At 72.4% G+C, this 111,768-nt stretch carries 107 protein-coding genes and 1 tRNA gene (1 of these 108 running past the window's edge); 64 read left to right on the forward strand and 44 right to left on the reverse strand.

What is annotated here, in order from left to right:
- A protein-coding gene (locus tag HS045_RS07585; protein WP_196450408.1) for a sigma-70 family RNA polymerase sigma factor crosses the window boundary here: on the reverse strand, window positions 1-1,583 show its 5' portion. It extends 1,051 nt beyond the left edge of the window; the window shows 1,583 of its 2,634 coding nt (coding positions 1-1,583); it begins with the start codon at window positions 1,581-1,583; its stop codon lies off the left edge, out of view.
- 216 nt (window positions 1,584-1,799) lie between these two features.
- Between HS045_RS07585 and pyrE the strand changes: the two genes are divergently transcribed.
- Window positions 1,800-2,336 (forward strand): orotate phosphoribosyltransferase, encoded by a 537-nt coding sequence (gene pyrE, locus HS045_RS07590; RefSeq protein WP_196450409.1) that lies wholly within the window; start codon window positions 1,800-1,802, stop codon window positions 2,334-2,336.
- Window positions 2,337-2,391: 55 nt separating this feature from the next.
- On the opposite strand, the gene HS045_RS07595 is transcribed toward pyrE, so the two are convergent.
- Window positions 2,392-2,835 (reverse strand): hypothetical protein, encoded by a 444-nt coding sequence (locus tag HS045_RS07595; RefSeq protein ID WP_196450410.1) that lies wholly within the window; start codon window positions 2,833-2,835, stop codon window positions 2,392-2,394.
- A gap of 275 nt (window positions 2,836-3,110) precedes the next feature.
- On the opposite strand from HS045_RS07595, the gene fbaA reads away from it, so the two are divergent.
- From fbaA to HS045_RS07625, 7 genes are all read left to right on the forward strand, one after another.
- Window positions 3,111-4,133 (forward strand): class II fructose-bisphosphate aldolase, encoded by a 1,023-nt coding sequence (fbaA, locus tag HS045_RS07600; protein WP_196450411.1) that lies wholly within the window; start codon window positions 3,111-3,113, stop codon window positions 4,131-4,133.
- Between the two features lie 139 nt (window positions 4,134-4,272).
- A complete protein-coding gene (locus tag HS045_RS07605; RefSeq protein ID WP_196450412.1) occupies window positions 4,273-4,692 on the forward strand; it encodes a DUF3151 domain-containing protein in 420 nt (139 codons plus the stop codon).
- Between the two features lie 149 nt (window positions 4,693-4,841).
- Entirely contained in the window at window positions 4,842-6,125 is a 1,284-nt protein-coding gene (locus tag HS045_RS07610) for an adenylosuccinate synthase (protein ID WP_196450413.1), read from the forward strand.
- A 66-nt stretch (window positions 6,126-6,191) separates the two neighbouring features.
- Window positions 6,192-7,124: a glycerophosphodiester phosphodiesterase family protein gene (locus HS045_RS07615; RefSeq protein WP_196450414.1), complete on the forward strand. Its 933-nt coding sequence runs from the start codon at window positions 6,192-6,194 to the stop codon at window positions 7,122-7,124.
- A 244-nt stretch (window positions 7,125-7,368) separates the two neighbouring features.
- Window positions 7,369-10,032 carry a class IV lanthionine synthetase LanL gene (lanL, locus tag HS045_RS07620; protein WP_196450415.1) on the forward strand — a complete coding sequence of 888 codons (2,664 nt, stop codon included), beginning with the start codon at window positions 7,369-7,371 and terminating at the stop codon, window positions 10,030-10,032.
- A 53-nt stretch (window positions 10,033-10,085) separates the two neighbouring features.
- Complete coding sequence (locus tag HS045_RS35330) at window positions 10,086-10,211, forward strand: hypothetical protein (protein ID WP_255531662.1); 126 nt, start codon at window positions 10,086-10,088, stop codon at window positions 10,209-10,211.
- A 68-nt stretch (window positions 10,212-10,279) separates the two neighbouring features.
- On the forward strand, window positions 10,280-12,223 hold the full coding sequence (locus HS045_RS07625; RefSeq protein ID WP_196450416.1) for an ABC transporter ATP-binding protein: 1,944 nt from the start codon (window positions 10,280-10,282) through the stop codon (window positions 12,221-12,223).
- A 101-nt stretch (window positions 12,224-12,324) separates the two neighbouring features.
- Here the strand turns inward: HS045_RS07625 and corA are convergent, their stop codons facing one another.
- Complete coding sequence (corA, locus tag HS045_RS07630) at window positions 12,325-13,443, reverse strand: magnesium/cobalt transporter CorA (RefSeq protein ID WP_196450417.1); 1,119 nt, start codon at window positions 13,441-13,443, stop codon at window positions 12,325-12,327.
- Window positions 13,444-13,927: 484 nt separating this feature from the next.
- On the opposite strand from corA, the gene purD reads away from it, so the two are divergent.
- The 7 genes from purD (at window position 13,928) to HS045_RS07665 (ending at window position 23,225) form a co-directional block, all read left to right on the forward strand.
- Window positions 13,928-15,163 carry a phosphoribosylamine--glycine ligase gene (gene purD / locus HS045_RS07635; protein ID WP_196450418.1) on the forward strand — a complete coding sequence of 412 codons (1,236 nt, stop codon included), beginning with the start codon at window positions 13,928-13,930 and terminating at the stop codon, window positions 15,161-15,163.
- 293 nt (window positions 15,164-15,456) lie between these two features.
- On the forward strand, window positions 15,457-17,082 hold the full coding sequence (locus HS045_RS07640) for a DUF262 domain-containing protein (protein ID WP_196450419.1): 1,626 nt from the start codon (window positions 15,457-15,459) through the stop codon (window positions 17,080-17,082).
- The gene (locus HS045_RS07645; protein WP_196450420.1) at window positions 17,079-18,266 is read left to right on the forward strand and encodes a type II toxin-antitoxin system HipA family toxin; all 1,188 of its coding nucleotides are present in this window, start codon (window positions 17,079-17,081) and stop codon (window positions 18,264-18,266) included. Before HS045_RS07640 ends, HS045_RS07645 begins: the two co-directional genes overlap by 4 nt.
- Before the next feature lie 22 nt (window positions 18,267-18,288).
- A complete protein-coding gene (locus HS045_RS07650) occupies window positions 18,289-19,125 on the forward strand; it encodes a phosphoribosylaminoimidazolesuccinocarboxamide synthase (protein WP_196450421.1) in 837 nt (278 codons plus the stop codon).
- A gap of 116 nt (window positions 19,126-19,241) precedes the next feature.
- Entirely contained in the window at window positions 19,242-20,510 is a 1,269-nt protein-coding gene (gene murA, locus HS045_RS07655; RefSeq protein WP_196450422.1) for a UDP-N-acetylglucosamine 1-carboxyvinyltransferase, read from the forward strand.
- 283 nt (window positions 20,511-20,793) lie between these two features.
- Window positions 20,794-22,023, forward strand: coding sequence for a GTP cyclohydrolase IIa (locus HS045_RS07660; protein ID WP_196451098.1), 1,230 nt, complete (start codon window positions 20,794-20,796; stop codon window positions 22,021-22,023).
- Window positions 22,024-22,274: 251 nt separating this feature from the next.
- Window positions 22,275-23,225: an EamA family transporter gene (locus HS045_RS07665; protein ID WP_196450423.1), complete on the forward strand. Its 951-nt coding sequence runs from the start codon at window positions 22,275-22,277 to the stop codon at window positions 23,223-23,225.
- Between the two features lie 18 nt (window positions 23,226-23,243).
- Here the strand turns inward: HS045_RS07665 and hisC are convergent, their stop codons facing one another.
- Window positions 23,244-24,305 carry a histidinol-phosphate transaminase gene (gene hisC, locus HS045_RS07670; RefSeq protein ID WP_196450424.1) on the reverse strand — a complete coding sequence of 354 codons (1,062 nt, stop codon included), beginning with the start codon at window positions 24,303-24,305 and terminating at the stop codon, window positions 23,244-23,246.
- 82 nt (window positions 24,306-24,387) lie between these two features.
- On the opposite strand from hisC, the gene HS045_RS07675 reads away from it, so the two are divergent.
- Window positions 24,388-25,011 carry a Uma2 family endonuclease gene (locus HS045_RS07675; protein WP_230883859.1) on the forward strand — a complete coding sequence of 208 codons (624 nt, stop codon included), beginning with the start codon at window positions 24,388-24,390 and terminating at the stop codon, window positions 25,009-25,011.
- A 12-nt stretch (window positions 25,012-25,023) separates the two neighbouring features.
- Here the strand turns inward: HS045_RS07675 and HS045_RS07680 are convergent, their stop codons facing one another.
- From HS045_RS07680 to HS045_RS07700, 5 genes are all read right to left on the reverse strand, one after another.
- Entirely contained in the window at window positions 25,024-25,689 is a 666-nt protein-coding gene (locus HS045_RS07680; protein WP_068898346.1) for an NUDIX domain-containing protein, read from the reverse strand.
- A gap of 22 nt (window positions 25,690-25,711) precedes the next feature.
- The gene (locus HS045_RS07685; protein ID WP_196450427.1) at window positions 25,712-27,577 is read right to left on the reverse strand and encodes a DUF4434 domain-containing protein; all 1,866 of its coding nucleotides are present in this window, start codon (window positions 27,575-27,577) and stop codon (window positions 25,712-25,714) included.
- Window positions 27,578-27,631: 54 nt separating this feature from the next.
- Window positions 27,632-28,720 (reverse strand): glycosyltransferase, encoded by a 1,089-nt coding sequence (locus HS045_RS07690; RefSeq protein ID WP_196450428.1) that lies wholly within the window; start codon window positions 28,718-28,720, stop codon window positions 27,632-27,634.
- A 20-nt stretch (window positions 28,721-28,740) separates the two neighbouring features.
- Complete coding sequence (locus HS045_RS07695) at window positions 28,741-30,003, reverse strand: nucleotide sugar dehydrogenase (protein WP_196450429.1); 1,263 nt, start codon at window positions 30,001-30,003, stop codon at window positions 28,741-28,743.
- Window positions 30,004-30,131: 128 nt separating this feature from the next.
- Window positions 30,132-31,655: a glycosyltransferase family 4 protein gene (locus HS045_RS07700; protein ID WP_307827411.1), complete on the reverse strand. Its 1,524-nt coding sequence runs from the start codon at window positions 31,653-31,655 to the stop codon at window positions 30,132-30,134.
- 360 nt (window positions 31,656-32,015) lie between these two features.
- On the opposite strand from HS045_RS07700, the gene wecB reads away from it, so the two are divergent.
- The gene (gene wecB, locus HS045_RS07705) at window positions 32,016-33,131 is read left to right on the forward strand and encodes a non-hydrolyzing UDP-N-acetylglucosamine 2-epimerase (RefSeq protein WP_196451099.1); all 1,116 of its coding nucleotides are present in this window, start codon (window positions 32,016-32,018) and stop codon (window positions 33,129-33,131) included.
- A 62-nt stretch (window positions 33,132-33,193) separates the two neighbouring features.
- Window positions 33,194-35,269 carry a glycosyltransferase gene (locus HS045_RS07710; RefSeq protein WP_230883472.1) on the forward strand — a complete coding sequence of 692 codons (2,076 nt, stop codon included), beginning with the start codon at window positions 33,194-33,196 and terminating at the stop codon, window positions 35,267-35,269.
- Window positions 35,270-35,790: 521 nt separating this feature from the next.
- On the opposite strand, the gene HS045_RS07715 is transcribed toward HS045_RS07710, so the two are convergent.
- From HS045_RS07715 to HS045_RS07725, 3 genes are all read right to left on the reverse strand, one after another.
- Complete coding sequence (locus HS045_RS07715; protein WP_196450431.1) at window positions 35,791-36,624, reverse strand: HAD family hydrolase; 834 nt, start codon at window positions 36,622-36,624, stop codon at window positions 35,791-35,793.
- Window positions 36,625-36,632: 8 nt separating this feature from the next.
- Complete coding sequence (locus HS045_RS07720) at window positions 36,633-37,226, reverse strand: hypothetical protein (protein WP_196450432.1); 594 nt, start codon at window positions 37,224-37,226, stop codon at window positions 36,633-36,635.
- Window positions 37,227-37,401: 175 nt separating this feature from the next.
- The gene (locus HS045_RS07725; RefSeq protein WP_196450433.1) at window positions 37,402-38,208 is read right to left on the reverse strand and encodes an SDR family NAD(P)-dependent oxidoreductase; all 807 of its coding nucleotides are present in this window, start codon (window positions 38,206-38,208) and stop codon (window positions 37,402-37,404) included.
- A 215-nt stretch (window positions 38,209-38,423) separates the two neighbouring features.
- On the opposite strand from HS045_RS07725, the gene HS045_RS07730 reads away from it, so the two are divergent.
- Window positions 38,424-39,284: a TIGR02452 family protein gene (locus tag HS045_RS07730; protein ID WP_230883473.1), complete on the forward strand. Its 861-nt coding sequence runs from the start codon at window positions 38,424-38,426 to the stop codon at window positions 39,282-39,284.
- A 428-nt stretch (window positions 39,285-39,712) separates the two neighbouring features.
- On the opposite strand, the gene HS045_RS07735 is transcribed toward HS045_RS07730, so the two are convergent.
- The 3 genes from HS045_RS07735 to HS045_RS07745 all read right to left on the reverse strand — a co-directional run bounded on the left by HS045_RS07735 (window position 39,713) and on the right by HS045_RS07745 (window position 42,697).
- Complete coding sequence (locus HS045_RS07735; protein ID WP_196450434.1) at window positions 39,713-41,218, reverse strand: flotillin family protein; 1,506 nt, start codon at window positions 41,216-41,218, stop codon at window positions 39,713-39,715.
- A 55-nt stretch (window positions 41,219-41,273) separates the two neighbouring features.
- On the reverse strand, window positions 41,274-41,474 hold the full coding sequence (locus HS045_RS07740; RefSeq protein WP_196450435.1) for a hypothetical protein: 201 nt from the start codon (window positions 41,472-41,474) through the stop codon (window positions 41,274-41,276).
- Window positions 41,475-41,668: 194 nt separating this feature from the next.
- Complete coding sequence (locus HS045_RS07745) at window positions 41,669-42,697, reverse strand: acyltransferase family protein (RefSeq protein WP_196450436.1); 1,029 nt, start codon at window positions 42,695-42,697, stop codon at window positions 41,669-41,671.
- Window positions 42,698-43,022: 325 nt separating this feature from the next.
- Between HS045_RS07745 and HS045_RS07750 the strand changes: the two genes are divergently transcribed.
- From HS045_RS07750 to HS045_RS07765, 4 genes are all read left to right on the forward strand, one after another.
- Complete coding sequence (locus HS045_RS07750) at window positions 43,023-45,497, forward strand: nitrate- and nitrite sensing domain-containing protein (protein WP_196450437.1); 2,475 nt, start codon at window positions 43,023-43,025, stop codon at window positions 45,495-45,497.
- A gap of 64 nt (window positions 45,498-45,561) precedes the next feature.
- Window positions 45,562-45,969: a roadblock/LC7 domain-containing protein gene (locus HS045_RS07755; protein ID WP_196450438.1), complete on the forward strand. Its 408-nt coding sequence runs from the start codon at window positions 45,562-45,564 to the stop codon at window positions 45,967-45,969.
- Window positions 45,966-46,313, forward strand: coding sequence for a DUF742 domain-containing protein (locus HS045_RS07760; RefSeq protein ID WP_196450439.1), 348 nt, complete (start codon window positions 45,966-45,968; stop codon window positions 46,311-46,313). Before HS045_RS07755 ends, HS045_RS07760 begins: the two co-directional genes overlap by 4 nt.
- Window positions 46,294-46,869 carry an ATP/GTP-binding protein gene (locus HS045_RS07765; RefSeq protein ID WP_196450440.1) on the forward strand — a complete coding sequence of 192 codons (576 nt, stop codon included), beginning with the start codon at window positions 46,294-46,296 and terminating at the stop codon, window positions 46,867-46,869. The genes HS045_RS07760 and HS045_RS07765 overlap by 20 nt, the downstream gene beginning before the upstream one ends.
- A 106-nt stretch (window positions 46,870-46,975) precedes the next feature.
- Here HS045_RS07765 and HS045_RS07770 read toward each other — a convergent pair whose 3' ends face one another.
- The 6 genes from HS045_RS07770 to xylA all read right to left on the reverse strand — a co-directional run bounded on the left by HS045_RS07770 (window position 46,976) and on the right by xylA (window position 53,894).
- Window positions 46,976-47,428, reverse strand: coding sequence for a DUF742 domain-containing protein (locus HS045_RS07770; RefSeq protein WP_307827412.1), 453 nt, complete (start codon window positions 47,426-47,428; stop codon window positions 46,976-46,978).
- Window positions 47,429-47,436: 8 nt separating this feature from the next.
- Window positions 47,437-47,826: a roadblock/LC7 domain-containing protein gene (locus HS045_RS07775; protein WP_196450441.1), complete on the reverse strand. Its 390-nt coding sequence runs from the start codon at window positions 47,824-47,826 to the stop codon at window positions 47,437-47,439.
- A gap of 4 nt (window positions 47,827-47,830) precedes the next feature.
- A complete protein-coding gene (locus tag HS045_RS07780) occupies window positions 47,831-50,212 on the reverse strand; it encodes a nitrate- and nitrite sensing domain-containing protein (protein WP_196450442.1) in 2,382 nt (793 codons plus the stop codon).
- 183 nt (window positions 50,213-50,395) lie between these two features.
- Entirely contained in the window at window positions 50,396-51,049 is a 654-nt protein-coding gene (locus tag HS045_RS07785; RefSeq protein WP_196450443.1) for a DUF998 domain-containing protein, read from the reverse strand.
- A gap of 266 nt (window positions 51,050-51,315) precedes the next feature.
- Window positions 51,316-52,746, reverse strand: coding sequence for a xylulokinase (gene xylB, locus HS045_RS07790; RefSeq protein ID WP_196450444.1), 1,431 nt, complete (start codon window positions 52,744-52,746; stop codon window positions 51,316-51,318).
- The gene (xylA, locus tag HS045_RS07795; RefSeq protein ID WP_196450445.1) at window positions 52,743-53,894 is read right to left on the reverse strand and encodes a xylose isomerase; all 1,152 of its coding nucleotides are present in this window, start codon (window positions 53,892-53,894) and stop codon (window positions 52,743-52,745) included. Before xylA ends, xylB begins: the two co-directional genes overlap by 4 nt.
- A 79-nt stretch (window positions 53,895-53,973) precedes the next feature.
- Between xylA and HS045_RS07800 the strand changes: the two genes are divergently transcribed.
- Window positions 53,974-55,152 (forward strand): ROK family transcriptional regulator, encoded by a 1,179-nt coding sequence (locus HS045_RS07800; protein ID WP_196450446.1) that lies wholly within the window; start codon window positions 53,974-53,976, stop codon window positions 55,150-55,152.
- Window positions 55,153-55,192: 40 nt separating this feature from the next.
- Here the strand turns inward: HS045_RS07800 and HS045_RS07805 are convergent, their stop codons facing one another.
- Together HS045_RS07805 and HS045_RS07810 are read right to left on the reverse strand one after the other, a co-directional pair.
- On the reverse strand, window positions 55,193-55,645 hold the full coding sequence (locus HS045_RS07805) for a hypothetical protein (protein WP_196450447.1): 453 nt from the start codon (window positions 55,643-55,645) through the stop codon (window positions 55,193-55,195).
- Complete coding sequence (locus tag HS045_RS07810) at window positions 55,642-56,115, reverse strand: hypothetical protein (RefSeq protein ID WP_196450448.1); 474 nt, start codon at window positions 56,113-56,115, stop codon at window positions 55,642-55,644. Before HS045_RS07810 ends, HS045_RS07805 begins: the two co-directional genes overlap by 4 nt.
- A 44-nt stretch (window positions 56,116-56,159) precedes the next feature.
- Between HS045_RS07810 and HS045_RS07815 the strand changes: the two genes are divergently transcribed.
- On the forward strand, window positions 56,160-57,242 hold the full coding sequence (locus tag HS045_RS07815) for a YafY family protein (protein ID WP_196450449.1): 1,083 nt from the start codon (window positions 56,160-56,162) through the stop codon (window positions 57,240-57,242).
- 70 nt (window positions 57,243-57,312) lie between these two features.
- Here the strand turns inward: HS045_RS07815 and HS045_RS07820 are convergent, their stop codons facing one another.
- A complete protein-coding gene (locus tag HS045_RS07820) occupies window positions 57,313-57,771 on the reverse strand; it encodes a MarR family winged helix-turn-helix transcriptional regulator (RefSeq protein WP_196450450.1) in 459 nt (152 codons plus the stop codon).
- Between the two features lie 81 nt (window positions 57,772-57,852).
- On the opposite strand from HS045_RS07820, the gene HS045_RS07825 reads away from it, so the two are divergent.
- Entirely contained in the window at window positions 57,853-58,362 is a 510-nt protein-coding gene (locus HS045_RS07825; RefSeq protein ID WP_196450451.1) for a VOC family protein, read from the forward strand.
- 83 nt (window positions 58,363-58,445) lie between these two features.
- Here the strand turns inward: HS045_RS07825 and HS045_RS07830 are convergent, their stop codons facing one another.
- Together HS045_RS07830 and HS045_RS07835 are read right to left on the reverse strand one after the other, a co-directional pair.
- Window positions 58,446-59,753 carry a sugar MFS transporter gene (locus HS045_RS07830; protein WP_196450452.1) on the reverse strand — a complete coding sequence of 436 codons (1,308 nt, stop codon included), beginning with the start codon at window positions 59,751-59,753 and terminating at the stop codon, window positions 58,446-58,448.
- 279 nt (window positions 59,754-60,032) lie between these two features.
- Complete coding sequence (locus tag HS045_RS07835) at window positions 60,033-60,359, reverse strand: putative quinol monooxygenase (protein ID WP_196450453.1); 327 nt, start codon at window positions 60,357-60,359, stop codon at window positions 60,033-60,035.
- Window positions 60,360-60,460: 101 nt separating this feature from the next.
- Between HS045_RS07835 and HS045_RS07840 the strand changes: the two genes are divergently transcribed.
- Window positions 60,461-61,072: a TetR family transcriptional regulator gene (locus tag HS045_RS07840; protein ID WP_196450454.1), complete on the forward strand. Its 612-nt coding sequence runs from the start codon at window positions 60,461-60,463 to the stop codon at window positions 61,070-61,072.
- Here the strand turns inward: HS045_RS07840 and HS045_RS07845 are convergent.
- Window positions 61,026-61,967 carry a DMT family transporter gene (locus HS045_RS07845; protein ID WP_196450455.1) on the reverse strand — a complete coding sequence of 314 codons (942 nt, stop codon included), beginning with the start codon at window positions 61,965-61,967 and terminating at the stop codon, window positions 61,026-61,028. The genes HS045_RS07840 and HS045_RS07845 overlap by 47 nt on opposite strands.
- A 303-nt stretch (window positions 61,968-62,270) precedes the next feature.
- Window positions 62,271-62,588, reverse strand: coding sequence for a hypothetical protein (locus tag HS045_RS07850; RefSeq protein WP_196450456.1), 318 nt, complete (start codon window positions 62,586-62,588; stop codon window positions 62,271-62,273).
- 168 nt (window positions 62,589-62,756) lie between these two features.
- On the opposite strand from HS045_RS07850, the gene HS045_RS07855 reads away from it, so the two are divergent.
- Window positions 62,757-63,485 carry a glyoxalase gene (locus HS045_RS07855; protein ID WP_196450457.1) on the forward strand — a complete coding sequence of 243 codons (729 nt, stop codon included), beginning with the start codon at window positions 62,757-62,759 and terminating at the stop codon, window positions 63,483-63,485.
- A 68-nt stretch (window positions 63,486-63,553) separates the two neighbouring features.
- Here the strand turns inward: HS045_RS07855 and HS045_RS07860 are convergent, their stop codons facing one another.
- Window positions 63,554-63,868 carry a hypothetical protein gene (locus HS045_RS07860; protein WP_196450458.1) on the reverse strand — a complete coding sequence of 105 codons (315 nt, stop codon included), beginning with the start codon at window positions 63,866-63,868 and terminating at the stop codon, window positions 63,554-63,556.
- A 296-nt stretch (window positions 63,869-64,164) separates the two neighbouring features.
- Window positions 64,165-64,617, reverse strand: coding sequence for a MarR family winged helix-turn-helix transcriptional regulator (locus HS045_RS07865; protein ID WP_196450459.1), 453 nt, complete (start codon window positions 64,615-64,617; stop codon window positions 64,165-64,167).
- Window positions 64,618-64,663: 46 nt separating this feature from the next.
- Between HS045_RS07865 and HS045_RS07870 the strand changes: the two genes are divergently transcribed.
- Window positions 64,664-65,659 carry an NADP-dependent oxidoreductase gene (locus tag HS045_RS07870; protein WP_196450460.1) on the forward strand — a complete coding sequence of 332 codons (996 nt, stop codon included), beginning with the start codon at window positions 64,664-64,666 and terminating at the stop codon, window positions 65,657-65,659.
- A 256-nt stretch (window positions 65,660-65,915) separates the two neighbouring features.
- Complete coding sequence (locus HS045_RS07875; protein WP_196450461.1) at window positions 65,916-66,983, forward strand: saccharopine dehydrogenase NADP-binding domain-containing protein; 1,068 nt, start codon at window positions 65,916-65,918, stop codon at window positions 66,981-66,983.
- 193 nt (window positions 66,984-67,176) lie between these two features.
- Here HS045_RS07875 and HS045_RS07880 read toward each other — a convergent pair whose 3' ends face one another.
- Window positions 67,177-67,515 (reverse strand): helix-turn-helix domain-containing protein, encoded by a 339-nt coding sequence (locus HS045_RS07880; protein WP_307827413.1) that lies wholly within the window; start codon window positions 67,513-67,515, stop codon window positions 67,177-67,179.
- Between the two features lie 162 nt (window positions 67,516-67,677).
- Here HS045_RS07880 and HS045_RS07885 point away from each other — a divergent pair, with 162 nt between their 5' ends.
- Complete coding sequence (locus HS045_RS07885; protein WP_196450463.1) at window positions 67,678-68,556, forward strand: NAD(P)-dependent oxidoreductase; 879 nt, start codon at window positions 67,678-67,680, stop codon at window positions 68,554-68,556.
- Window positions 68,557-68,695: 139 nt separating this feature from the next.
- The gene (locus tag HS045_RS07890; RefSeq protein ID WP_196450464.1) at window positions 68,696-69,637 is read left to right on the forward strand and encodes an NAD(P)-dependent oxidoreductase; all 942 of its coding nucleotides are present in this window, start codon (window positions 68,696-68,698) and stop codon (window positions 69,635-69,637) included.
- Window positions 69,638-69,790: 153 nt separating this feature from the next.
- On the opposite strand, the gene HS045_RS07895 is transcribed toward HS045_RS07890, so the two are convergent.
- Together HS045_RS07895 and HS045_RS34270 are read right to left on the reverse strand one after the other, a co-directional pair.
- Window positions 69,791-70,390, reverse strand: a complete 600-nt coding sequence (locus HS045_RS07895; RefSeq protein ID WP_196450465.1) for a DUF305 domain-containing protein — start codon at window positions 70,388-70,390, stop codon at window positions 69,791-69,793.
- Window positions 70,391-70,562: 172 nt separating this feature from the next.
- Window positions 70,563-71,975 carry a DUF1996 domain-containing protein gene (locus tag HS045_RS34270; protein ID WP_307827414.1) on the reverse strand — a complete coding sequence of 471 codons (1,413 nt, stop codon included), beginning with the start codon at window positions 71,973-71,975 and terminating at the stop codon, window positions 70,563-70,565.
- Window positions 71,976-72,509: 534 nt separating this feature from the next.
- Here HS045_RS34270 and HS045_RS07910 point away from each other — a divergent pair.
- A complete protein-coding gene (locus tag HS045_RS07910; protein ID WP_196450466.1) occupies window positions 72,510-74,603 on the forward strand; it encodes a sigma-70 family RNA polymerase sigma factor in 2,094 nt (697 codons plus the stop codon).
- On the opposite strand, the gene HS045_RS07915 is transcribed toward HS045_RS07910, so the two are convergent.
- The 3 genes from HS045_RS07915 to HS045_RS07925 all read right to left on the reverse strand — a co-directional run bounded on the left by HS045_RS07915 (window position 74,520) and on the right by HS045_RS07925 (window position 77,591).
- A complete protein-coding gene (locus HS045_RS07915) occupies window positions 74,520-75,719 on the reverse strand; it encodes an acyltransferase (RefSeq protein ID WP_196450467.1) in 1,200 nt (399 codons plus the stop codon). The two genes, HS045_RS07910 and HS045_RS07915, sit on opposite strands and share 84 nt — an antisense overlap.
- Window positions 75,720-75,932: 213 nt before the next feature.
- Window positions 75,933-76,541 (reverse strand): TetR/AcrR family transcriptional regulator, encoded by a 609-nt coding sequence (locus HS045_RS07920; protein ID WP_196450468.1) that lies wholly within the window; start codon window positions 76,539-76,541, stop codon window positions 75,933-75,935.
- Between the two features lie 108 nt (window positions 76,542-76,649).
- On the reverse strand, window positions 76,650-77,591 hold the full coding sequence (locus HS045_RS07925) for an oxidoreductase (protein ID WP_196450469.1): 942 nt from the start codon (window positions 77,589-77,591) through the stop codon (window positions 76,650-76,652).
- Between the two features lie 245 nt (window positions 77,592-77,836).
- On the opposite strand from HS045_RS07925, the gene HS045_RS07930 reads away from it, so the two are divergent.
- The 7 genes from HS045_RS07930 to HS045_RS07960 all read left to right on the forward strand — a co-directional run bounded on the left by HS045_RS07930 (window position 77,837) and on the right by HS045_RS07960 (window position 85,245).
- Window positions 77,837-78,307: a hypothetical protein gene (locus HS045_RS07930; protein ID WP_196450470.1), complete on the forward strand. Its 471-nt coding sequence runs from the start codon at window positions 77,837-77,839 to the stop codon at window positions 78,305-78,307.
- Window positions 78,300-78,524: a helix-turn-helix transcriptional regulator gene (locus HS045_RS07935; RefSeq protein WP_196450471.1), complete on the forward strand. Its 225-nt coding sequence runs from the start codon at window positions 78,300-78,302 to the stop codon at window positions 78,522-78,524. The genes HS045_RS07930 and HS045_RS07935 overlap by 8 nt, the downstream gene beginning before the upstream one ends.
- 89 nt (window positions 78,525-78,613) lie before the next feature.
- Window positions 78,614-79,306, forward strand: coding sequence for a formylglycine-generating enzyme family protein (locus HS045_RS07940; RefSeq protein WP_374191363.1), 693 nt, complete (start codon window positions 78,614-78,616; stop codon window positions 79,304-79,306).
- Window positions 79,307-79,540: 234 nt separating this feature from the next.
- Window positions 79,541-80,029: a MarR family winged helix-turn-helix transcriptional regulator gene (locus HS045_RS07945; RefSeq protein ID WP_196450472.1), complete on the forward strand. Its 489-nt coding sequence runs from the start codon at window positions 79,541-79,543 to the stop codon at window positions 80,027-80,029.
- A gap of 87 nt (window positions 80,030-80,116) precedes the next feature.
- Complete coding sequence (locus HS045_RS07950) at window positions 80,117-81,679, forward strand: MFS transporter (protein ID WP_196450473.1); 1,563 nt, start codon at window positions 80,117-80,119, stop codon at window positions 81,677-81,679.
- 154 nt (window positions 81,680-81,833) lie between these two features.
- Window positions 81,834-83,786: a cellulase family glycosylhydrolase gene (locus HS045_RS07955; RefSeq protein ID WP_230883474.1), complete on the forward strand. Its 1,953-nt coding sequence runs from the start codon at window positions 81,834-81,836 to the stop codon at window positions 83,784-83,786.
- 238 nt (window positions 83,787-84,024) lie between these two features.
- Window positions 84,025-85,245 carry an IS110 family transposase gene (locus HS045_RS07960; RefSeq protein ID WP_196450359.1) on the forward strand — a complete coding sequence of 407 codons (1,221 nt, stop codon included), beginning with the start codon at window positions 84,025-84,027 and terminating at the stop codon, window positions 85,243-85,245.
- Window positions 85,246-85,356: 111 nt separating this feature from the next.
- Here HS045_RS07960 and HS045_RS07965 read toward each other — a convergent pair whose 3' ends face one another.
- On the reverse strand, window positions 85,357-85,935 hold the full coding sequence (locus HS045_RS07965) for a hypothetical protein (protein ID WP_196450474.1): 579 nt from the start codon (window positions 85,933-85,935) through the stop codon (window positions 85,357-85,359).
- 210 nt (window positions 85,936-86,145) lie between these two features.
- Here HS045_RS07965 and HS045_RS07970 point away from each other — a divergent pair, with 210 nt between their 5' ends.
- Complete coding sequence (locus HS045_RS07970) at window positions 86,146-86,535, forward strand: response regulator (protein WP_307827415.1); 390 nt, start codon at window positions 86,146-86,148, stop codon at window positions 86,533-86,535.
- 322 nt (window positions 86,536-86,857) lie between these two features.
- Here HS045_RS07970 and HS045_RS07975 read toward each other — a convergent pair whose 3' ends face one another.
- Window positions 86,858-87,100 (reverse strand): hypothetical protein, encoded by a 243-nt coding sequence (locus HS045_RS07975; RefSeq protein ID WP_196450476.1) that lies wholly within the window; start codon window positions 87,098-87,100, stop codon window positions 86,858-86,860.
- 111 nt (window positions 87,101-87,211) lie between these two features.
- On the opposite strand from HS045_RS07975, the gene HS045_RS35335 reads away from it, so the two are divergent.
- The 3 genes from HS045_RS35335 to HS045_RS07985 all read left to right on the forward strand — a co-directional run bounded on the left by HS045_RS35335 (window position 87,212) and on the right by HS045_RS07985 (window position 89,805).
- Window positions 87,212-87,334 (forward strand): hypothetical protein, encoded by a 123-nt coding sequence (locus tag HS045_RS35335; protein ID WP_255531667.1) that lies wholly within the window; start codon window positions 87,212-87,214, stop codon window positions 87,332-87,334.
- Between the two features lie 841 nt (window positions 87,335-88,175).
- Complete coding sequence (locus HS045_RS07980) at window positions 88,176-88,853, forward strand: GntR family transcriptional regulator (protein WP_196450477.1); 678 nt, start codon at window positions 88,176-88,178, stop codon at window positions 88,851-88,853.
- A gap of 43 nt (window positions 88,854-88,896) precedes the next feature.
- The gene (locus tag HS045_RS07985; RefSeq protein ID WP_196450478.1) at window positions 88,897-89,805 is read left to right on the forward strand and encodes an aminoglycoside phosphotransferase family protein; all 909 of its coding nucleotides are present in this window, start codon (window positions 88,897-88,899) and stop codon (window positions 89,803-89,805) included.
- On the opposite strand, the gene HS045_RS07990 is transcribed toward HS045_RS07985, so the two are convergent.
- Window positions 89,802-91,163 carry a transcriptional regulator gene (locus tag HS045_RS07990; RefSeq protein WP_196450479.1) on the reverse strand — a complete coding sequence of 454 codons (1,362 nt, stop codon included), beginning with the start codon at window positions 91,161-91,163 and terminating at the stop codon, window positions 89,802-89,804. The genes HS045_RS07985 and HS045_RS07990 overlap by 4 nt on opposite strands.
- A gap of 334 nt (window positions 91,164-91,497) precedes the next feature.
- Between HS045_RS07990 and HS045_RS07995 the strand changes: the two genes are divergently transcribed.
- From HS045_RS07995 to HS045_RS08075, 17 genes are all read left to right on the forward strand, one after another.
- A complete protein-coding gene (locus HS045_RS07995; RefSeq protein WP_196451171.1) occupies window positions 91,498-91,668 on the forward strand; it encodes a hypothetical protein in 171 nt (56 codons plus the stop codon).
- Between the two features lie 39 nt (window positions 91,669-91,707).
- Window positions 91,708-91,878, forward strand: a complete 171-nt coding sequence (locus HS045_RS08000) for a hypothetical protein (RefSeq protein ID WP_196450480.1) — start codon at window positions 91,708-91,710, stop codon at window positions 91,876-91,878.
- Between the two features lie 113 nt (window positions 91,879-91,991).
- Window positions 91,992-92,366, forward strand: coding sequence for a WhiB family transcriptional regulator (locus tag HS045_RS08005; RefSeq protein ID WP_196450481.1), 375 nt, complete (start codon window positions 91,992-91,994; stop codon window positions 92,364-92,366).
- Window positions 92,366-92,536: a hypothetical protein gene (locus tag HS045_RS08010; RefSeq protein ID WP_196450482.1), complete on the forward strand. Its 171-nt coding sequence runs from the start codon at window positions 92,366-92,368 to the stop codon at window positions 92,534-92,536. The genes HS045_RS08005 and HS045_RS08010 overlap by 1 nt, the downstream gene beginning before the upstream one ends.
- A 16-nt stretch (window positions 92,537-92,552) precedes the next feature.
- Window positions 92,553-93,011 (forward strand): DUF3307 domain-containing protein, encoded by a 459-nt coding sequence (locus HS045_RS08015; RefSeq protein ID WP_196450483.1) that lies wholly within the window; start codon window positions 92,553-92,555, stop codon window positions 93,009-93,011.
- Between the two features lie 21 nt (window positions 93,012-93,032).
- The gene (locus HS045_RS08020; protein ID WP_196450484.1) at window positions 93,033-93,959 is read left to right on the forward strand and encodes a DUF4097 family beta strand repeat-containing protein; all 927 of its coding nucleotides are present in this window, start codon (window positions 93,033-93,035) and stop codon (window positions 93,957-93,959) included.
- Between the two features lie 18 nt (window positions 93,960-93,977).
- Window positions 93,978-95,054, forward strand: coding sequence for an NUDIX domain-containing protein (locus tag HS045_RS08025; protein WP_196450485.1), 1,077 nt, complete (start codon window positions 93,978-93,980; stop codon window positions 95,052-95,054).
- A complete protein-coding gene (locus HS045_RS08030; protein WP_196450486.1) occupies window positions 95,051-95,203 on the forward strand; it encodes a hypothetical protein in 153 nt (50 codons plus the stop codon). The genes HS045_RS08025 and HS045_RS08030 overlap by 4 nt, the downstream gene beginning before the upstream one ends.
- Window positions 95,203-96,372: a DUF2637 domain-containing protein gene (locus tag HS045_RS08035; protein ID WP_196450487.1), complete on the forward strand. Its 1,170-nt coding sequence runs from the start codon at window positions 95,203-95,205 to the stop codon at window positions 96,370-96,372. The genes HS045_RS08030 and HS045_RS08035 overlap by 1 nt, the downstream gene beginning before the upstream one ends.
- Entirely contained in the window at window positions 96,369-98,651 is a 2,283-nt protein-coding gene (locus HS045_RS08040) for an FtsK/SpoIIIE domain-containing protein (protein ID WP_196450488.1), read from the forward strand. Before HS045_RS08035 ends, HS045_RS08040 begins: the two co-directional genes overlap by 4 nt.
- Before the next feature lie 140 nt (window positions 98,652-98,791).
- Window positions 98,792-99,010, forward strand: coding sequence for a hypothetical protein (locus tag HS045_RS08045; protein ID WP_196450489.1), 219 nt, complete (start codon window positions 98,792-98,794; stop codon window positions 99,008-99,010).
- Between the two features lie 5 nt (window positions 99,011-99,015).
- Complete coding sequence (locus HS045_RS08050) at window positions 99,016-99,852, forward strand: phosphoadenosine phosphosulfate reductase (protein ID WP_196450490.1); 837 nt, start codon at window positions 99,016-99,018, stop codon at window positions 99,850-99,852.
- A 43-nt stretch (window positions 99,853-99,895) separates the two neighbouring features.
- Window positions 99,896-101,449 carry a DNA cytosine methyltransferase gene (locus tag HS045_RS08055; protein WP_307827416.1) on the forward strand — a complete coding sequence of 518 codons (1,554 nt, stop codon included), beginning with the start codon at window positions 99,896-99,898 and terminating at the stop codon, window positions 101,447-101,449.
- Complete coding sequence (locus HS045_RS08060) at window positions 101,446-102,342, forward strand: bifunctional DNA primase/polymerase (RefSeq protein ID WP_196450491.1); 897 nt, start codon at window positions 101,446-101,448, stop codon at window positions 102,340-102,342. The genes HS045_RS08055 and HS045_RS08060 overlap by 4 nt, the downstream gene beginning before the upstream one ends.
- The gene (locus HS045_RS08065) at window positions 102,339-103,862 is read left to right on the forward strand and encodes a YfjI family protein (protein ID WP_196450492.1); all 1,524 of its coding nucleotides are present in this window, start codon (window positions 102,339-102,341) and stop codon (window positions 103,860-103,862) included. Before HS045_RS08060 ends, HS045_RS08065 begins: the two co-directional genes overlap by 4 nt.
- Window positions 103,863-103,885: 23 nt before the next feature.
- The gene (locus HS045_RS08070; protein ID WP_196450493.1) at window positions 103,886-104,080 is read left to right on the forward strand and encodes an AlpA family transcriptional regulator; all 195 of its coding nucleotides are present in this window, start codon (window positions 103,886-103,888) and stop codon (window positions 104,078-104,080) included.
- Window positions 104,080-105,522 (forward strand): integrase, encoded by a 1,443-nt coding sequence (locus tag HS045_RS08075; RefSeq protein WP_196450494.1) that lies wholly within the window; start codon window positions 104,080-104,082, stop codon window positions 105,520-105,522. Before HS045_RS08070 ends, HS045_RS08075 begins: the two co-directional genes overlap by 1 nt.
- A gap of 51 nt (window positions 105,523-105,573) precedes the next feature.
- On the opposite strand, the gene HS045_RS08080 is transcribed toward HS045_RS08075, so the two are convergent.
- Both HS045_RS08080 and HS045_RS08085 read right to left on the reverse strand, forming a co-directional pair.
- Window positions 105,574-105,649, reverse strand: a tRNA-Arg gene (locus HS045_RS08080).
- Window positions 105,650-105,794: 145 nt separating this feature from the next.
- On the reverse strand, window positions 105,795-106,391 hold the full coding sequence (locus tag HS045_RS08085; RefSeq protein ID WP_196450495.1) for a hypothetical protein: 597 nt from the start codon (window positions 106,389-106,391) through the stop codon (window positions 105,795-105,797).
- 133 nt (window positions 106,392-106,524) lie between these two features.
- On the opposite strand from HS045_RS08085, the gene HS045_RS08090 reads away from it, so the two are divergent.
- Window positions 106,525-106,791, forward strand: coding sequence for a hypothetical protein (locus HS045_RS08090; protein WP_196450496.1), 267 nt, complete (start codon window positions 106,525-106,527; stop codon window positions 106,789-106,791).
- 259 nt (window positions 106,792-107,050) lie between these two features.
- Here HS045_RS08090 and HS045_RS08095 read toward each other — a convergent pair whose 3' ends face one another.
- Window positions 107,051-107,599 (reverse strand): hypothetical protein, encoded by a 549-nt coding sequence (locus HS045_RS08095; RefSeq protein ID WP_196450497.1) that lies wholly within the window; start codon window positions 107,597-107,599, stop codon window positions 107,051-107,053.
- Between the two features lie 131 nt (window positions 107,600-107,730).
- Between HS045_RS08095 and HS045_RS08100 the strand changes: the two genes are divergently transcribed.
- Both HS045_RS08100 and HS045_RS08105 read left to right on the forward strand, forming a co-directional pair.
- Complete coding sequence (locus HS045_RS08100) at window positions 107,731-109,116, forward strand: histidine kinase (RefSeq protein WP_230883475.1); 1,386 nt, start codon at window positions 107,731-107,733, stop codon at window positions 109,114-109,116.
- Window positions 109,113-109,748, forward strand: coding sequence for a response regulator transcription factor (locus tag HS045_RS08105; protein ID WP_196450499.1), 636 nt, complete (start codon window positions 109,113-109,115; stop codon window positions 109,746-109,748). Before HS045_RS08100 ends, HS045_RS08105 begins: the two co-directional genes overlap by 4 nt.
- 114 nt (window positions 109,749-109,862) lie before the next feature.
- On the opposite strand, the gene HS045_RS08110 is transcribed toward HS045_RS08105, so the two are convergent.
- A complete protein-coding gene (locus tag HS045_RS08110; protein WP_196450500.1) occupies window positions 109,863-110,336 on the reverse strand; it encodes a MaoC family dehydratase in 474 nt (157 codons plus the stop codon).
- A 10-nt stretch (window positions 110,337-110,346) separates the two neighbouring features.
- Window positions 110,347-111,768, reverse strand: coding sequence for a hypothetical protein (locus tag HS045_RS08115; protein ID WP_196450501.1), 1,422 nt, complete (start codon window positions 111,766-111,768; stop codon window positions 110,347-110,349).

The raw sequence follows: 111,768 nt of genomic DNA on the forward strand, positions 1-111,768 counted from the left end.
GCGCCCCGGCAGGACCACCCGTCCACCGTGCCGACGGCCCCGCCCGCACCGGCGGGGCGCCCCGGGCTCCCGCCCGCCGGCATCGTCACCCCGTCCGGCAGGCCGATCCGGGCCACCAGTCCGCCGCTCCCGCCCAGGCCCGCGTTGCGCAGCCGTACGGCCACCATGCCCGGCTGGGCCCTGACCAGCGCGCCCAGCACCTCGATCCCGGCGACCAGACGCGGAGCGGGCACCCCGATCCGCCCCCGCTGGTACGCCGGGTCCGGCGCCTGCCGGGGCGCGGCCTGCACCGGCCGGGCTGGCGGCGCGGGCGCCGGGGCCCCGCTCCGGGCGCTCCCGGGGGGCCGCACCGCCGCCGAGGGCCGCACGGACGCGGACGGCCGCACGGACGCGGACGGCCGCACGGGCACGGAGGGCCGCGGACCGCCGGGAGCGCGGGTGGGCCCGGTGCCGCGCGACGGGTCCGCCGGAAGCGCCGGCGTGCTCCCCTGCGAGGCCGTCGAGGACTCCGGTCCGTCGAGGAGAGGCTCGGGCTGCGCGACGATCGGCGGCGGCGCCGGCGGCGCGGGAAGCGGTCCCGGGGCCGGCCGGTGGGAGGCCGGATCGCCGGAGGTCACCAGCACGAGCCCCGTCGCCGTGGCGAGCGCGAGGACGGCCGCGCTCGCCGCGACGGCCTGCTGCCGTCCGCGGGAGGTGTGCCGCGCCCAGCCCGCCGCGCCGCCGAGGGTGCCGCCGAGGGTGCCCAGGCCGGCGATGAGGCCCCCCGCGGGCGCGCAGCCCGCGGGCGCACCGCCCGCCTTGCCGAGCGCCGTGAGATATCCGTCCAGGACCAGCCCGGCGATGAGCGGGCCGACGATGACCCGCAGGCCCCGGTCGACGTCGGTCAGCTCCAGGTACACGGCCCGGCAGTCGGTGCAGCCCTCCATGTGCCGGTCGATGAGCCGGGTCTCCCGTTTGACCAGGCCGCCCCGGACGTAGGCGCCCATCTTCGACAGCGACGGGCGGCACCCCTTGCGCGGCGCCCCGGACAGGTGCACCTTCAGGCAGGCCTGGCGCAGCCCCTCCTTCGCCCGGCCGACGAGCTCGGCCACCTGGCCGGCGGGGAGCCCGAGCAGCGGGGCGACGTCGCCGGGCCCGGACCTCTCCACCTCGACGTGCCACAGCAGCAGCTGCCAGCGCTCGGGCAGCGACAGGAAGGCCCGGGCCACCAGCGAGCGCTCCAGGCCGGTCAGCGCCGGGTCCACGAAGGGCACCCCGGGGTCGAACAGCTCCGCCTCCCCCGCGGACACCTCGCCGCTCGCGGTGCGGCGCCGCTCCCGGTCGTGGACCGTACGGCGGACCGCGGTGAGCAGGTGCACCCGGAAGGCCTCCTTGGGGCCGCCGCCCCGCCGGGTCAGGTCGAGGATCCGGGTGAACGTCTCCGCCACGACGTCCTCGGCCTCGGCCGCGCTCCGGACGAGCTGCCGGGCCAGGGCGCGCGCCGCCGGCGCGTGCCGTTCGTAGAGGCCGCCGTAGGCCGCCGCGTTCCCGCTGCGGGTCGCGGCGAGCAACTCGGCGTCGCCTTGAGACGTTTCAACACTCATTGTTACCTCACGATTACTCACAGTCGTCGCGCCCATACATTCCGCAGTCCGCGTGATGGCTAAACCGGAGTCGGGGCTTTGCCTTCGGCCGCGACCTCCGACCGTGGCCTCCGGTGGCCTCCGACCGCGACCTCCGACCGTGGCCTCCGGTGGCCTCCGACCGCGACCTCCGACCGGCGCGGGGACGCCGCAGGGGGCGGCCCTACCCTTGGTGCCATGAGCGATCGTGAGAACCTGCTGGCCGAGATCAAGGGCAAGGGCGTCGTGCACGGCCGGGTCGTGCTGTCCTCCGGCAAGGAGGCGGACTTCTATGTGGACCTGCGCCGGGTGACCCTCGACGGGAGGGCGGCCCCCCTGGTCGGCCGGGTGATGCTGGATCTCACCGCCGACCTCGACTACGACGCCGTGGGCGGCCTGACCCTCGGCGCCGACCCGGTGGCGACGGCCATGCTGCACGCGGCGGCGGCGCGGGGCCGCGCGCTCGACGCGTTCGTGGTCCGCAAGGCGGCCAAGGCGCACGGCATGCAGCGGCGGATCGAGGGGCCGGACGTCGCCGGGCGCCGGGTGCTGGCGGTGGAGGACACCTCCACGACCGGCGGATCACCGCTGACCGCGGTGGAGGCGCTGCGCGAGGCGGGCGCCGAGGTCGTGGCGGTCGCCACGATCGTGGACCGGGGGGCGGCCTCCGCCGTCGCCGCGGCCGGCCTGCCGTACCGCACCGCCTACACGCTGGAGGACCTGGGCCTGTCCTGAGGCGTCCCGCGCGCCGGGAGACGGCGTCCGGGGCGCGGAGCGCCTGCCTCCTGCCCTACTTCCTGGCGGCCGTGAACTCCTGCCGCTCCCCGGGTCCGCCCGGGGGGCGCACGGCGCCGTTCACCTGGACGCGGACGGTGGACGCGTCGGTCAGCACGACGTCCACCTTGTCGTCGAAGGACTGCGTCTGCTCCCCGCGGGCCATCTCCCGGTCGTGCAGCACGTCACCGCCGGCCACCTTCAGGAAGACGGTGGGACAGCTCTCCTCGACGCACTCGACGAGCACCGTGGGGACCCGGCCGGAGGCGGCGGAGGGGGCCGGGGTGGCGGAGGGGATGGCGGAGGTGGCGGGGGCCGGGGTGGCGGACGCGGGCCCGGAGCCGAGCGCGCCGATCAGCGACCTGCCGCCCAGCGCGATCAGGAACAACAGGGCCAGCACCGCGAGCCCGGCGAGGGCGAGGCGGGCGATGCCCATCGGGTCGGACCTGTGGCGTCCCACACACTGGAGGGTAGCGGCACCGGCGGCGGGTCCGTCACCGGCCCCGCGCCCGGCCCCCCGGGCGGCCCCCCGTCCAGCCCTCTGACCAGCACTGACCCGGATCCGGTCGCCGGCCCCGGCACCACCGGGCCGGGCGGGCGACCCACCGGGGCCGAGGAGTGGCGAAACTACCGGGTCGGGGCGTAAAGAGGAATACTGGCTGTTGGGCCGTGTCCCGCGAGGGTTCCGCCAGGCTCGGCCGATTCGCACTTGCCTTCTTCCAGGGAGTTGAAACGATGCCTATCGCGACCCCAGACGTCTACGCTGAGATGCTCGACCGCGCCAAGGCCGGCGGCTTCGCCTACCCGGCGATCAACGTGACCTCGTCCCAGACCCTGAACGCCGCGCTGCGCGGCTTCGCCGAAGCCGAGAGCGACGGCATCGTCCAGGTCTCCACCGGCGGCGCCGACTTCCTGTCCGGCACCACCGTCAAGGACATGGTGACCGGCGCGACGGCGCTGGCGGAGTACGCCCGGGTCGTCGCGGCGAAGTACCCCGTGACGGTCGCGCTCCACACCGACCACTGTCCCAAGGACAAGCTGGACGGCTTCATGCGCCCGCTGGTCGACATCTCCCTGGAGCGGGTGGCCAGGGGCCAGGACCCGCTCTTCCAGTCGCACATGTGGGACGGCTCCGCCGTACCGCTGGAGGAGAACCTGGAGATCGCCAAGGAACTCCTCGACAAGTGCCGCCGCGCCAACATCATCATGGAGATGGAGATCGGCGTCGTCGGCGGCGAGGAGGACGGCGTCGTCGGCGAGATCAACGAGAAGCTCTACACCACCGCCGAGGACGCGATCGCGACCGCCGAGGCGGTGGGCGTCGGCGAGCAGGGCCGCTACATGCTCGCCGCGACCTTCGGCAACGTGCACGGCGTCTACAAGCCGGGCCACGTCAAGCTCCGCCCGAGCGTGCTGAAGGAGATCCAGGACGCCGTCGGCGCCAAGTTCGGCAAGGACAAGCCGTTCGACCTGGTCTTCCACGGCGGCTCCGGCTCGCTGCTGGAGGAGATCCACGAGGCGATCTCCTACGGCGTGGTCAAGATGAACATCGACACCGACACGCAGTACGCCTTCACCCGCCCGATCGCCGCGCACATGTTCAGCAACTACGACGGCGTGCTCAAGGTGGACGGCGAGGTCGGCAACAAGAAGGCCTACGACCCCCGCGCGTACGGCAAGGCCGCCGAGACGTCCATGGCGGCGCGCGTCGCCGAGGCCTGCCGGCACCTGAAGTCCGCGGGCACCAAGCTCACCTGATCCGCCCCATCCCCTGGCCCGGAGCGGCGGGCGGGCGCCCCACCGGCGCCCGCCCGCCGCTCCGGGCCGACGAGACCCCGAAGAGGAGGGACGGCTCCTCCGACCCGCTCACCGGGCGGGCCGGGCGCGCCAGAAGACCATGGAATCCCACGAGAACCTTCTCGCCGGCCCCCCGCCCACCCTGCTCCCGGACCTGCCCGAGGCCAGGGAGGCGCTGGCGTCCGGGGCCAAGTCGTCCGACGTCGCCGCGAGCTTCCCGGCCCATCCGGCGGCCTGGGCCGCCCTGTCCGAGGAGTACTTCGCGGCGGGGCACGCGGTGACGTCGTACGCGTTCGCCCGCACCGGCTACCACCGCGGACTCGACCAGCTGCGCCGCGCCGGGTGGAAGGGCCACGGCCCGATCCCCTGGGAGCACGAGCCCAACCGCGGGTTCCTGCGCTGCCTGTACGCCCTGGCCCGGGCCGCGCAGAGCATCGGGGAGAAGGACGAGGCCGAGCGCTGCATGACCTTCCTGAAGGACTCCAGCGCCGAGGCGTACGCCGCGCTGGCCGGCCGCTGACCGGTCGCCGAGAGCCCGGTCCGCACGCGGGGGATCCCCCTCCGGCAGGAGGGGCGATCCCCTTTCCGGAGCCGGTCGGGTATTCTCTCCTCGCAAGAGCCCCTGTCGCGATTGCGCCAGGGGTTTCGTTTTGTGGTGGGAGACTAACGATGCCGGCTGTCGTTCTCTTCGGCGCCCAGTGGGGCGACGAAGGCAAGGGTAAGGCGACCGACCTGCTCGGCGACAAGGTTGACTACGTCGTCAGATACCAGGGCGGGAACAACGCGGGCCACACGGTCGTCATCGGCGACCAGAAGTACGCCCTGCACCTGCTGCCGACGGGGGTGCTGTCGCCGAACGTCGTCCCGGTGATCGGCAACGGCGTCGTCATCGACCCGGGTGTGCTGCTGAGCGAGATCGAGGGCCTTGAGGCCCGCGGGGTCTCCTCCGAGCGGCTGCTGATCTCCGCCAACGCGCACCTGATCATGCCCCACCACAAGGCCCTCGACAAGGTCTCCGAGCGCTACCTCGGCAAGGCCCGGATCGGCACGACGGGCCGCGGCATCGGCCCGGCCTACGGCGACAAGATCTACCGGATGGGCGTGCGGGTCCAGGACCTGCTCGACCCGGGCATCCTGCAGAAGAAGATCGAGGTCGCCCTCGGCGAGAAGAACCAGATCCTCACCAAGATCTACAACCGCCGGTCGCTCGAACCGGCCAAGGTCCTGGAGGAGTACCTCGGTTACGCCGAGCGCCTCAAGCCGCACATCGCCGACACCTCGCTGATCCTGAGCCGGGCGCTGGACGACGGCAAGGTCGTGCTGCTGGAGGGCGGGCAGGGCAACCTGCTCGACATCGACCACGGCACCTACCCGTTCGTCACCTCCTCCTCGCCGACCTCGGGCGGCGCGTGCGCGGGCGCGGGCATCCCGCCGACCCGCATCAGCCGGGTGATCGGCATCCTGAAGGCCTACACCACCCGGGTCGGCTCCGGCCCGTTCCCGACCGAGCTCACCGACGAGACGGGCGACTGGCTGCGCACCACCGGCGGCGAGTACGGCGTGACCACCGGCCGCAACCGCCGCTGCGGCTGGTTCGACGCGGTGATCGCCCGCTACGCCACCCGGATCAACGGCGTCACCGACTTCTTCCTCACCAAGCTGGACGTGCTGTCCGGCCTGGAGAAGATCCCGGTCTGCGTGGCCTACGAGGTGGACGGCGTGCGCCACGACGAGATCCCGATGACGCAGACGGACTTCCACCACGCCACGCCGGTCTACGAGGAGTTCCCCGGCTGGCAGGAGGACATCTCCGGCGCCACGTCCTTCGACGACCTGCCCGCCAACGCCCGCGCCTACGTCCGGGCCCTGGAGGAGCTGAGCGGCGCGCCGATCTCCGCCATCGGCGTCGGTCCCGGCCGCACCGAGACCCTCCAGCTCCGCCCGCTGATCTGAGCCGCCCGCCGGGCGTCTCCGCCGGTGCGGAGCCGCCCGGCGCGGCCACTCGGTAGGGTCCGGGGTGTGCATGCCGAGATCCACGGTCACCGCGGAGCCCGAGGGCTCCGCCCGGAGAACACCCTGCCCGGGCTCGCCCACGCCCTGGAACTGGGCGTCGACGCGCTGGAGCTCGACGTCGCGCTGACGGCCGACCGGCGGCTCGTGCTCACCCACGACCTCACCGTCTCCCGGGTGACCAGCGCCGACACCGGCCCGGCCTGGGCGGACGACCCGCTCTTCCCCTATGTGGGCAGGCCCGTCGGCGCGCTCACCCTGGCGCAGCTGCGCACCCTGGAGTGCGGGATCCGGCTGCCGCGCGACCCCGGCGACCGCTTCGCCGCCACCCAGGTCCCGGTGCCCCGCACCCGGATGCCGACGCTGAGCGCGGTGCTGGGCCTGGTGGACGCCTACGGCGCCGACGGGGTGCGGCTGCACGTGGAGCTCAAGTCCGACCCGACCCGGCCGGAGCTGACCGCCGACCCGCGGGAGTTCACCGAGCTGGTGGTCGCCGAGCTCGACCGGCACGACCGGCTGGGCGGGACCGCGGTCCTCAGCTTCGACTGGCGGATCCTGGCCGCCGCGCGGGAGCTCGCCCCGCGTGCGCAGCGCTACGCCCTGATCGAGCTGGACACGCTCGGCAGCGCGTGGCTGAACGGCCTGGATCTGGCGGACTTCGGCGGTGACGTCCCGGCCGCCGCCGCGGCGGCAGGGGGCACCGCGGTCTCGCCGGAGCACGTGATGGTGGACGGGGAGTTCATGAAGCGGGCGGACGCCGCCGGGCTGCCGGTGGTCCCGTGGACCGTCAACGAGCCCGGCCGTGCGGCGGAGCTGCTCGACCTCGGCGTGGCCGGGATCGTCACCGACTACCCCGACCGGATGCGCGCTCTGTGGGCCGGGCGCGGCCTCTCCCTGCCGACCCCGCTCTCCCTCCCGGGCCGGCCCACCGCCGCGGTCTGACCCCGCCGTCTCCCTCCCGGGCCATTACTTCCCGCTGCGGGCGGACCCGCTTTCTTCTGACAGAATCCGCCCTTTCCCGGCAGACCAGAAAGCGCTCACCTGGACCCAAGTACGATTCAAGTCGGTTGCAAGACAACTGAACAAACCTCACTCGCAGGACGGAAAGAGCCGGAGGTCCTCCGGGGAATCCTCGCTCCGCCCGTTCACATGTACGGCGACCCACGGCGACCGGGAGTGAGACCAGGTGACCACCGCTGCGGAAGACCTCGACCTCCTCCGGGACATCGTGGCCGCCGAACTCGGCCGCGCCGGCGACCGGGGGTGGTCGACCGCCGAGGACGACTTCTGGTGCAGGGTCACCCCGGAAGGGGGCGTCCTCCCCCGTCAGGGATGGAAGCTGCACGTCTCCGCGACGATGCTCTCCGCCCCTGTGGTCCTCTCCCGGGTCTCGCGCGTCCTCGTCGGAGCGGGCTGCGCGTTCAAGTTCCCCGCGCGGCTGAGCGGTTACTGGGAGCTCCTCGAAGCGCACTGCAGCCGGGCGCAGGCCGGGAAGTTCGTCACCGTCTACCCGCGCGACGACGCGGAGGCGGTGCGCCTGGCCGCGCTCCTGGACGAGGCCACCCTGGGCCTGCCCGGCCCCGCGATCCTCTCCGACCGCCCCTACCGGCCCGGCGGGATCGTGCACTACCGCTACGGCGCCTTCGGCGGTCACCGGGTACTGGGCAACGACGGGTTCTACGAGATCAGGCTGCGCTCCCCGGAGGGCCGGTTCGTGCTCGACGAGCGGCTGCCGCGGTACTCTCCGCCGCCGTTCGCGGCCTGCCCGTTCGAGGCCCCGGAGGCGGAGCGGCGTCCCGGAGCCGGCGCGGTCATGCTGAACGACCGGTTCGTCGTCCGCGAAGCCGTACGGCACGCCAACCGCGGCGGGGTGTACCTCGCCGAGGACACCAAGACCGGCAGGCAGGTGGTCGTCAAGGAGGGCCGCCCGCACGCCTGCGCCGACCTGAGCGGCGGGGACGCGCGGGACCGCATCCGGCTGGAACACTCCGTCCTGGAGCGGCTGGCCGGGAGCGGGGCGGTGCCCGCCCTGGTGGACTTCTTCGAGCACGGCGGGCACGCCTTCCTCGTCGAGGAGTTCCTTCCCGGGACCACGCTCCAGCGCTGGTCGGGCCGGCACGCCGGCCCGCTCGGGGCCGACGGGTTCGGCGACCGCGTGGAGCGGGTGCTGCCGATCGCCGGCCGGCTGGTCGGACTGCTGCGGGCGGTGCACGAGCACGGCCTCGTGTTCCGCGACCTGTCGCCGAACAACGTCATGGTGCTGCCCGACGGCGGCCTCCGGCTCATCGACCCGGAGTGCGCCGCGGTGCCGGGCACCGTCGTCATGGTGAGCGGGACCCGGGGCTACCTGGCTCCGGAACTGGCGGCCCACTGGAAGAGGTTCCGGCCCGCGCCGGAGGCGAGCGCCGACCTCTACGCCCTCGGCGCCGTGGTGTACTTCCTGGCGGTCGGCGCGGACCCGGACCCGTCGACCCCGTCCCGGATCGCGGCGGTGTCCGAGGCGAACCCCACGCTGGCCCTGCTGCGCCCCCTTGTCGAGGGCCTGATGGCGGCGGAGCCCGAACGGCGCTGGCCGCTGGAGCGGTGCGAGCGCTTCCTCGCCGGGCTCACCCCGGCGACGCCCCTGTCCGGGGCGGGGAGCCGGGCCCCCGGGTCGGTCGACCGCCTGATCGGCGATGGGATCGCGCACCTGGTGGAGACGGTGGAGGCGCTCGGCGACGGCCTGTCACCGTGGCCGGGCCCGGCCTCCGGGGACGAGCCGGATCCGTGCTCGGTGAGCGGCGGCGCGGCCGGACTCCTCGGCGTGCTGACCCGGGCGCTGCCCGAGGCGGACACGGCCGGCGCGGTCACCGCGCTCTCCGGGCGGCTGCGGCGGCGGCTGGCGGAGGAGGACGAGTGGCGGCCCGGCCTGTACTTCGGACGCTCCGGAGCGGTGTGGGCGCTGTACGACGCGGCCACGGCCCTGGGCGACGCGGACCTGGCGCGGTTCGCGGTGCGCGCGGCGGCCCTGCTGCCGACGGACCACCCCAGCCCCGACGTCACCCACGGACTGGCCGGCTGCGGCATGGCGGTCCTGCACCTCGCGCTGCGGACCGGGGACCCGGTGCTGCGGGAACGCGCCACCGCGACCTTCCAGCACCTGCACGACGCGCGCTCCTCCCTGGACGGGCATCCGCACTGGCCGACGCCCGCGGACTTCGACTCCGGCCTCGCCGGCGCCGACCACTTCGGCTTCGCGCACGGCATCGCCGGCATCGGGACCGCGCTGCTCCACGCGAGCCTGGTCCTGGACCGGCCGGACTGGGCGGCGACCGCCGACGGGATCGCCCGCGCCCTCTCCGCCTACGCGGACCTCGACGGCGACACCGCCTGGTGGGCCACGCTCCGCGCCGAGCCGGAGAGCACGCGTCCGCGCTGGCCGCACTGGTGCAGCGGATCGTCGGGGATCGGTTCCTTCCTGGTGCGGCACTGGAACGCGACCGGTGACGAGCGCAGCCTGGTCCTCGCCCGGGCCGCGGCGGCGGCGGTGCACCGCACCCGATGGCGGTCGGACACGGCGTGGTGCCACGGGCTTCCCGGAGACGCCGAGTTCCTGCTCGACATGGCCGACTTCACCGGTGACGACCGCTACCGCCTCCAGGCCGCGGACCTGGCCGCCTGCCTGGAGACCCGGGCGGCCGAGCACTCCGGCCTGCTGCTCGTCTCCGACCGGGGCGACCGCCCCGGCCCGGCCTTCCTCGGAGGTACGGCGGGCACCGTCGCCTTCCTCCTCCGGCTGCGTCAGCGGCGTCCCCGGTTGTGGATGCTCGACGACGCCCTCGAACCCACCTCCCCCGCCGGGGGACGGTGACGGTAAGGGGACCGCACAGGGCGGCCCCTCCACCACGACAAGGAGGTACGACCATGTCCTTCGACATCCAGGACCTGCAGGTGCTCCCCGAGCGCGAGCCCGCCGGCAACGAGGCGGGGCGCGCGACCAACTGCAAGACGCAGCAGTGGTTCGGCTGCACCAACGGCGGCGACTTCTGATGTGACGGCTCCGCCCGCCCGGTCCCGGGCGGGCGGAGCCCCTCCCCGTCCTCCAGAGAAGGAACAGCGTGGCCGTGCCCGACCGCTCCCCCTCCGGTCCGCAGACCCCCCGGGGCCGAGGCCCTCGGGATCCCGGGACCCGGCGCAGGATCGTACGGCTGTTCACGCCGCACCGGTCCGCGCTCTGCCTCGTCGTCCTGGTCCTCGTCGCCTACTCCGTCCTGAGCGCCGCCGTACCGCTGCTGACGCAGGCGGTCTTCGACCGCGCGCTCTTCGGCGCGGGCGGCCCCGACCTGCCCCTGCTCGCCCTGCTCGCCGCGGCCGCGGCCGCGCTGGCCTGCGGGATGGGAGCCCTGGACCTCTGGCAGGCCTGGCTGACGGGCCGCGTGGCGCAGCGGGTGGTGCACACGCTGCGGACGGAGATGTTCGGCCGCGTCCAGCGCATGCCGCTCTCCTTCTTCGCCACCGAGCGGAGCGGTGAGATCCAGGCACGGCTGACCGGCGACACCGCGCAGATCGAACGCGCGGTCAGGGACACGCTGCCCGAGATCCTGCTGACCGTCGTCGGCTTCGCCGCCGCGACGGGCGCGATGTTCCTGCTGTCCCCGGCGCTGGCGGGCGCCGCCCTGGTGCTCGCCCCGCTCGTCCTGCTGGTGTTCTCCCGCTCGGGACGGGCGCTGGAGCGGCTCTCGGTCGCGGGCCAGCGCAGCCGGGCGGAGCTCTCCGCCGTCGTCGCCGAGCGCCTCTCTCCCGGCGGCACCGCCCTGGCCCGGGTGCACGGCAGGCGCGACGACGAGGCCGCCCGGTTCGCGGCGGAGAGCGAACGGCTGGCACGGCTGGAGGTGCGCTCGGGGATGACGGCCCAGTGGGTGATGAGCGCGGGCCACGTCTTCTTCACGCTCACCCCCTACCTGGTCTTCCTGGCGGCCGGCGCGACGGACGGGATCACCCCGGGCACCCTCGCCGCCTTCACCGTGCTGCAGGCCAGGACCTACCAGCCCCTCGGGCGGATGCTGCAGGTCTCCACCGACCTCCGCTCCGTCCACGGGGCCTTCCGGCGGGCCTTCGGCTACCTCGACCTGCGGCCGGAAGCGGATCCGGGACACGCCCCCCGAGCGGAGCGGGGACGCGAGCCCCGAGCGGAGCGGGGACGCGAGCCCCGAGCGGAGCGGGGACGCGAGCCCCGAGCGGAGCGGGAGCGGAACCTCCGAACGGAGCGGGGACGAAAGGACGCGAAGGACAAGGCGGAACGGGAGCCTGGGCGGGACCCGGCCCGCCGATCCGGCGCGCTCACCGTCCGCGAGGTCTGCTTCCGCTACCCCGGGGCGCGGGAGGACCGTCCCGCGCTGTCCGGCGTGAGCCTCGACATCCCGGCCGGATCCGCCACCCTGCTCGTCGGCCCGAGCGGGTCCGGCAAGACGACGCTGGGCCACCTGCTCGCGGGTCTTCACCCGCCGGCCGAGGGGAGGGTCCTGCTCGACGGGGCGGAGATCGGTGCGCCGCTGCCCGGCCGGATCTGCATCGCCGTACAGGACCCCTTCCTCTTCCAGGGGTCCGTCGCCGAGAACCTGCGGTACGCCGCCCCCCGCGCCACGGCGGGCGACCTGGTCCGGGTCTGCCGGATCGCCGGCGTCCACGACCGGATCGCGGCGCTCCCCGGCGGTTACGACTCCCCGGTGGGCGAGCGGGGCGCGCTGCTCTCCGGCGGCGAGCGGCAGCGCATCGCCCTGGCCCGCGCCCTGCTGGCCGACACGCCCGTGCTCGTGCTCGACGAGGCGACGTCCGCGCTCGACCCGATCACCGAGGCGGAGGTGGTCGGGGCGGTCCTGGCCGAACGGCGGGGACGGACGACCGTGATGATCACCCACCGGTTCGGTGTGCTGGAGTCCTTCGACACCGTCGTGGCCCTGGACGGCGGGCAGGTGGTCCAGCAGGGCACCCGCCCGGACCTCCTGCGCGACCGGCACGGTCTGTACGCGCGGATGGTGCGCGCCCAGACCGGTGCCGCCTGACGCGGACCGGCCGGTCGGCGCTCCGCCCCGGGGCCGTGTCCGGAGCCGCACCCGAAGCCGTGTCCGGAGCCGCCCGCACCGGAGGCTCGCGGTCCCGGCCCCTACATCCAGCCGTTGCGGCGGAATCCCCGGTAGAGCAGGGTGCAGGCGATCGCCATGACGCCGAGCACGATCGGGTAGCCGAAGACGGAGTCGAGCTCGGGCATGTGCTCGAAGTTCATGCCGTAGATCCCGGCGATCATCGTGGGGACGGCCATGATGGCCACCCAGGCGGAGATCTTGCGCATGTCCTCGTTGGCGAGGGCGTTGGAGCGGGCGAGCGCCGCCTGCAGCACGGAGTTGCAGAGTTCGTTGGACGACTCGACCTGCTCGCAGACGCGGGCGAGGTGGTCGACGACGTCGCGGAAGTACTCCCGCATCTCGGAGGGGATCATCCGGCGCTGGGCCAGCGTGGACAGCGGCGACTGGAGCGGGGTGACCGCCCGCTTGAGCTCGATCATCTCGCGCTTGAGGTTGTAGATCCGGCTGATGTCCCGGGCGCTGACGTCGGCGAAGACCATGGCCTCCACCTCCTCCAGCTCGGCCTGCATGTCGTCGGCCACGTGCAGGTAGCGGTCCACGACGTGGTCGGCGATGGCGTGCAGCACGCCGGTCGGGCCCCGGCCGAGCAGCTTGGGCTTGGCCTCCAGGCGCTCGCGCACCTCCGCCAGCGGGCAGTAGCGGCCGTGCCGCACGGTCACCACGAAGTCGGGGCCGACGAAGGCCATGATCTCGCCGGTGCCGATGATCTCGCTGGTCGCGGTCAGCTCCGGGTGCTCCAGGTAGGCGACGGTCTTCAGCACCACGAAGAGCGAGTCGTCGTAGCGTTCGACCTTGGGCCGCTGGTGAGCCTTGACGGCGTCCTCGACGGCGAGCGGATGGAGGTCGAAGACCTCGGCCAGCCACTCGACCTCGGGGGCGTCGGGCTCGTGCAGGCCGACCCAGACGAAGGCGTCGGCCTTCTCCCGGCCGGCGTTGTGCGCGCGGACGAGCTCCAGGGCGTCCGGGATGCCCAGGGCCTCGACCCGCTTGCCGCCGACGTAGGCGGCGTACTCGACGAGGGACTCGCTCGGCGGGACGCAGGTGCCGTTCAGGCGGTCACGGACCGGGACGGAGGGAGCGTGGGGCGCACGGACCGTGCGCACGTGCCGAATACGGGGAAAAAGGAGCGAGGAACGCATGACATGCCTTTCCCGCCCAACCTGACACCTATCCACGCGCGAAGCGATGTCACCTCAGTTCGAACGGAATGCGCGCAGGGCAGATCGGGCACCGATTGAAGAAATGGTCGAGATTGCGCACGACGACGTGCGCGGGCACGTACTGCTGGGATCACCAGAGGACATCCCGAACCACCTCCAATCGGTAAGAGGCACGCAAAGACGCCCAAATCTACCACAGAACGGGGGAACGGCTTCCAGCCTACCCCCGGCCGCCGCGGACGATCAGGCGTCACCGGAAATCACCGCCGCCCGGGGGCCTCCCCTTCCGCCGCTCCCCGCGCCGGAACGCCCTCCCCGGCCCGGCGTTCCCGGCCCCGGAACGCCCTCCCCGGCCCGGCGTTCCCGGCCCCGGAACACCCTCCCCGGCCCGGCGGCACCCGCGTCGTTCCGTCCCCGGGCCGTGGACGGAACGACGCGGGCCGCGGCCGATAGGCTCTCGCGCGTGCGCATTCTTGTGATCGGATCCGGCGGGCGTGAACACGCCCTGTGCCGGTCGTTGACAGCAGACCCCCAGGTCGCCGAGGTCCACTGTGCTCCCGGAAACGCGGGCATCGCGCAGGTCGCGACCCTGCACCCGGTGGCGCCGGCCGACCCGGCCGCGGTCGCCGCGCTGGCGGTGGAGCTGGGGGCGGACCTGGTCGTGGTCGGCCCCGAGGCCCCGCTGGTCGCCGGGGTCGCCGACGCGGTGCGGCAGGCGGGGATCGCCTGCTTCGGCCCGTCGGCCCAGGCCGCGCGGATCGAGGGCTCCAAGGCCTTCGCCAAGGAGGTCATGGCCGCGGCCGGCGTGCCCACCGCCCGGTCCCGCACCTGCGCCACGCCCGAGGAGGCCGCCGCCGCCCTCGCGGAGTTCGGCGCGCCGTACGTGGTCAAGGACGACGGGCTGGCCGCCGGCAAGGGCGTGGTGGTCACCGGCGACCTCGACGAGGCGCTCCGGCACGCCGCCGCCTGCGGCCGGGTCGTCATCGAGGAGTTCCTCGACGGCCCCGAGGTCTCGCTCTTCGCGCTCTGCGACGGCGCCACGGCCGTGCCGCTGCTGCCCGCCCAGGACCACAAGCGCGCCTACGACGGCGACGCCGGTCCCAACACCGGCGGCATGGGCGCCTACACGCCGCTGCCGTGGGCCCCGCGGGACCTGGCCGAGCGGGTCATGGCCGAGACGGTCGTCCCGACGGTGGCGGAGCTGGCCCGGCGCGGCACGCCGTACACCGGGGTCCTCTTCGTCGGCCTGGCGCTGACCTCCGGCGGCCCGAAGGTGATCGAGTTCAACGCGCGGTTCGGCGACCCGGAGACCCAGGTCGTGCTGGACCGGCTGGAGACCCCGCTCGCCGGGCTGCTGCTCGCCTGCGCGACCGGGGAGCTGGAGTCCTTCGGTCCCCTGTCCTACCGCGGCGGCGCGGCGGTGACCGTGGTGGTCGCCGCGGAGGGCTACCCGGCCGACCCGGTCAAGGGCGACGTGATCGAGGGCCTCGACGAGAAGGTCGAGGGCGCCTACGTGCTGCACGCCGGCACGGCCGCAGGCGCCGACGGCCGGGTCGTCTCGGCCGGCGGGCGCGTGCTCAGCGTGGTCGGCACCGGGCCCGACGTCGCCGCGGCCCGCGCCGCCGCCTACGAGCTGGTCGGCCGCATCCGGCTGCGCGGCTCCCACCACCGCACCGACATCGCCGCCCAGGCCCTGTAGACAGGCCTGCAGTGCTCCGCAGCGGCCGTTCGGGGCGCTGCGGAGCGGGAAGCCGCCCTCCGTGGCAGCCTGTCCCGCATCCCCTTCCGCGGCTCCGATGGACGGCGGCAGCGCTCCGCGATCTCCCCCTACCCGTCTCAACGGTCAGGGCGTCGCGACCGCCCCGTTGAGCCCACGCGCCCTCTCCGTCGGCTCTCATCCTCGACATCCCGTTCGTCACCCTCATCACTTCAAAGGCCGGATAGACGGGCGTTTCCCACCTAGCATTGATCGGACCAGCAGGAGGTGCGGACATGGCCATGGCCATCCGGCCGAGAATAGAGCAGACACGGCCGGCCCAACTCGTCGAGTGGACGTTGTCCGGCCGCATTCGCATCCCGCCCTTCCAGCGTCCCTACGGTTGGAGGCACGAGAACGTCCTGGACCTCTTCCAAAGCGTCCTCCAGGGTTATCCCATCGGAAGCCTGATCGTCTGGCAGAGGCCCGCCGATGCGGAGACCCTGCGAATAGGGCCCCTGACGATTGCCGTAGAAGCCAGGCCGGACGCGTTGTGGGTGATCGACGGCCAGCAGCGCGTCGTCAGTCTGGTGGGCGTTCTCGCCGCCTCGCAGGAGACGGCCGATCCACGGTTCAGGATCTTCTTCGATCCCCGGAGGAACGGTTTCACCTCCGCCGAGCTGAACCAGCAGGCTCCCGACCATTGGTTCCCGATGTCAATGGCGCTGGACACCGCCGCGACACTGGCCTGGCAACGCGAACGTCCGTGGCTGACCGGTGCCGAGGTGGCGCGATGTGACACCGTGGTGACAGCCGTGCGCGACTTCCCCATCTCCATGTACGTTCTCGAGGGAGACGGCGCCGGCCTTTCCCGTTATGCCGAGGTCTTCCAGAGGATCAACACCTCCGGCACCGCGTTGCGGCACGAGGAGATCGAGGCGGCTCGGCGGGCCTCCGTGCAGACCGCTCCCTCCGGTTTCGACATGCTGATCTCAGCCGTCAGGAACACAGGCTTCGGCGCGCTTCCAGAGCGCCTTCTCACCCAGTCGATCCTCGCTGTCCAGCACGGAGACGACAGCAGGGAACTCCTCACCGGCCCTGCCGGGGAAAAGGAACGGGACAGGGTCCTACGGGTCACCGCACGAGCGCTGGAAGCGACCATCGGTTTCCTCCGCGACGAGGCGGGCATCCCTCACCTGCGGCTGCTGCCCTACCCGTTCGTCCTCCCGGTCCTGACCCGGTTCGTCGTTCTCTTCGGCCCCCCGCGGGGGCGAGCCGCGGAGCTCCTTCGGCGCTGGATCTGGCGCGGCGCGGTCCTCGGTGCGGCCCCGCGCGGCGATACTGCGGCACTGCGCGAGTACGACCAGGTAATCGAGGGGGATCCCGTGTCCAGCGCGGACCGGCTGCTCGCTCTGCTTCCGCCGTACGAAGCATGGGAACCCGACCTGAACGCCGTCCACCTCGATCAGGTGCAGGCAAAGGTCAATCTTCTCGGCCTGTTCTCCCTCCGTCCTCGGATCATTGGCCGGACCAGCGAGTTCGATGACCGGGCCAGCACGGTGATGGATCCGAACAGGCTGATGGAAGCGGAACCACTCCCCTTAGTGAAGATCACTGTCCTCGGCGGGAAGGTTCCTGGGGGCCTTCTGGCCGACCGGGTGGTCCATCCCCAGGCGGTGTCCGGTGCGGACATCCACCGGGCGCTGTTCCATGAACGGTTCGAACCCGGGGTCCTTGAGAGCCACCTCATCGACGCCGAGGGCCTGACCCTGCTGCGCCGAGGCCGAGAGCGCGAGTTCGCCGCCCATCGGGCCGAGCTCGTCCGTGCGGCCATCGCCGACCACGTCCAGGAGAATGCCCTGTTCGGCTTCCCCGACGGTCCTGACCTCACGAGCCTGATCATCCCCGGAGACGCCGGATGAGCGGCCGGACGACCGCCCGGGTCCTGATCGGCGACCGGGTCGTCGGCGTGCTGGAGCAGCGGGCGGGGAAGGTCTCCTTCCGCTACCTGGACCGCGCGCCGGACCGGCCCGTGCTGGGCCTGCACTACGAGTACAACCCGCGGAAGGTCGAGAACCCTCCGGGCGGTCAGCTGCCGCCGTGGTTCGCCAACCTGCTCCCGGAGCGGGAGTCCGGGCTGCGCCGCCTGGTCACCGCCCAGCTCGGACTCAAGTCCGTCAGCGACTTCGCCCTGCTCGTCCACCTCGGGCAGGACCTGCCCGGGGCCGTCCGGGTGATCAGTGAGGACACCGCCCCCGAGGCCCCGGCGGACGACGAGGCCCCGCGTTCCGGCGCGCAGAAGATGAGCTTCTCCCTGGCCGGCATGCAGGTGAAGCTCTCGATGGCCCGGACGCCCGCGGGATTCCGGTACGTCGGGGTCGGCGGCGACTGGATCGTGAAGTTCCCCAGCCGGAGCCACGGCCTCCTCCCGGAGAACGAGCACGCCATGATGACCTGGGCGGCGCTCGCCGGGATCGAGGTGCCCGACCACACCTTGGTCCCGGTCGGCGATCTGGAGAACGTCCCCGCCGAGCTGACGACCGTCGGCGGGACGGCCTTCGCCATCCGGCGTTTCGACCGGTCCGGCGGCGGGCGCGTCCACCAGGAGGACTTCGCCCAGGTCTTCGGGCTGCTGCCGTACGAGAAGGATCGCGGCCGGGCCGAGGACGTGGGCCGGATCATCCACCGCGAGTGCCCGGGCGACCTCGACCAGTACGTGCGGCGGCTGGCCGCCTGCGTGGTGATGGGGAACATCGACGAGCACCTGAAGAACTGGTCGCTGCAGTATCCCGGGGGACGGCTCCGGGGGCTCTCCCCCGCCTACGACTTCGTCTCCGTCATGTCCTATGAAGGCTTCCGGCGGGACGTCCTGACGCTTTCCCTGGCGGGCCAGCCCGACACCCGGTACATCACGCTGGAGCACTTCCGCGGCTTCGCGGAGACCGTCGGGGCCGACCCGGACGCGGTGGCGGCCGCCGCGCGGGACGTCGCCGCCGCGATGGCCGGCTCCTGGCCGGAGGTCGGGGAGCGCTGCCCCGTCCCGGATTTCGTCGCCGCCCACATCGAGGAACGGCTGCGAAGCCTTCCCCTCCTCAAGGAGTCCTGAGCCCTCCTGTCAGACTTGGGTCGTGAAGCACCTGCACTCCGGCAAGGTCCGCGACCTGTACCAGACCGATGACGGTCTGCTGCTGATGGTCGCCTCGGACCGCATCTCGGCCTTCGACCACGTCCTGACCCCCGACATCCCGGACAAGGGCACGATCCTCACCCGGATGTCGCTGTGGTGGTTCGAGCGGCTCGCCGACGTCGTGCCCAACCACGTGGTCGCCCCCGGCCCCGACGGGCGGAGCGTGCTGTGCCGGCCGCTGCGCATGGTGCCGGTGGAGTGCGTCGCGCGGGGCTACCTGACCGGCTCGGGCCTGATCGACTACCGGCGCGACGGCGCGGTCTCCGGGATCCGGCTGGAGCCCGGACTGGTGGACGGGTCCCGGCTCCCCGAGCCGGTCTTCACCCCCTCCACCAAGGCCCCCGTGGGCGAGCACGACGAGCCGATCGACTTCGAGCGGGTCGTGGCCGAGGTCGGCGCGGAGACGGCGGACGAGCTGCGCCGGATCACGCTGGAGGTCTACCGGCGCGGTGCGGAGACCGCCCTGGAGCGCGGCATCATCCTGGCCGACACGAAGATCGAGCTGGGCTGGGACGCCGACGGCGCGCTGACCCTCGGCGACGAGGTCCTGACCCCCGACTCCTCCCGCTTCTGGCCCCTCGACGCGTGGGAGCCCGGCCGCTCGCAGCCGTCCTTCGACAAGCAGTACGTCCGCGACTGGCTCACCTCCCCGGCCTCCGGTTGGGACCGCGCCTCCGGCGAGGCTCCGCCGCCGCTCCCGGAGGAGGTGGTCGAGCGGACCCGTGCCCGTTACGTGGAGGCGTACGAGAGACTGACTGGCCGATCGTTCACGGGGTAGTGCCTCGGCGAAGTGACCGGGCACGGGGTGTCCACCGGCTACTGTTGGGCCGACACTTCGGCTGCCGTCCCCCCGGCGCACGAGTCACACCTCCCCATCTGCAAGGAGCAAGACGCATGGTCCGTTACCGTGTGCGCGGTGGCAACGCGCTGCGTGGAACCGCATTCATCCAGGGCGCGAAGAACGCCGTCCTGCCGATGATCGGCGCGGCACTGCTCGCGGCCAAGGGCCGCACGGTGCTGCGCAACGTCCCCATCATCGAGGACGTCCGCCGAGCGGTGGAACTGGCCGAGTCCATCGGCGCCAAGGTCGAGCTGCACGAGGCCGAGCGCACGCTGGTGATCGACGCCTCCCGGCTGACCAGCCCGGTGCTGCCCGCGGAGATCGCCCGCCGCTTCCGCGGCTCGGTGCTGTTCGTCCCCGCCCTGCTGCACCGCCTCGGCGAGGCGGTCATCGAGGGCGTCGGCGGCTGCAACCTGGGCAGCCGCAACCTCGACTTCCACTACCTGGGCTACAAGCGCCTGGGTGCGGCCGTGGAGGAGGAGGACACCGTCATCCGCGTCAAGAGCGGCGGGTTCACCGGCGCCAAGCTGTACCTCGACACCCCCTCGCACACCGGCACCGAGAACCTCATCATGGCGGCCGCCCTCGGACGCGGCACCACCGTGATCGAGAACGCCGCGCTGGAGCCCGAGGTCCTCGACGTCATCGAGATGCTGACCCGGATGGGTGCGAAGATCAGCGGCGGCGGCACCGGGTTCATCACCGTGGAGGGCGTCGAGGAGCTCCAGGCCGTCGAGCACACCGTGATGCCCGACCGGCTCGACGCGGGCGTGTTCGCCATGGCCGCGGCCATCACCGGCGGTGAGGTCAACCTGGTCGGCGCCGACCTCGACCACCTCGGCGTGGTCCGCTACAAGCTGGAGCAGATGGGGGTGGAGTTCGCCGACCACGGCGCGGTGCTCCACGTGCGCCGGGACCGCCCGCTGCGCCCGATCAACGTGATCACCGACACCTACCCCGGGTTCGCCACCGACCTGCAGTCGCCGATCATGACGGTCGCCTGCCTCGCCGACGGCGCCAGCTACATCCACGAGCGCATCTTCGACGGCCGGTTCGCACTGGCCAGCGAGCTCAACAAGATGGGCGCGGACATCGCGGTGACGGAGAACCGCGCCGTCGTCCACGGTGCGACCCCGCTGAAGGGCACGCAGGTGACCGCGCACGACCTCCGCTCGGGAATCGCGCTCGTTCTCGCCGGCCTCGCCGCCGAGGGGGAAACGGTCATCGAGTCCGGCTATCTCATCGACCGCGGCCACTCATATCTGGCCGAGCGCATGCAGTCCCTGGGCGCCGATGTGGTGCAGGAGATTTCACCCTCATAATCGATGGGTTTCAACCGCTCTATAACCATCTTGACCTGTACGGATAGGACGGGTTAAGGCTTTAGCCCCACAGGTTGTCCCCAGGTGGACACTAAATCGGGCGTGACATTACGGTCCCGACGAGCGATCGTTCCAAAAGAGAGCCGAAAACAAACGGACGGCATGATGGGAACGAACATTGGTCGAGCGGGCCGAAGAAGCTCCACGAGTGTCACGCACGGGTGCCCTGACACCGGATCTCACCATCGGTGTGGTGGGCCCCCACGACCTCGTCGAGCGGGTGATGTTGATGGGCCACGCGGCGGCGCCCCTGCCCTGCCGCCTCGTGGCCGCCGCCTACCGGGACGAGCAGGAGGCGCCCGACAAGGTCGCCCGACTGGGCGGCGGGGTGGACGCCTGCCTGTTCGCCAGCCCGATCCCCTACGATCTGGCCCGGCGCTCGGGAGCGCTGACGATGCCGGCGACGTACGTCCAGCTCGGCGGGGCCGCGCTGATCGCCGCGCTGGGCCGGGCCGTGATGGACGACCGGATCGACCCGCGCCGGATCAGCGTGGACGTGCTGAGCCGGGCGGACGTCGAGGAGGCCTACACCGATCTGGGCCTGCCCAGCGGTGAGGTGCACAGCCGCGACGAGCCGGGCGCCGCGGGCACGATCGCGGCCTTCCACGAGCGCCTGGCGCGGCAGGGGAGCACCACCGGCGCGCTGACCTGCCTGCCGGCCGTCGCCGAGCGGCTGCAGGCGGCCGACGTCCCGGTGGTCCGGGTCCGCCCGACCTCCGCCGCCGTCCGGACGGCGCTGCACACCGCGGCGCTGCTCGGTGCGCACCACCGGCTGGAGGAGTCGCAGCTGACCGTCGTCCTGGTCGAGGTCCCCACCCTCCGCGAGCCGGTACGGCGGGCCGCGCCCCGCCACTGGCGCGACGAGCTGCGCCTGTCGCTCCACCGGCTGCTGGTGCAGGAGGCCAACCGGATCAACGCCACGGTGACGGCGATCGACGACCACAGCTACATGGTCACCGCGACGCGCGGCTCGGTGGCCACCGCCACCGAGGGGTTCCGGGTGCTCCCGTTCGCCGCGCGGGTCCGCGACGAGCTCGGGCTGGCCGTGGAGGTCGGCGTCGGCATGGGCCGTACGACCCATGACGCCGAGGCGCACGCCCGGGCGGCGCTGGCCCGCACCCAGACGGGCAAGCAGGTCCAGGGCTTCGCGGTGGACCGCGAGGGGCGGGCGCTGGTCCCCGCCCCCCGGACGCCCCTGCACGGCGGCACGGCCAAACCCAAGGGCGTGGAGGTGCTGGCCCGGCTGGCCGCCAAGCTGGAGAACGGGGACACGGTGGTGGACGCCGAGGGCGCGGGCAAGATGCTCGGCGTCACCTCGCGGACGGCACGGCGGTTGCTGCGCACGCTGGTGGACGAGGGACTCGCGTGGCCGCTCCCGCCGAACCGCACCCCGCAGCCGGGACGGCCCCGCCAGCTCTACCGGCTGATCGTGGAGAAACTCGGCGCCCGCTAGGACCACCGGTCCGTGGCGCCCGCCTCCCCGGCGGGCGCCGCGGCGTCCTCCCGGTCCGGAACCCGCCGGCGTCCCATCGCGTCCGGTCGACGGCGTTCTCACCGTCCGGACCCCTGCTCCGTCCGGACCCCTGCTCCGTCCGGTCGGCGGCGTTCTCACCGTCCGGACCCCTGCTCCGTCCGGTCGGCGGCGTTCTCACCGTCCGGAACCCGCGAGCGTCCCGTCGCACCCGACCGGTATCGTCATGTGCCATGAGTCCCGACGCTGCTGACAAGCGCACATCACTCCTCGTCTGGGGCGCACTGACGATCGTCTACGTCGTCTGGGGCTCCACCTACCTGGCCATCATGATCGTCATCGAGACGATCCCCCCGCTGCTCAGCGGCGCCATGCGCTTCATCGCGGCCGGCCTGGTGCTGGCCACCGCGATCCTGGCCCTGCGCGGCCGGGAGGCCTTCCGGATGACCGCCCGCGAGGCGGGCGGCGCGGCGCTCGTCGGACTCCTCCTGCTGACCGGCGGGAACGGCATGGTGGCGACGGCCGAGCAGCACATCTCCAGCGGGCTGGCGGCCCTGCTGGTGGCCTCGGTCCCGCTCTGGCTGGTGGTGCTGCGGATCGCCGCCCGCGACCGGCCCCGGGTGCTCACCCTGACCGGGGTGCTCATCGGGTTCGGCGGGGTCGCCGGGCTCTCCCTGGCCGGCGGGGACGCCGCCTCGGACGGCGCGGGCATCGTGATCATCCTGCTCGCGTCCGTCTCGTGGTCGGTCGGGTCGTTCCTGTCCGGCCGGATCCCGATGCCCGCCAACCCCTTCTCCGCAAGCGCGATCGAGATGGCGGCGGGCGGCGCCGGGCTGCTGCTGATCGGCCTGACGACGGGCGAGCGCCTGGACCCCTCCGCGGTCTCCGGACGGTCCTGGAGCGCGCTGGCCTACCTGGTCGTGATGGGCTCGCTGGTCGCCTTCACGTCGTACGTGTGGCTGCTGGGCAACGCGCCCATCTCCCTGGTCTCCACCTACGCCTACGTCAACCCGGTCGTGGCGGTCGCCCTGGGCGCGCTGGTGCTGGGCGAGCCGGTGACCGGTCCGATGATCGCCGCCGGCCTGGTGATCGTGGTCGGCGTCGCGCTGGTCGTCTCCACCGAGCGGCGCGGCAGGCGCGCCGTCCCGGAGCACGAGACCGAACCGGAGCCCGCGCCCGCGTAGCCGCGGGCGCGGGGCGGGTCAGGCGTTCCTGAACGCCGCGGCGGCGGCCAGGAAGGTGTCGTTGGCCTCCGGGGCGCCGATGGAGACCCGCGCGCCCTCGCCCTCGAAGGGGCGCACGGCCACGCCCTCGGCCGCGCACGCCCGCGCGAAGTCGAGCGTGCGCCCGCCCAGCCGGAGCCAGACGAAGTTGGCCTCGGTGAGGGGCACCGTCCAGCCCTGCGCAAGGAGCTCCTCGCGGACGCGGGTGCGCTCCTTCACCACCGCGTCGACCCGCTCCAGCAGTTCGTCCTCGGCCGCCAGGGACGCGACGGCGGCGGCCTGGGCGAGGTGGTTGACCGCGAAGGGCACCGTCGTCTTGCGCACGGCGGCCGCCACCGGCTCGTTCGCGATCAGGTAGCCCACCCGCAGACCCGCCAGGCCGTACGCCTTGGAGAAGGTGCGCAGCACGGCCACGTTGGGCCGCTCGCGGTAGACGGTCAGGCCGTCGGTCACGCCGGCGTCCCTGACGTACTCCCGGTAGGCCTCGTCCAGCACGACGAGCACGTCCTGCGGCACCCGGTCCAGGAACGCCGCCAGCTCGGCCGCGTGCACGACCGTGCCGGTGGGGTTGTTCGGGTTGCAGACGAAGACCATGCGGGTGGCGGGGGTGATCGCCGCGGCCATCGCCTCCAGGTCGTGGGTCTCCCCGGCCAGCGGGACCCGGACCGAGGTCGCCCCGGCCAGGTCGGCCAGGACCGGGTAGGCCTCGAAGGAGCGCCAGGCGTAGACCACCTCGGCGCCCGGCTCGCTCACGGTCGCGAAGAGCTGCTGGGCCACGGTGACCGAGCCCGCGCCGAGCGCGACGTGCTCGGGCGGCACGCCGTACCGCTCGGCGAGCGCCTCGGTGAGGGCGGTCGCCGCGGGGTCGGGATAGCGGTGGATCTCCGTCGCGGCCCGCGCGACCGCCTCGACCACCGAGGGCAGCGGGTCGTAGGGGGATTCGTTGGAGGAGAGCTTGTAGGACCGGCCGTCGGGGGAGACCACGGCCTTGCCCGGCCTGTAGGCGGGCATCGTGTCCAGGATCGCGCGGAAACGAGGCATGGCCTTACCTTATGAGGAGCGGACGGACGGGGCACCACCCTGGGAGACTGGAGGCACGAGCATGCCCGACCGGGAGGACGACATGAGCGCCGCACCGCTGTCCGAGACCGAGCTCCGCCCGGAGCCGTCGGCGTGGGACCCCCTGCCCGACTGGGTCCTCCCGCCGCAGTCCGGCTTCACCGCCGACGACCTGGACCGGCTTCCCGGGATCCCTCCGCACACCGAGCTCATCGATGGCACTCTCGTCTTCGTGAGCCCCCAGACCAATTTCCACATGTCGACGCTCTTCCTCCTGGAGAGCGGCCTGCGGCGCGCGGTCCCCCGCGATCTGGCGGTCCGCCGAGAGATGACCGTGACGCTGGGCAGGCGGCAGCGGCCCGAGCCCGACCTCCTGGTCGTGCGCGCCGACGCCGTCCGGGGGGCGCGGCAGACCACCTATGAACCGCAGGACGTCGTGCTCGCCGTCGAGGTCGTCTCCGCCGAGTCGGAGATCCGCGACCGCGAGCGCAAGCCCCGGCTCTACGCCGAGAGCGGCATCCCCCACTTCTGGCTGGTGGAGAACGACGGCGACCGGCCCGTGGTGCACGTCTACGAGCTGGACGCCGCGACCAGGAGCTACGTCGCCACCGGGATCCACCGCGGCAGGCTCAAGCTCGACGCGCCCTTCGCCCTCGACATCGACCTGACGGAGATCGACGGGTTCTGAGCGGACCGCCCTTCAGTCCTTGAGCGAGCGGAGCATCGGCGGGTGGAGGTTCTCCGCCGGGCCCCGGCGGTAGAGCTTGGCGGGGCGTCCGCCGTCGCGGGTGGTGGTCCGGCCGGTGGGGATGAGGAACCCCTCGGCCTTGGTGACCTTGCGGTGGAAGTTGCGCGGGTCCAGCGGCCGGCCCCAGACGATCTCGTAGACCCGGCGCAGGTCCGCGACGGTGAACTCCGGCGGGCAGAAGGCCGCCCCCAGCGAGCTGTACTCCAGCTTGGCGCGGGCCCGCTCGACGCCGTCCACCATGATGCGCCGGTGGTCGAAGGCCATCGAAGTCAGGGCCGCGACCGGCTGCCAGCTCATGTGCGCCTCGGTGGAGGCCGGCAGGTCGGGGGCGAGCCCGAGGTAGGCGACGCTCAGCACCCGCTGGCGGGGGTCGCGGTCGGGGTAGCCGTAGGTCTGCAGCTGCTCCAGGTGGACCGGGGCGCCCGGCAGGCCGGCCCGTTCGGCCAGGACGCGCGCCGCGGCGGCGGGCAGGTCCTCGTCGAGCTGGATGAACCCGCCCGACAGCGCCCAGTGCCCCTCGTAGGGAGGTCTGTCCCGGCGCCAGACGAGCGCGCTCAGCGCCTGGCAGCGCACCGTGAGCACGACCAGGTCCACGCTGACGGGAATGCGGGGCACCACCACGGCAGGCACGTTACACCGCTCAGACATCGATGCGGACGTGCAGCGGCTCGGCGGCCCGCCTCCCGTCGGGGGCCGCCACCTCGATCCGCACCCACGTGTCGGCGGGCACCTGCGTCCAGTCGAACGGCACCCAGGCGGTCATCAGCCGGGCGGGGGTGTCGGGGGGCGGCTCCGACAGGTCCACCCCGGCGATCTCGACGGTCCTGGGGGCGTCCTGCCCCTCCCAGGTGAGCGTCGCCGTCCCGCCCGTCACCAGGTCGTACCCCCGGATCTCGATGCCGTCGCGGATGTCCCGCCCCGCCCGGACGGCGTCCACCGGGATCGGCCGGCCCGCGTCGGCGGCGACCTCCTCCGCCAGCGACGGCGAGCCGCAGGTGAAGAAGTCGCTCCACATGTAGGAGACGACCTTGGAGACGTAGCGGCCGACCTGCGTGACGGCCTGGTCCAGGCGGTCCTTGCCGGTGCGTCCGCGGGTGCCGGTCCGGGTGCCGCACGCCTCGGTCCCGGACGGCTCGAACGCCTCCACGTTGGCCCAGAGCTGCACGTCGTGGCCCTGCTCGACCATCCGCGCCCGCGCCGCGGCCATCTCCCGGTAGTAGTCTCGGGTCGAGCCGTGGTAGGCCTCGCCGTTGGTGCTCTCGCCGACCACCGGGCGGAGCCGCTCGTCCACCGGTTCGTCCCGCTCGTCCGGCCAGAACAGCCCGACCTTGCCGGTCCCCCGGCTGTCCTGCGGCGCGATGATCCCCACGCCGGTCCTGGCCATGGCCTCGAAGCCCGCCGCCACCTCCTTGGGCGTGGCGCTGAACCTCTTCTCCTTGCGCGCCTCCAGGTAGGGGCTGACCAGGACGGGCCTGTCCGGCATCACCTGCTCCACGATCCGGTGCTGGGAGGCGTAGACCCTGAGCGTCGGATGGTCCTCCTCCGCGTCCTCGGCGCCCTCCGGCGCGCCCGTGTAGGACATGTCCCGCATCTGGAGCTCGAACGGCTGGTAGAACCCGCCGAGCGAGGCCCGGCCGGCGAAGCGGTCGCCGTAGTCCTGCAGGATGCGCCGGGTGAGCGTGGTGAGCGTGTCGATGCCCCGCTCCGAGGCCCGGGTGGCCTGCACCGGGTCCCGCGGGGCGAGCGGCAGGGCCGGGAAGACCTTCACGCCGAACCGGTCCCCCAGGTCGAGCAGTTCGGTGAGGCTGTCCTGGTGCGCCGCGGCGACCAGGATCACGTGGTAGCCGCGGCCCCGGGCGGAGAGGTTCCCGCAGCTGCCGTCGTCGCTGCCGTCGTCGGGCGCGACGATCCGGTAGAACACCTGCCGGCCCACATCGATCTTCTTCTCGACCTCGGGGCAGCGGAACAGCTTCGGGCCGAACGCCTCGTCGGTCCGGTAGACGAACGTCCAGCTCACCCGGTTGCCCGGGTTCAGCGCCCGCAGGTCGCGCTCGGCCGCGGCCACGCACGACAGCCCGTCCTCCACGCACCGCTCGTAGCGGGGGTCGACCGCCCCCGCGGAGTCCAGGACCCGGCCGTCGCCGTCGGTGCGGCGGGCCTGCAGGCCCCAGCCGATCCGGATCACGGTGTCGCCGCCGACCCCGTGGATGGCGGCGAACTGGCTGCGCCAGGTGCAGTGGTCGGTCGTCGGGATGAGCCAGTACCCGGTCACCGCGTACGGCGTGCGCATCGCGGTGTCGAACGTTCCACACGGGTCCGTGAAGGGGGCGGCGGAGGGCGTCGGGGAGGCGGACGGCGCGGGCGCGGACGACGTCGCCGAGGCGGCCCGCGATCCGTCGCCGGCCGGGCCGCCGGGGCCTGCGGGGTCGCCGGACCGCAGGACGATCACGACCGCCGCCACCGCCGCGAGGATCGCCACGCCGAGGAGAGCCGTGAGCCAGCGCACGTTCAGGACACTACCGTTCTCGCGATCAAACGGGCATAAGCGGCGCCGGAGAACTCAGTGCTCGACTCCCGCCCAGGCTTCCAGCTGGGTGACGAAACGGCGGGCCGAGTTCGGCCAGTGGTGGTTCGCACGGGCCGCCGCATACCCCCGGGCGCCCTGGGCATGCCGTTCCCGCACGTCGTCCCGGAGCGTGAGGACGGCCTGCGCCACGGCCTGGGGGTCCTGCCAGGGCACGACCATGCCGCTGCCGTAGCGTTCGACCAGTTCCACCGCGCGCGGCGACGGAGTCGTGATCACCGGGATCCCGTGGGCCATGTACTCCACGATCTTCGTGGGCATGGAGTGCCGGTAGTTGGGCTCGTCCCGCAGCAGCGAGAGGCCGGCCAGCGCGCCGTCGAGCCGCTTGAGCGCCTCGTCGTTCGGCATGAAGTCGCGCCACTCCAGCACCCCCTCGGTCACGGCCTGGTTCAGCACCGGCCGCGACTGCGGGTCGGCGTAGCCGATCAGCTCGACCGCCACCCGGTGCGGCCGGAGCAGCCGGGCCACCTCGATGGCCTCCTTCACGCCCCGGGCCTCCGACAGCCAGCCGAGGTAGACGATCCGGTCGTCGCCCGGCGGGGTCACGTCGTCCGGCACCCAGGTCTCGTTCGGCACCACCAGGTGGGCCTGGCCGAACCGCCCGGCGTAGGCCGTCTCGGCGAGGAGCAGGTGCAGGTGGCGCTCGGCGGTGCCCTCCAGGAGGCGGGCCAGGAAGCGCACCGGCGGGCGCAGGAAGGCCGGCAGCCAGGGCTTGAGCGACAGGGTCGCCGGGGTGTCCTCGTGGACGTCCCAGACCACCGGCGGGCGCCTGCGGACCCCGGCGACCGCGAACAGCAGCTCGGGGTCGTGGATGATCGCCAGGTCGACCTGGTCGCGCATGCGCTTGAACACCTTGCGGGCGGCGCGCACCGCGGACAGCCGCCGACGCTCCGCCGCCCGGGGGAGGTCGACGCCGTTCACCCAGGACCGGGCCATGACCCCCCGGGCGGTGTACGGCGCGGCATACGTGACCTCATGACCGGCGTCCACGAGCGCCCGGATCTGCCGGTGCAGGATCCGGGCGTCCTCGGGGTGATGTACCACCGTCATGACGAGCACGTGCACTGCGCGCAGCCCCTTCGTGCCTAGAGCCGCTCGACGCGTTCACCCTCGGCGAGCACGCCTCGGGTGTCGAGCACGAGCCTGCCGTGGTCTTCGACGATCGCCAGGTCGAAGGCGCCGTGCTGCTGCAGCAGCAGCGTCACGTCGGCTTCGGCGACCGCCTTCGCGAGGTTCTCCTCGCGGGGCACCGGAGTGCCGTCCACCTGCCACTGCTTGACGTGCGGGTCGACGAAGACCAGCTCGGCGCCCAGTTCCAGCAGGCCGCGCGCGACCGGCAGCGCCGGGGTCTCGCGCTCGTCGGCGATGTCGGGCTTGTAGGTGACGCCGAGCAGCGCGACCTTGGAGCCGTTCACCGCCTTCTTGTGGCGGTTGAGCAGCCGCTGCACGCGGGTGACCACGTAGGACGGCATCCGCTCGTTGATCTCCTGGGCCAGCTCCACGAACCGGAACGGGTAGCCCAGCTTGCGCACGGTGTAGGACAGGTAGGACGGGTCCACCGGGATGCAGTGGCCGCCGACGCCCGGTCCGGGCAGGAACTTCTGGAAGCCGAACGGCTTGGTCGCCGCCGCCTCGATGGACTCCCAGAGGTTGATGCCGAGCTCGTCGCAGAAGATCGCCATCTCGTTGACGAGGGCGATGTTGACGTGCCGGTAGGTGTTCTCCAGGAGCTTGGCCATCTCGGCCTCGCGGGTGCCGCTGACCGGCACGACCTGCTCGATGAACTGCGCGTAGAACGCGGTCGCCACGTCGCGGCAGGCGTCGGTGTAGCCGCCGACGACCTTCGGCGTGTTGCGCAGGCCGTACTTGGGGTTGCCCGGGTCGATGCGCTCGGGCGAGAAGGCGAGGTGGAAGTCGCGGCCCGCGACGAGCCCGGAGGACTCCAGCAGGGGGCGGGCCACCTCGTCGGTGGTGCCGGGCCACGTGGTGGACTCCAGCACCACCAGGGATCCGGCGGTCAGGTTCTTGGCGACGGTCGCGGTGGCGCCCTCCACCGCGGACAGGTCGGGACGGTGGTCCTCGTCCAGCGGGGTGGGGACGCAGATGACGATGGTGCGGCTGCGGGCCAGCACGCCCTCGTCCAGTGTCGCGCGGAAGCCGCCGGCCAGCATGTGCTCGAGGTCGGCGTCGGTCAGGTCGTCGATGTAGGACCGCCCGCCGTTGAGGGCGTCCACCTTGCGGGGGTCGACCTCGTAACCGACGACGCGCAGCCCTGCTGCCGTGGCCTCCTTGGCCAGCGGCATGCCGACGTAACCCAGACCGATCACGGCCAGGTCGTAGCCGGTCACTGGGAGACCCTGGAGAGCCGGAAACAACGCTTCATGGTCGCAAAGGTTATCTCAACTCGGCACATGCCACGCCTGATGCGATTAAACGCCTCACAAACGCTCCGGACCCCCGTCATCGCCATGGACGGTCAGCCGCTGATCGTCCGGTAGAGGTCGCGGTAGGTCTCCGCGACCCGGCTCCAGGTGCGCTTGGCCGCCACCTCGGCCCGTCCCGCCTCGCCCATCAGGGCCCGCCGCGCCGGGTCGTCCCGCAGCCCGGCGACCGCGTCGGCGAACGCCTCGGGGTCGCCCGGCGGGACCAGCAGACCGGCGCCCTCCGACCCCACGAGCTCCGACAGGGCGGGCAGATCGCTGAGCACGACGGGCTTGCCGAGGGCCATCGCCTCGACGGGTTTCAATGGCGTAACGAGTCGGCAGACCCGCAGGTCCTCGCGCGGGCAGGCGAAGACGTCGATGGCCGCCTGGGCCTGCAGCGCCTCGTCCGGGCCGACCCGGCCGGGCAGGATCGCGAGGTCCCCGAGACCGAGCTCGGCGACCTGCTCCAGCAGCGCGGGGCGCTCGGCGCCGTCGCCCACGAGCAGCACCCGGACCGGGGTCCCGCGGTCGCGCAGGATCGCCGCGGCGCCGATCATGGTCCGGAAGCCCTCGTAGGCCACGATGCTGGAGACCGAGCCCATGACGATCTCGTCGTCGGCGATGCCGTGGGCGGCGCGGAAGGCCGCCCCGTCGTACTCGGCGGTCAGCAGCGCGTCGTCCACCGCGTTGGGCGCCAGGTAGATCTTCTCCCGGGGCACCCCCCGCTCGACGATCTCGGCGGCCATGGTCTCGGCGAGGGTGACCACGGCGTCGGCCGAGCGCATGATGAACGCCTCGCGGTCGCGCTGGAGCACGTGCCGCTGGCTGCCGACCCGCTTGGGGTCGCGCGAGGCCCACGTCTCCTCCAGGAAGCCCCGCACCTCGTAGACCATCGGCGTGCCGGTCCGCTCCCGCACGGCCAGCGCGACCGACCCGTTGCGGTGGTCGGTGGCGGCGTGGAGCACCTGCGGGCGGAGCGTCCTGACCAGCTCGGTCACCTCGCCGGCCCCGCGGATCATCCGCCCCCGGCTCTCGAACGGCACCTCGCCGCTGGGCAGCAGCCGGTGGTAGGGGATCCCGTCGATCTCCTCGTACGGCGTCGCGTCGGCGTGGCCCTGCATCATCGGCCAGCCCCAGCTGGTGACGACGTGCGGATCGAGGCCCGCCTCCTTCTGGGCGGTGACGATCCGGTGCGTGCGCACGGTGTAGCCCGCCTGGGTGTACGGCAGGGCGTTGGTGACGCAGTGCAGCACCCGGCCCTCGACCCGCTCGCCCACGATCACCTTGGACTTGGGCGGGATCGGGTTCGACTGGATGGCGGCCAGCTCGCCGGCGTAGTAGGCGGCCCGGCGCTTGATGAAGGGGTACTTGGCGTGGCCCTCCAGCACCGCGACGGCCTCGGTCATCCGGCCCGCGTCGAAGTGCTCCTTCGCCTCGTTCCAGGGCCCCCGGACCACGCGCATGCCGAGCTTGCGCACGGCGACCCGGGCGCGCCGGGCCAGCGGCCAGGCGACCCGGCCCACGACGGGGCGCAGGCTCGGCGGGAGGGTCTCCGCGGCGGCCTGGGCGACGCGCACGGGGTCACTCTTGACCTTGGTCGCGACGACTCGGGAAACGATGATCGGATGCTGGGCGAACCCTTTGAGAAGTCCGCGCAGACCGGCGCGCGCCGACTTCGCGGAAACCGTCGAGGGTGCCGAGGACTCCGGCCGACTGGCGTCAGGTACCACGGTCGTGACCGTACCATAGGCAACGTTTGCCCCACTCCCCTATGAAAGGCGAGGTCAATGAGGGACTCTGCCCCTTCGCAGGCGGCTCCGGCCGGCGAGAAGGCCCCCGAGACGGCCCCTGAGGAGGCCCCTGAGGAGGTCGCGGAGACGGCGTCCCGGGAGATCTCGGAGGCGGTCGCGGAGACGGCGTCCGGCGGCCCCCTCGTCCTGCACGTGCTGGGCGCCCGCCCCAACTTCGTCAAGGCCGCTCCCGTCGTGCGCGCGCTGGACGGGCTGGGAGTGCGCCAGGGCATCGTCCACACCGGTCAGCACTACGACGCGCTGATGTCCGACGTGTTCTTCGCCGACCTCGGCCTGCCCGAGCCGGTCGCGAACCTGGGCGTCGGGTCCGGCTCGCACGCCCGCCAGACGGCGGCCCTGCTCACCGGCCTGGAGGAGGTCGTGCTGGAGCACGCCCCCGCGCTGGTCGTCGTCTACGGCGACGTGAACTCCACCCTGGCGGCCATCCTGGTCTGCGCCAAGCTGCAGATCCCGACCGCGCACGTCGAGGCGGGCCTGCGCTCCTTCGACCGCGGCATGCCCGAGGAGGTCAACCGGGTCGTCACCGACGCCCTGTCCGACATCCTCTTCGCCACCTCGCCGGACGCGCTGTCGCACCTGGCGAACGAGGGCGTGGACCCGTCCCGCGTCCACCTCGTCGGCAACCCGATGATCGACAGCCTCTTCTCCGCGCTCGACCGCCTCGACCCGGCGCCGGTCCGCGCGCGGCTCGGCCTGCCCGAGCGGTACGGCGTGGCCACCCTGCACCGGCCCGCCAACGTCGACGACCCGGCCGCCGCCAAGGAGCTGGTCGACGCCGTCCTGCGGGTGAGCGAGCGGCTGCCGATCATGGTCCCGATCCACCCGCGCGGGCGCGAGCGCCTGGCCGCGGCGGGGCTGGTGACCGGCGGCGGGCTGACGATCGTCGACCCGCTGGGCTACGTGGACTTCCTCTCCCTGGTGCGGGGCGCGTCCCTGGTCGTCACCGACTCGGGCGGCGTGCAGGAGGAGACGACCATGCTCGGCGTGCCCTGCCTGACCGTCCGGCCCAACACCGAGCGGCCGGTCACCGTCACCCACGGCACCAACCGCCTGGTCACCCCGGAGCGGCTCCCGGCCGCCGCCGACCGGGCCCTGGCCGACGGCGCGGCGACCCCCTCGGGCGAGCTGCCCCCGCTCTGGGACGGCGCGGCGGGCCCCCGCATCGCCCGGGTGATCGTCTCCTGGCTGAGGGGGGAGAACCTCTCCCCGGCGGCGCAGGCCGTACCGCCCAAATCCCGTTAAAAGCACCGTTCCGGTACGGCTGACGCCGTACCCTGGCACGACCCCGGACGAAGGCGACGCCCATGAGCTCCACCTCCCCCCTGAGTGACGAGACCCCCGACGAGCCGAGGTTCCAGCGGCTGGGACCGGTCAACTGGCTGCCCGAGGAGCGCAAGGTCATCGAGCGCTTCGAGGAGCGGGTGCGGGACCTGGAGCGGCGCCTGGCCATCGCGGAGGCGCGCGCGGACTACGCCCAGTGGAAGCTGGAGTCCACCCGGGTCCAGCGGCCGTACCGGGTGGCCGAGGCGCTGACCGCGGCCAAGGGTCCGGGGGTGGTGCGGCTGCCGGGCAAGCTCCGCACGGCGCTCAAGCCGCGCAAGGGGCCCGCGGCGCCGCGCCCGGTGGCCGAGGTGGTCGCCGAGCTGGACGAGCGCGGGCCCGCGGTGGACGTGCCGGTGGTGAAGTGGCCCGCCGGACCGGTCGTCCGGCCGGACCTGAAGGTCGCGGTCATCCTCGACGACTTCTCCCGGATGGCGTTCCGGTACGAGTGGGACCAGATCGAGTTCGGGCTGCGCGACTGGCCGGAGGTCTTCGCCGAGCGGCGGCCCGAGATCCTGTTCGTGGAGTCGGCCTGGCACGGCAACCAGGGGCGCTGGCGCTACCAGATGACCGGGACGAACGCCCCCAAGCCGGAGCTGCGCGCGCTGATCGACTGGTGCCGCGCGGAGGGGATCCCGACGGTCTTCTGGAACAAGGAGGACCCGCCGAACTTCGACTTCTTCATCGACACGGCCAAGCTGTTCGACCACGTGTTCACGTGTGACGGCGACATGGTGCCGAAATATCGCGAAATCCTGGGACATGACCGGGTGGACGTGCTGCAGTTCGCGGCGCAGCCGCGGGTGCACAACCCGATCCAGGACAAGCAGGGCCGGATCCACGACGTGGTCTTCGCCGGCATGTACTTCCGGGACAAGCACCCCGAGCGCCGCGAGCAGATGGAGACCGTGCTCGACCCGATCCGCGAGCTGGGCCTGCACATCTTCGCCCGCAACGGGACCGTGGACGAGAAGTACGCCTGGCCGGAGAAGTACGTCCCGCACATCGTGGGCGAGCTGCCGTACGACCGGATGCTGGCCGCGTACAAGATGTACAAGGTCTTCCTCAACGTGAACTCGGTGCTCGACTCGCCGACCATGTGCGCCCGCCGGGTCTTCGAGCTGTCCGCCTGCTCCACGCCGGTGGTGACCGGCTGGTCCCGGGCGATCGAGGAGACGTTCGGCTCGCTGGTGCCGATCGCGCACGACCCGCTGGAGTCCTACAACACGGTCCTGCACCTGCTCAACAGCCCGGAGCTGCGCGCCCGCCAGGGCCACCTGGCCATGCGCGAGGTCTTCGACAAGCACCTGTTCTCGCACCGCGTCGACCAGATCCTCGGCTTCCTCGGCCGGCCCGTCGCGCCCCGGACCCGCTCGGTCTCGGTGGTGCTGCCGACCAACCGGGCCGCCCAGATCGAGCACGCCATCTCCTCGGTGGCCAAACAGGTCCACCGCCCGCTGCAGCTGGTGATGGTCCTGCACGGCCTGGACATCGACCCGGTCGTGGTCGCCGACAAGGCCCGCATGGCGGGGATCACCGACGTCGTGGTGCTGGCCGCCGACCCGTCGATGTCGCTGGGCGCCTGCATGAACATGGGCATCGCCGCGGCCGAGGGCGAGCTGGTCGCCAAGATGGACGACGACAACCTGTACGGCGAGCACTACCTGTCGGACCTGGTCCGCGCCTTCGACTACTCCGATGCGGAACTGGTGGGCAAGGGCGCGCACTACGCCTACTTCGAGTCCACCAACACCACGATGCTGCGCATGCCGGGCCTGGAGCACCGCTACGCCTGGCTGGTGCAGGGCGGCACCTTCCTCGGCAGGACCGACATGTTCCGCCACTACGCCTTCGAGGACGTGACCCGGGGCGAGGACACCCGGCTGGTCAAGCGGCTCCGTGAGGACCGGGTCAAGATCTACTCCGCCGACCGGTTCAACTTCGTCTACTGGCGCAGCGGCGACCCGGCCATGCACACCTGGCAGCCCGACGACCACAAGCTCACCCGCGGCGCCCAGTTCTCCTTCGTCGGCCGCCCCGACGACCACGTCATGATCTGACCTCATCCTTCCGGGTCCCTTGGTCGTGCGGGTCCCGTTCATACGATGCCGGTGCGCACGGAGGCGGGCCGGTGGTCCGTGGTGGCTCATGCCGGTGCGCACGGAGGCGGGCCGGTGGTCCTGCCGGCCGTCTCAGTCGGGCTCCGGTGGTTCCGGCCTCCGGCCGGGCTCGGGCGCGCGGGGTTCGGTGCTTTATACGCCGGCAGGACCACCGGCCCGCCTCCGTACATCCCTGCGCCGCCGTACCGATGCGGGCCGTAGCGTCTTGCTCTCCGGCCGCCCGGCGTCTCCGCCGACGCTGAAGCGATCCGTGCATGGCCGTTCAGGGCGGCTCGCCGTCGCCTGCGGCCATCTGCGTCAGGAAGGAGCTCAGGGCCGGGCGCCGTAGAGCGTCCCGTCGAGGACGCTGACATGTACACGGACCGCATATCGCAGGGAACGCTGGAGTGATCTCCCTGACGGGATGGGCCGTCGTGGCCGTCCACGTTCCAGGTCCCGCCGTACAGCCTCCAGGCGGATGATCAGAGCATCCCCTCCCCGTGGGTCCCGGCCACGGTGAACAGCCCTTCGAGCACCTGGGCGACTCCATCCTCGTTGTTGGATGGTGCGCGGTGCTCCACGGCGGCGAGCACGGCCGGGTGGGCGTTGGCCATCGCATAGGCCGTTCCGGCCCATTCGAGGATCGGGAGGTCGTTCGGCATGTCGCCGAATGCCCACACCTCGGCGGGGGTCACTCCTCTGAGGGCGCAGATCCCCGCGAGTGTCGCGGCCTTGGTGACACCGGAGGCGCTGATCTCCAGCAGTCCTCTTCCGCCCGAATGCGTGACCTCCGCCTCCCCTGCCACCGCCTGACGGGCGACCTCCCACATCACGTGGGCGTCCTGAGCTCCCGACCAGGCCAGCAGCTTGACGATGGGCGCGGCCTCCCGCAGGACGTCCTCCAGGGTCGGCACCCTCGTCTGGACCTCGCCGTGCGCGTCCCGGCCATCGTGATAAGCGACCTCACAGATCACGTGACGACCCGTCTCCACCGCGAAGGTGAGGCCCGACAGCACCGCCTGCAGGGCGACCACCAGTTTCCGCGCCCCGTCCAGGGCGAGAGCGTTCACAGCGGTGGCCCGGCGCTCGGCGACGTCGTAGACGATCGCGCCGTTGCTGCACACAGCGGTCCCGACGCAGCCGACCGCCTCCGCGATGGCGTCCACGTACCGGGGCGGGCGAGCCGTCACGAATACGACCTCGATCCCCATGTCCTGGGCGGCGAGGAGCGCCCGACGCATGCGCTCCGACACCGTTCCACCGCTGCGGAGGAGCGTGCCGTCGAGATCGGTCGCGATCATGCGGGGGATCATCATGATCATGATTATCCGCCAGGATCCCCGGCCACCGGCTGGACACCCGCCGCCGTCCGCGTCTCCCCCTGCGCCGTCCCGTTCATCGATCTTTCAGATACCGCGGAATAGAACGATCGGATCACGCGATACATGCAAGATCGATGCAGCGGATTCCGGGCGCCCACCACCCCTCCAGGCGTGAGACTCCCCGAGTGCCGCGCCGTCCTCGCATCCCCGAAGAGCTCCGCACCGGTCCGTTCCGGGGAACGCGGGCCGTACGCGCCGGGCTGCTCACCCCCAGTGAGCTGCGCAACCCTTGCTGGATCAGGATCTATCGTGACATCTACGTCCACGACAGTGTTCGAGATCTCGGAGTGGAAGGCGGCCCGCTCCTTCTCCGGCATGGCCCCATCGTCGGCGGTGTCCCGGGGGTGGACGGGGGCGAAGACCTCGTGCGGGGTGCCGCCGCTGACGAGCACGCCCGCCTCGGGGTCCGTGATCAGCCTGTGGTCGCGCGGGAGGACCACCGTCCAGCAGGAGGCCACCCGCAACCATGCACCCTCCTGCAGGAGCCGCCGGTAGCGGGAGAAGGTCTCGGTGAAGGCCGACTGCTCGCCACTCATGACAGACATCCCGGCAGAGGGAGGGGGAAGTGATGATCATCCCATCCCCGCAGAGCGGCCGGATCCGGGCATCCATGCTCCCCAGCCGTCCATGGGGCCGGAGCACGCGCGGCCCCGTGCGGGGATCCGGTGGCAGGTCGGCCAGGTCTCCGCTGCGGGAAACACGCACTCCGTCTCAGACGGCCTTGAGGAAGCCGCCGTCGACGGCGAACTCCGCGCCGGTCGTGCTGGCCGAACGGGGGGAGGCCAGCAGGGCGACCACGTCGGCGATCTCCTGGGGGTCGACCAGGCGCCCGGTGGTCAGGCTCATCATCTGCGGCGCCACGGTCGTGATCACGTTCTCCCGGTCGGTGCCCGCCTGGCCGGCGATGATGTCGGCCGCGCCGCCCTCCTCGGTCCACCAGGCCGTGAGGACCGGGCCCGGCGAGACCGTGTTCACCCGGATGCCCTGCGGGCCGTACTCCTCCGAGAGCGCCTTGGTGAGGGTGTTCATCCCGGCCTTGGCCGCGTTGTAGTCGACGTTCATCGGGGCGGGCTGCCGGGCCAGGACCGAGGAGACGTTGACGATCGCGCCGCCGCCCCGGCCGAGCATCGCCGGGAGGGCGGCCCGGATCGCGCGGACGGCGGAGAAGAGGTTGAACTCGAACATCTCCCGCCAGTCGGCGTCGGTGGGGGTCAGGAATCCGAAGCGCGGCAGTTTCGCGCCGGGCGGCGGGCCCCCGGCGTTGTTCACCAGGACGTCCAGCCCGCCGAACTCCTCCACGGCGCGCGCCACGACCCGGCCGGGGGCCTCGGGGTCCGTCAGGTCGACCGGGACGTGCACCAGGTCCGCCCCGGCCAGCGCGTCCAGTCCGGCGCTGCCCTTGCGGGAGGCCGCGACCACGCGGGCGCCCTCCTCCAGGAGGGTGCGCGCGACGGCCAGCCCGATGCCCTTGGACGCCCCGGTGACGACGGCGACGCGGCCGGAAAGGTGCAGATCCATCAGATTCTCCTTCGTTCGCCTTGCGGCCCGTTGGGGCCGTGACCACGAAGGTATTCCGATCACCTGGTGGACGACCTGCGGCGATCGGACGTGCAACTCCGGCGGAATCCGGACATCGCGGCAGGTCATCCGGGTGCTTGTCTTTATCCGATTGAGAATTTCTCCTCATGAGATTAACTTGCCGTCGAAGAGATGCCGACGAGCCGGAGGAGACGATGACGATGAGAAGAGACGGGCGCCGGGCGCTGGCCGCCGAGACGGTGGAGATCCTGGAGCGTGGCTGGTACGCCGGGGAGTCGGGGCACCGGGTCTCCCTCGCCGATCGGCTCGCCGCCGCCGTCGCCGGCACGCGGCTGTGGACGCCCGACGAGTTGACCGGGCTGCTGGCGGCGCACGGGGAACGGTCCGGCGGCCGGGCAGCGGTGCGGTCCGACCGACCAGGCCGGGTGGAGGTCGTCAACGAGACGTCCCTGTCCGCCGCCCGACGGCTGGTGGACGACGGCGGCGACCCGGTGGGCTGCCTCAACTTCGCCTCGGCGAAGAACCCCGGCGGCGGGTTCCTGAACGGCTCCGAGGCCCAGGAGGAGAGCCTGGCCCGCTCCTCGGGGCTGTACCACTGCCTGGCCGGGGTGCCGGACTTCTACGCCTTCCACCGGGCCCAGGGCGACCCGCTCTACAGCCACCGCGCGGTCTTCTCGCCCGCCGTCCCGGTCTTCCGGGACGATCACGGCGGACTGCTCGCGGAGCCGTACCCCGTCTCCTTCGTGACCGCCGCCGCGCCGAACGCGGGCGCCCTGCGCGGGGACGGCCCGCGGCTGGAGCGCCTCCCCGAGGTCCTGTCCGAACGGGCGGCGCGGGTCCTCGCCCTCTTCGCCGCGTCGGGGGTGCGCAGGATCGTGCTGGGCGCCTGGGGCTGCGGGGTGTTCCGCAACCCGCCCGAGCTGGTGGCCTCCGTCTTCGCCGGGCACCTCGGCCCCCGGGGCGCCTTCGGGGGGGCGTTCGACCGGGTGGTCTTCGCCGTACTCGACCGCTCTCCCGGCACGCCGACGTACGACGCCTTCGCCCGGACGTTCTGAACTTCTCACGTACCCGGATCCACCGCAGCGGACCCTGGCCCGGCGCAATCTCGTTGATGTTGTCGATATGGCTGCATCAGATGGCCTGATGCAGCCATATCGACAACATCAACGAGTGGCCTGGCGCTCCCGGCGGGGTTCCCCGCGGCGCTCAGCCCTGAGCTCCTTTCCGACAGGGTGGCTTCAGCTACGGCGAGCCGCCCTGAACCGGCCCCGGACGGATCGCTTCAGCGTCGGCGGGGACGCCGGGCGGCCGGAGAGCAAGACGCTACGGCCCGCATCGGTACGGCGGAGCAGCGGTGCACGGAGGCGGGCCGGTGGTCCTGCCGGCGTATAAAGCACCGAACCCCGCGCAAACGAGAACCGACCAAACCCTTCCGAACCACGAAACCCGGCCGAACCACAAGGATCCGGCCGGGTGATCGGGGTCAGGAGACGGGGTCGGGGTTCTTCGGGGGGACGGGGGTGCCGTTCGCGGCGGTGACGGCCCCACTGGGGGCGGGGGCGCCGCCGGCCAGGAGGGTGCGGGCCAGGCCGAGTCCGGTGCCGCCGAGGGTCAGCGCCTTGGCGAGCATCTCCTCGATGCCCTGGGCGCCGTTCAGCACGACCATGTGGTCCACGTTGCCGAAGGCCTTCGCGCCGGACTCGACGATCTTCGGCCAGTTCTCGGCGAGCTGCTGGGCGATGACCGCCTCCTGGTTCTCGGCCAGGGCCTCGGAGCGGGCGCGGATCGCCTCGGCCTCCGCCAGGCCCTTGGCCCTGGCCGCCTCGGCCTCCGCCAGACCCTGGGCCTTGGCCGCCTCCGCGGCGGCCAGACCGCGGGCCTTGGCTGCCTCCGCCTCGCCGAGGCCGGTGGCCTTGGTCGCCGCGGCCGAGGCCTCACCGCGCAGCCGTACCGACTCCGCCTCGGCCGCGGCCGCCTGCTTGACCTGCGAGGCCTGCGCCGCGGCGCGCAGCTCGGTCTCGCGGGCCTCGGCCTCGGCCTGCGCGATGCGGGCGTCGCGCTCGGCCTGGGAGAGCTTCACCGTCTCGTAGGCCTTCGCGTCGGCGGGCTTGCGGACCTGCGCCTGGAGCCGCTGCTCGGCCAGGTCCGCCTCCAGCTCGGCGGCCCGGGTCTCCTGGACCACGACCTCCTGGCGGGCCGAGGCCTCCGAGAGGGGACCGGCCTGGCGGGAGCGGGCCTGGGCCTGGTCGATCTCCGCCTGGTAGGAGGCCTGCTTGATCTGCGCGTCGCGCCAGGCGGCGGCCTTGTTGGCGGCGGCGATCTGCTCGGCCTCGGTGGCCTCCTGGTCGCGCTGGGCCTCGGCGATGCGGGCGGAGGCGGCGATCTTGGCGGCGTGCGGCTTGCCGAGGTTGGTGATGTAGCCGGTCTCGTCGTCGATCTCCTGGATCTGCAGGGAGTCGACGATCAGGCCCAGCTTGATCATCTCGTCGGCGGCCGAGGCGCGGGTCTCGCCGGTCAGCCGCTCGCGGTTGAGGATGAGGTCCTCGACGGTCAGGTTGCCGATGATCGAGCGCAGGTGGCCGGTGAACAGCTCGTGGATCGCGCCGTTCATGGAGTCCTGCTGGTCGAGGAAGCGGCGGGCGGCGTTCGCGATGGAGTGCAGGTCGTCGCCGACCTTGTAGATCACCACGCCCCGCACCACGACCGGGATGCCCTGCTGGGTGACGCAGGAGACCTGGAGGTTGGCGGCACGGCTGTCCAGGCGGAGCCGCCGGGCCGTCTGGAAGCCGGGGAGCACCGCGGTGCCCTTGCCGGTGACGATCTTGAATCCGAGGCTGTCGGCGAGGTCGGAGTTCCCGCGCGCGCCGAGGCCGGAGATGATCAGCGCCTCGTTGGGCTCGGCCACCCGCCAGACGGCCTTGAACAGCAGGATGAGGATGAGGAGCGCGACGAGGGCCGCGCCTCCGATGATGAGGTACTGCGCCGGCATCCGGGCCTCCGCGGTGGGAGAGAGGGTGAGGGAGGGAGAAGGAGGGGAGAGGTGGTCAGGCGAGCGCGCGGGCGACGTAGACCGTGCGCGGGGGGAAGTACTCCACGACGACGACGATCGAGCCGACGGAGATCTCCTCGTCGGGCACGGTGGGGTGCGCGTAGAACGCCTCGACGCCCCCGCGGACCGCCACCAGGACCTCCCCGACCAGGCCGGGACCGATCCTGCCGGTGACCCTGCCCTGCTTGCCGATCACACGCGGCTCCCCGTCACGTCATGGAACAGTCAGGGGACGAAACCCCAGATCCGGACGCTACTCCGGCGTGTCCGTTTTCACCACTCGTCGAGGGATGACAGGGGTGTTCCGGGTCGTTCCGGAGGAGTGCCGCCGATCCACGTCTTTCCGTCTCCATCCGGGTAACGAGCGGGGGCGGCGCGGCGTTCCGGAGGTCAGGCGGGACGCCGCAGCCGGGTGAAGGCCCAGCTCATCCGCGGTTCGACCGCCCAGCGGGCCGCCCGGCGCACCGGCGGGGTGCACAGCAGCGCGGCCAGGCCCACGCCGAAGAGCGCCACCGCCGCCACGCCGGGCACCGTGGCGGCCCGGTCGCCGTAGAACCGCTCCGCGACCTTCACCACGAAACCGTGCAGCAGGTAGGCGTACATGGTCGCCGCCCCGAGCCCGGAGTACCAGGTCCGCCTGGACGGGGTGACCGCCAGGAACGCGGCGACCAGCAGCGCCCCGGCGGCCAGCAGGCCCAGCCGGACGAGGCTCCCGGTGAGGTCGTCCACCCCGATCGCCGCGTTGGCGTGCCGCCAGCGGATCCACTCCGTCCGCACCTCGGTGTGCAGGAGCAGCGCCGCCGCGGCTCCCGCCGCCAGCACCGCCGCCCCCGCCATCCGCGCCCCGCGCCGCCGGAGCAGGGCGAGGTGCTCGGGGCGGAGCATCAGGCCGAGCACGTAGAACGGCAGGAGCGCGAGCGTGCGGTTCATCGAGAGCTCGTCGGGCAGGGAGCCGGTCCCCGAGAGCAGCGAGAGCCCCACCGCGACCGCCAGCGGCCACCTGAGCTGCTGCCAGACCGGCGTGGACAGCCGCCACAGGAACAGCGACATCAGGAACCAGGTCAGGTAGTACGGGTCGAGGAGGCTGATCTCCAGCTTGCCGTACATGACCAGCCGGGGGAGCGAGTAGGCCAGTTCGAAGAGCACGTACGGCACGGCGAGCGTGCTGATCAGTTTGCGCGCCTTGCCGGAGGAGAAGGTGAAGTTCCGCGACAGGTGACCGCTGAGCACGATGAACAGCGGCATGTGGAAGACGTACACGTAGAAATAGGCCGCGTGCGCGACCGCCACGTCCCGGAGGTCCTCGATCAGGTGCCCGGAGACGACCAGGGTGATCGCCAGGAACTTGGCGTTGTCGAAGAACGGGTCACGGCCGGTCTCGCCGGAGAGATCCGTCCGGACGGGGGTTGCGACGCTCACAGCCTCCGGACCCTAACGAGGCGGCCCGCGGTCCTCGCCCAACACCGGGTGAAGGCCCGGAGAACTCTGCCGCCCGGCGTCTCCGGCGCCCGGATCCCGCGCTTCGGCGCGCGGGTCTCATTATCCGGGACGGGAAGGCCCGCGCACGGTCACTCCCACAACAAATCATTACAATTCCACCATTAACCTCGTTAATCACGCTAATCATCAGGCCCTCCACTGCGCCCGAACCGCATCGGTGCTAGTCTCCTGTCCGATCTTTCGGAGGCACATTCATCCCCAAATCGCCGCAAGCCTCCGCGCACTGAGGTTGGGACGAGTGGGCATGGGCTCTGGAAACCGCTCGATTCGGTTCAAGATCTTTCTGCTGCTGCTCCTGCCCCTGCTCTCCCTCAGCGCCCTGTGGGGCTTCGTGCTCAACCTGACCGTCGGCGACGGGACCGCGCTGCTCCGCGCGGACCGGCTCTACGAGACGGTCGGCGTGACCTCCACCGAGTTGGGGCGGCAGCTCCAGGCCGAGCGGGCCCGCACCTCCACGGCGATCAGCTCGCGGGAGCTGACCAGCGGCTTCGGCGAGCAGCGCGCCCGCACCGACCGGGCGCTCGCCGAGTTCCGCACGGCCGAGCGCACCGTCGGCCCGGACGCCTCCGAGCTGCGCGCCTCCCTCGACGGGCTCACCGCCCACCTCGCGCAGCTGCCGGAGATCCGCTCGGCGATCGACGGCGGCCGGTACACGCGCCTTGAGGCGCTGTCGCACTACAACGAGATCCTGGACGCGGTCTTCCTCCTGTACGACCAGCTCGTCTCGGTCCCCGACCTGTCGATCTTCCAGCAGGCCACGGCCGTGCAGGCGATGGGCAACGCCCGCGAGATGCTCGCCCGGGAGGACGCGCTGATCAGCGGCGCGCTGATCGACGGCCGGTTCTCCGCCGACGAGCGCGCCGCCTTCGCCGAGCACGTGGCGGCCCGCCGCTTCCTGCACGCGCGCGGGCTGTCCGGGCTGGACTCCGCGCTCGGCAAGCCGTACCAGGAGCTCTTCGCCTCCCCCGCCTTCGAGAGGTTCGAGACGACCGAGGCGGCCGTCATCTCCGGCGAGGGCGCCGCGCCGCCCGCCGAGGCCCGGCCCTGGAAGGAGATCGTCTCCCCCCTCGCCGACCGGATCGACCGGCTCGGCGCCGCCTCGTCCGACGCCCTGGCCGAGCGGTCCCGCGCGCTGTCCTTCGGCGTCGTCGCCCGGATCGCCCTGGCGGGCGGGGTCGGCCTGGCCGCCGTGGTCGTCTCGATCATCATCTCGGTCCGCTTCGGCCGCCGCCTCGCCGGCGAGCTGGCCGGGCTCCGCACCGTCGCGCTCGATCTGGCGGACGTGCGCCTGCCCCGTCTCGTGGCGCGCCTGCGGCGCGGCGAGGAGGTCGACGTGGCGGCCGAGGCCCCGCCGATCGAGGCACGGGCCGCGGGCGGCTCGGCGGAGGTCATCGACGTGGCGCACGCGTTCGGCTCGGTGCAGCGCACCGCGATCGAGGCCGCCGTCGGCCAGGCCGACCTGCGCCGCGGGGTCAGCCAGGTCTTCGTCAACCTCGCCCGCCGCAAGCAGGGGCTGCTCCACCGCCAGCTCTCCCTGCTCGACGGCATGCAGCGCCGGGCGACCGATCCCGAGGGCCTCGACGACCTGTTCCGGCTGGACCACCTCACCACGCGCATGCGCCGCCACGCCGAGAGCCTGATCATCCTGTCCGGTGCGGCCCCCGGGCGCGCCTGGAGCACCCCGGTCCCGGTGGTCGACGTCGTCAGGGCGGCGATCGCCGAGGTCGAGGACTACCGGCGGATCATCGTCTCGCCGCTGCCCGACGCGCTGTTCGACGGGACCGCGGTCGCCGACGTCACCCACCTGATCGCCGAGCTCCTCGAGAACGCCACGATCTACTCGCCGCCGCAGACCACGGTCACCGTGCGCGGCGACGTGGTGGCCAACGGGTTCGCCGTCGAGGTGGAGGACCGGGGGCTGGGCCTGAGCGACCTGGAGTACGAGGAGATCAACGCCCGGCTGGCCGACCCGCCGGAGTTCGACCTGGCCGACAGCGACCGGCTGGGCCTGTTCGTGGTGGGCCGGCTCGCCGCCCGGCACGGCATCCAGGTCGTGCTGCGCGCCTCGCCGTTCGGCGGCACCACGGCCATCGTGCTCGTCCCCCGCGCGGTGCTCGCCGAGCTCCCCTCCCCGCTCTCCGTCACCGCCGAGCGGATCCCCCGGCGGTCCACCGCTCCCCGGCTCGCGGGCGGCACCGGAAACGGAACCGGGACCGGGGCCGGAGTCGGCACCGGAACCGGCGGCCCCGCTCCGGCCGCGCCGGGCCCCGCCCCCTCGCGGGGCGGCACGACGTCCTCCTCGCGGGGCGCGGGACTGCCGCGCCGTACGCGGACGGTCCCCCCCGCCTCCCCGGCGCGCGCCTCCGGCCAGCCCCTGGCGGCGCCGACGCTCACCGTGGTGAACGGCCTGCCGGACGGCGGGGCGGACGACCCCGGCGGTCCGCCCGCCCGGGAGATCACGGGTCCCGGTAGCCTGCCCAGGCGTGTACGGCAGGCGAACCTCGCTCCGCAGCTGCGCCAGGACTCCCCTCCGCCGGAGGATCCGGCGCCGGATCCTCCGGCCGCCGGGCGCTCGCCGGAGGAGGCCCGCGCGCTGTTCTCCGCCTTCCAGGCGGGTGCGCGGCGCGGGCGGGAGGAGCAGGAGGACGGCGCCGGCGCGCGGGAGGACGGCGCCGGCGATCTCGCACACCAGAAGACAGGCGAAAAGGAGGACGAGTGACCGAGCACAGCGAGGGCGCCGGCAGGCGGGAAGCCGCGGTCATGCGTCCGACGGAGGAGGTCACATGGCCGGAAGGCTGAGCGGCACCGGCGAACTGAACTGGCTCCTCGACGACCTGACCAGCCGGGTGGCCGCGGTGCGGCAGGCGGTGATCCTGTCCACCGACGGGCTCGCCGTCGGTTTCTCCACGGGGCTCAGCCGCGAGGACGCCGAGCATCTGTCCGCCGTCGCGGCCGGCTTCCAGAGCCTGGCCCGCGGGGCCGGACGCCACTTCGGCGGCGGCGAGGTCCGCCAGACCATCGTGGAGATGGAGTCGGCGTTCCTGTTCGTCACGGCCGCCGGGCAGGGGACCTGCCTGGCGGTGCTGAGCAGTTCGGACGCCGACGTCGGCCACGTCGCCTACGAGATGGCGATGCTGGTCAAGCGGGTCGGCCAGCACATCTCCGCGAATCCGCGCCAAGGCCTGTCATGACCCGCTGGATGGATGAGGAGGCCGGTCCCGTGGTCCGGCCGTACGCCCTCATCGGGGGCCGCACCCGGTCCTCCGGTGACGCGCTGGACCTGGTCGCCATGGTCACCGCGACCGGGGGCGCCGCCTCCGGCGGGTTCGTGCCCGGCCCGGAGCAGGAGCGCATCCTCACCCTGGTCACCACCGCGACCTCGGTCGCCGACGTCGCCTCGGAGCTCGACCTGCCCCTGGGCGTGGTCCGGGTCCTCCTGGGCGACCTGCAGGACCACGGTCTCATCTCGATCGGACGCGCCTCGGCCAGTGAGCGCATTCTCAAGGAAGTGATCAATGGACTTCGAGCCCTCTGACGAGCCGGTCGCGCTCAAGATCCTCATTGCGGGCGGCTTCGGCGTGGGCAAGACCACGCTCGTCGGCGCGATCAGTGAGATCCGCCCCCTCCGCACGGAGGAGGTGCTCTCCGACCGGGGCATCGGCATCGACGACACCGACGGCGTGGAGGGCAAGACCACCACGACCGTCGCCATGGACTTCGGCCGCATCACGATCCGCGAAGGGCTGGTCGTCTACCTGTTCGGCACGCCCGGCCAGGAGCGGTTCTGGTTCATGTGGGACGAGCTGTCCTACGGCGCGCTGGGCGCGGTCGTGCTGGCCGACACGCGGCGGCTGACCGACTGCTTCCCCTCGATCGACTACTTCGAGCAGCGCGGCACGCCGTTCATCGTGGCGGTCAACTGCTTCGACGACGCCGACCAGTACGACATCGAGGAGGTCCGGTCGGCCCTCGACCTGGACCCGGACGTGCCGGTGCTGATGTGCGACGTACGGCGCCGCGCCTCGGCCAAGACCGTGCTGATCACCCTGGTGGAGCACTCCCTGCGGGTGCTGACCGCGAGCCAGGCCTGACCGTTCCGCGGCGCGGACCGGCCTCCTCGCGGTTCCCTCCTCGTCGAGGGAGCCGCGGGGCGGCCGGTCCCGCTCCCGGCGGAGACGGGTTCCGTCCTCCGCGGGGTCAGAGCGCCCGGATGCCGTTGATCACTTCCAGGAGCAGGCTCTGCGCGGGCGACGTGGCCGCCGGGATCGGCTGGCGGACGAGGATCAGCCCGTGGTCCAGCAGGTCGCCCAGGAGCACCTTGACCACGCCCAGCGGCAGTCCCGCGTCCGAGGCCACCTCGACGATCGGGCGGGCCCGCCCGACCAGGCCGAGCAGCCGCCGGTGCTCCGAGCTCAGGTGCGTCCGGGGCGAGGCCGTCGCGCCCGTCGCCACCACCATCGACATCAGGTCGAAGGCCGTGGAGGACGGGATGGTCCGCCCACCGGTCAGGGCGTAGGGGCGGACGACCGGTCCGGCCTCCTCGTCGATCCATTCCATGTCGTCCACCATGTCGGTCGCCGGATCGGTCGCCGGATCGCTCATCGGATCGTCCACCGGGTGACTCATCGGGTCGCTCATCGGGTCGCTCATCGGTTCGCTCACTGGCCCGCCGCCCTCGGGCCGGTGGCCAGGTGCTGGCCGACGCGGTTGACCAGCCGTGCCATCTCGTAGGCGATGAGGCCGACGTCCGCGGCCCCCGTCGTCATGACGCACAGGCAACTGCCCTGGCCCGCCGAGGTGACGAACAGGAAGGCGGAGTCCATCTCCACCATGGTCTGGCGCACGGATCCGCCGCCGAAGTGCAGGCTCGTCCCCTTGGCCAGGCTCTGGAAGCCGGAGGCCACGGCCGACAGGTGGTCGGCGTCCTCCTTGCTCAGGTCCCGCGACGAGGCCATCATCAGCCCGTCGTTGGACAGGATCAGCGCGTGCGAGACGTCCGCCACACTCGTGACGAAATCATCCAGAAGCCAATAAAGCTCACCCGGCACGTGGTCAAGCCCCTTCCCCACCGTTGTGTTCGCTCTCCGACCGCCCGCGCCGCCATCCCGCCTGAAGCGAATTGAGCAACGCCCTCGCCTCCTCCGGCGACCTCTCCTCCACTTCGGTGACCCTGGTCTCGGTCTCGGCGACCGCTTCCGTCTCCTGGCGCAGCTGCGGCGTCAGATTCGCCTGACGTACCCGGCGGGGCAGCCCGCCACTCCGCCGCTGCGGCGTCCTGCGCGCGTCCATCGCCGCGTGCGCCCGCGCCGCCGGGACCCGCACCGCCTCTCCGGCCGGGCCGGGCGCGCCGGTGCCCCCGACTCCGGCGGGCGCTCCCGCTCCGGCGGGCGCTCCGGTGCCGTCGGCGGGCGCCCCGGCCACCGCCGTCGGCCCGGAGGCGCCGGACGGCCCGGCCGACGCCGAGGTCCCGACCGCCCCGACGAGCCGGATCGGATCGCTCCCCGGGAACGCGGAGGGGGCGGAGGACCCGGGGGCCGCCGGGACCGCCGCCGGCTCGGGCGCGCCCAGCAGGCTCTCGGGGACCAGCACCGTCACCGCGGTCCCGCCGTACGGCGAGGGCCGCAGCGTCACGCCGACCCCGTACCGGGCCGCCAGCAGGCCGACCACCGCGAAACCCAGCCGGTCGGTCTCCGCCGGGTCGAACTCCGGCGGGCTGGCCAGCCGCGCGTTGATCGCGTCGCGCCGCTCCTCCGTCAGGCCGAGGCCCCGGTCCTCGATCTCGACCGCGAAGCCGCGGGGGACGAGCCTCCCCCGGATCGAGACCTCGCCTCCGGGAGGGGAGAAGACCGTCGCGTTCTCGATGATCTCGGCGAACAGGTGCATCATGTCCGCCACCGCGTCACCGGGCAGCGTGCCGCCCGGCATCGGGTAGATCCGCACCCGCGCGTAGTCCTCGACCTGGGCGGCCGCGCCGCGCAGCACGTCCTCCATCGGCACGGCCGACCGCCATCTGCGGCCCGCCGCCCCGCCGGACAGGATCACCAGGCCCTCGGCGTGGCGGCGCATGCGGGTGGTCAGGTGGTCGAGGGTGAAGAGCTTCTCCAGCGTCTCGGGGTCCTCGGCCTGCTGCTGCATCCCGTCGAGCAGCTTGAGTTGCCGTTGGAGCAGGCCCTGCTTGCGCCGGGCGAGGTTGCGGAAGGCGTGCGCCACGCCCTCGCGCAGCCTGGCCTGCTCCACGGCGGCGTCCAGGGCGCGGTGCTGGACGCTGTCGAAGGCGGCGGCGACGGCGTGGACCTCGGAGGTGCTGCCCAGCGCCTCCAGCGGCGGCGCCTCGGCCGCCGCGTCCACCCGCTCGCCCCGCCGCAGCCTCTCCATGACGTCGGGGATCCGTACCTCGGCCAGGTCCGTGGCGGCCCGCCGCAGGCCCGCCAGCTCGCGGGTGAGCCCGCGGCCCACCCGGTAGGAGACGGCCAGGGAGACGATGACCGCCACGAGCCCGAGCGCCCCGGCGATCCCGGCCCTGACGTACGTCGCGGTGACCGCCGGGCCCGCCTTGTCGGCCAGGGCCGCGCCGGCCCGGGTGACGGCGATCTGGAAGGCCGCGTCCAGCCGGTCGGTGGCGGACCGCCAGTCGACGCCCGACACGGTGGCCCCGGTCAGCAGCCGCTTCTCCATCGTGCTGAAGCGCTCGTACAGCGGGGAGGAGGCCGCCTCGGCGACGGAGCCGCGCAGGTCCGGCCCCAGTTCCGCCAGCCCCTGCTCCAGCAGGTGGACGCGCTTGGCGGACAGCTGGGTGAACAGGCTCAGCTCCCCGCTCGACAGCGGCCGGTCCAGCGCCAGCGCCCCGGCGGCGAGCGCCCGCTCGCGGCTGAGGAAGTCCTTGGCCTGGTCGATCGCGGCCAGCGCGCGGGCCTGCTGGTAGATCTCGGGGTCGTCACCGGATCCGAGGCTGTTGCCGAAGTGCTGCACCGCGTCCGGCACCAGGCCGAACTCGCGGGAGAGCGTGATGAAGCCGATCCGGCCCTGGTCGATCCTGCCGCGCAGCTCGTCGATCCGCCCGGCGCGGGCCATCATCTCCTCGTAGTGGGCCCTGGTCCGCGGGCTCATGATCGATTGGGCGGCCTCCACGGCGGACTCCGTACGGAGCCGGGCGCGGGCCTGGTCGGTGATCATCCGCTGGGCGTCGAGCCCGGCGCGGTCGGCGGCCGATCGGGTCACGATGTACTCGGTCGAGAGCAGGTGCTCGCGCTGCAGGGCGAGCACCAGGTCGTCGGCGGGCTCGGCCACGGTCTCGTGGAGGGTGCCGGCGTTGAGCAGGCCGACCGAGTCGCCCACGGTCACGACGGCACCGAAGCCCCACAGGGCCACCAGTGAGGCGAGGGGCGTCACCAGCAGCACCGAGAGCTTGAACCGGATGGACCTGCTCGATGCCATGTCACCTCGACGGTTCAGCCTGGATGCACCGGCGGGGAGGACCCCGCAGGACGATCACTGGATCGGCGACGAGGATAGCACTGACGGTTCCCGATATCTGTGTCCTATTTGTGATAAGTCAGGAAATAGTCATGGAGTGTGACAAGTAGCACCAGTGTGACGATCTACAGCAAGAGGGGCATGTCACCCCAGAACGGCCTGTGAGGCGTGGGTGCTCGTGCTCCGGATCCAGGTCAGCCGGAGCAGTTGGACGGCCAGCACCGCGATGAGCGCGACCTCGGCGCCGAGCAGCACCCGCTCGACCAGGCCGATCAGCACCCCGTGTCCGGGGAGCGCCACGTAGGTGATCGCCAGGAGGCCGAACCCCCCGGCCAGCGAGAGCCACTCCACCGGCCTGGCCGCCGCCCGCCACCGCTCGTCCTGCGCCAGCCCCGCCGCCATGAACATGCCCGCCACGGGCATCGCGGCGAACGCGCCGACCGAGACGTAGCGGTGGACCTGGGCGCCGAGGTCCACCGCGACCCCCGGCGCGATGGTCGGCACCATCGCGATGAGCACCAGCGCCGCGCTCCACGCCAGCATCAGCCGCTCCGCCGCCGTCCCCACCGGCGCCCGCACCGCGCGCAACCCGGCGACCAGCGCGAACGACGCCACCCCCAGCGACATCACGGCGAACTCGGTCGCCCCGCCCCGGTCCAGGACGGCGTACTCGCTGATCGTCAGGTTGAGCGGGTCCAGGTACGGATCGGGATCGATCTGCCCGACCACGGCCGCGACGGCCGCGATCAGGATCCCCGCGCAGGCGATCAGCGGATAGAGCATCTTCAACCGGAGCATGACGCCCAGACTGCCCTCCGGAGGCACCCCCAGTCATCGGGATAATCCCCTGACCCGACCCTGACGCGCCCCTGAGACGCCGGCCCCGCTCCCGGGGGAGCGGGGTCCGGCCGGCCCCGCTCCGGCACGGCGTCACGGCTGCGCCCGGGGCGCCACGGTGCCGGCGCCCCGCCGACCGCGCCCCGGGGCCGGCCGTGCCCCGGGCGCACGGCCGGCCGCCGGTCGCACCGGATCCGCACCGGATCCGCACCGGATCCGCACCGAGGTCAGCCGCGCGGGCGGACCTCGGCGTAGCGGGCCCGGATCTCCGGGAGCGGGTCGGCCTCGTAGCGGGCCGACGCGCCGCCCTCCCAGACCGGGGGCTCGTCGGTGCCGGCCAGCAGCCAGGCGGCCTGCCGCGCCGCGCCGTCCGCGACGTACTCCCCCGGCTCGGGCACGACCACCGGCCGCCCGAAGACCGCCGGGGCGATCCGCCGTACGGCCTCCGACCGGGCCCCGCCGCCGACGAGCAGCACCCGGGCCGGGTCCAGTCCGAGGGCGTCGAAGGCGTCGGCCAGGTGGCAGAGCATGCCCTCGACCGCCGCCCGGGCCAGGTGGCCGGGGGTGGAGGTCTCCAGGGTCAGCCCGTGCAGCGACCCGGTCGCGTCCGGCAGGTTCGGGGTCCGCTCCCCTTCGAGGTACGGCACGCAGACCAGCCCGCCGGCCCCCGCCGGGGCGGCCAGGGCCAGCTCGCCCAGCCGGTCGAGGTCGACCCCGAGCATCCGGGCGGCCGCGTCGAGGACCCGGGCGGCGTTGAGCGTGCACACCAGCGGCAGGAACCGGCCGGTCGCGTCGGCGAACCCGGCCACGGCCCCGCTCGGGTCCGCGCTCGGCGCCTCGGCCACCGCGAACGCCGTCCCCGACGTGCCGACGGACACCACCACGTCGCCCGGCCGCGCGCCCACCCCGAGGGCGGCGGCCATGTTGTCCCCGGTCCCGGGGGCGAGCAGCGCCCCGTCCGGGACCGGGGCGCCGCCCCACGCGCGCGCGTGGGGGTCGCGGGCGAGGCGGACCTCGCCCGCACCGTCCCGGGGGCCCAGCACCCGGGGGAGCTGCGGGACGGAGCCGAGGGCGGCCTTGAGCAGGTCGGTGCGGTAGGACCCGGTCGCGGGCGACCAGTAGCCGGTCCCGGAGGCGTCGCCGCGGTCGGTGACGGGCTCCCCCGACCGCCCGGCCAGCCGCCAGGTCAGCCAGTCGTGCGGCAGGCAGACCGCGGCCGTGCGGCGGGCGCTGTCCGGCTCGTGCTCGGCCAGCCAGCGCAGCTTGCTCACGGTGAACGACGCGACCGGCACGCTGCCGACCGCCGCCGCCCACGCCGCCGGTCCGCCCAGCTCCGCGACCAGGTCGGCCGCGGCCCGCGCCGAGCGGGTGTCGTTCCAGAGCAGGGCGTCGCGCACGACCTGCCCGGACCCGTCCAGGCAGACCATGCCGTGCTGCTGCGCCGCCACGCCGACGGCCGCGACGTCGTCCAGCCCGCCGGCCCGGTCCACGGCCTCGCCCAGGGCCGTCCACCAGGCCTCGGGGTCGACCTCGGTCCCGTCGGGGTGGGCGGCCCGGCCCTGGCGGACCAGAGCGCCGGTCGCGGCGTCCCTGATCACCACCTTGCAGCTCTGGGTGGAGGAGTCCACCCCGGCCACGAGGGGTCGCGCACCGGTCATCCGCGCACTCCGAGGAGGTGCTCCAGCGCGAGCTGGTTGAGCCGGGTGAAGTGGAAGCCGCGCTCGGCGGCGGCGTCCAGGTCGAAGTCGTCGCGGGCCAGGTCGTCGAGGGTCTCGCCGGGGGCCAGCGTGGGCTGCGACAGCTCGCCGACCCGGGCGGCGGCCAGCGCCTCGGCCACCTCGGGATCGGCGCGGAAGGCCGCGGACTTCTCCTTGAGGATCAGGTAGGTGCGCATGTTGGCGGCGGCCGACTCCCACACGTCGGAGGCGTCGTCGGTGCGCAGCGGCTTGTAGTCGAAGTGGCGGGGGCCCTCGTAGCCCTCGTTCTCCAGCAGGTCGACCAGGAAGAACGCGCTCTTCACGTCGCCGTGGCCGAAGATCAGGTCCTGGTCGTACTTGGGACCGTGCTGGCCGTTCAGGTCGATGTGGAAGAGCTTGCCGTGCCAGAGCGCCTGGGCGATGCCGTGCACGAAGTTCAGCCCGGCCATCTGCTCGTGGCCGACCTCGGGGTTGAGGCCCACCCGCTCGGGGTGCTCCAGCTCGCCGATGAAGGCCAGCGCGTGGCCGATCGTCGGGAGCAGGATGTCGCCGCGCGGCTCGTTCGGCTTGGGCTCGATGGCGAACCGGATGTCGTAGCCCTTGTCGATCACGTAGGAGGTCAGCAGGTCGAGGCCCTCCTTGTAGCGGCTGAGCGCGGCCTTGACGTCCTTGGCGGCGTCGGACTCGGAGCCCTCCCGGCCGCCCCACAGGACGTAGGTGGTCGCGCCCAGCTCGGCGGCCAGGTCGAGGTTGCGGATGACCTTGCGCAGGGCGTACCGCCGGACGTCGCGGTCGTTGCTGGTGAACCCGCCGTCCTTGAAGACCGGGTGGGTGAACAGGTTGGTGGTGGCCATCGGGACCTTCAGGCCGGTCTCGGCCAGGGCGCCCTTGAAGCGCTCGATCGCCTTGTCCCGGTCGGGCTCGACGGCGAGCAGGTCGTCGTCGTGGAAGGTGACGCCGTAGGCGCCGAGCTCGCTGAGCCGGTGCACGGTCTCCACCGGGTCGAGGGCGGCCCGGGTCGCGTCGCCGAACGGGTCGCGCGCCGACCATCCGACCGTCCACAGCCCGAAGGTGAAACGGTCCTGCGGGGTGGGCGTGTAGGCGTTCATGGGCCGGTCCTCCGATTTAGTCCACTTAATGGATTTAATATGCGTCCTGGAAGTGGGATCGTCAAGAGGTGGGTGCTCCATGACACAGGCCGTACGCCACGACTCGATGCGCGCCCGCAACCTGGGGGTGGTCCTGGGCGAGGTCCGGCGGAGCGGGCCGGTCACCCGGGCCGCGCTGGCCGAGATGACCGGGCTGACCAAGACCACCGTCTCCAAGATGGTCGCCGACCTGCTCGCCGCGGGCATGGTCGCCGAGACCGGGGTCCCGTCCCGGGGCGAGCGCGGCCGGCCGGGCACCGCGGTCGCGCTCAGCGGCGGCCGGGTCGCGGCGCTCGGCCTGGAGATCAACGTCGACTACCTCTCCGCCTGCGTCGTGGACCTGACGCTGGCGGTGCGGCTGCGTCGTGCACAGGCTGTGGACAACCGGACGGCCTCACCTGTGGAAACCCTGAGTCACCTGTGCGAACTCGCCCGTGAGGCTGTGGACGAGGCCCGTGCGGCGGGCCTGGTGATCGCCGGGTCCGTCCTCGCCGTACCCGGTCCCGTGGACGACGGGCTGGTGCACAACGCCCCCAACCTCGGCTGGCGGGACGTGCACGTCGGCGAGCTGCTGAGCGGGCCGCCGGGCGGGCTGCCGGCGCCGTCGCCGTCGCCGACCGTGGACAACGAGGCCAACCTGGCCGCCCTGGGCGAGCTCTGGTTCGGCTCCGGTCACCGCGACTTCCTGCACGTCTCCGGGGAGATCGGCGTCGGCGCCGGCCTGGTCGTCGGCGGCGCGCTCTTCCGGGGCGCGCACGGGCTCGCCGGCGAGCTCGGCCACGTGGTCGTCTTCCCCGACGGCCCGGCCTGCCGCTGCGGCGGCCGGGGCTGCCTGGAGCAGTACGCCGGGCAGGAGGCGCTGCTCCGCGCGGCCGGGGCCGACACCGTCGAGCAGCTGACCGGCCGCCTCCGCGACGGGGACGCGGCGGCGCTGGCCGCCTGCGAGCGCGCCGGGCACGCGCTCGGCCTGGCGCTGACCTCCGCCGTCCACCTGTTCGACCCCGGCACGATCGTGCTGGGCGGCGTCTTCGCCCCGCTCTTCCCGTGGATCCGCGGCCCCGTGCGCGCGACCACGGCCGCCCGGCTGTCGGCGATCCGCGCCGCCGTACCCGACCTGGCCGTCTCCCGCCTCGGCGGCGACGCGGCGGTGCTCGGCGCGGCGGGGCAGGTGATCCACCGGATCGTCGCCGACCCGGTGGCCCACCTGCCCGCCCGGTGAACCGCCGCGTCCCCGGGCACCCCGGCGCGGAGGGACGGCCTCAGGAGACCCTGGTGAAGTCCATGATCCAGTTGGTCTCCCAGGTCGACTCGCCGTCGTAGGAGAACGCCTGCTCCCACCGGCACGACTCCGGCGTGATGCGCGACCAGGTGAACCGGACGCGGATCGGACGGCCGTCGTCGGTGTCGTCGGCGTAGAAGACGCCGACCCCGTCGGTGAACCGGCCCACCACCGGGACCGGGTCGAGTCCTCGCGCGCTGTTGATCCAGTGCAGGGACCACTCCCGCCGCGCGGCGTCGTAGACGCGGACCGTCGCGCCGTCGAACTCCTTGGTCGGGAAGGTGATCTCGTCGAAGCTGCCCGCCCCGCCGAAGAAGCCGTGCGCGACGCTCCGGCCGGGGAACTCCTCCCACTCGTCGCTCCCGGCGTCGCGCTTCAGCAGGCGGCGGTTGACGACGTCCCAGGCGCCGGTGAAGAAGTCGAAGTCGTTCACCGTCCCACCGGGCCTTCCGGGCGCGTGTCGGCGAGGTAGCCGCCGAGGTCCGGGGCGTCCCCGGCGAACATGTGCCGGACCCAGGCGGCGCGCTCGTACTCCAGGGCGGGCAGCTCCCACACGCACCCGACCCAGCGCCGCGTCTCGGGCACGAAGTTCGAGGGGTCCTCGTCGGGGCACCCGACGGCGGGCTGGCCGGCCGCGGCGGTGTGCACCTCCACCACGTTGTCCCAGACCCAGGTGTAGGCGAGCAGGTAGGCGCCGGTGTCCCCGCCCCGGTGCAGGACGGTCCAGCCGGCCGGGGAGTCGTCGGCGGGCGCGGGCACGAGCGCCGGCAGGTACGCGTAGGCCGCCTTCTCGACCTCCGGCTCGATCGGCCGGTCGGGCCGGTCGACGTGGTAGCGCTTGTAGGGACGGCCGCCGACGACGATCGGGTCCAGCGGCCGCATGTTCTTCTCGATGAACGCCATGGCCGGACCGTACGGCCCCTCCGCTGACACGTAATGTCAGTGGAGTGCGAGCGTCCCGGCTTCTCTCCATCCTCCTGCTGCTCCAGTCACGCGGCCTGCTGACCGCCCGGCAGCTCGCCGACGAGCTGGAGGTCAGCGTCCGCACGATCTACCGCGACGTCGAGTCGCTGCACACCGCGGGGATCCCCCTGTACGGCGAGGCCGGGCACCGGGGCGGCTACCGGCTCCTCGACGGGTTCCGGACCCGCCTGACCGGGTTGACCGCGCAGGAGGCGCGGGCGCTGTTCCTGGCCGGGATGCCCGGACCGGCCGCCGAGCTCGGTCTCGGCGCCCTGGCCGCCGCGGCCGAGCTCAAGATCGAGGCCGCGCTCCCGCGCGAGCTGCGCGAGGGGTCCCGGAGCGTGCGGGAGCACTTCCACCTCGACGCGCCCGGCTGGTACCACGACGGGGACCGGGTGCCGCGGCTGCCGGACGTGGCGGACGCCGTCTGGAACAGGCGCGTCATCCGGGTGCGCTACAGCCGCTGGGCGGCGCCGTACGAAGTGGATCGGCGGCTGGAGCCGTACGGCCTGGTCCTCAAGGCCGGCAGATGGTACCTCGTGGCCCGCTGCGACGGCGCGATGCGGACCTACCGGGTCGGCCAGATCCTCACCCTGCAGGTCACGGGCGAGACGTTCGAGCGGCCCGGCGGATTCGACCTGGCCGGGCACTGGAGCGCGTACCTGGCGGACTTCCGGTCGCGGCTGTTCCAGGGCCGGGCGACCGTCCGGCTCTCCCCCGCCGGGCGCGAGCGGCTCGCCCAGCTGATGGGCTCGGCCGTGATCGGGGCCGTGGACGAGACGGCCGGACCGCCCGACACCCGGGGCTGGATCACGGCCACCGTGCCCGTCGAGTCGCCGGCGCACGCGCTGACCGAGTTCCTCAAGCTCGGCGCCGAGGTCGAGGTGCTGGAACCGGCGGAGCTGCGCCGCCTGATGGCCGAGACCGCCCACGCACTCGCCGCCCTCTATCCCCGGACGGGCCAGGTCGCGACGGATCCCCTCACGACGGATCCCCTCACGACGGGCGGGGGCCCGCCCCGGCCGGTTCCGCCCATCGGATCCTCCGCCGGCCCGACGGCCCGCTGACCACCCGGACACCCGGACATCCGGAAACCGGGACACCGGGACACCGGGACACCGGGGAACAGGACGGGCCTCAACCCCGGCCGTCCGCCCCGTCCCCCAGGACGGCCGCGCAGATCTCGGCGAGCCGCCGGGTCTGCTCGGGGGTCAGCCGGTCGAACAGGCAGCGCCGTACGGCCTCGACATGTCCGGGCGCGGCGGCGGCGAGCACGGCGTGGCCGGTGTCGGTGAGCACCGCCCAGCTCACCCGCCGGTCCGCCGGGCAGGGCAGGCGCCGCACCCAGCCGCGCTCCTCCAGCCGCGCGACCGCGTGGGAGAGCCTGCTCTGCGAGGAGTTCACCTCCGCGGCCAGCTCGCTCATCCGCATCCGGCGCTCCGGCGCCTCCGACAGGCGCACCAGCACCGCGTAGTAGGCGTGCGGCATGCCGGAGTCCCGCTGCAGCTGGCGGTCCAGCTCCTCCTGGATCACCTGGGAGGCCGCCAGGAAGGACCGCCACACGGCCTGCTCGTCGTCGTCCAGCCATCGCGTCACGGGGACAGTTTAGTTGAACTCTCAAGTTTCGGCGGCTAAAGTACTTGAGAGTTCAACTTTTCAGCGATCCAGGGGGTCACCATGCCGGTCCAGCGGCTCAACCACGCGGTCCTGTACGTGCGCGACGTCGAGCGCAGCGTCGCCTTCTACCGGGAGGCCCTGGGCTTCCGGGTCGTCATGAACATGCCGGGCGCGGCGTTCCTCCAGGCCGAGGGCTCCGGCAACGACCACGACCTCGGCCTCTTCCAGATCGGCGCCCAGGCGGGCCCCTCGGCCGCGGGGCGCTCGACCGTCGGCCTCTACCACCTGGCCTGGGAGGTGGACACCCTGGCGGAGCTGGAGCGGATCGCCGCCCGGCTGAGCGGGCTCGGCGCCCTGGCCGGCGCCTCCGACCACTCCACCACCAAGGCGCTGTACGCCAAGGACCCCGACGGCCTGGAGTTCGAGGTCTCCTGGCTGCTCCCCGCCGACCTGGTCACCGAGGAGGTCCTGGCGGGCCGGTCCCGGATCCGGCCGCTGGACATCGCCCGCGAGCAGGAGCGGTACGGCGCGCACACCCGCGGCGGCGTCGGCGTCTCCGTCACGGCCTGACGGCGGCGTCCGACGCGATCGACGGCGGCGTCCCGATCACGGCCTGACGGCGGGGCCCGACGCGATCGACGGCGGCGTCCCGATCACGGCCTGACGGCGGCGTCCGACGCGATCGACGGCGGGGAGGCGGCGCGGCGGGCGAGGAGCACCTGGGCCGCGCTCAGCGCGACGAGCACGAGCGGGAACACCGCGCCGGCGAGCAACCCGGCGCGCAGGCCCGTGTCCCCTGCACCCGGCAGCAGCCCGGCCAGGCCGCTCAGCGCCCCGCCTCCGGCGGTCGCGTCGGCCACCGCGCCCGCCAGCCACGGTCCCGCCGCCGCGCCCGCGTCACCGGACACCGCCAGGACGCCGAACATCGCCGCGCCGCCGAAGGGGAAGCGCGCCGACGCGAGGCTGAACGTCCCCGGCCACAGCAGGCTGACCGCCAGCCCGCACAGCGCGCACCCGGCGAGACTGAGCGCGGGCGCCGCCGCGAGCGCGGCCACCAGGTAGCAGCCGACCGCCAGCGTCCCGCAGCCGAGCATCGCCCACGGCAGGCGGATCCGCTCGCCCCACAGGCCGTAGCCGATCCGGCCGATCCCCATGAGCACCGCGAACAGGCACGGCCCCGCGAGGTCGCCCCCGACCTTGGAGACGCCCAGCCCCTGCTCGGCGAAGAGCGACGACCACTGCGACATGGTCAGCTCGGCGGCGCCCGCGCAGAGCATCATCAGCAGCGCCGCCGCGAAGGCGGGGCTCCGCAGCAGCGTCCCGAGCGGGGTCCGGTGCTCCTCCGCGACCGTCGCCGGCAGCGGCACCCGCAGGAACAGCACCAGGTTGGCCAGCGGAACCGCCGCCCACAGCAGCGGCACGACCTGCCACGACGCGTCCCCGATCCCCGCCAGCAGCAGCGTCGTCCCCACCACGACGGCGACCTGGCCCCAGCAGTAGAACGAGTGCAGCAGGCTCATCGCGGCGGCCTTCCCCTGCCGCGGGGCGGGCAGCGCGTCCACGACCGGGCTGACCAGGACCTCCAGGAGCCCGCCGCCGATGCCGTACACCACGACCGCCAGCGCCAGCCCCGGGTACGGCGCGACCGCGGACGGCGCGACCGCCAGGAGGACCAGCCCCGCCACGGCGAACACGTGGGCCAGGACCAGTGGCACGCGGTAGCCCGTGCGGTCCACCACCTTGACCGCGACCAGGTCGGTGACGAGCTGGGTCGCGAAGTTCAGCAGGACCAGGCGGCCGAGCATCTCGTAGGGCACCTGGTAGCGGTCCTGGAAGACGATGAACAGCAGGGGCGCCAGGTTGTTCACGATCGCCTGGGTGACGTAGCCGGTGTAGCAGGCTCGGCGGGTGTGGTCGAAGGTCACCGATGTCTTCCAGAGGCCGGGGGGCAGGACGGTCACACCGCTCCTGCGGTGGCGGGCGTACCGGACCATCGACCCGAAACAGCCGGATTTGAGACTATAGGTGACAGATCAGCCGATGCCATAGCGAGCGGACGGAGACCGCAGGGTGCGGTCCCACACCCCGGTCCGTGGCATCCGCCCGCGATCCCGCTCACGGCGCCCGTCCACGGGCCCGTCCACGGGCCCGTCCACGAGCCAGCTCACGACCCCGTCCGTGACGCCGCCCCCGCCGGTCGCCCGTGACGCCGCCCCCGCCGGTCGCGGCCCGCGCGAGAGTCAGGCCGGATCGATGGAGAACCGGTCGAGTCGCCGGAGGCCGCAGACCTGGGCGACCGCGGGGGCGGCCAGCCACGCGGGGAGCCGCCGCAGGTAGCTCTGTACGAGCTCGGAGGCCATGTGCGCGCGCATCGCGTCGTCGTCGGCGTACTCCTCCAGGAACACGTGGCGTCCCGGCCGGTCGGGGTCCTGCAGCACCTCGTAGCTCAGGACGCCCTCCTCGGAGCGGGCGGAGGCCATCAGAGCGCGGGCGTGGTCGGTGAACGCCTCAAGGGCCTCCTCCTTGATCTCGAACGTGGCGCGCAGCAGCAGGGTGTCGTCGCCCACCTGGACTCCTTCAATATTCCAACGGTTCGGTTGGAAATCTTCCTCGCCGCCTATAGGGGTGTCAACCGCAAGGTTGGAAAATCGGCGGTACGCTGCCCGCCATGCCCTACGATCCGCAGCGCACCCGGCAGGTCATCCTCGACGCCGCCGTGGAGGAGTTCTCCACCCATGGACTGGCCGGTGCCCGCGTCAGCCGCATCGCCGCCCGCGCGAAGGTCAACAAGGAGCGGCTGTACGGGAACTTCGGCAGCAAGGAGGAGCTGTTCGACGTCGTGCTCGCACGGGAGCTGGCCCGCCTGGCCGGCGCCCTGCCGCTCACCGACGACCAGGCCGCGGACCTGTCCGCCTACGCACTGGCCGTGCACGACTACCACCGGGACCATCCGCACTTCGTCCGGTTGGTGCACTGGGAGGGGCTCGAACGCGGTTCGACCGTGGTGGTCGGACATCTGGAGCGTGCGGCCCACTACCGCAGCCGCGTCGAGACCATCGCCCGGGCGCAGGGACGCGGCGACCTGCCCGCCGAGATCGCCCCCGCCCAACTGCTGTACGGGGTCTTCGCCATGGCCGTGTGGTGGGCGGCGGTGCCGCAGCTGACGATGCTGATCACGGGGAGCGCCGACGACGACGAGCGCCGGCGGGCTCTCGCGGCCATGGTCGCCAGACTCACCCGGCGCGAAGAACGGCCCGGTCAGCCCGGTCGGCCCGGTTGACCGGAGCCGCGCCGCCCCGGGAGACGGCCACCCCCGCCAGGCAGAGCACGCCGCCCGCCACCGTCAGCCATCCCGGCACCTCGTCGAGGACGAGCCACGACATCAGGACCACCAGGGCCGGCACGATGTAGGTCGTCGCGCCCATCTTCCCCGCCGTCGTCCGGGCCAGCGCGTACGCCCAGGTGGTGAAGGCGAGCGCCGTCGGGAACACGCCGAGGTAGACCATGTTCAGCGTGGCGGCCAGGGGCGCCTCCGCGGCCTCGGCGGCGAGCCGCCCCGCGAACGGCAGGCACGCCAGCGTCCCGACGACGCACCCGAACGTGGTCACCTGGAGCGCCGAGCCGTGCCGCAGCGCGGGCTTCTGGCAGACCACCCCCGCGGCGTACAGCACGGCCGCCGCCAGGCAGAGCAGCACGCCGAGCACGGACGATCCGCCGTCGCCGCCGGACATCGAGACGCCCACCACGACCGCCCCGGCGAACGACACGGCCATGCCGGCCAGCAGCCGGCGCGGGAACCCCTCGCCGAGCAGCAGCCCGCCGAGCAGGGCGATGAGGATCGGGCCGATGTTGACGATCATGGCCGCCGTACCGGCGTCCACCTCCCGCTCGCCCCAGTTGAGCGCGACCATGTAGAGGCCGAACCAGAGGATGCCGGAGCCCGCGATGCCCGGCCAGGCGGCGCGCGCCGGCCACCCCTCGCGCCGCACCGCCAGGAGGGCGCCGAGCACCAGGGAGCCCACCAGCAGCCGCCCCAGCGCCAGCGCGCCCGGCGAGTAGTGCTCGCCCGCGCTGCGGATCGAGACGAAGGCCGAGGCCCACAGGACGACGGTGACGCCCGCCGCGGCGAGGGCCGGTCGAGCGGTCGGCGGCTCGCCGGTGATGCTCCGGTTCATACCGGAACCCTATGCTCCGGGCGCTTCGACTTGATCGCGGTTTTCGGACCCGGAACTGACGGCCGCCGCCCGGTGTCGCGGGCGGGTGCCGGTCGGTGTCGCGGGCGGGTGCCGGTCGAGGCGGCGAAGAGGCGGGAGGAGGCCGGTCCTCGCCGTGTCCGGCGGCCGGCCGGCCGAAAGGCCTCCGGCGGAAATGCCCTCGACGGAAAGACCTTCGGCGGAAGGAGCCTGGGGAAAGGCCTCCGACGAGAAGGGCCTCCGCAGAAGGGCCCGGCGAAAAGGACCCGGTGAAAAGGCCGCCGGTCAGACGGCGAAAGGGCCCTCGCTGTAGTCGGCGACGCCGTCGCCGTTCAGGTCGACCAGCGTCTCGTCGACGTAGCCGTCGCCATTCAGGTCGTTGTAGGTGACGTCGGTGCGGCCGTCGCCGTTGGTGTCGTAGTTCTCCTGGTCGGCGACGCCGTCCCCGGTCACGTCCACCCATTCGGTGTCGACGTAGCCGTCACCGTTGGTGTCGTAGTTCTCCTGGTCGCTGTAGCCGTCCCCGTTGACGTCCACCCATTCGGTGTCGACGTAGCCGTCACCGTCGGCGTCGACGAAGGCGGCGGTAGCGAAGTCGCTCATTTTGTCCCTCTCTCATGGTTTTCGTCAGATAAGAGTCGTGGAAGAGATGGTTTGTTTCGCTGGATTCCAAGATTTTTCGGATGGGCTCCGAAACGTCATGGAACGATCCATATGCGAGGTTCACCCCGGGATGCGAGCATCACCGGACGACCCGGAAGGTGGGATGACATGAGTGAGCCCGTGATTCGGCCGAACGAGACGACGGTGCCGTTGATGCCGTGCACGTCGCTGGAGGAGACCCTGGCGTTCTACGAGACGCTCGGGTTCGAGGCGACCTACAAGCAGAGCAAGCCCTATGTCTACCTCGCGGTGCGGTGGAGCGGGTTCGAGCTGCACTTCGGCCCGGCGCCCAAAGGACTGGATCCGGCCCAGGAGCACTCGGGATGCTCCCTGGTCATGGTCGACGCCGTGGCGCCGTACCACGCGGCCTTCGTCGCGGCGATGCGCCGGGTCCACGGAAAGGTGCTGAGCTCCGGTCTTCCGCGGATCACCCGCTACCGGCCCGGCGCGTCCCGGTTCACACTGATCGATCCGTCCGGGAACTCGATCGTGTTCGTCCAGCGCGACGAGCCGGTCGAACTGGAGTACGGCGGCTCGAAGCGGCTGACGGGCCTGGCCAAGGCGCTCGACAACGCCCGGATCCTGCGTGAGTTCAAGAACGACGACCTGCAGGCCTTCCGGGCGCTCAAGTCCGCGGTGCGCAGGCACGGCGCGGACGCCCCGGCGGCCGAGCGGGCCATCGCCCTGTGCCACCTCGTCGATCTGGCCACGGTCCTCGGCGAGCCCACCGAACCGTGGGCCGCCGATCTACGCGGCCTGGAGCTCACCGCCGGCGACAGGCGGCGCGTCGAGTCGGAACTCGGCCACCTCCCCGGACTGCAGGAGTGGCTGCCCTGAGAAGGGCGGTGCCGGCCTCGGTGGCTGCCGCGAGAAGGCCCGCGCCGGCGACGTGGACCGCCGCCCGTTCAGGCGCGGAAGGGGCCCTCGCTGTAGTCGGCGACGCCGTCGCCGTTCAGGTCGACCAGCGTCTCGTCGACGTAGCCGTCGCCGTCGAGGTCGTTGTAGGTGACGTCGGTGCGGCCATCGCCGTTGGTGTCGTAGTTCTCCTGGTCGGCGACGCCGTCGCTGTCGGTGTCGATCCACTCGACGTCGGAGGCCCCGTCACCGTTGGTGTCGTAGTTCTCCACGTCGCTGTAGCCGTCGCCGGTGACGTCCGCCCACTGGGCGTCGGTGGCGCCGTCGCCGTTGGTGTCGAAGAAAGCAGCGGTGAAGTCGGCCATTTCGTCCCTCTCTCGTGGTGTTCGCTAGATGAGAGTGGCGAACGCGGGATTTTGTTACGGCGCAGTCCAAGATTTTTTCGAATCATGCGGTCGGGGTCGCGCGCGACCCCGGCTGCGACCCCGGCTGCGGCTGCGGCTGCGGCGACACAGCCCGGCTGCGGCGGCACGGCCTCCTGTCCTCGGCCAGTGCCCCTCCAACGCGTCCGGCGTCTCCTCGGCCACGGCCGGCCCGGCCGGCTCCTGGTGCGCCCGCGCGATGGGGCGAGCCCCTGATCCCGGATGTCCGTCAGAGCGGATCAAGCGCCGTCGGCGGTGTCGGCGCCGCCAGCGGTGTCGGCGGTGTCGGCGGCCAGCATGCGTTTGAGGAGGTCGCGCAGCTGGGTGCGCTCCGGACCGGTCAGTGCGCTCAGCGGGGCGGCCGCGAAGCCGAGGGAGCCGCGGAGCTCCGCCACGATCCGGCCTCCCTCCTCGGTCAGCGTGATGTGCCGCACCCTCCGGTCGGCGGGGACCGGTTCGCGGCGGACGAGGCCGCGCTTCTCCAGGCGGTCCACGATGCCGGTGATGTTGGACGGGTCGCAGTTGAACAGGTCCGCGATCCGCCGCATGGGCAGCGGCTCCGCGGCGACCAGCATGAGCGCCTTGGCCTGGAGGGCCGTCAGCCGGTGCCGGACGGCGGCCTCCTCGTATCTCCGGTTGTAGCGGAGCGCGATCTCGCCCATCAGGGACACCACTTCACCGGTCACGTTCACGGCGGCAAGTATAGTTGATTGATATCAACTTTTTAGGAGGTTCACCTTGTCTCGGCAGATCAATCTCGCCTCGCGCCCGTCGGGCTGGCCCACCCCGGACGACTTCGACCTGGTGGAGGCCGACCTCCCCGCCCCGCAGGAGGGGCAGGTCCTGGTCCGCAACCTGTTCATGTCCGTCGACCCGTACATGCGGGGACGGATGAACGACGCCGAGTCCTATGTACCGCCGTTCCGCCTCGGCGAACCCCTGGAAGGCGGGGCGGTCGGCGAGGTCGTCGAGTCCCGCGCCCCCGGGCTGGAGGCGGGCGACCTGGTGCTGCACGGCTTCGGCTGGCGCGAACAGGTCGTCGCCGACGCCGCCCGGGTCCGCAAGGTCGACCCGATCGAGGGCGTCTCACCCTCCGCCTACCTCGGCGTGCTCGGCATGCCGGCCCTCACGGCCTACGTGGGCCTGCTCGACATCGCCTCCTTCACGGAGGGCGACGCCGTCTTCGTCTCCGGGGCCGCCGGCGCGGTGGGCGCGCTCGTCGGCCAGATCGCCAGACTCAAGGGCGCGTCCCGGGTCGTCGGCAGCGCGGGCTCCGACGCGAAGGTCGCCCGCCTGCGCGAGCTCGGTTTCGACGCCGCCTTCAACTACCGCAACGGCCCCGTCGCCGAGCAGCTCCGCGAGGCGGCCCCGGACGGCATCGACGTCTACTTCGACAACGTCGGAGCCGACCACCTCGAAGCCGCGATCGAGCGGCTCCGCAACGGCGGCCGGATCGCCATGTGCGGGGCGATCGCGGCCTACAACGCCACCGAGCCCCCGTGCGCCCCCCGCAACCTCTTCCTGGCCGTCGGCAAGCGGCTCACCATGCGCGGCTTCATCGTCGGCGACCACTCCTCGCGGATGCGCGACATGATCGCGGAGGTCGGCGGCTGGCTGAGGGAGGGCCGGATCGTCGCGGACGAGACCGTGGTCGACGGGCTGGAGAACGCCCCGGCCGCGTTCATCGGCCTGCTCCGAGGCGAGAACACGGGAAAGATGATCGTCCGCCTCTGACCCGTCCACTCCGGAAGCGTTCGGCCCCGGAGGCGTCCACTCCGAAAGCGACGGGCTCCGGCCCGTCCGCCCGCGACGTGTCCGCCTCCGGCCCGTCCGCCTCCGGCCCGTCCGCCTCCGGCCCGTCCGCCTCCGGCCCGTCCGCCTCCGGCCCGTCCGCCTCCGGCGGGCCGCTGCCGCCCCTTGACGGGCACGCCGTGGGAACATATGTTCGATCTTCCTGATCACCTGCCCATGGGACGGAAGTGAGCCGGTCATGAACGCCCCGCTCATCGCGATCTACGGAGCCACCGGACACACCGGGCGCCTGGTGGCCGCCGAACTGCTCTCCCGAGGCCGGGACATCGTGCTGTCCGGCCGCGACGCCGGAGCGCTGCGCGCGCTGGCCGACGAGCTCGGCCCACCGGAGCGCGTGCGGACGCACGCGGCGCCCCTGGACGACCGCACGTCGTTGCGCGAGCTCACCGAGAGCGCGTCCGTGCTGATCCACTGCGCGGGCCCCTACGCGGAGACCGGTGCGCCGGTCGCCTCGGCCGCGGCCGAGGCCGGTTGCCACTACGTCGACCACGCCGTCGAACCGCACCACGTCAGATACATGTTCGACAGCCTGCAGGCGACGGCGGAGCGCACCGGAGCCGTCATGATCCCCCAGATGAGCTTCTACGGCGGGCTCGCCGACCTGCTCGCCGCCGCCGTGGCCGAAGGGCTGACCGAGGTCGACCGCGTGACGGTGGGCTATGCGGTGACCGGCTGGCGGATGACCAGAGGCGCCAGGAAGACCGCCGAGCTGCTGATCGGCGAGATCGACAGGGTGACCTTCACCGACGGCGCCCTGCGGGTGGGGCCGGTCGAGATCCGCAACACGGTCTTCCCCTTCCCCCCGCCCGTCGGCCCCCGCACGATGATCGCGCCCTTCCCTTCGGGAGAGGTCGTCACCATCCCGCGCCACGTTCCCGCCCGCACGGTCGAGTCGCAGCTGACCTCCAGGACCTTCGAGGAGGAGCAGGTGTTCACCAGCGAGGACGCCGACGCGCAGGCCCGCGCCCGGACGGAGTTCACCGTGGCCGCGCAGGTGACCTCGCCCGGCGGCGGCGGCCGGAACGGACACGTGAGCGGACGTGACATCTGGTGGGTCGGCGCGGTCGCCTCCGTGGAGGCGGCCGTGCGGCTCGCCGAGGGCGGAGGCCCGGGCAAGAGCGGGGTCCTCGGCGCCGCCGAGGCCTTCCCCGCCGTGCCCTTCCTCCGGACCCTGGAGCACCTCGGCGCGCTCACCGTCTCGCTGGAGGCCCCCCGCACCCCTCCCGCAGAGTCCCCCGCCACCTGAAGGCGATGAATCGGTTCCGGGATTCCCGAAACCGGTTTCGTGATCGCCTTTCGGAAACGGGCTCCGGGGCCGGCTCCACTGATGCCGGGGCCCGGTTCCGGGGCCGGCTCCACTCATTCCGGGGCCCGGTTCCGGGGCCGCCAGGCCGCATCGACGGAGCACCACCCCCGACGGAGCACCGCCCGATGGGGCGCTACCGGGTGCGGGGGATGGCCTCGATGGTCTCCATGTGCTTCTCGCCCCAGTCGCCCAGGGGGATGAGCGCGGTGTTGAGCGACTGGCCGAACTCGGTCAGGGAGTACTCCACCTTCGGCGGGACCTGGTGGTGGACCTCCCGATGCACCAGGCCGTAGGACTCCATCTCCCGGAGCTGCTGGATGAGCATCTTCTCGCTGATGCCCGACACCGACCGCTTCAGCTCGCCGAACCGGAGGGCCTCCCGGTGCAGCGCCCACAGGATCAGCGCCTTCCACTTGCCGCCCACGACGTCCACCGCGGCGTCGAGCCCGCAGTTGTAGGTCCGTTTCTTCACCGTCGCGCCCTCCATGCTTACGAAAAGGTAGGTACCTGAGAAAATAGTAGGTACTTGAGGAAATCTCACCGGCGAACCAGCATCGGAGGCGGCAGGGCCGGGACCGCTCACGGATCCCGGCCCTGCCGTTCACCTGCCGACACCGACGAACCGGAGAACGAGATGACCGACGACGAGCAGACCCCGGTGACGGTCATCGGCCTGGGCGACATGGGCCGGGCGCTGGCCGGCGCCTTCCTGGACGCCGGCCACCCCACCACCGTGTGGAACCGTACGGCCTCCCGGGCCGAGGCCCTCGCCGCCCGGGGCGCGACCGTGGCCGCGACCCCCGCCGAGGCCGCCGCCGCGAGCCCCCTCACCGTGGTCTGCCTGCTGGACCACGGCACCGCGCGGGAGGTCCTCGGCCCCGCGGCCGCCGCCCTGCGGGGCCGGACCCTGGTGGACCTCACCAACGGCACGCCCCGCCAGGCGCGGGAGAACGCCGAGTGGGCGGCGGAGCACGGCGCGGACTACGTGGACGGCGGCATCATGGCGGTGCCGCCGATGATCGGGCGGCCCGAGGCGCTCGTGCTCTACAGCGGATCGCCCGCCGCCTTCGCCGCGCACGAGCGGACCCTCGGCGCGCTGGGCACCGCCATGCACCTGGGCGCCGACCCCGGCCGGGCCGCGCTGTACGACCTGGCGCTGCTCAGCGCGATGTACGGCATGTTCGGCGGGTTCTTCCACGCCCTCGCCCTCACCGGCTCCGAGAAGATCCCCGCGGCGGAGTTCACGCCGCTGGCGATCTCGTGGCTCAACGCCATGATGACGAGCCTGCCCGCGATGGCCCGGGCGGTCGACTCGGGCGAGCACGCGGCCACCGGGTCGAACCTGGGGATGCAGGCGGCGGCCTACGTCAACCTGCTGGACGCCTCAAGGGAGCAGGGCGTCGCCACCGGGCCGGTGGAACCGATGCAGGCCCTCCTGCACCGGGGCGTCGCCGCGGGACACGGCGGCGACGGCCTCTCCCGCCTGGTCGAACTGCTGCGCGTCACCTCGTGACGGGTCCTGTCCCGCGCACGACCTCGTGCGCGGGACCGGCCCCGCGCACGAGTCCGTGACGGGCTCCGCCCCCGCGCACCGACGCCCCGGAGCCGGCCCGGCAGGCTCCCTCCCGGCAGAACCCCGACAGGAGAACGAGATGACCGACGACCGCCCGCCCGTGACCGTCCTGGGCCTGGGCCCGATGGGCCGGGCGCTGGCCGGCGCCTTCCTGGACGCCGGCCACCCCACCACCGTGTGGAACCGTACGGCCTCCCGGGCCGAAGCCCTCGCCGCCCGGGGCGCGACCGTGGCCGCGACCCCCGCCGAGGCCGCCGCCGCGAGCCCCCTCACCGTGGTCTGCGTGATCGACTACGACGCCGTGGAGGCGATCACCGGTCCCGCGGCCGGTGAGCTGAAGGGCCGGGCCCTGGTGAACCTCACCGCCGACACGCCGGAACGCGCCCGCCGTACGGCCTCCTGGGCCGCCGGGAACGGCATCGACTACCTCGACGGCGCGATCATGACCCCGACGCCGACCATCGGCGGCCCCGCGGCGGTCGTCCTGTACAGCGGGCCGGAGGAGGTCTACCGGGCCTGCCTGCCGACGTTGTCCGGCCTGGGCGGCACGGCCGCCTACCTGGGCGTGGACCCCGGCCGGGCGGCGGCGCACGACGTCGCGCTGCTCGACCTCTTCTGGACGTCCATGAGCGGGCTCGTCCACGCCTTCGCCCTCGCCTCGGCCGAGGGGGTCGGGGCAGCGGAGCTGGCCCCGTTCGCCAAGGGGATCGGCGCCCTGCTGCCCGGCATCGTCGACGGCTTCGCCGCCCACGTCGACAGCGGCCGCCACCCGGGCGACGAGTCCACCGTCCTGTCCGCCGCGGCGGGGATGGAGCACATCGTCCACGCCTCCCGCGCCCGCGGCCTCGACACCGGCGTACTGGACGCCGCGCTGGCCGTCGCGCGGCGGGCGATCGACGCCGGGCACGGCTCCGATTCCTTCTCCCGTCTGACCGAGGTCCTCGGGACCTCCCGTCTGACCGAGGTCCTCGGGACCTCCCGTCTGACCGAGGTCCTCGGGACGCCGGCCCCGGCCCGGTGACGGCGCGAACCCGAGGACGGTTCCGGTGAGACGCCCCACCGGCGGCGCCTTCCGGGGACGACCTCCTGGGCGAGGGGGGCGGGCGCCCTCCTCCGCACCCCCGTCCCGGTGAAGTCGCGGTGACCTCCTGGACGGGGGTGCGGGACGAGCCGGTCAGTCGCTCGCGCCGGGCAGTCCGGCGAGCCGGGTGAGCTCACCGGCGCGGGTCCGCTCCACGGCCCCGGCGAACGCCCGGGTCTCCCGGTCGGCTCCCGATGCCTGCTCGCCCCGCGCCACCCGGACGGACTGCCGGAGGTACTCGCCGATGTGCCCGGCGAAGAGCCCGTCGAACGCGGCGCCCTGCGCCCGGTGCAGCACCGCGAGTTCGGCGGCGGTCACCATGCCGGGCATGTCGTGCCCCTCGTGCACGTTGACCGGGGGCGTCCCGGACCTCTTCAGCAGCCCGCGCAACGTCCGCAACTGGATGCGGTGACCGGCGCCCGTCTCCGCGGCGAACCGGGCGACCTCCGGGTCCGCCGCCCGCTCCGCGGCCGAGGCCAGCAGGTCCAGCGCCTGCTCCGTCATCGGGATCATCAGCTGCAGCCAGGCGACGTCGGTGGCGTTGAAGACGTCCGGCACCGCACCGGCCGCGGTGGACGACGGAACCGGGTGCGCCGCGGCCGGATGCGGCGGCGGGTCCGCGGCGGTGCACCTCGCGACCAGCAGCAAGGCGACCGCCGCGAGCACCGGTGCTCCGACGGTGCTCGGTCTCATCTCCGTCCCTCTCCTCCGGGTCGTTGCGGGCCGTTCCGTGCCGTTCCGGGTCGTTCCGGGTCGGGCGAGGCGGAACCCGGCGCGGACCGGGCCCCGTCCTCGCTTCGAGCGTCGGATCCGAACGCGGTACGGCGACCGTCCGACGGCGGTCACCGGGCGCCTCGGGCACGCCTCAGGGAGTGCCGTCGGCCCCGCACTTGACGATCGGGCGGATGCAGTCGCGCACGCGCCGCTCCATCTCCTCCTCCGGCCAGGCGTTGAAGAAGTCGCCGTGCATCGTGAAGCCGGGACCGGACGCCAGGCGGAACCGGGCCGGGTCGCCGTTGACCGGGTAGCGCAGGACCTGGCGCAGCTTCGGCACGATCACCGGGTGCGACGCGGGGCAGGCCCCCGCCACCGGGTAGGCCATGTGGCTCTTGTGGTCGGGCGAGTCCAGGTCCTTGCCGTTCCAGCAGTGCGGGAAGTCCAGGTACGACTCCAGCATCGTGCCCGCCGGGCAGTTCACGAAGTTCTTCGACGACCCGACGTGTCCGGCGTGCAGGCAGGACCAGCGCGCGTTGCTGGTCTCGTCGGGCCGCGTCGCGCGGGCGTTGCCCGCCACGATCCTCAGCCCCAGGGGAAGCGGTCGCGTCCGGTTCATCAGCTCGTCCCGCACCCCCTCGCCCAGGTAGTAGAACGTGGTCCCGGTGGGCTCCACAGGGGTGTCGCCGTCGTACAGGGTCGGCACCCAGTAGGACGACAGGTCGGTCTTCGGACTGCAGGTGGTCCCGCCCTTCCGCAGGCTGCCGAGGTCGGAGTGGGCGTCGGTCGAGGTGTTGCCGAAGAAACTGTGCATGTGCGACCCGCCGGGGAGCCCGGGGAACACGATCGGGTCGTCGGGCCGCCGGTGCGTGAACGGGCACTCGGCGACGAACTCCGCCACCCGTACGGCTCCGGGCGGGACGGGGCCCGTGGGGAGCCTGGACGGGCTCGCGCTCGACGACGGCTTCGGCGTGGTGCCCGGAGACGGCTTCGCGGTGGAACCCGCCGTCGGCTTCGCGGTGGGCTTCGCGGTGCTGCTCGGGGCCGGGGTGGCGGTGGGCTTCGCGGTGCTGCTCGGGGCCGGGGTCGCGGAACCGGTTCCGTAGACCTGGAACTCCCAGAGCGAGACCCCGTACGGAGAGGAACGCCTGGTGGTGTCGAGGCGGACGTAGCGGGCGGTGCCCGTCACGTTCACGGTCTGCCTGCCACCGGTGCCCGCGGTCGTGCGGTGGACCGTCGTCCACCGGCCTCCGCCGTTGGAGGTTCTGATCGTGAAGGCGGTGGCGTACGCCTGCTCCCAGTCCAGCACGATCCTCGTGATCGGCTTGGCCGCGCCCAGGTCGACCTGGAGCCACTGCCGGTCGCTGAAGGCGCTGGCCCAGCGGGTGTCGGTCCTGCCGTCGACGGCGGCCGCGGCCGACAGATCGCCTCTCTCCGTCGAAGAGGCGCCGACCGGGCGGCCCTGGGACAGCGGAACCCCCGCCGCAGTGGCTGTTCCGGCCGCACCGGCCGGGCCCGCGGTGTTCACCAGGCAGGCGCCCACGACGGCCGTGAATGCGCTCACGAGCGCGAGGCGCCGGGTTCGCCGGGCCGTACCGCGAGCCGAGGCGGTATCGCGCGGCATGGTCTCACTCATACAGACGGTGTCCTTTCATCGCGTCCGGTGCCGGACGCATTCGCTCCTGTACCGGAGACCGCCGGACGGGTATCGGACAACAGAAATCCGGAAAGAACACTGCAGATTTCTCACGGTCCGCCGGCCGCCGGCGGCGCCTCCCCTCCGGACGGTCGGCGCGGCCCCGTCCCTGAGACCTCCGGTCTTTCCTTTCGCGGACTTATCGAGAGAATTGCCCCGGCCCGGTGCGTGCGGGTCCCGCGGTGACCACGTCACCACGGTGACCACGGTGGTCGCAGTGACCACGGTGGTCGCGGTGACCACCGGAGACCACCGAAGACCACGGAGGCCACGGAGGCCACGGAGGCCACGGAGGCCACGGTCGGGCGGCCGGAGAGCCGGAGAGCCGGAGAGCCGGAGAGCCCGACGGAGAACGACGGAGAACGACGGAGAACGACGGAGAACGACGGAGAACGGAGTGCGATGCCCGGAGCCGGGAGGAGTGGACCGGACACGGCGCTGGTGTCCGCCGCGTGCGGCGGGGACCGGCGGGCGCTGGACGCCCTGGTGGCCGATTCCCTCCCGCTCGTCTACAACATCGTCGGACGGGCCCTGAACGGGCATCCCGACGTCGACGACGTGGTCCAGGAGACGCTGCTCCGGGTGGTCCGGGGCCTGCCCGGTCTGCGCGACCCGGAGGCGTACCGGTCCTGGCTGGTGTCCATCGCCGTCCGCCAGGTCCGCGACCACGAGCAGGACCGCCGGGCGGCGCGGCACCGCAGGACGGACCTCGACACCGCCGAGGAGGTGGCGGATCCCGCCTCCGACTTCGCCGCCGTGACCATCCTCCGGCTCGGTCTCACCGACCAGCGCCGCGAGGTCGCCGAGGCCACCCGCTGGCTGGACCGCGACGACCGGGCGTTGCTGGCCCTGTGGTGGCTGGAGGAGACCGGCGAACTGGGCCGCGCCGAGCTCGCCGCCGCCCTCGGCCTGTCCACCCGCCACGCCTCCGTGCGCGTGCAGCGCATGAAGGAGCAGGTCCGGACCGCGCACGCCGTCGTGCGGGCACTGCGGGCCGAGCCCGGCTGCGGGGAACTGCGCACCCTCGCCGGGAGCTGGGACGGGGTGCCCGGCCCGCTCTGGCGCAAGCGCTTCGCCCGGCACATCCGCGGCTGCGGCCTCTGCGAGCGGCGCGCCGCCGGTGCGCTGCCCATCGACCGCCTGCTCAGCGGCCTGCCGCTGCTGCCGCTTCCCCTGGGCTTCGTCCTGGACCGCCTCCCCGCCCCACCGGTCGCCGAGGCCGGGCACACCGCCGCGCACCTTCCCGCGGATCCCCTCGCGGGTTCCCCCTCCGGCCCTTTCACGGACCTCCCCGCGGATCCTTCTGCGGACCTCCCCGCGGATCCTTCTGCGGACCTCCCCGCGGATCCTTCTGCGGACCTCCCCGCGGACCTCCCCGCGAGGGGAGACGGCGTCCTCCGTTCCGGAGGAGACGGTGTCGCCTCCTTCCGGGGAAGCGGTTCCCGGGGCGCCCACGCCCTTCCCCCGGCGCGACCGCGCGGGCTGCCGTCCTCCCTGCCGAACGGCGCGGGCGCCGTCGCCGCGGCCGTCACCACCGCGGTGGCCGTCCTCGCCGTCCTCGCCGGTGTCGCGGTGACCGGGCGGCCCACCGCCCCGTCCGCCGCCCCGTCCGCCGCCCCGTCCGCCGCACCGGTGGCCGGCCCCGGCACGGCGTCCCGTACGGCCTCCGCGACGCCCCCGCCGGAGTCGCCCGCACCCGAGCCCTCCCCGGCCCGCCGCAAGGCCTCCCGCACGCCCGTCCCCCGGGTCCCCGCGGCGGCCTCCGCCAAGAAGGGCGTGGGCGTGTGGCGGGCGCCGGGTGCCGGCACGGCGCTGGCCAGGTCCGGCGCGAGCTGGTACTACACCTGGGCCACCCACCACGACGGCATCGCCGCCCCCTCCTCGGCCCGGTTCGTCCCCATGATCCGCACGGCCTCCGACGTCAACGCCTCGGCCCTCGCCCAGGCCAGGGCCGCCGGGCCGTACCTGCTCGGGTTCAACGAGCCGGACCTGGCCGAGCAGGCGGACATGAGCGTGGAGGAGGCCCTGTCGCTGTGGCCGCGGCTCATGGACGCCGGCCGGATCCTCGGCAGCCCCGCCGTCGCCTACGGCGGCGACACCCCGGGCGGCTGGCTGGACCGCTTCATGACCGGAGCCGCCGAACGCGGCCACCGCGTCGACTTCATCGCGCTGCACTGGTACGGCGGCGACTTCCGCACCGAGGCCGCCGTCGCTCAGCTCCGGTCCTACCTGCAGGCCGTGCACGAGCGCTACCGCAAGCCGATCTGGCTCACCGAGTACGCTCTGATCGACTTCTCCCGGGGCGCCCGCCACGCCACCGACGCCGAGCAGGCGGCGTTCGTCACCGCCGCCCACCGCATGCTCGCCTCCCTGCCCTACGTGCGGCGCCACGCCTGGTTCGGGCTGTCCGCCTCAGCGACCGGCCCCGGCAGCGGGCTGTTCCGCGCCGACGGGACCCCCACCCTGGCCGGCCGCGCCTTCCGTGCGGCCCGCTGACCGCGCCGGGGGCCGGGTCCACCGCCTGCCGAGGCGCTGGGCGGGTGCCTCGACCAGCCGGTGGGTGAGGTAGGCGAGCGGCACCAGGATGAGGAAGTACCGCGGGAGGTCCGGGCTCATCCGCAGCAGGAGCGGGTGGAGCAGGTAGAGGGAGAAGCTGATCACGCCGAGGTGGGTGAGCCACCGGGGGAACCGCCGGTTCCGCAGCGCGAACGCGCCTCCGAAGGATCCGGCGGCCAGCACGATCGCCGGCGCCCAGCCGGGGTCGTCCTTGGCGAGGGCCCCGCAGGCCACGACCGCCGCCACCGCGGCGAGCGCGGTCCGCCACCGGATCACGCCCCGCTCGGCCCGGTGCACGGCCGTACCGGCGAACATCGCGGCCAGGACGGTCAGCCCCTGCCACGCGCCGATCCTGCTGCCCAGGACCACCAGCGCCAGACCGAGGAGCCCGCCCGCCACCGCGGCGGCCGTACGCACCCGCCCGCGCGCCCGCGCCGACACCGCGACGGCCGCGAGGACCGCGACACCGAGGAGCGCGGCGGCCGGGTCGGCGCGTCCCCGGATGACCGGCCCCGGCAGCAGGAGGCCGAGCGGCACGGCCGACAGCGCCAGGCCGATCGCGACCGCGGCCGACCGGTGCGCCTGCCGTACGGTGAACAGCCCGGCCGTGATCAGGTAGAACGCCATCTCGTAGGAGAGCGTCCACATCACGCCGATGACGGCGGGCACACCGAGCAGTTCCTGCAGCATCGTCACGTTGCCGAGGACGACGAGGGGCGGAGGCCGGTCGTCCAGGCCCGGGTGGAGGGCGAACGCCCCGCCGTGCGCGAGCAGGAACGCCAGGGCCAACGCGACCAGCAGCAGGGGCAGGAGGCGGAAGGCCCGGCCGGTCCAGAAGACCCGCAGGTCGCCGCGCCGCTCCAGGGAGGCCGGGATGATGTAGCCGCTGACCATGAAGAAGACGAAGACGCCCCAGGTGCCGACGTCGACCCTGCGGTCCACCCCGGCCCACGCCTCGGGGACGAAGGTCCACGCGGCGTGGTGCAGCGCGACGGCCAGGGCGGCGGGACCTCGGAGGGCGTCCAGCCAGGCCAGTCGGGGAGGAGTGGGGGTCATTCGCCCGACTTTAGTTATGAATATCGGCACACGGACACCACACAACCGTGCGCGGGCGCATCACCCGAACGGGCGCATCACCCGAACGGGCGCATCACCCGAACGGGCGCATCACCCGAACGGGCGCATCACCCGAACGGGCGCATCACCCGAACGGGCGCATCACCCGAACGGGCGCATCACCCGAACGGGCGCATCACCCGAGCGGGCGCGTCACCCCGCCTGGAGCAGGGGCAGCAGGACCTCGTCCACCGTGCGGGTGACGAACTCCTCGTCGAGGGGCTCGCCGGTCAGCAGCAGCCGGTGCCAGAGCAGGGCCTTGGTGACCTCGGCGAGCACCGTCACGCGGGCCTCACCCGTGATCTCCCCCCGCGCCCGGGCGCGGTCCAGCAACGCGGCCACCTCGTCCGCACCGGACTTCAGCATGTGCCCGTGGAGCAGCCGCCCGAGCTCCGGGTCGCTGCGGATCGCCGGGAGCAGGCCGAGCACGATGGCGTGCTTGCGCTCGTAGATCCGGCAGAACACCGGCAGCCCCGCGGACAGGTCGCCGCGCAGGGTCCCGGTGTCGGGCAGCGGCCGGTGCTCCACCGCCATCCCGTGCATGGCCGCGGCCACCATCTCGGCCTTCCCCGTCCAGCGGCGGTAGATGGTCGCCTTGCTCGCCCTGGCCCGGCGGGCCACCTGGTCGATGGACATGCGGTCGTAGCCGACCTCCGACAGCAGTTCCAGGACGGTGCCCAGGATCGCCCGCTCCCGCTCGGGGTTGAGATTGCGCGCGGCGCCCCGGCCGTCCGGCGCCCGGCCCGGTTCCCGTGCCGTCATCCCTGGGTCCCCCTCGCCTGATCCGCCTGCGTACGGCCCGGCCGCCCTACGAGCGCCGCACCCGTACGACCGCACGAGCACGGAGCCCGTACGGCTCCGCAGACGGGGTCACGGATGGACCCCGCCCCGGTCGAACGCCGAGAAGCGTACTCCGGTCAGCGCCTCGGACGCCTCCCAGAGCCGGCGGGCCGCATCCCGGTCGAGGGCCCGGGCGGCAGGGCTCACCCGGGTGGGGTGTCCGCGCCGCTCGGCGAACCCGTCCGGGCCGAAGAAGTCACCGCCGCTGACACCGGGGGCCGCTGCGGCGTACAGCGACGGCAGCGCACCGGCGGCGGCCGACTGCGCCGTCAGCGTGGCGAGGGTGACCAGCAGCCCGCGCAGAGGGTCGCCGGTCCGGGCCAGGTTGGTGCGGGCGACCCCGGGATGGGCGAGGACGCTGACCAGCTCCGTCCCCGCCGTCCCGGCGCGCCGGTGGAGCTCCAGGGCGAAGAGCACGTTCGCCAGCTTCGACTGCGCGTACGCGCTGAACCTGCCGTAGCGGCGCTCTCCCATCAGGTCGTCGAAGTCCATCCGTCCCGAACGGTGCAGGCCGCTGGTCACCGTCACCACCCGGGCACCGGGCCGGGCGAGCAGCTCCGGCAGCAGCAGTCCGGTGAGTGCGAAGTGTCCCAGATGGTTGACGCCGAACTGGCGCTCGAACCCGTCCGCCGTCGACTGTCGGGGCAGCGCCATCACCCCCGCGTTGTTGACGAGCAGGTCGAGCCCACGGGACCCGCCGTCCGCGGTGACGCGGTCCGCCGCGAACCGGCCGATCGAGGCGAGGTCGCCCAGGTCGAGCGCGCGCCACTCGACGCCGGCCCGGCCGGTCTCCGCCCGGATCCGCGCCGCCGCTGCCTCGCCCTTGCCCCGGTCCCGGCTCGCGATCACGACATCGGCGCCGTGCCGGACCAGCTCAAGGGCGGTGTGGAACCCCACCCCCTCACCGGCCCCGGTCACCACCGCACTCCGGCCGCTCAGATCGGGGATCTCCGCGGCGGTCCATCGCGCCATTCTCCCACCTCCCATAAGTGTACGAAACGGTTTCGTACACTCGGCGACGATATCCGCGCCCCGCCGTACGGGCAAGCCCTCCGGAGTCGGGTGCGGGAAATGTCAATCAGACTAGACATGATGTAAGAAATGTCATACATTGACCGATGCCCGGGATTCTTCACCCCACCCCCTTTCCCGCCGCCCGGCCGCCCGGCCGCCGACCAGCCTCACCGAGACCGTTCCCGCCGCGAAAGGATCACGTCATGGACCGCCACCCTGCACCGGAGGCCGGGGACGACCACGTCCCCATGACCTCCGAGGAGCGCAACACATGGCTGTACGCGATCCTCGTGCCCGTCACGTCGCTGGCGTACTTCGCCGTGGTCGTCCCGCGCCTGTTCGAGCAGCCCGCCTCGGAGGTCTCCTGGGTGGGGCCGATGCTGTGGGCGGTCGGCGCCTCCTTCGCCGGCTCCATCGTCGGCTCGGTCCTGCTGGGCGTCACCGCCCGGAGCGCCGAGGCCGCTCCGGACGTGCGGGACAGGGAGATCGAGCGCCACGGCGACCGCATCGCCCAGGCGATCACCGCCTTCGGCGCCGCGGCGGTGCTCGCGCTCGCGATGCTCGAGGCGGACCACTTCTGGATCGGCAACGCGCTGTTCCTCATCGGCGCCGTCGGGGCGACCTGGGGGGCGGTCGCGAAGATCCGCGCCTACCGCGGGGCCTTCCATGGGTAAGCCCACCCGCGTCACCAACCGGATCCGCGCCCTGCGGTTCGAGCGCGGCGAGATGACCCAGGCCGAGCTGGCCAAGCGCATCGGCGTCACCCGCCAGACCGTCATCGCCATCGAGCAGGGCCGCTACTCCCCGTCCCTGGAGATGGCGTTCCAGATCGCACGGGCGTTCGAGGTCCCGCTCGACGACGTCTTCCAGTACCCCGGAGACCAGGGCTGACATCCACGGGAGCATCCGACCGGCCGGACCGCGACCGCCGACCGGGGCGACCGGGGCGACCGGGGCGACCGGGGTAGGTTGGGTCCGCGATGAACCTTGAGCCGACACCGCACCGCACGGTCGACGAGAACATGATCGAGATCCCCGCCGGGAAGATCCTCCTGCGGGACGAGGGAACGAACACGAACTGGAAGGCCGAGGTCGGAGCCTTCCGGCTCGCGCCGTACCCCGTGACGCGCGAGCTGTACCGCGCCGTCCTGGGTGAGGCGCCCACGAGCCCGGCCGGGCCGCGGACGCCGGTGACCGACGTCTCCTGGCTGGAGGCCGTCCGGTTCTGCAACCTGCTCTCGCGGGAGACGGGACTCACCCCCTGCTACACGGCGGGCGACGACCCCGACGGGCAGGACGTGGTCTGCGCCCCGGAGGCCGGCGGCTACCGCCTGCCCACCGAGGCGGAGTGGGAGTACGCCTGCAGGGCCGGGAGCTCCGGCGTCCGCTACGGGGAACTGGACGAGATCGCCTGGCACCGGGGGAACTCCGGCGGCGCGGTGCACGACGTCGCGACCCGGGCCCCGAACCCCTGGGGCCTGTACGACATGATCGGCAACGTCTGGGAGTGGTGCTGGGACGTCTACGACCCCGAGGTCTACGGCCCGTACCGCGTGTTCCGCGGCGGGAGCTGGTCCGATCGGCCGCACGGCTGCCGGGCGTCGTGCCGCCGCAAGAGCCACCCCTCCTTCCGCGTCGACGACCTCGGCTTCCGCCTCGCCCGCTCCCTATGACCGGAGATCGACCGGGCGGACGGACGGCCGAACGCACGGGCGGGCGGACGGGCGGGCGGACGGGCAGGCGGACGGACGGGCGAAACAGACGGACGGGCGAAACAGACGGACGGGCAGGCGGACGGGCGGGGAAGCGACCGGCTGGACGGAACGGCCGATCGACGAGCCCCTCACGGCCGCCGACAGGGCCCTTCGCCGATCATCCGGAACGGAACCGGTTGCTACGGTGGTGCCATGACCGCCATGGCGCCCGCCCGCACCGAGCCGGACCTGTCGTTCCTGCTGGACCATGCCGGCCACGTCCTGAGAACCCGGATGGCGGCGGCGCTCGCCGAGATCGGGCTGACCACGCGCATGCACTGCGTGCTGGTCCACGCCCTGCAGGGGGAGCGCACCCAGATCCAGCTCGCCGAGCTCGGCGACATGGACAAGACCACGATGGTGGTCACCGTCGACGCCCTGGAGAAGGCGGGACTCGCCGAGCGCCGCCCGTCCAGCACGGACCGGCGGGCCCGGATCATCGTGGTGACCGAGAAGGGCGCGGAGGCCGCCAGGCGGAGTCAGGAGATCGTCGACGGCGTGCACCGGGACGCACTGGCCGCGCTGCCGGCGGACGAGGCCGAAGTACTCGTACGGGCCATGAACCGCCTGGTGACAGGCCATCTGGCCGTCCCCGCCGAAGCGCCGCAGGTGGTCCGGCGGGCCAGGCGGAGCACGAAGTGAGCCCGAAAGTCGATCCATAAGGGATCGTCTATAACAAAACATTCTGCTACGGTCTCTCCTGTTCCCTTCCGAACAGGAGAGACCGTCATGCCGCACACCGCCCCCTCCCTCCGGCCCGGCCGCACCGCCGCCCCGCCCAGGTCGCGCCGGCTGGCGCTCACCGTGCTGTCCACCACCATGTTGATGACGATCCTGGACGGCAGCATCGTGACCGTGGCGATGCCCGCCATCCAGCACGACCTGGGTTTCTCGCCCGCCGGGCTCAGCTGGACCGTCAACGCGTACCTGATCGCCTTCGGCGGGCTGCTGCTCCTGTCCGGCCGGCTGGGCGACCTCGTCGGCCGCAGGACCATGTTCCTGTCCGGCACCGCGGTCTTCACCGCCGCGTCGCTGCTGGCGGGAGTCGCCACCGGGCCAGCCGTACTGATCGCCGCCCGCTTCGGCCAGGGCGTCGGCAGCGCCATGTCCTCCGCCGTCGTGCTGGGCATCCTGGTGACGCTGTTCACCGAACCCGCGGAGCGCGCCAAGGCGTTCGGCGTCTTCAGCTTCACCGGCGCCGCCGGGGCCTCGATCGGCCAGGTCCTGGGCGGGGTCCTCACCGACGCGTTCAGCTGGAACTGGATCTTCTTCATCAACCTGCCGATCGGGCTGGCCACGATCGCACTGGCGGTCCGGGTGCTGCCGGACGAGCGCGGGGCCGGGCTCGCCGCCGGCGCCGACGTCCTCGGCGCGGTGCTGGTCACCGCCGGGCTGATGCTGGGCATCTACACCGTGGTCGGGATCGAGCGGTACGGCTGGCTGTCCGCGCGCACCCTGGGTCTCGGCGCGGTGTCGCTCGTCCTGCTGGCCGCCTTCACCGTCCGCCAGGCGACCGCCGCGACCCCGCTGATGCCGCTGCGCGTCCTCCGCTCCCGCAACGTCACCGGCGCCAACCTGGTGCAGATGCTCACCTTGTCGGCCATGTTCGCCTTCCAGATCATCGTCGCCCTCTACATGCAGCAGGTCCTCGGCTACGGCGCGCTCGCCACCGGCCTGGCGATGCTCCCCGCCGCGGTGTCCATCGGCGGCGTGTCCCTGTTCGTCTCCGCCCGGCTCAGCACCCGCTTCGGCGAGCGGGCCGTCCTGCTGGCGGGCCTGCTGCTCCTGCTCGGCGCGATGGGCTGGCTGGCCCGCGTCCCGGTGGACGCGGACTACGTCACCGACCTGCTCCCGGTGATGCTGCTCGTCGCAGGCAGCGGGCTGGTCCTCCCGGCGCTGACCGCGCTCGGCATGTCCGGCGCCCGCCCCGACGACGCGGGCCTGGCCTCCGGCTTGTTCAACACCACCCAGCAGATCGGCATGGCGACCGGCGTCGCGGTGCTGTCCACCCTGGCCGCCTCGCGCACCGCGGGGCTGCGGTCCGCGGGCGCCGGCGAGGCCGCCGCGCTCACCGGCGGCTACCACTTGGCCTTCGGAACCGCCGCCGCCCTGCTCGTGGCCGCCTTCGTCGTCGCGCTGGCCGTACTGCGGCGGCCCGCGCCGGACCCGGCCGCCGGGAACGGCGGCACCGCACCCGTGGCGGACCCCGCCGCCGGGAACGGCGGCACCGCACCCGCGCCGGACCCCGCCGCCGGGAACGGCGGCACCGCACCCGTGGCGCGTCCGGTCTGAGCGTCCGCCGAGGCGTCCGCAGGGACCCACGGCGCAGCCCGGCGGCCGATGCGGTGCCGCCGGGCTGCACGCTGCGCGCGGCGGACAAGAACGGGATGCGGTTCTAGCCGTTCGTGCACTGACAAGAACATGAGCAGGGCTCTATCGTCCGTTCATGCGAGCAGCATCGTTCCGCATGACACGACGGGCCGCCCCCGCTCTGGCCGCCGCCCTCGCACTCGCCTCGATGACCGGTCCCGGCCCCGCGTCCGCGACCACGGCCAAGACCGCCCCCGCCACCACGACCACGACCACGACCGGGGCCGCCCCCGGGGCCGCGGCCCCGGGCCCGCTGGTCGTCGCCGCCAAGCGGCAGAGCCTGGTCTTCCGCGACGGCGACGGCCGGGAGGTGACGCTGCGCGGGTTCAACGTGTCCGGCAGCACCAAGCTGTACGAGAATTCGCTGCTGCCGTTCCGCAGCACCGCCGACGCCGTGCGCTCGGCCCAGGCCATGCGCGACCTCACCGGCGCGAACGTGATCCGCTTCCTCATCAGCTGGGAGGGCGTGCAGCCGTCCCCCTCCACCATCGACCGCGCCTACCTCGACAGGGCGGTCGAGCAGATCCGCGCGTTCACCGGCAGGGGGATCCGCGTCCTGGTCGACTACCACCAGGACCTGTACTCCTCCCACCTGTTCCACGCAGACAGCTGGTACACCGGTGACGGCGCACCGGAATGGGTGGTGAAGGCCGGCGGCTACCCCAGGGAGTCCTGCGGCATCTGCCTGCTGTGGGGACAGAACATGCAGACCAACGAGGCCGTCCGCCGGGCCGCCCGGGACTTCTGGCGGGACCGGCGGGTCAGCACGCCCGAGGGCGAGGTCGGCGTCCAGGAGGCCTTCCTGCGGCAGGCCACGGCCGCGATGACCCACATCAGGCAGCGGCTGCCGGAGCAGGACTTCGCCGCCGTCATCGGGTTCGACCCCTTCAACGAGCCCTACGACGGGGGCCTCGACGGCAAGAGCGGCCTGGAGTGGGAGAAGACCTACCTCATGCCCTTCTACCAGAGGTTCCGCGCCGCCATGGACGCCGCCGGGTGGGCGGACAAGCCCGCCTTCGTCGAACCCCTGGTCTTCTGGAACACCGGCTTCTTCGAGGAGGGCGGCCTCTCCACGGTCGGCGCCCTCGGTCCCCGGTACGTCTTCAACAGCCACTTCTACGACGGCGCCCGCATGACGATCGACCCGTCACCGGCCTCCGACGGGGTGTACGGCGCGGCGATGAACGAGATCCGCGACCGGGCCCGCACCCTGGCCACCGCCCCCTTCGTCTCGGAGTTCGGCCACAAGCTGTCGGGCAGCGGCAGCGACCGCACGCCGTGGATGGTCCGGGCCGCGTACCAGGCCATGGACTCCGGGGTCCCCGGGAAGAACTGGTGGCGGACCCCCGCCGCCGGAGGGGACGTGCTCTCCTCGACCCAGTGGCACTGGGACCTCTACAGCGGCCGGCACCGCGAGGTGATGAACCGCAACCCCGCCAAGGTGCGGACCGAGGGCGACGCCTGGAACGACGAGGACTTCTCCGTGGTCGCCGCGGACGCGTCGGGCACCCTGGCGACCCGGCTGGACCGGGCGGTGCTGGACCGCCTCTACCCCTCGGCGGTCGCCGGCGACGTGCTGGCCTTCGCCTACGAGGACCTCGCCCGGTCCGGCTACGGCGGCGCCGGGCAGCAGCGGGCCTGGCTGGCCGTACCGTCCTCCCTGCCGAACGTCGCCGCGCTGGTGAAGGACCGGCGGTTCGGCGTCCTGGTCTGGCGCGAACCCGCCGCGGCGCCGAGTGCCCCGACCGAGCTGCACCTGCCGGCCTCCTTCACCGCCGCGACCACCGTCGTGGTCGGCGACGTGGCCACCCGCGCGGGTCTGCCCGCCTCCGGACCGGCGGCGGTCGCGACCGAGACCGGCTCGTCCACCGCCCACCGCCTGCTGCTGAGCCCGTCCGGCGCGGCACCGGGCACCGTGCACGCCGCCCTGGTGGTCGGCGCGGCCACCGGCCCCGCCGTCACCCCCGCCCAGCTGACGGCCGCCGCCGCCGAACTGGCCGCCTGGAAGGACCAGCGCTTCCCCTCCTAATGGGAACTACCGGGTCCGCCTCACTGGCAGACTCGATGCCTGGTAGCCGCTGGTGAGTGAGCACTCTCGCCTCCTGGACCGTGAGTCCTAGGGTCAGATCGTGCCCTCGCCGGTGGTCAGGGGTCTTGATCGCTGATGGGATGTCGTGCCCCCCGCGGGTTGGGGTGAGCACTGGTCCATTAGGTCGCCGACCGGCTCCTGCGGGCTGCTGAAACCGGTGTCGATCACGGAGGTTCGAATGCTGTTCGTCGGAGATGACTGGGCTGAGGATCACCACGATGTGGAGGTCCAGGACGAGCAGGGCCGGGTGTTGAAGCGGGTCCGGTTGCCCGAGGGGATGGCCGGGATGTCCCGCTTCCACGAGCTGGTGGGCCGGTTCGTGCCGGAGGACGGCGAGCCGGCGCAGGTGCTGGTGTGCATCGAGGTCGATCGGGGCCCGTGGGTGCGGGCGCTGCGGGCGGCGGGATACCGGGTGTTCGGGGTGGACCCCAAGCAGGCCGCCCGGCACCGGGAGATCCTCGGCTCGTCGGGGGCCAAGAGCGACAAGGGCGACGCGCACGCGCTGGCCGACATGATCCGTACCCGCCGTAACCAGCTGCGGGAGGTCGCCGGCGACTCCGAGGTCGCCGAGGCGGTCAAGGTCGTCACCCGCGCCCATCAGACGCTGTTGTGGGAACGCACCCGCCACATGCTCCGGCTGCGGGTGGCGTTGCGGGACTACTTCCCCGCCGCTCTGGAGGCCTACAAGCCCCTCGGCCTGACCTCGGATGCTGCGCTGAAACTCCTGGTCAAGGCCCCCACTCCGGCGACAGCGGCGAAGCTCACCGCCGTCCAGATCGCTGCCGCGCTGAAGGGGCGGCGGGATATCCCGGCCAAGGCCGAGACGATCAAGCAGGTGCTGCGGTCCGAGCAACTGGGCCAGGCCGATCTGGTCACCGCTGCCTACGCCTCGACCGTGCGGGCACTGGCCGCGGTCATCGCCACCCTCAACACGGAGATCAAGACCCTGGAAGACGAGGTCGAGGCGCATTTTGGCCGGCACCCGGACGCTGAGGTCATCCTCAGTCAGCCCGGCATCGGCGTCGTTCTCGGCGCCCGGGTGCTCGCCGAGTTCGGAGACGCTCCCGGGCGTTATGCCAGCGCGAAGGCACGCAAGAACTATGCCGGTACCTCGCCGGTCACCCGGCAGTCCGGTAAGACGCGGACCGTTCACGCCCGGTTCGTCCACAACGATCGGCTCGTCGACGCCCTGCACCTGCAAGCCTCCTGCGCCCTCCTGCACGACGTGGACGCCCGCGCCTACTACGACCAGATCAGAGCCCGCGACGTCAGCCACAACGCCGCCCTGCGCCAGGTCGGCAACCGCCTCGTCGGCATCCTCCACGGCTGCCTCAAGAACCACACCCTCTACGACCGGGCGACCGCCTGGTCACACCGCAACCACGACCTCGCCGCTTGACATCCAAGCTCCAGGGATGTCTGACCCTCCGATCCTGACCCTCCGACGGGCAAGGACCGGCGCCTCCCCTCCGACCCTCCACCCCTCCGGCGGGTGCGGCGGGGAGGCGCCCTACAGCTCGGTGAGGAACGTGACGGCGGTGTCCGGAGGCAGGGCGAAGGCCCGGCGGGCCTCCTCTTCGAGCGCATCGTGCATGTCCGAACCGGTGGCCTCCAGTTCCAGTGCCCGCGGCGCCCCCTCCGGGGAGAACATCGCAAGCACCGACGGGCGGTTCAGGTCACCGTCCAGAGGCTCCTCCGCCCGCCGTACGGCGAAGCGCCCGCCGACCGGCTCGACGGTCAGGAGAAGCGAGGTCCGGTAACCGCTGCCGCCGATGAGCAAGGACCCGGAACGGGCGAGTTCCTCGCAGGCGGCCACGATCCCTAGCAGCAGCCGGGGGCCCTTCCGGCGCACCTCCACGAACTCCTCGTGGTAGAACACGCGTGGCGCCAGATCCGGCCTGTCGACGGCCAGGACGTAGCCTCCGACACGACCGGGATCCGTCTCCAGGAAGCGGTCAGCAGCCCCGAGGAGCGCCTCGCGCGTCGAGGCGTCGACCGGGACGACCTCCTCCCCGGCCTTTCCCTCGACGCCGGACCAGTACGGCCTCAGCACGACGGACCAGGCGACGGCCGCGATCACGAGCACCACCGCGGCTCCCGCCCATACGGCCGGCCGCCGGGAGGCTGCCGCTCGTCCCCCATGCGGTTTCGGCATCACAGATCTCCCATCAGCGGTCTGAACGCATGGAAAAGGACAGAATATGGCCGCACGGCCTCGGTCGGCACTCGCCGCACTTCTCTCATCTCCGCCTGGACGGTGCCGATAGGGCGGTGATGCGGATCGGAGAAGGGCGGCGGCGTGCTGGCGATCGTGATCGATGATTCGAGTACCATGCGCCGGATCATTCGGCGGGTCCTGACGCGGCTGGGCTTCTCGGTGTACGAGGCCGCCCACGGCCAGGAGGCCCTCGACCTGCTGGACGAGATCCCGACGACGCCGGACGTGGCGCTGGTCGACTGGAACATGCCCGTGATGGACGGGCTGGAGTTCATCCGCCGGGTCCGCAAGACGGACGGCATGCGCGAGATGTGCCTGATGATGGTGACCACGGAGAGCGAGCAGAGCAAGGTCGTGCGGGCGCTCGCCGCCGGCGCCCACGAGTACGTCATCAAGCCCTTCACGCCGGAGACGATCCACGAGAAGCTCCTCTACATGGGCCTCGACTGCCATCCCGTCGGAGACGACTGAGCCTGATACAGAGGGCGGCGGGCCGAGGCGCATCGCCTGTCAGCCGTCGTACCGCTCACGGACCACGTAGCGGGTGTGGGTCCCGTCCATCCACTCCCGGTCGATCTCCCTGCCCGTCACCCTGCCGACGAGCGCCAGAGCCGACGTGAGACAGGTCGCCAGGGGCGGGCTGTACCCGCTGTGAGCGAGTCCGACGAAGTCCTGCCACTCGTCGGGGACGTCCTCCTCCCCAGTCCTCCCTGCTCTCCAGGCGGGAGATGCTCCGGCTGCCGCATTCTTCTGGGCTCAGGGGAACGGGACCATCCGGCCCCGTCTCAACCGCTTACGGCTCTACGGGGTCGTTCGAGTGATCATCCCGGAGCCGGGCGCCCTCGCCGGAGGCTGGAATTTTCCGCTGTTGATAGACGGTCAGGGCCACGGCGGCAACGGCGAAGCCGACGCCGACGATGGCCAAAGCGACCAGCTGACCCGTGGCGAACGCCAGGAAGCCCGATGTGACCAAGGTGAGAAGTCCCAGGCCCAAGAGCGTTAGAAAACCGTAGGACACATTCTCCGGATCACTCACCGAAGTGATCGTACGGGGTACCGCGGTGGGTCGTCTCCGCACTGACTCGAGAATCAGCCCGTCACCAGGCACGCGGCAGCGAACCCCGACCGGTGAACTCGGGGTCGGAATGTGACGGACGAGGAGAAGCCAGACTGCTGGAACCACCGGAGCGACCTCGGCGAGTACGATCTTCCGGCCGGTCAGCCGTTCGAGCTGCCGGACGAGGGCCCGCCCTCGTCGGTCGCGACCTGATTCTCCGCCCGGCACGGGCGTCGCGGAAGGGACATCGGTGGCTACGAGGGGAAGCTCAACGCCGCGTTCGCTCCGCAGGATGTTGGCGAAACGTTGATTCCTGACGAGGCGGACGGCCGGAACAAGAAAGCCGTCTGACCAGTTTTTCCTGGTCAGACGGCTTCTGCGTGGCGCGGCCGAGAGGACTCGAACCCCTAACCTTCTGATCCGTAGTGGAAGCCCCACACGGCTGACCCACATGCTCTGACCAGCGGGGACGCCCCGACCGGCGCACCCGTGGTCCGGATTTCGGCACGTATTCGGCATGACCAAGCTCTGAGAGCCCTTCCGGCAAGAACATCGGCGCCCCTGGCGCCTTACCTTCCCGCACCCGAGAACGGCTCTCTACGGGGCACTCAGCACCCCTGTTTACGATCAGCGCCGTCATGCGGGAGCGGTGACCGTGCTTCCGCATCCCCCCGAGTCCCGGTGAGCCGCCGCAGAATCCGCAGAATCCGCAGAACCCCGATGGCACGACTGCTTCCGCTGGTCATCCCCATGTCACAGCTCAGCGGGGGAGCCGCCGCAGAATGCCGCGATATTCCGCAGAATCCAGCTCGACAGCCGCCGCGCGGGGCCGTCCCCGAGTTCTGCGGGTTTCTGCGGCATTCTGCGGCTGACGGACACCGACCCGGCTGTAACCCGGTGAACTGGGAAGACGTACGCCCGCAGGGGTTCTGCGGGTTCTGCGGATTCTGCGGCGGCTCTCCAGGGGCGGGCAGGATGGCTCACCCGGACGGCAACGGGCACCAGCGCTTACCGTCGTAGCCTGGAGGGCAATGTTCCTCAGCGAGGGAGCACGATGAGTCAGAGCAACGAGCAGCCCGCTTACCTCCGAATCGCGGATGACCTCCGCTCCCGGATTCAGGCCGGCGACCCGCCGCCGGGCGGCATGCTGGGTTCCGACGCCGTCCTTGTGCGGACGTATGGCGTTGCCAGGGGCACCGTTCGACAAGCGGTCGCCGAGCTGGAGCGTCTGGGCCTGGTAGTAAGCGAGATGGGCAGGGGACGGCGCGTCGTCGGTGGGACGTCCGGTGAGCCCCCTTCCCCCTCGACGCGGTACGAGACCGTAGCCGCGGCTCTGCGTCAGGACATCGCCAGTGGCAAGCTCTCACAGGGCAGTCAGCTCCCCCGAGAGGCAATGCTGGCTGAGCAGCACGGGGTGTCCAAGGGAACCGCACGCCAGGCGCTCCAGATGCTGGCCGCCGAAGGTCGGATCACAGCGGTTCACGGTAAGGGTTGGTTCGTTGGTGACGAGCAGGGCACGCTGACCCGGACTGACGAGGTTGCGGAGTCCATCCGGAAAGCGATTCTTGCGGGAGACTTTCCGAGAGAATCGCGCATTCCCGGGGAATCCGTTCTTGCTGAGCAGTACGGCGTAGCACGAGTTACCGTAAGACGTGCCATAGCCCTGCTGGAAGCAGAGGGAATCGTAGAGAGCAGAAGAGGGGTCGGGCGAATCGTCACCCGCTCTCCTTAATAAATGCTAGACCGTGGACCGCTCAACGAACAGGCAGGCTCCATTGAACGAGTCACAGACAACCATCCCGACCTTCACTGTCTCCGCAGCACGCGAAACTCTCGATGCAGCATGCCGGGAAGTCGGGCTCCACGCAGAAGACGCAATACTCCTCCGCCTAGGAGAGAACGCCATATTCCAGCTCTCAAGAGATAACGTGATCGTCAGAATTGCCCGTAGCGCCGAAGTCCTTCCCGATGCAAGGAAGGAAGTCGCCGTCGCCGAATGGCTGCGCGAGTCAGGCCTACCGGCGGCAGAGCCTGCGGACTATGAGCAGCCGCTAATGACCCGAGGTAGGCCGGTCACCTTCTGGCGCCTGATAGAAAATAACGGCGACAAGGCAAGCGTGAGAGACCTTGCCCGAATTCTCCGACGGCTCCACAGCCTTCCGGTCCCCCCGGAGATCCCTCTGCCCGAGTTCGACATCTTCGGCCGCGTTTCCGAGCGCATCGCTAACACAGAGGCACTCTCGGATCAGGACCATGAGTTCCTTACAGCCCGTCTCATCGAACTACGCGAGAAGTACGAGAGCCTCCGCTATCCACTGAGTCCGTGTGCGGTGCATGGAGATGCCCATCAGCAGAATCTGATCGTTGCCCTCGACGGCAGGGTCTTGCTCATCGACTTCGAGCGGTTCGCCTTCGGTCCACCGGAAACGGATTTGGCAGTCACCGCGACAGAACGCCTCATCGGTTGGCACACTGCCGGAGAGTATGAGAGCTTCACCGACGCCTACGGCTTCGATATAATTTCCTGGGAAGGATTCCCCATACTTCGCTCGATCAACGAGCTGAAAATGACCACTTGGCTCATGCAGAACGTCAATGAGAGCGAAAGGGTCGCCCAGGAGTTCAGGACGCGCTTCGCCTCCCTTCACGACGATGAGGCACCGCGCTCGTGGGCGCCGTTCTAGGCGATTGACGGATACTTGCCGCTTACCAGTTCCCGAAAGCTCTCGACTTCGCGGTTTCCCCGGTATTCCTTCAGGTCGGCGCAGAGATCGGAGACGTATCGGAGGTAGCGCATCGACTTGAGAGAACCGGCAAGCTCAACAGCCTCGGCAGCCAAGGCAGCGGCTTGGCACGGCTCGCCCTGGTGGACGTACGTAGCAGCCTGCACCAGACGGATGAACGCGAGGGTGCGAGCGTAAACGGGATCGGTGAGTTCGAGGCAGCGGCCGACGAATTCTTGCGCGATAAGCGGTTTCCGTAGATCCCGGAAACAGTGCGCTCCCTCTCCCGCCAGTTCAGCGTCATCGAAGTAGCTGATCCACTCGGGATCGTCGGCAACGTTCCGGCTCTCGAAGAGCTTTTCAGCCTCGCGAAGTACTTGGGAGCATGCCGCATCGTCGCCGTTGCCCGCGTGGGCTCTCGCTTCCATGGCGAGAAAGCTCGCCATGGTGGTGCCGCTCGCAACTCCCTTCGAGCCCTCCTGCGCCGCCCTGGCAAGCTGTATCGCCTGCTGGAAGTTCCCCAGGTAGTTCGCCTGGTGGCTCATGTTGCCGAGTAGCCGTCCCCCGAGCATGCGATCACCCGCGGCTTGGGCGAGGCGGAGCGCCTGGATCATGTAGCGCTGGGCAAGCCCGTGACGTCCCAGGTCGTAGGCCGTCCAGCCGAGAAGTTGAGCAACTTCGGCAGCAGCGGAGAACAGCTCTCGCCCAACGGATTCGGTGAACTTCCCTTCCAGGAGGGGGCTCACATCGCGGACGTAGTACTGCGCCAGGGCCGCGCGAGCATGTCCGCCGCCGAACTGGAAGTCCAGCTTCATGAAAAGCTGAGTGGTCATGCGAACGGCCCGGACATCGGACTCTCCCACATTGACCTGCATGCCGTTCCCCGCCGGCAGCGGTTCGGGTCTCGACAGCAGCCACGTCAGAAGTGGCTGCGTCCATGCAGAGGGCACCACGGCAGCCTCTACGGCAAGCGGATCGTCCACCAGATCCCTGCGGGTGAGCCCGAGTAGCCGGGAACCGACCTCGGGTACGGCATCGGCGTACTCAAGCCCCCGCTCCAGGGTCGTCGGTGTGAGCGTCCCGCCCATGCCGATGTCCTCCAGGGAGAACCTCACACCGGCTTTGCGGCTGAGCGCTTCCGCTATGAACTTCGCCGTCGCCGGCCGCGGCTGAACTCCGTCAAGCCAGCGCTTGACGTCCACGTGGGTACACCGGAGGGTCACGCCCTCCTCTTGTGCAACGAGCTGGACCCTTGACGCGAGCCCCTTGTTCGAGCAGTCAGCCCGGCGCATGGCTTCGGCCAACACGAGGTTAGGCATCCGGGACATTCTCACCTCCGATCATGCGGTCAAGGTCAGGATGACCCGCGTCAAGGCCGCTCGACCAGTTCTTCGCCGGAATCCATAGATCTTGTTCGTCCAGCTCAGGGGATAAATCACCCCCGAAAATCACCCCCTGAGCAACTGAGCACCCCCGCGATCACGCTGCCCTCAGCCCTTTGCCCTGCGGTTCTCTGGAGTCAGTCACAGAGACCAAGGCCCCGCACGGCGGAATCCCAAAGAAGCCAAGCCCCAAGCCTTGACTACCCGTGGCTATACATGTTCTATATCTCTTAGAACCTGTACAGCAGGTTCCAGCCGAAAGGGCACTGCGATGCTCCCCACCCCGAAGACCCGCCGTCTCGTCCCGTTCCTGCTCACGGTCTGCGCGCTGTTCTTCATCGTCCGCGACCCGGCCAAGGCCGCGGACGTCGCAACCACCGCTTTCAACGGCCTGATGACCGTGGCCGACGCCCTGGCCGCCTTCGCCGGCGCACTCGGCTGACCCCCCTCACCCCAGCTCACCGACAAGGAGGAACCCGAGATGGGCAAGAAGACCGACTTCGCCGTGTACACGACCAATCACAACGCCGCGTTCACGATGTCCTACACCTGCCACTGCGGACAGCAGGTCATCGGCTACGGCGACGACTCCCAGGGCCTTTTCACCGGCACCTGCGGCAAGGGGCACTCCACGACCGTGATGGCGAGCTGAGGCCACGTCCGGAGCACCAGCTCCGAACTTCTCCGCCCAGCACCACCGGGACGGCCCCCTGAATCCGCCAAGACCCAGGACCGCCCCCTCGACTCCCGAAGGAGCCCACCCACATGACCCGCCCTCTGCGGACCCTCTCTCTTCTCCCCACCCCCAGCGGAAGCCCGGTCCGTCCCGAGCGCCACCACCTGGCCCGGCGCGGGACGGACGAGATCACCGACCTGTGCAACGACCTGATCGACGCCGCCCCCGCGTGCAAGACCACCGACGCGGACCTGTTCACCGGCCCCGACGCCTTCACCGACGAGCCCGAGCCCGCCCGGCTGGCCCGCGAGGAGCAGGCCAAGGCCATCTGCGCCGGCTGCCCGGCGCGTGCCGCGTGCCTGGCCTACGCCCTGGCCATCCGCCCCACCGACGGCGTGTGGGCCGGTTTCACCGCCACCGAGGTCCTGCACCTGGCCACCGACGCGGACCGCGAGGTGGCGTGATGGCCCGCTTCCGCTGCTTCGACTGCGGTTCCCGCTCGTGCAACGCCCTCGGCTGCCGCCGCTGCGGCACCACCACCGGCCGCACCGCGCAGAGCTGCCCGATCCACGGCGCCCGCTGCGTCCGCGCCTGCCGGACCTGCCGCCGCCTGGCCCGCTCCGTCTCCTGCTGATCCCGAGGTGATCCCCATGACCCCGACCGCCGACCTGGCCGCGTTCGCCGCGGTCTTCGCGGCCCTGTTCGCCGCCCACTCCGTGGGCGACCACTGGATCCAGACCCACCACCAGGCGTGCGCCAAGGGCGCGCCCACCACCGCCGGACGGCTGGCCTGCCTGCGCCACGTCGCCACCCTCACCGCGACCAAGGCCGCCGCGCTGGCCGCCCTCGCCGCGGCCACCGGCCTGGCCTTCTCCCTACTGCCGCTGGCCTTCGGGCTCGCGGCGGACGCGCTCTCGCACTACTGGGCCGACCGGCGGACCACCCTCGCCGCCCTGGCCGAGCGAATCGGCAAGGGCGACTTTTACCGACTGGGCAGCCCGCGGCCCGGCTACGACGACGCGGTGCACCTGGGCACCGGCGCCTACGCCCTCGACCAGTCCTTCCACCACCTGTTCCTGTTCGCCGCCGCCCTCATCATCACCGCCTGACCAGCAAGGAGACCCCCGACCATGAGCACCGCCACCGAGCGGACGCTGTCCGCTCCGAGCACCGGCCCCGTCGTCTTCGACCTGACCATGGCCTCCGGCCTGATCGACGTCACCGCCGACGACACCGACCGCGCCGAGATCACCCTGACCACCGACGCCCCCGCCGACAGCCCCGCCGGCCACGCCATCGCCGCCGCCACCCTGCACACCGACGCCCGCACGGTCACCGCCCGCGTCCCCGTCCCCGAGCACGACGGCGTGACCATCATCAGCGGCACCCGCGGCGGGCACACCGTCATCTCCGGCACCGTCAACACCGGGATCATCGTCACCGGAAGCGGCACGATCCACGTCTCCGGCTCCGTCATCAGCGGCGACGGCATCGTCAACCTCTCCGGCGGCACCGCCACCCCCGGCGTGCGCGCCACGGTCCGGCTGCCGCGCGGCTCCGCGCTGCGGATCGACACCAAGACCGCCCGCGTCACCACCCGCGGCGACCTGGAGTCGATCGACTTCACCGCCGTCTCCGGCGACCTGGACGCCGCCGAGTGCGGCAAGCTCACCGCCTCCACCACCTCGGGGAACGTGCGCGCCGAGTTCGCCGACGGCGCGGCCGTGCGCACCGTCTCCGGCGACATCCACCTGGGCCGCACCGAGACCGCCGTCCTGTCCTCCACCTCCGGAGACCTCCACATCGGTGACTTCGGCGGATCGGCCCGGCTGACCACCGTCTCCGGCGACATCACCGTCCACGCCACCGAGCCCGGCCACATCACCGCCTCGGCCACCTCCGGCGACATCACCGTCACCGCCCCCGCCGACCTGGCCGCCGGCACCGGCGAAGGCGCGCTGACCGTGGACGCCCGCTCGATCTCCGGGACCGTGCGTACCCCCCGCCCCCCGTCCACCCCGACCCGGCCGCGCCGCCCCCGCCGCGGCGACCGCTGAAGCAAGCAGGAGCCTGCGATGAACGAGACCCCCCGCACCTACACCCACCCCGACGTCCTGACCAGCGGCATCCGCGACGGCTGGGCCGACCCGACCACCGACCCGGCCCGCATCGACTGGGCTCCCCGGCAGGCCGCCGCGCTCATCCCGTTCGCCGTGGTGGACGGCCGCCCGGTCAACCCGTGCGAGAAGACCGGCATCCGCTACGGCCGCAACGAGCTGGGCCACTGGGGCGAGCAGGTCTGCGCCGACGCCATCGTGACCGCCACCGACGAGCACGGCCACCGGTGGCTGCTCATGGTCGAGCGCGGCGACGGCCACGGCTGGGCGCTGCCCGGCGGCACAGTGGACCCCGGCGAGGACCCCGCCGACGCCGCGGCCCGCGAGCTGGGCGAGGAGACCGGCCTGCACTGGGGCGATGGCCGCAGCTTCCGCCCGCTGCCGGCCCGGTACGTGCCCGACCCCCGCGCCAGCGACGAGGCGTGGATGGTGACCGTGCCCGCCCGCTGCGACCTGGGGACCGTCGCCCGCGTCAACCTGCCCGCCGTACAGGGCGCCGACGACGCCAAGCGTGCCGCGTGGGTGCGCGCCGACAGCTACCCCACCCTGACCGGCTACCTGGCCACGATGTACGGCGGGCGCGTGTTCGCCGCCCACACCGGCCTGCTGCGCGAGGTTCTGACCGCCGCCACGCACACCACGCCCGAGGTCGTCGTCATCTCCTTCGGCTACGGCCACGCCGCCCCGCCGAGAGCCGATCACACCCTCGACGTGCGCAACGCGCTGCGCAACCCGCATCACGACCCGGCCATGCGGTACCGCACCGGCCTGGACGAGATCGTGCGCGAGCACGTCCTGACCACCCCGGGCGCCGCTGACGTCCTGCGCCACCTGACCGTCCTGGCGGTCAAGCTCCTGCCCCAGACGCCCACCGGCCAGCCCGTGCGCATCGCCATCGGGTGCGTGGGCGGACGGCACCGCTCGGTCGCACTGGCCGAAGCCCTGGCCACCGCGCTGGACCACCTCGACATCAACGTCGCCGCCGAGCACCGCGACATCACCAAGCCCCTCCTGCCGAAGGGAGTCCACCGATGAGCCGCATCATCCCCGCCAAGGCGTGCCCGCGCTGCCGCACCCGCCTGGACGGCGGCCCGGTGCTGTTCCACTGCATCACCTGCCGCCGCGCCGTCTACGCCGCCGACCTGCCCACCGAGACCACCGTCCCCGTGAGGAGGGCCGCGTGATGACCGCTGAATCCCCGTCCCTGACCGGCCCCCGTGCCCTGACCGAGGGCGAGCAGGCCGCCGTAGCGGTCACCACCGGCGCCGTGGGCGTGCTCGGACTGCTCGGCTTCGTCAACAGCTTCGACGGCGTCGCCGACGCCGCCGCCCCGACCTTCGGCGCCCTGGCCTGGACCGTCCCCCTCGGCATCGACCTGGGCATCGCGGTCTTCTCCGCCCTGGACATCGTGCTCGCCCGCCTCGACATGCGGGTGCGGTGGCTGCGGTTCATCCCCTGGGCGCTGACCGGCGCCACCATCTACCTCAACATCTCTCCCTACCTGGACACCCCGACCGGCGTGAACTGGTTCGGCATCGTCTCTCACGCGCTGCTGCCCATGCTGTGGGTGGTGGCCGTGGAAGTCGGCGCGCACGTGCTGCGCAAGCGCGCCGGCCTGGCCAACCCCGAGCGCATGGAGCGCATCCGCGCCTCCCGCTGGCTGCTGGCCACCCCTTCGACGTTCGCCCTGTGGCGCCGCATGGTGCTGTGGGAGGTCCGCTCCTACCCGGTGGCGCTGGAGCGCGAGAAAGAGCGCGTGCTGGCCCGCACCGACCTTCAGGACCGGTACGGACGGCTGTGGCGCTTCAAGGCCACCCGCCGCGAGCGCGCCCTGTACCGGCTCGGTGAGCTGGCCCCGGCCGACGCCCCGATCCACACCCCTGCTGACGCCGCCGCCCTTCACGTGGAGACCGTCCGCCTCGACCCGCCCGCCCCGGTATCCGCCGACGCCGACCGTCCGGCACTGCCGCCCGCCCCGCGCAAGCGGACCGCCGTCCCGGCTGCCTCGACCGGCCGCCGGACCGCCACCAAGCGGACCGCGCCGCCGGACGTGGACGACCTCATGCCGATCGGCCGGACCGTGGCCGCCGACCTGACCGCCCAAGGGCTGACCGTCACCCGTGACCGGCTGATCGCCGCCATCCGAGCGAGCGGACAGTCCATCTCCACCGACCGCGCCGCCGCGCTGCTGGCCCGACTGCGCACCGACGACCCCGAGCACACCGACGAGACGCGGTCCGACCGCACATCGTCGCAGATCCGTCCCGTACGGGACGCGGCCCCCAGTCGCCAAACCGAAGCCGCGCCCCGCAACCCCGCACCCATCAACGGCAACGAGGTGACCTCATCATGACCGACTTCCCGACCACGACCAACGGCCACCCCCCGACCGACCCGACCGCCCCCCTGGAGCTGACCGTGCTGCCGGTCCGTCCGCCGGTCGGACCGGACGGCGACGGCCCCGGCGCCGACGTGGTGCCCATCACCACCGCCCGCGACCGCCGCCACCCCTACCCGCCCACCATGACCACCCCGACCGCCCTGACCGGTCCGGCGGACGGGCCGGTTCTGGAGGGCGACATCATCCGGGTGGACGCCCCCGGCGAGCCGGAGCGCGACTGGCTGGCCGATCTGGCGGAGAAGGCCAAGACCCGCCGCCGGATCGTGCCGCTGTGGCTGCGCTCGCGTAACGAGGCCATCGCCACCCTCAAATGGGTCTCCGCCCATTACGCCTACGTGGCCAGCTACCAGATCACCCGCTCCCCGCTGTACGCCGGGCGCCTTCTGGCCCGCTCCCCGCGCGGTCTGGTCCGCCTAGTCGGCGGCATGGTCCGCTGGACCTTCGATCTGGAGGGCGAGCCCGTCCGCCGCGCCGCGGTGGAAAAGACCGACCCCGAGCAGTACCTGAAGCTGTCGCGCCAGCGCGACGCCCGCGTGCGGCTGCGGGTGTGGGTCTCCGGGATCGCGCTGGTCACGCTGCTGATCGCGTCCCTCCTGATGACCGCCGCGCCCACCGCGGCCCAGTGGGCGGCGCTCGCGCTGGCTCTGGCCGCCCTGGGCATCCTGGGCCGCCCGGCCGACAAGCCGCTGATCGACCGCGCGGTACTGCCCACGGTGCGCGAGAAGCTCACCAGCGACATCGTGGTCCGGGCGCTGGGCGCGCTCGGCATCGCCGCCATCAACCAGGCCATCGCCAAGGACCCGCGCGACGGCATCAAGTTCGTCAACCCCATCCACCGCGACGGCCCCGGCTGGCGCGCCGATATCGACCTGCCGTACGGCGTGACCGTCGCCGAGGTGATGGAAAAGCGCGACAAGCTCGCCTCCGGTCTGCGCCGCCCGCTGGGCTGCGTCTGGCCCGAGGTGGTGCCCGAGGAGCACACCGGCCGCATGCTGCTGTGGGTCGGTGACCAGGACATGAACAAGGCCAAGCAGCCCGCTTGGCCGCTGCTCAGGTCCGGGCAGGTGGACCTGTTCACGCCCACCGCGTTCGCCACCGACCAGCGGGGCCGCTGGAGCGCGCTGACGCTGATGTTCGTCTCGGTCGTCATCGGCTCCATCCCGCGCATGGGCAAGACGTTCCTGCTGCGCCTGCTGGCCCTGATCTTCGCGATGGACCCGCGCTCGGCGCTGTACCTGTTCGACCTGAAGGGCACTGGCGACCTGTCGCCGCTGGAGTGCGTGGCCCATCGCTACCGCGCCGGCGAGGAAGACGAGGACATCACCTACGCCCTGGCCGCCATGCGCGGGCTTAAAGACGAGCTGCGCCGCCGGGCCAAGGTGATCCGGGACCTGCCCAAGGACATCTGCCCGGAGAACAAGGTCACCCCCGCCCTGGCTGGCAACAAGAGTCTGGGGCTGCACCCCATCGGCATCTTCGTGGACGAGTGCCAGGTGTGGTTCGAGCACCCCAAGCACGGCGAGGAGTTCGAGGCCATCTGCACCGACCTGGTCAAGCGCGGCCCCGCGCTGGGGATGGTGCTGGTGGTGGCCACCCAGCGCCCGGACGCCAAGTCGCTGCCCACCGGGATCTCCGCCAACGCGGTGATCCGGCTGTGCCTAAAGGTCATGGGCCACACCGAAAACGACATGGTGCTCGGGACGTCCGCGCACAAGAACGGCATCCGGGCCACCATGTTCTCCTTCACCGACAAGGGCATCTGCTACTTCGCCGGCGAGGGCGACAACCCCAAGATCGTGCGGTCGGTCTACATCGACGCCCCGACCGCCGAGAAGATCGCACTGCGCGCCCGCGCCCTGCGTCAGCAGGCCGGCACCCTGTCCGGGCACGCCCTGGGCGAGGCCCCGTCCGTCGAGACCGGCCCGGCGTTCAACCTGCTGGCCGACATCGCCGCCGTGGTGCACGAGCCCAAGTGCTGGAGCGAGACCGTGGTGGCCCGCCTGGCCGAGCTGCGCCCGGAGGTCTACGGCCCCTGGATGGAGCTGGAGGGCGACGCCCGCGCCGGGCAGCTCACCACCGCTCTGAAGCCGTACGGCATCCGCACGGGCCAGGTGTGGGGCACCCCCGAGGGGGGCGGCAAGGGCGCCAACCGGCGCGGCATCGTCCGCGACGACATCACCACAGCCATCACCGAGCGTGACGGAAAGAAGGGGTCCGGGACCGGAGCCTGACCCGCCGAAGGGCGCTAGGTCTAGCAGGCGACCCCGCTAGACCTAGCACCCCCGCTAGCACCCCATTTCTGGATCTACCAGGGGCCTAGTGCGCTAGCGCCCTACCTGCGACAACCTCGGAAACGGCCCTGGAGGCCCTCATGGCATCCGCCATCATCCTGCTAGTCCTCTGCCTACTGATCGTCACACTCTGCTACATCGCCCGGTGCCTGATCTCCCCGTGGGGCATCTGCCGCCGGTGCGCCCCGGGCGGCAAGAACCGCACCTGCCGCGCCTGCTCCGGCACCGGGATGCGCCCCCGCATCGGCTGGCAGCTCTACACCCACTTCCGCCGCCTCCACCGCGACGGCACCCGATGACCGCCATGACCACGGCGCCCGCCGCTCCCACCGCATCCGGCGCCGCCCTGGAAACCTTCAGCTACGGCGGAGGCTGGCAGTCCACCGCCGCCCTCGTGCTCGCCGCCCGCGGAGAGCTGCCGTTCCGCATCTTCCTGTTCGCCAACGTCGGCGACGACTCCGAACACCCCGCCACCCTGCGCTACATCGCCGAGCACGCCGCGCCGTTCGCCGCCGCCCACGGCATCGCCCTGCACCAGCTCGCCCGCACCCGCCGCGACGGCTCCACCGAAACCCTCTACGGTCGGCTGACCAAGCCCGGGTCCCGCTCCCTGCCGATCCCGGTCCGCATGTCCAATGGCGCCCCTGGCACCCGCTCTTGTACCGCGGACTTCAAGATCCGGGTCATCGGCCGATGGCTCAAGGCCCACGGCGCCACCGCAGACAACCCGGCCACGGTCGGTATCGGCATCAGCGTGGACGAGATCGAACGCGCCAACAACCGGCGCTGCGAACCGCACGAGCGCATCGTCTACCCCCTGCTGGACCTGGGCATCCGGCGCGCCGACTGCCCGCGCATCATCCGCTCCGCCGACCTGCCCGTCCCGCCGAAGTCCTCGTGCTGGTTCTGCCCCTTCCACCGGCTGACCACCTGGGCGGAGATGCGCCGCAGCGAACCGGAGCTGTTCGAGCGCGCCTGCGCGCTGGAAGCCACGCTCAACGCCCGCCGGTCCGACCTCGGCAAGGACCCGGTGTGGCTCACCCGCCACGCGGCCCCGCTCGCCGACGTGGTGTCCACCGATGACGTGCTGCCGCTGGACTTCGGCGACGGCACCTGTGACTCCGGCTGGTGCTTCACATGACCGGCCGCCCCACTCCCGCCCCCGCTTCCCGACAGGAGACCTCGTGCTGACCGTCATGGACTGGTTCTGCGGAGCCGGAGGCTCGTCCCAGGGCGCGCACGCCGTGCCCGGTGTGACCGTGACCCGCGCCGCCAACCACTGGGAGATGGCCATCGCCTCCCACGCCGCCAACTTCCCCGCCACCGACCACTACCAGGGCGACATCCGCACCGCCCCCGTGCACCGCTGGCCCGTCGCCGACCTCTTCTGGGCCTCCCCCGAGTGCCCGAAGTGGAGCCGCGCCCGCGGCAAGCGCCGCGACTTCCACAACACCCGCCAGGGCTCCCTGTTCGAGGTGCCCGGCACCGCCCGGTCCGCCGAGGACGAGCGCTCTCGCGCCCTCATGGAGGAGGTCCCGCTCTACCTGGAGGGCGTGGCCGCGCGCGGCGGGCGGGTGCTGGCCGGCGTGGTCGAGAACGTCATCGACTGCCGCGCCTGGGACGCCTGGAACACCTGGATCGGCCGTATCCACGCCCTGGGCTACCGCACGCGGATCATCGCCCTGAACAGCATGCACGCCCGCCCGGTCCGCACCCCGGCCGCCCCGCAGTCCCGGGACCGGCTGTACGTCGCCTACTGGCACGAGTCGATCGGCAGGACCCCGGACTGGGACAAGTGGCTCCGCCCCAAGGCGTGGTGCCCGTCCTGCGGCCAGCGCATCGACGCCGTCCAGGTGTTCAAGGACCCGCGCCGGGACATGGGCCGCTACCGCCAGCAGTACCTCTACCGCTGCCCGCACACCGCCTGCCGGGGCGCGGTGGTCGAACCCGAGGTGCTCCCGGCCGCCGCCGCGATCGACTGGAGTCTTCCCGGCACCCGGATCGGCGACCGGGACGAGCCGCTCGCCGACGCGACGATGGAGCGCATCCGCGCCGGGATCGCCCGCTACTGGGGGCCCATCCTGGCCCCGGCCGGCGGTACCTGGCGCGACCAGGCCAGCCCGATCAACGCGCCGATGCCCACCCGCACCACCCGCGAGAACGACGGTCTGGCCGTTCCGCCGCTGCTGGTCCCGGTCGAAGGCCGCGACGGCAAGACCGCAAGCCCGGCCGCGCTGCCGCTGCGCACCCAGACCACCCGCAATGAGACCGGTCTGGCCTTCCCCGACGCGGCGGGGGCGTTCATCGCGGAGTTGCGGGGCGGGGGTTCGGTGGCGCGGCCGGTGGCCGACGCGCTGGCCACGGTGACCGCCTCCGGCAACCACCACGGCCTGGTCACGGCGCCCGACGAGTCGGGCGCGCTGCTGGTGCCGTACTACGGCACCAGCACCGCCTGCCCCGCCGCTCAGCCGGTGGGCGCGCTGACCACCCGCGACCGCTACGGCCTGGCCCACCCCGGCGACGCGGAAGCGATCGACCTGGACGACGTGCGGTTCCGGATGCTGGAACCCGCCGAGATCGGCCGCGCCATGGCCTTCGGCGACGGCTACCGGGTGCTGGGCAACAAGCGGCAGCGGGTGCGCCAGTACGGCAACGCCGTCACCCCGCCCGTGGCCGAGGTCCTCATCTCCGCCCTGGTCGAAGCCATCACCGGCACCGACCTGGAGGTGGCCGCATGAACGCCCCCGAGCTGCTCCGCTACGCCCTGGCCTGCGCCGCCCGCGGCTGGCACGTCTTCCCCGTCGCTCCCGGCGACAAGCGGCCCGTCAAGGGCTTCACCGACTGGGAGCGCCACGCCACCGCCGACCCCGCCCTCATCCGGCGCGTCTGGTCGCACACGCCGTTCAACATCGGCGTCGCCTGCGGCCCGTCCCGCCTGGTCGTGATCGACCTGGACATGCCCAAGCCCGACCAGACGCCCCCGCCCGTGTGGGACCTGCCCGGCATCGTGGACGGTTCGGCCGTCTTCACCCACCTGTGCGAGCAGGCACGGCAGCCCCGGCCCGACCGCACGTTCACCGTGCTGACCCGCCGCCGCGGCGCGCACCTGTACTTCACCGCCCCGGTAGGGGTGCGGCTGCGCAACACCAGCGGCACCCTGGGATGGCTGATCGACACCCGCGCCTGCGGCGGCTACGTCGTCGGCCCCGGCAGCCACGTCACCCTGCCCGACGGCACCGGCGCCTACTGCGTGCTGGACGCCTCAGAGCCCGCGCCGCTGCCCGAATGGCTGGTCGCCCGACTCGCCGTTCCCGACCCGCCCCCGCCGTCCGCCGCGCCGGTGCCCCTGCCGTACGACGGGCAGCGGCCCACCCGCTACGCCCTGGCCGCCCTGCACGGCGAGACCGAGCGCGTCCGCACCGCCGCGCCCGGCTCCCGCAACCACACCCTGAACGCCGCCGCGTTCGCCCTCGGCCAGCTCGTCGGCGCCGGACTCCTGCCCCGCCCGCTCGCCGAAGACGCCCTCACCAGCGCGGGTCACGCCGCCGGGCTCCCGCCGCGCGAGGTGGCTGCGACCATCCGATCCGGCCTGGACGCCGGCCAGCGCCGCCCCCGGCAGGGCGCCGCATGAGCACCGACAACGCCGCGCCCTGGCCCGACGAGCAGCCCGCCGCGCCGCGCACCTGGGAGACCCCGGTGCCGCTCGGTGCCCGGCCCGCGCTGCCCGTCTTCCCCGCCCACGTCTTCCCGAGCTGGCTCGCCGACTTCGTGAACGCGCTGGCGGAGGAGACCCAGACCCCGCCGGACCTGCCCGGCTGCACCGCCCTGGCCGCCATCTCCACGGCCGCCGGCGGGCGCGCCCTGGTCACCGTCCGGGGCACCTGGTCCGAGCCGGTCAACATCTACACCGTGGTGGCCATGCCGCCCGGCTCCCGCAAGTCCCCGGTGTTCCGCGCGATCGTCTCCCCGCTGCTGGCCGCCGAGAAGATCCTTCAGGAGCAGGTCAAACCGCAGATCACCGAAGCGCGCATCGCGCAGAAGGTCGCCCAGGAAGCCGCGGAGAAGGCCACCCACAAGGCCACCACCGCCCGCGGGGAGGCCATGCCCGCCGCGCTGGCCGAAGCCCAAAGCGCCGCCCTGGCCGTGGACTCCATCACGGTGCCGGTAGAGCCCCGGCTGGTCTCCGACGACGCCACCCCGGAGACCGCCACGACCCTGCTCACCGAGCAGGGCGGGCGGCTCGCCGTGCTCAGCGCCGAGGGCGGCATCTTCGCCACCCTGGCCGGCCGCTACTCCGGCACCCCGAACCTGGACCTGTTCCTCAAAGGCCACGCCGGAGACCTGCTGATTGTGGACCGGCGCGACCGCCGCGAACGCGTCGACAACCCCGCCCTGACGCTCGGACTCGCCGTCCAACCCGAGATCATCACCGAGATCGCCAAGTCCCCGGGGTTCCGCGGCAAAGGGCTGCTGGGCCGCATCCTCTACAGCCTGCCCGCCTCCAACGTCGGATTCCGCACCATCGAACCGGACCCGATCCCGGAGCTGGTGACCGCGACCTACGCCACGAACCTGGAACGGCTCGTGCTGACCATGCACGGCTGGACCGACCCCGCCCGCCTGGTCCTGTCGCCGGAGGCCGCCGAGCTGTTCGCCGAGCAGCGCCGCCACACCGAACCCCGGTTGCGCCCGCACACCGGCGACCTGGGCCACATCGCCGACTGGGCCGCCAAGTTCGACGGCGCGGTTGCCCGGCTCGCCGGACTGCTGCACCTGGCCGGCCACATCGAAGACGGCTGGCGCCACCCCATCGACGGCGCCACCATGGCCGCCGCGATGGAGCTCGGCGAGTACTTCACCGCCCACGCGCTGGCCGCCTTCGACGCCATGGGCGCCGACCCCGAGCAGGAAGCCGCCCGCACCCTCCACGAATGGCTCACCCGCACCCGACCCGAGCGATTCACGGTCCGGGAGGCATTCACCGCGCTCCCGCGGAGCCGCTTTCGCAAGGTCGCCGATCTGGAACCGGCCCTCGAACTGCTGGAGCAACTCGGCTGGATTCAGCGCGAGCCCGAACCACCCCGCACCGGTCCCGGCCGCCGACCTTCACCCCGCTACGCCGTCCACCCCGACCTGCACCGCCCCGCCTGACCGCCGAAGAGGAGACAGCCACCATGGCCACGGCCAAGCCGAGAGGAACGCTCACCCTCGCCGAACTCTGCGAGGAGCTCCAGATCTCCCGGTCCACCTTCTACGACTGGCGCGCGAAAGGGCGTGCCCCGCGCTGCCTGAAGCTCCCCAATGGGGACCTCCGCATCCGCCGCGCCGACTTCGAGCGGTGGCTTAACGCTCTGGAGGACGCCGCCTGATGAAGGACATCACCTACAACGTCCGCGTCTACAAGACCGAGGTCTACAAGGGCGCCAAGGTCACCACCTACTACGTCCGGTGGAAGACGGACAGCAAGCCGTGGAAGAAGGCGTTCCGGAACCGCGCGCAGAGCGAGACCTACCGGAGCGGTCTCGTCACCGCCGCGCGCACTGGGGAGGCTTTCAGCCTGGACACCGGCGAGCCCGTCTCATGGGGCCGCACGAGTCAGGCGGAAATGAACTGGTACGACTTCGCCTGCGCCTACGTGGACATGAAGTGGAAGGACGCATCCGCCAAGCACCGCGCCGGTATCGCCTACGCGCTGGCGCTGGCCACGCCCGCGATGCTGAACGGCACGACGGGCCCCTACAACGCCAAGGAGATCCGGACCGCGCTCCGCCGGTGGGGATTCAACACCAAGGAACGCAAGGACTGCCCGGAGCGGACGGCCGACGTCCTGGCGTGGGTGACGCGCAACAGCCTGCCGGTTTCCGCGCTCATGGCGCCCGCCACCGCGCGAGCACTGCTCAACGCCGCCACGTCCCGGCTCGACGGCAAGCGGGTCGCCGCGAGCACCTCCCGCAAGCACCGGACCATCCTGTCCAACGCAATGGCCTACGCCGTGGAGATGAAGCTCCTGAGCAGGAATCCCATCCCCGACCTGAAGTGGAAGGCGACCAAGACCACCTCACAAGTGGACCGGCGATCCGTCGTCAACCCCGACCAGGCTCGCGCCCTGCTGCAAGCCGTACGGGAGCAGAAGCCGAGCGGCCCCCTGCTCATGCCGTTCTTCGCCGTCATCTACTTCGCCGGCCTGCGTCCTGAGGAGGCCGTCAACCTCCGTGAGAAGAACCTGACCCTGCCGGACGCTCCGGGCGTCTGGGGTGAGCTGTACTTCAGCAGAGCCACCCCGGACGCGGGCAGGGAGTGGACCGACACCGGTGAGCAGCGCGACGACCGCGGCCTGAAGCACCGTCCCGAGGGTGAGAGCCGCCCGGTCCCGTGCGCCCCCGAACTCGTGACCATCCTGGGTGAGCACCTCAAGACCTTCGGCGCCGGTCCGGACGGACGGATCTTCTACGGCGCGCACGGCGGCGTGCTGGCCACCAGCACCATCCAACGCGTCTGGGACAAGGCACGCCGCGCCGCCCTCAGCCCGGAGGAGTACACCTCACCGCTGGCCAAGCGCGTCTACGACCTCCGGCATGCGTGCCTGTCCACCTGGCTCAACGCGGGCGTCTCACCGAAGCAGGTGGCCGAGTGGGCGGGCAACAGCGTGGAAGTGCTCTTGCGCACCTACGCCAAGTGCCTCGTCGGTCAGGATGAGGTCTCCATGCGCCGGATCAGCGAAGTTCTGAGGCAGGAACCTTCGGCACGCATTCGGCACGATCAACCGGAGTCAACGGACGACGGCCGGACACAGCCGGACACCGGCAACTGATCCAGAACGCAAGAAAGCCCAGGTCATCGACTGATGATCTGGGCTTTCATTTGGCGCGGCCGAGAGGACTCGAACCCCTAACCTTCTGATCCGTAGTCAGATGCTCTATCCATTGAGCTACGGCCGCTTGCCTGTCCCGCCCACCCGAGGTGACCGGCGACAGAGAGAACTCTACCAGACCCCATGGAGGTGCTTGAGCCAATAATTGATCAGCACCGCGGGACGCGGCGCCCCGGACCACCGCCCCGTCCGGCCTCCGGCTCCGGGACGCATCAGTCCGGCTTGCGCAGGGATTCGGCGATCTCCTGCCGGAGGGCGCGGTACCCCTCCAGCATCCGCTGCTTCACCTCGTCGGGGAGGTCGGGGTCGTCCTCGAGCTCCCCGACCACGGGATCAGGGAGGCGGGCCGTACGGGCGAGGTCCAGAGGAGAGACGTATCCTCCCTCGACGAGCATGTCCCCCAGGGTCCGGCCGGTGCGGAGGCCGGCCTCGCGCAGGGCGCCGAGCTGCGAACGGAGGATCCCGGCGTCGACCTCCGCGCCGAGCGCTCCGAGCACCGTGTCGTCGGACGGGGAAGGCATGCGGGCCGCCGGAGGCGCGGCCGCGCGCACGGCCGTCTCCGCCTCCAGGGTGACGGGGGATCCGCCTTCGAGGATCCGGTCCACGCTGCCTCGCGTCCACCGGAGCGCCGTCTCGATGCCGCGTTTGGTGGGAGGACGCATCGTGCCGACGCCGCCTCTGACCGACCTCAGCCCTTCCTTGGTGAGCCCCGCCCGCTCCGCGACGTCGTTCCAGTAGAGGCCGAGCTCGTCCCGCCGCTCGGTCATCAGGCGCGCCAGACGCCGCCGGGGCGTCTCGCGCTCATCCATGGATGGCACTCCTTCTTTATACAAGACAGGTAATGGCAGGTCAAAGGAAACAATACAGAGGAAACCCGTAACAGGAGACAACTAACGGCAGATAATCCATTGTAACTGTCCCGTCCTGCCCCAAGGAGTGCCGATGCGCGCCGATCACCTCGGTTCCATAATGATCGGAGTTCGTGAGGTCTACGACGAGCTCAAGTCCCTCGGCGGGAAGGTCCACCGCCACACCGCCAAGATCGACCACGTCGACGCGAAAATGACGTCGGTCGCCGAGGACGTCAACGACCACGAGCTCCGCATCCGCGCGCTGGAGCGGGCCCGCTGGCCGCTCCCCTCGATCGCCGCGCTGATCTCCCTGGCCGGTCTGGTCTTCGCGATCCTGGCGTACGCGCGGGGGAACTGAGCCGTGGGCGCCCGAACCCGAGCGCCCGGAAGGGCCGGGAGGCCGCGCACACGATGGAAACGGCGGAGCTCCGGGACACCGGGCCGGCCACGGCCCCGGACCCGCGACGGACGCGGGGCCCTGCCGGAGGCCGATCCCCTCACGGACCCCGGACCCACGATGGAGACCGGACCCGCTGCGGGCACGGGCTCCATCGCCGGTCCGGGGTCCATCGCCGGTCCGGCGGCCGCGGCGGGCGCGGGATACGGCGTCCCGGAGGTCACACCCGGGAGCCGTCCGGGACCTTCTTCGGGAACAGCGTGTAGCTCAGCGGCCAGAGCAGGGCGATCAGCGGCACCCGCGAAGCCCCGATCATGAATTCACTCAGGGCGGCCGTCCGAGAGGGCTCGTCGACCATCCGGATCAGGCCGTACAGCACGGCGCAGGCGATGCCGTAGGCGATGACGATCCTGATCCACACGGCCCACTCGTAGCGCGCCCGGGCCATTCCGCCCGCCGGAGGCCGCTCCGGTTCCGGGCCTCCCCCGAAGCGGTGGGCGAACTTCGCGTCGGCCCACTTCAGGGTCCGGTGGCCGAAGACGACGGAGTAGGCGAGATAGGCCGCGGCCAGGCCGTGCTGCCAGCTCCCCTGCGCCCCGCCGCGCATGTCGATCACGGCGGTGACCAGCAGGATCACGTCGAGCAGCGGCACGCACAGGAGCAGGACGGTGCTCAGCCGTCGCATGCCCCACAGGTAGCGGGAGGTCAGCCCCAGGGCCAGGAGAACCCAGAAGCCGACCTCACACGCGATGATCACTGCCAGAACCATGGTTCCAGCATCACCCGGCGGGGCCGCCCGGTCATCGTCACCGCCGACGAATCCGCCTACATCCTTGGATGTACGGCCGGTCCTGCCGGAGCCGGGCGGATCAGCCGCTCCGGGGTGATGGGATGGAGCACATGAGACGGAACGACGCGCTGGGGGCCGTGCTGTGCCTCGCCGTCGGCCTCGTTCTGCTCGCCGCCGGATCCCGTGTGGACCACGGGACCCCGCTGCACTGGTTCGTCGGTCCGCTCCTGGTCGCCTGCCTCGGCGTCGCCGTACGGCGGACCCGGCCGCTGCTCTCGCTCGGGCTCGGGGTCGTGGCGTTCGTCGCGGACCTCCTCATGGGCCCCTCCCTGGGCACCGTGCTGATCGTCACGGACAACCTCTACGCCGCGGTCCGGTACGGCCCGCGTCCGCTGGGCCGGTGGATGCTCGGCATCACCTCGGTCATCGCCGTCGTCGGCGGCGCGGTGGCCGGGTTCATCGCCCGGGACCTGGCGCTCTTCGCCGTCGCGCTGGTCCAGGCCGGCCTCGTCGGGGTCACCCCCGTCATCACCGCGGTGATCATCAGGCAGTTCGAGGAGCAGGCGGCGTCCGAGCGGATCAGGGCCGAGCAGGTCGCGCGCCTGGCCGAGCTGGACCGGAAGACCGCGGTGCAGGCCGAACGGGCCCGGATGGCGCGGGAACTGCACGACATGATCGCCAACCACTTCAGCGCGATCGCCATCCAGTCCACGGCCGTGCTCTCGCGCAGGGACCTGGACCCGGCGATCGTGCGGCAGGTGCTGGAGTCCGTGCGGGAGAACAGCGTCCAGGGGATGGCCGAGATGCGCTCCATGATCGGGCTGCTCCGGCAGGAGGGCGAGGAGGTCGAGACCGTCCGGCTCCGGGTGGCCGAGGCCGGCCGGCTGGCGGAGCGGGCACGCGAATCCGGGCTGGACGTACGGCTGCGCGTGGAGGGTGAGGTCCGTGAGCTGCCCGCCGCGGTGGACCTCGCCGGCTACCGGATCGTCCAGGAGGCGCTGACCAACGCGCTCAAGCACGGCGGCAGGACGGTCGAGACGGTGATCGCCTACCGGCCGGAGGAGGTCGTGCTGACCGTGGACAACCCCGTCGACGGAGTCAGGCCCGGCCTGCCCGGTGCGGGAGCGGGCCTCATCGGCATGCGGGAACGCGCCGCACTCGTCGACGGCCTCGTGGACGCCGGACCGCACGACGGCGGCTGGCGGGTGCGGGCCGTGCTGCCCACGCTGGCCCTGCCCTCCCGGCCGGCCGCCCCGGAACCGCGGGCCGCCCCGAAGACCGTTCCGGGCCCGCAATCCGCCCCGCACCCGGAAACCGTTCCGGGCCCGCAATCCGCCCCGCACCCGGAAACCGTTCCGGGCCCGCAATCCGCCCCGCACCCGGAAACCGTTCCGGGCCCGCAGGCCGCCCCGCACTCGACGACCGTCCGTTCCGGCCCGGTCGTTCCCCCGCCCGTGGACACGGCCGCCGCCCCTTCCCGTGAGGAGAACCCGTGACCATCCGTGTCCTGGTCGCCGACGATCATGCGGCGGTGCGCACCGGGATCGTCCTCATCCTCGGCGGCCACGACGACATCGAGGTCGTCGGCGAGGCCGCGGACGGCGAGCAGGCCGTGACGATGGCCACGGCGCTCAGACCGGACGTCGTGCTGATGGACGTCCGGATGCCGAAGCTGGACGGCATCTCGGCCACCCGTGAACTGAGCGGGGTCGCCGACGTGCTGATCCTGACCACCTTCGACGTCGACGAGTACGTCTTCGGGGCGCTGCGCGCGGGAGCCGCCGGTTTCCTGCTCAAGAACACCGACGCCGACGCCCTGGTGGAGGCCGTCCGGGTGGTGGCCCGGGGCGACGGTCTCATCTCGCCCGCCGTCACCCGGCGGCTGATCTCGGAGTTCCGGTCGTCCGTCCCCCGGCGGGGACTCCAGGAGGTCGAGAGCCTGACCCCGCGCGAGCGCGAGGTGCTGGCGTGCATCGGGCGGGGGCTGTCGAACGCGGAGATCGCCCGCGAGCTGGACATGGCGGAGGCGACCACGAAGACCCACGTCAGCCGGGTGCTGAACAAGCTGGGCCTCCGCAGCCGCGTCCAGGCCGCGATCCTGGCCCAGGAGCTCGCGGAGGGGTCCTGAAGCACCGGTCGGCCGCCCGAGACCCCGGACGGACGGCCGGCCGGGGGCCGGGGACCGGGCGGGCGCCGGACCACCGCCCGGAAGAATCCCGGGCGGGCGCCGGGTTCCTCCGTCTCAGGCGTCCCCGGGCGTCTCGGCGGGCACGTACAGGGAGAGCGTCTCGGCGATGCAGGCGGGCTTGGGCCGGTCCTCGACCTCGACCGTCATCTTGATCTTCGACAGGTAGCCCGAAGGCGTGCCCTTGAGGTCGACGAGCTCCGCCCCGCACCGCACCCGCGCCCCCACCGGGACCGGTGAGGGGAAGCGGACCCTGTCGAGACCGTAGTTGATGCCCATGGCCAGGCCGTCCACCCGGAACAGCTCCATCATGAACGACGGCAGCAGCGACAGGCTCAGGTAGCCGTGGGCGATGGTCCCGCCGAACGGGCCCCTGGCCGCGGCCTCGACGTCGACGTGGATCCACTGGTGGTCGCCGGTGGCGTCGGCGAACAGGTTCACCTGCTCCTGGGTCACCGTCCGCCACCCGGTGTGGCCGAGGTGCTCGCCGACGGCGGCCTTGAGTTCCTGGATGTTCGAGAAGATCCTCATGTCCGGAACTTTATTCGGTCTCCGGGACCGCGAGAAGGTTCAGGACCGTGAACGTCTTGCCGCCGCCCTTCCCGGTCGTCGTGCAGGACACCCCGGCCTCCGGATGGACCGACGCCTCCGCCGGACCCGACGCGTCCTCGGGCCGAGCCGTACGGCACGTCCGCACGTTCTTCCCGTCCTCGTCCCAGTAGACGATCGAGGGCGGCGAGGAGGAGGTCCCGGTCCCGAAGCCTCCGGCCCCGTCCTCGCTCATGGCGGAGATCCCGGCGAAGGCCCCGGAGACCGGATCGTGGACGGCGGCCACGGGAACGTACTCCGCCTCCCCCGGACGCACCGGGGCTTGGAGACGCCCGAACCGGTCACCGAGGAGCGGCCATCCGCCGTTGTCGACGTCCCCCCGCAGGACCTCGTGGCCGGAACCGTCCGTCCGCTGCACGAAACTCCCCTCCTCCATCCGCCCGAAGCACCAGACCGGCCCGCAGCGCACGCCCCGTGCCCCTTCCGGGAGGGGAATCTCGATCACCTCGCCGGTCTCCAGGTTGACCGTGCGGGTCTGGTTCCCGTCCCCGCCGCCGGCCTCCGCACCGGTCGCCAGGTCCACCGCCCACGGCCACGACAGCAGGTGGAGCCCGTCCGTCCCCGCGACCCGCTCCGGCGCCCCGCCGGCCAGCGGCAGGCGGTGGACTCCGCCGCTCCTGACCGACCAGACGACGGCGTCGGCGGTGACGCCGATCCGCTCCACCTCCGCCAGGTCACCGGTGACCTCGCCGACCCGCCGCGCCGGGCCGCCGGAGCGGGGCGCGACCCAGAAGTCGGCCCACCGGTCCCGGTCGTTGGGCGTCTCGCCCCACCAGACGACGTACTCGGCTCCCGGCTCGACCGTCTGCGCGTAGTAGCCCTTCACCCCTGCGGGTCCGGGCATCTCCGTCAGGACGGTGCTGCGGCCCGCCGCGGTGTCGTAGACCTCCAACCGGCCCGCCTTCTCGAACGACGACTCGGCCGAGAGCAGCAGCTCGGTGGCGCTCAGCGCGGCGACCGGCCGGTACTTCCAGCCGTCCGCCGCCTTGGCCGGGATCTTCGACACCGCCGCCGGCCAGACCTCCGCCGCCGGCCGGATCTCCGGCCTCGGGGCCGCGGGGGAGGGTTCGGGCTCCCGGGCGGGGTCCTCCGTACCCTCCGGCGAGGCCGTCACCGTGACGTCGCCGAGGACCGGGCCCTCTCCGCCCCTGTGGGAGAAGACCTGCGCCGCCGCCGTTCCGCCGCCGACCACCGCGACCACCCCGGCGACCGCGAGAGCCGACCGCACACGCCTGTGCCTGCGCCTCTCCCGCCGCCGCCGGACCGCCTCCAGCAGGTCCGGTCCCGGCACGGGCGCGGCCTCCGCCACGCCGGCCAGGACCCGGACGAGCTCCGCCTCGCTCCTGTCGTCCAT

Source organism: Planomonospora sp. ID82291 (assembly GCF_015711645.1).
Lineage (GTDB): Bacteria > Actinomycetota > Actinomycetes > Streptosporangiales > Streptosporangiaceae > Planomonospora.

What these genes read in the sequence shown, in the direction of transcription:
- pyrE (WP_196450409.1), top strand. Translation starts at nt 1,800, where the DNA reads ATGAGCGATCGTGAGAACCTGCTGGCCGAGATCAAGGGCAAGGGCGTC.
- fbaA (WP_196450411.1), top strand. Translation starts at nt 3,111, where the DNA reads ATGCCTATCGCGACCCCAGACGTCTACGCTGAGATGCTCGACCGCGCC.
- HS045_RS07605 (WP_196450412.1), top strand. Translation starts at nt 4,273, where the DNA reads ATGGAATCCCACGAGAACCTTCTCGCCGGCCCCCCGCCCACCCTGCTC.
- HS045_RS07610 (WP_196450413.1), top strand. Translation starts at nt 4,842, where the DNA reads ATGCCGGCTGTCGTTCTCTTCGGCGCCCAGTGGGGCGACGAAGGCAAG.
- HS045_RS35330 (WP_255531662.1), top strand. Translation starts at nt 10,086, where the DNA reads ATGTCCTTCGACATCCAGGACCTGCAGGTGCTCCCCGAGCGCGAGCCC.
- corA (WP_196450417.1), bottom strand. Translation starts at nt 13,443, where the DNA reads ATGCGTTCCTCGCTCCTTTTTCCCCGTATTCGGCACGTGCGCACGGTC.
- HS045_RS07640 (WP_196450419.1), top strand. Translation starts at nt 15,457, where the DNA reads ATGGCCATGGCCATCCGGCCGAGAATAGAGCAGACACGGCCGGCCCAA.
- HS045_RS07645 (WP_196450420.1), top strand. Translation starts at nt 17,079, where the DNA reads ATGAGCGGCCGGACGACCGCCCGGGTCCTGATCGGCGACCGGGTCGTC.
- murA (WP_196450422.1), top strand. Translation starts at nt 19,242, where the DNA reads ATGGTCCGTTACCGTGTGCGCGGTGGCAACGCGCTGCGTGGAACCGCA.
- HS045_RS07660 (WP_196451098.1), top strand. Translation starts at nt 20,794, where the DNA reads ATGTTGATGGGCCACGCGGCGGCGCCCCTGCCCTGCCGCCTCGTGGCC.
- HS045_RS07665 (WP_196450423.1), top strand. Translation starts at nt 22,275, where the DNA reads ATGAGTCCCGACGCTGCTGACAAGCGCACATCACTCCTCGTCTGGGGC.
- hisC (WP_196450424.1), bottom strand. Translation starts at nt 24,305, where the DNA reads ATGCCTCGTTTCCGCGCGATCCTGGACACGATGCCCGCCTACAGGCCG.
- HS045_RS07675 (WP_230883859.1), top strand. Translation starts at nt 24,388, where the DNA reads ATGAGCGCCGCACCGCTGTCCGAGACCGAGCTCCGCCCGGAGCCGTCG.
- HS045_RS07710 (WP_230883472.1), top strand. Translation starts at nt 33,194, where the DNA reads ATGAGCTCCACCTCCCCCCTGAGTGACGAGACCCCCGACGAGCCGAGG.
- HS045_RS07715 (WP_196450431.1), bottom strand. Translation starts at nt 36,624, where the DNA reads ATGATGATCCCCCGCATGATCGCGACCGATCTCGACGGCACGCTCCTC.
- HS045_RS07720 (WP_196450432.1), bottom strand. Translation starts at nt 37,226, where the DNA reads ATGAGTGGCGAGCAGTCGGCCTTCACCGAGACCTTCTCCCGCTACCGG.
- HS045_RS07725 (WP_196450433.1), bottom strand. Translation starts at nt 38,208, where the DNA reads ATGGATCTGCACCTTTCCGGCCGCGTCGCCGTCGTCACCGGGGCGTCC.
- HS045_RS07730 (WP_230883473.1), top strand. Translation starts at nt 38,424, where the DNA reads ATGACGATGAGAAGAGACGGGCGCCGGGCGCTGGCCGCCGAGACGGTG.
- HS045_RS07735 (WP_196450434.1), bottom strand. Translation starts at nt 41,218, where the DNA reads ATGCCGGCGCAGTACCTCATCATCGGAGGCGCGGCCCTCGTCGCGCTC.
- HS045_RS07750 (WP_196450437.1), top strand. Translation starts at nt 43,023, where the DNA reads ATGGGCTCTGGAAACCGCTCGATTCGGTTCAAGATCTTTCTGCTGCTG.
- HS045_RS07755 (WP_196450438.1), top strand. Translation starts at nt 45,562, where the DNA reads ATGGCCGGAAGGCTGAGCGGCACCGGCGAACTGAACTGGCTCCTCGAC.
- HS045_RS07760 (WP_196450439.1), top strand. Translation starts at nt 45,966, where the DNA reads ATGACCCGCTGGATGGATGAGGAGGCCGGTCCCGTGGTCCGGCCGTAC.
- HS045_RS07765 (WP_196450440.1), top strand. Translation starts at nt 46,294, where the DNA reads ATGGACTTCGAGCCCTCTGACGAGCCGGTCGCGCTCAAGATCCTCATT.
- HS045_RS07770 (WP_307827412.1), bottom strand. Translation starts at nt 47,428, where the DNA reads ATGAGCGACCCGATGAGCGACCCGATGAGTCACCCGGTGGACGATCCG.
- HS045_RS07780 (WP_196450442.1), bottom strand. Translation starts at nt 50,212, where the DNA reads ATGGCATCGAGCAGGTCCATCCGGTTCAAGCTCTCGGTGCTGCTGGTG.
- HS045_RS07785 (WP_196450443.1), bottom strand. Translation starts at nt 51,049, where the DNA reads ATGCTCCGGTTGAAGATGCTCTATCCGCTGATCGCCTGCGCGGGGATC.
- xylB (WP_196450444.1), bottom strand. Translation starts at nt 52,746, where the DNA reads ATGACCGGTGCGCGACCCCTCGTGGCCGGGGTGGACTCCTCCACCCAG.
- xylA (WP_196450445.1), bottom strand. Translation starts at nt 53,894, where the DNA reads ATGAACGCCTACACGCCCACCCCGCAGGACCGTTTCACCTTCGGGCTG.
- HS045_RS07800 (WP_196450446.1), top strand. Translation starts at nt 53,974, where the DNA reads ATGACACAGGCCGTACGCCACGACTCGATGCGCGCCCGCAACCTGGGG.
- HS045_RS07810 (WP_196450448.1), bottom strand. Translation starts at nt 56,115, where the DNA reads ATGGCGTTCATCGAGAAGAACATGCGGCCGCTGGACCCGATCGTCGTC.
- HS045_RS07825 (WP_196450451.1), top strand. Translation starts at nt 57,853, where the DNA reads ATGCCGGTCCAGCGGCTCAACCACGCGGTCCTGTACGTGCGCGACGTC.
- HS045_RS07840 (WP_196450454.1), top strand. Translation starts at nt 60,461, where the DNA reads ATGCCCTACGATCCGCAGCGCACCCGGCAGGTCATCCTCGACGCCGCC.
- HS045_RS07845 (WP_196450455.1), bottom strand. Translation starts at nt 61,967, where the DNA reads ATGAACCGGAGCATCACCGGCGAGCCGCCGACCGCTCGACCGGCCCTC.
- HS045_RS07850 (WP_196450456.1), bottom strand. Translation starts at nt 62,588, where the DNA reads ATGAGCGACTTCGCTACCGCCGCCTTCGTCGACGCCGACGGTGACGGC.
- HS045_RS07855 (WP_196450457.1), top strand. Translation starts at nt 62,757, where the DNA reads ATGAGTGAGCCCGTGATTCGGCCGAACGAGACGACGGTGCCGTTGATG.
- HS045_RS07860 (WP_196450458.1), bottom strand. Translation starts at nt 63,868, where the DNA reads ATGGCCGACTTCACCGCTGCTTTCTTCGACACCAACGGCGACGGCGCC.
- HS045_RS07875 (WP_196450461.1), top strand. Translation starts at nt 65,916, where the DNA reads ATGAACGCCCCGCTCATCGCGATCTACGGAGCCACCGGACACACCGGG.
- HS045_RS07885 (WP_196450463.1), top strand. Translation starts at nt 67,678, where the DNA reads ATGACCGACGACGAGCAGACCCCGGTGACGGTCATCGGCCTGGGCGAC.
- HS045_RS07890 (WP_196450464.1), top strand. Translation starts at nt 68,696, where the DNA reads ATGACCGACGACCGCCCGCCCGTGACCGTCCTGGGCCTGGGCCCGATG.
- HS045_RS07895 (WP_196450465.1), bottom strand. Translation starts at nt 70,390, where the DNA reads ATGAGACCGAGCACCGTCGGAGCACCGGTGCTCGCGGCGGTCGCCTTG.
- HS045_RS07910 (WP_196450466.1), top strand. Translation starts at nt 72,510, where the DNA reads ATGCCCGGAGCCGGGAGGAGTGGACCGGACACGGCGCTGGTGTCCGCC.
- HS045_RS07915 (WP_196450467.1), bottom strand. Translation starts at nt 75,719, where the DNA reads ATGACCCCCACTCCTCCCCGACTGGCCTGGCTGGACGCCCTCCGAGGT.
- HS045_RS07920 (WP_196450468.1), bottom strand. Translation starts at nt 76,541, where the DNA reads ATGACGGCACGGGAACCGGGCCGGGCGCCGGACGGCCGGGGCGCCGCG.
- HS045_RS07925 (WP_196450469.1), bottom strand. Translation starts at nt 77,591, where the DNA reads ATGGCGCGATGGACCGCCGCGGAGATCCCCGATCTGAGCGGCCGGAGT.
- HS045_RS07930 (WP_196450470.1), top strand. Translation starts at nt 77,837, where the DNA reads ATGGACCGCCACCCTGCACCGGAGGCCGGGGACGACCACGTCCCCATG.
- HS045_RS07935 (WP_196450471.1), top strand. Translation starts at nt 78,300, where the DNA reads ATGGGTAAGCCCACCCGCGTCACCAACCGGATCCGCGCCCTGCGGTTC.
- HS045_RS07940 (WP_374191363.1), top strand. Translation starts at nt 78,614, where the DNA reads ATGAACCTTGAGCCGACACCGCACCGCACGGTCGACGAGAACATGATC.
- HS045_RS07945 (WP_196450472.1), top strand. Translation starts at nt 79,541, where the DNA reads ATGACCGCCATGGCGCCCGCCCGCACCGAGCCGGACCTGTCGTTCCTG.
- HS045_RS07950 (WP_196450473.1), top strand. Translation starts at nt 80,117, where the DNA reads ATGCCGCACACCGCCCCCTCCCTCCGGCCCGGCCGCACCGCCGCCCCG.
- HS045_RS07955 (WP_230883474.1), top strand. Translation starts at nt 81,834, where the DNA reads ATGCGAGCAGCATCGTTCCGCATGACACGACGGGCCGCCCCCGCTCTG.
- HS045_RS07960 (WP_196450359.1), top strand. Translation starts at nt 84,025, where the DNA reads ATGCTGTTCGTCGGAGATGACTGGGCTGAGGATCACCACGATGTGGAG.
- HS045_RS07980 (WP_196450477.1), top strand. Translation starts at nt 88,176, where the DNA reads ATGAGTCAGAGCAACGAGCAGCCCGCTTACCTCCGAATCGCGGATGAC.
- HS045_RS07990 (WP_196450479.1), bottom strand. Translation starts at nt 91,163, where the DNA reads ATGCCTAACCTCGTGTTGGCCGAAGCCATGCGCCGGGCTGACTGCTCG.
- HS045_RS07995 (WP_196451171.1), top strand. Translation starts at nt 91,498, where the DNA reads ATGCTCCCCACCCCGAAGACCCGCCGTCTCGTCCCGTTCCTGCTCACG.
- HS045_RS08000 (WP_196450480.1), top strand. Translation starts at nt 91,708, where the DNA reads ATGGGCAAGAAGACCGACTTCGCCGTGTACACGACCAATCACAACGCC.
- HS045_RS08005 (WP_196450481.1), top strand. Translation starts at nt 91,992, where the DNA reads ATGACCCGCCCTCTGCGGACCCTCTCTCTTCTCCCCACCCCCAGCGGA.
- HS045_RS08010 (WP_196450482.1), top strand. Translation starts at nt 92,366, where the DNA reads ATGGCCCGCTTCCGCTGCTTCGACTGCGGTTCCCGCTCGTGCAACGCC.
- HS045_RS08015 (WP_196450483.1), top strand. Translation starts at nt 92,553, where the DNA reads ATGACCCCGACCGCCGACCTGGCCGCGTTCGCCGCGGTCTTCGCGGCC.
- HS045_RS08020 (WP_196450484.1), top strand. Translation starts at nt 93,033, where the DNA reads ATGAGCACCGCCACCGAGCGGACGCTGTCCGCTCCGAGCACCGGCCCC.
- HS045_RS08025 (WP_196450485.1), top strand. Translation starts at nt 93,978, where the DNA reads ATGAACGAGACCCCCCGCACCTACACCCACCCCGACGTCCTGACCAGC.
- HS045_RS08030 (WP_196450486.1), top strand. Translation starts at nt 95,051, where the DNA reads ATGAGCCGCATCATCCCCGCCAAGGCGTGCCCGCGCTGCCGCACCCGC.
- HS045_RS08035 (WP_196450487.1), top strand. Translation starts at nt 95,203, where the DNA reads ATGACCGCTGAATCCCCGTCCCTGACCGGCCCCCGTGCCCTGACCGAG.
- HS045_RS08040 (WP_196450488.1), top strand. Translation starts at nt 96,369, where the DNA reads ATGACCGACTTCCCGACCACGACCAACGGCCACCCCCCGACCGACCCG.
- HS045_RS08045 (WP_196450489.1), top strand. Translation starts at nt 98,792, where the DNA reads ATGGCATCCGCCATCATCCTGCTAGTCCTCTGCCTACTGATCGTCACA.
- HS045_RS08050 (WP_196450490.1), top strand. Translation starts at nt 99,016, where the DNA reads ATGACCACGGCGCCCGCCGCTCCCACCGCATCCGGCGCCGCCCTGGAA.
- HS045_RS08060 (WP_196450491.1), top strand. Translation starts at nt 101,446, where the DNA reads ATGAACGCCCCCGAGCTGCTCCGCTACGCCCTGGCCTGCGCCGCCCGC.
- HS045_RS08065 (WP_196450492.1), top strand. Translation starts at nt 102,339, where the DNA reads ATGAGCACCGACAACGCCGCGCCCTGGCCCGACGAGCAGCCCGCCGCG.
- HS045_RS08070 (WP_196450493.1), top strand. Translation starts at nt 103,886, where the DNA reads ATGGCCACGGCCAAGCCGAGAGGAACGCTCACCCTCGCCGAACTCTGC.
- HS045_RS08075 (WP_196450494.1), top strand. Translation starts at nt 104,080, where the DNA reads ATGAAGGACATCACCTACAACGTCCGCGTCTACAAGACCGAGGTCTAC.
- HS045_RS08085 (WP_196450495.1), bottom strand. Translation starts at nt 106,391, where the DNA reads ATGGATGAGCGCGAGACGCCCCGGCGGCGTCTGGCGCGCCTGATGACC.
- HS045_RS08090 (WP_196450496.1), top strand. Translation starts at nt 106,525, where the DNA reads ATGCGCGCCGATCACCTCGGTTCCATAATGATCGGAGTTCGTGAGGTC.
- HS045_RS08095 (WP_196450497.1), bottom strand. Translation starts at nt 107,599, where the DNA reads ATGGTTCTGGCAGTGATCATCGCGTGTGAGGTCGGCTTCTGGGTTCTC.
- HS045_RS08100 (WP_230883475.1), top strand. Translation starts at nt 107,731, where the DNA reads ATGAGACGGAACGACGCGCTGGGGGCCGTGCTGTGCCTCGCCGTCGGC.
- HS045_RS08110 (WP_196450500.1), bottom strand. Translation starts at nt 110,336, where the DNA reads ATGAGGATCTTCTCGAACATCCAGGAACTCAAGGCCGCCGTCGGCGAG.
- HS045_RS08115 (WP_196450501.1), bottom strand. Translation starts at nt 111,768, where the DNA reads ATGGACGACAGGAGCGAGGCGGAGCTCGTCCGGGTCCTGGCCGGCGTG.